Below are 94,373 nucleotides of genomic sequence, written 5' to 3' on the forward strand. Positions count from 1 at the left end.
ATCTGTCGGTCGGCGATCTTCACTTCTCCCAGGGCGACGGTGAGATCACTTTCTGCGGTGCCATCGAGATGGGCGGCTTCATCGATCTTCGTGTGGACATCATCAAGGGCGGAATGGATACCTACGGCGTTTCCGAGAACGCCATCTTCATGCCGGGCAACACGGATCCGCAGTACTCCGAGTGGCTTGCGTTCTCGGGCACTTCCGTCACGTTGGACGGCGAACAGAAGTACCTGGATTCACATCTGTCCTACCAGCGTGCGTGCCTGCATGCGATCGAGTACCTGACCAAGTTCGGGTACGCGCCGGAGCAGGCGTACCTGCTGCTGGGTGCGGCACCGATCGAGGGCCGCCTGTCGGGCGTCGTGGATATCCCCAACTCGTGTTCGACGGTGTATCTCCCGACTGCGATCTTCGACTTCCCCCTCGCACCCTCGTCGAGCGGACCGTTCCAGATCGATCCCGGAATCGGCGCTCCGCGTTCGGAGAACAGGGTCTAGGCCTCCGGCCCCGTGAGTGGTTGAGGAGTGTGAGGACTCCTCAACCACTCACGGGGGGTACCGGTGCGAATTCTGCAAACCCACCTTTGCGAAGCCGGGCTGTCACTCGTATCCTGGGAAAATGTCGAAAACCTTTGTCGGTGTCCGGCTCCGCCAACTGCGGACCGAGCGCGGGTTGAGTCAGGCTTCGCTGGCCAAGACGCTGGAGATCTCGGCAAGCTATCTCAATCAGATCGAGCACGACGTCCGGCCACTCACCGTGCCGGTCCTCCTGCGAATCAGTGAAGTCTTCGGCGTCGACACCACCTTCTTCTCCCCACAGGACGACACGCGCCTGATCGCGGAAATGCGTGAAGTTGCCCTCGATCAGGAGATGGGCATCGACGCCGACGCCCACGAAATCGCGGAGATGGTCTCCACACACCCGGGCCTGGCAAAGGCGATGGTCAACATGCATCGCCGCTTCCGCAACACGACGGCGCAGCTCGCCGCAGCGACGGAAGACCGCTTCTCGGACGGCAGCGGCAGCGGTTCGATCACCATGCCGCACGAGGAAGTGCGCGACTACTTCTATCAGCGGCAGAACTACATTCACGATCTCGACACCGCGGCCGAAGAACTGACTGCCCGGATGCGCTTTCATCGCGGCGACGTCGCCGGCGAGATTGCCAGACGCCTCGAAACCGTCCACGGCGTGCAGATCGTTCGACGAGTCGACCTGGGCGAGAACATACTTCATCGTTACGACCCGGATACCAGGGTCCTGGAAATCTCCGCACGGCTCTCCGGCGGGCAACAGGTCTTCAAGTTCGCGACAGAACTCGCGTACCTCGAGCACGGCGATCTGCTCGACTCGTTGGTGGCCGAAGGCAACTTCACCAGCGAAGCGTCGGTCTCTTTGGCGCGACTTGGATTGGCCAACTACTTCGCGGCGGCCACCGTGCTCCCATACAGCCAGTTCCACGACGTCGCCGAGGACTTCCGGTACGACATCGAGCGCATGTCCGCCTTCTATTCCGCGAGCTACGAGACGATCTGCCACCGCCTCTCGACTCTGCAGCGCCCCAAACTTCGCGGGGTTCCGTTCATGTTCGTCCGTGTCGATCGTGCCGGAAACATGTCGAAGCGTCAGTCCGCCACCGGATTCCACTTCTCCACCAGCGGCGGTACGTGCCCGCTGTGGAACGTCTACGAGACGTTCTCGTATCCGGGCAAGATCATGCCCCAGATCGCACAGATGCCCGACGGCCGCCGATACCTCTGGGTTGCTCGCACGGTCGAACGTCGAGCGGCTCGATACGGACAGCCCGCAAAGATCTTCGCCATCGGATTGGGATGCGAGATTCGACACGCCCACCGACTCGTCTACAGCGACGGTCTGGATCTGGACGAGTCGAATCCGGGAACGCCGATCGGCTCGGGCTGCCGCGTCTGCGAACGCCTCAACTGTCCGCAGCGTGCCTTCCCGCCCTTGGGTAAAGACCTCGACATCAGCGAGCACCGAAGTTCGATTTCGCCTTACGTGATTCGCTGACCGCGCTAACGCACGTAGTTGCGCAGGAACGCGACTGTGCGATCGAATGCGATCATCCCGTCCACGGTATCGAGGTCGAACTGATATTCGTGGTCCAGCGCAGGCTCGTGATCGTCGGGGTAGAACAGTGCGTCTACTTCGACGCCCAGATCGGCGAGCCGTTCTGCCATGGGTTTCGACTGGCTGGCGGTCAGTGGGTCGACATTTCCGCCGGTGATGAACGTCGCTGGAAAGTCCGAGGTCACATGGCCCAGTGTCGACATCTGACCCACTGCAGTCGACCCGTCGAAGTCCCTCGTTCCGAGGTATCCCCACAGCGATTGCTTGTCGACGCCCCAACCTAAGTACTTCCCCTGTGACAGCAGGGGTTTCAGATCGAAGACCCCACAGTCGAGGACAACTCCGCGTATCTGCTCGGGACGTAATGCCGGCTCCACACCCATTTCCGACGCGTAGTCAGGGCTGGTCATGACCGTCGCCAACTGACTGGACAACTGCGCGCCTGCCGAATCTCCCGCAAGAAAGAGATTGTTCGAATCGACATGCAACCTGTCCGCATTGCTCACGATAAATCGATACGCGTCGTTCAGTTGATTCACTGCGGTGGGGTAATACGCATCTGGTCCCAGTGAGTAGTCCACCGAAATCACAGTGAAGCCTTGATTTGCCAACAGTTTGTAGTAACCGTCGGCATCAGTTCTCGATCCTGATATCCAGCCACCGCCGTGCACCCAGACCACCGTGGGTAGCGCCGAAGTGGACTCCGACGGGTAGTAAACGTCCAGTTGTGCATCGTCGTCGCCGTCGCGGTACGACTGATCGAGAATCGAGACGATTCCTGACGGTGCATGCCTGTCGAGTTGTGCGTGAGTCGCTTCGGAGCCACCCGCTGACATCCACCGTACGAGGAGAACTCCTGGCCACGGACTGACGATTGCCGCGGTTACCCCGGACAGCAGAATGACGACGAATACCGCCGCGATTCCGACAATGCGCCTTCGCCGTCTGTCGGGGGAAGACGCGCGCACAACAACTCCTGGGGTCGGATCGGATTCACCCAGGCTAGACCAAAAGGACTAGTCGAGAATTCCCCGGCAACACACCCGCGGCGCTTTGTCTGAAATGACCATTTCTTCAGCGTCTCAGCATCATCCGACAACTAGCGGGTGTGTGCGTCGAGAAACTGAACCGTGCGATCGAGGGCAGTGAGACCGTCGGCATTGTCCAGATCGAACTGATACTCGTGACCGAGCGCCGGAACGTGATCGGCCGGATAGAACAGTGTGTCGACCGCAACTCCCAACCCCGTCAATTTGTCAGCCAACGGTTTCGACTGAGAATCTGTCAAAGGATCCGCGTTGCCGCCGCTGATGTAGGCAGGCGGAAATTGAGCGCTGACGTAGTTCAAGGTCGACATCTGATCCGCTGCATCGGTACTCATGAAGTCACGCACCCCGGTATACGCCCAGAGGGAACGATCAACCCCCCAACCGATGATGCCGGGTCCGCCGACCATGTTCCCGACGTCGTAGACTCCACAGTTCAGGATTACTCCACGTAACTGATCCGGCCGCAGCGACGGGACCACGCCCACACGGTTCGCATACGCGGGATCAGTGACGAGAGTGGCGAGCTGACTCGAGAGTTGCGCTCCCGCAGAATCACCGGCGAGAACGACCGTCGTCGGATCAACATGCAGCCGTTCCGCATTCGCAACGACGTACGCGTGAGCGTCGTTGAGCTGCCGCACCGCTGTCGGATAGTGGTGCTCGGGTCCGAGTGAGTAGTCCAGGGACACAACGGTGTAGCCACGAGAGGCCAGCAACTCGTAGTACGGCGCGTAGTTGGACTTGCTTCCCGAGATCCAGGCACCGCCATGAGTCCAGATCACCGTAGGCAATGCGGTCGTCGTCGCTGCGGGAAAGTAGACATCCAGGTATGCGTCGTCGTCTTCGGCGCGGTACTGCTGGTCCTTGATCGAGTCGACGCCTTCGGGCGCGTGCTTCTCGAGCGCCTCGGTGACTTTCACGGCATCACGATCGAAGACCCATCGCACGGTGAGTGCGCCAGGTCTCGGGCTCAGAACGAAGGCCAGAACCACGGCTCCGACCAGAACGAACACAATTGCCAGAGCCCACAGCAAGCGCCTGCGCCACCGATGCGGTGAAGGGTTCGTCATCGGGTTTCCTTCACTCTCGGCAAAATGTCCGGATCAGCGTAACGCGGCGCCGGTACTGTCAGGCGCGATCAGCCGAGTTCAGCGATCCGCCGCTGCGCGAGTGCCTTGACTTCGCCCTTGGCTACTTTGCCGCCTGCCGCCATCGGCAATTCGGCGACCGTCATCACGTACTCGGGTATGTACTCGCGGGTCACTCCTCGGCTCTGCAGCCAGGCGGTCAGGTCCACCGAACTCAGATCGTCATCGGCGGACACGACGACCGCACAGACCTTCTCACCGAACAGCGGATCGTCGACTCCGACCACGGCGACCAGTTCCACCGAAGGATGCGCGCGCACGTACTCCTCGACCTCGACCGCGGAAATGTTCTTGCCGCCTCGAATGATGATGTCGGCTTTGCGCCCGACCACACGCACCCGCCCGGTCTCGTCGATCTCGACGATGTCGCCGAGAAGCATCCAACCGTCGTCGGTGTACAACTCGTCGTTTGCATCGACGTCGCCCCAATAACCCTGGCACATCAGCGGGCCGTTGACCGCAGGCTGACCGCGACGGACGGAGCCGGTCACTTCCTTTGCCGCATCGTCGAATACACGAACTTGCATGCGATCGATGACGTGGCCGCACGTCTTCAGTCGGGTATCGGAGCCGTCCGAAACCGTCGTCACCGAGACGGCGCCGGTTTCGTTTGATCCGTAGAACTGCAGGACAGCCGCTCCGGTACGTTGTTCGAAGGCCAGTGCCTCCGAATACGGCACGGCTTCACCACCGGTGAACATGAAACGAAGTGACGAGAGATCGGCCGATTCCGCGGCCTCCGAACGCAACAGCATCTTGAATTGTGTACTCACACAATTCAAAGCAGTCACCCGTTCGCGCTCGATCAACTCGATCATCACCGAAACGTCGAAGCGTTCCATGACGACATTGCGAGCACCGAGTAGCGCCGGCAGGAAATGCGAAGTCCAGAGGCCGAATCCGAAAGGTGCCGGAACCGCGCCGAGGAACACCTCATCCGGACCGATCGCCGCCGCCTCGGCGGCAATCTCGGAGAAACCAACCCAACGATCCTCGGTTTGTGTGACCAGTTTGGGTAGGCCCGTTGTGCCGGACGTCGAGTTCAGCATCGAAACGGCTGACGTGACAAAACACGGACTGGTTGCGGGGAACTGCTTTAGCTCGACCGGCAACGAGGTGAGTTCGCCGTTTGCACTCACGCGTTCGAAACTCACGTCGGCGCGTTCGTCGGCGAAGACGACGTCCAGTCCGGGATGCTCTGCCCGCAGACTCGCCACGAGTTCGGCGGTATCGACGCCGCGCAGCGTGCGAGTGGTGACGAGTACGGAGGCTTCCGAGCGGGCGATCAGATGAGAGATCTCGCGAATGCCCGAGCGCGAACCGATTCCGACCGCGACGCGGCCGGTGCGAAATGCTGCGCAGAGAGCCGCATGGAATACAGCGGTGTCGGGGAGCAACACGGCTACATGTCCGTATCCCTTACCAGCTAGATCCAGCGCCGACGCGATCGCATCGGCAGCCGCGTCGTACTGTTTCCACGACACCCTCGATTCCGGAGTGACAAAGGCGGTTTCGTCCGGGATGGTCTCAGACCAATGCCTGACCATTTCGCTGATGCTGACGCCGGCGAACCGGTCCGGATTCGTGGCGAATTCACCGACGGTGAAGTCGAGTGTCTTCGTTTCAAGCATGATCGTCGATCATCTCCCGTCGGCGCTGAGGACGCCCATCGATTGTTTGTACGCGTTGTCCAGTGTCGCTGCGGAATCGCATTCGCGGACGAGTTCGCCGCGCTGCATGACATATCCGCGGTCGACAACCGATTTCAGTGCAGTGAGTGCCGGTTCCGTCACGATGACGGTCACACCCTCGGCGGCCAGACCCCCGACCAGCGCTCGCAGCTCCGCGACGATTTTCGGTGCCAGTCCTGTCATCATCTCGTCGAGGAGCAGCACCTTCGGGGTTTCAAGAAGTGCCCGCCCCAGAACCAACATCTGCTGCTCACCACCGCTGAGGACCCCGGCATAACTCTCGGAGCGTTCACGCAGGATCGGGAACCTCTCGAAAGCTGTTTCCACGGCTTCGGCTTTCAATCCCAGCAAGTCTGCGCCGACGCGTAGGTTCTCGCGAACGGACATTCGCATGAACAGTTGCCTGCCTTGGGGTACGTAGGCAAATCCGCTGCGGACACGATCCAGTGCCGATAATTTCTGGATCTCTCGACCATCGAATTTGATTGTCCCGGTGGCGGGAACCGAGCCGTAGATGGATCCCGCCAAGCTGGTCTTGCCTGCACCGTTCGGCCCGACGATCGCTGTCACTTCACCGGCGGGGGCGACAAGGGAGACTTCCCGGACGGCGACAGCGGATCCGTATCGAACTGTGACTCTGTCGAGTTCGAGCATGTCAGGCGCCTTCCTCGTATTCGGAACCGAAATAGACTTCTCGCATCGCGTCGCTGGCCAAGCACTCCTGCGGTGGTCCGTAGAACGCCACTGATCCGAAATTGAGCAGCACGATCTTGGTGGCGAGCGCCGCAATGAGATCGACGTTGTGATCGACCAGGACTACTCCTTTGCCCTGCGCGGCAATCGATCGCACGGCACCGGAGATGGCAGCGATGCCGTCGTGATCCGCGCCGGCAAACGGTTCGTCCAACAGGAGAACATCGGGTTCGGTCGCCATCGCCCGCGCCACCTCGACCAGACGCTGCGCCCCCAAACTGAGATCCCCGCAAGCACTCTCGACGTCGGCGACCGAGTATCGCGCAGCAATCTCCCGGGCCCGCTGTGCTGTCCGGTCCCAGTTCTCGAAAGGTCCTTTGATCGCCCACCACAGCGAGTGCAGAGGTGAGGTGATCTTGTGCCCGTACAGTCCCGGGATGATGTTGTCGACGGCATCGAGTTCCGCCGCGAGCTGCGGATGTTGAAACGTGCGCGAGAGCCCTTGCCGTGCACGGCGCTCCGACGGCCCGGTCAAGGGAGCACCGGCGAGCGCGACGGTTCCGGAGTCTGCTTGCTGTGTGCCGAAGATGCAGTCCACCAGTGTGGTCTTGCCTGCCCCGTTCGGGCCGACAAGGCCGATCACCTCTCCCTGTCCGACGCTGAACGAGACATCGTCGACAGCGCGGACGCCGCCGTAGGACTTGTGGAGCCCGCTCACTTCGAGTAGCCGAGTCATCGATTGCCACGCTCCTTGTACAGACGGTTCATTCGACCCAGAACGTTCTGACTCCACCCGATCACCCCACCAGGCGCGACGATGAGGATCACCAGGACGGCTCCGGCAAGCAGGAGTTCGCCACTTCCCTGGTACCCGGGCATGTTCAGCGTCACGATCACCACGATCAATGCACCGAGCGGAGCACCCCACGCCGAACCGCGACCGCCGATGATCGGCATGAAGATTGCAAGGAAAACAATACTGAGAGTGAAGGTTTCAGGAGTGACAGCTTGCACCGACACGGTGAAAAGCGATCCGCCGGTCGACGCGATCGCGGCACCGATCGCCAGCGCCACGACGGTCAGGTGCGCAGGATTGACGCCGGAAGACCGTGCGACATTACGATTGTCGCGGGCAGCTTGCAACATCAGCCCCCACACCGATTTCCGGAGTCGATCGACAGCGACCGCGATCAGACACACGAACAAGATCGCGAACACGACCAATGCGTAGCGCGGTGGCTCCCAGCCGAACATCGTCACAGTCTCGACACCCGAGATCCCGGCCGATCCGCCGGTGAAACTCGGTCCGTCGATCAACCAGTGCTCGAAAGCGATACCGAACAACAAGGTCACCGCGGCAAGGTAGAAGCCGGAGAGTTTCTGCGTTGCCAAGCTGAGAAGTACTGCAACCGCTGCAGCGGCGAGGGCGCCGAGAATCCATCCCCACCACATCGACAACCCGGTCCGAACCGAGATCAGCGCAACGGCATACGCGCCGATCGCCGCATATGCGCTGTACGCCATCGACAGTGATCCCGCGAGCACGAATGGCACGTACATGCCGAGTGCGATCAGCGAATACGTCGCAGCGAGGAACACCAGATCCTGCCGGTACAGACTCGGCCCCATCCACAGCAGCACGGCAGCAACCACGACCACGGTGATCAGTGCTTCTCGTGACACGGCGAGCATCCTCGTCCGGGGACCGCCGGATGTAGCGGGCGGATTTGACGTCAGCGGACTGGTAGAAAGCGAGGCCATCAGACGCGAACCTTCCTCGAGAGCAAGCCTTCCGGACGGAAAGCGAAGAACACCAGGGCAATCAACAGAATCGCGGTTTGAGCAGCACTCGCACCGAAGTAGTACGGGGCGAATACCTGGACGACGCCCAACACCATTCCGCCGATCAGCGGAGCCCAACTCCGGCCGGTACCACCGATGACGAGTGCGATGAATGCCGTCAGCGTCCATGACAGACCGCTCGTGAACTGAACACCGGCCTTGGGAGCGAACAGAAGTCCGGCGACGGCGGCAATCACACCCGCGAGGGTGAACACGATGAGGCGTACCCGATCCACCGGCAAGCCCAGGACGCGGGCGGCATCCGGACTGTCGCCGACGGCGCGAAGCAGACGGCCCGAGGTGGACCGGTTCAGCCACAGTCCGATACCGACGAAGATCCCGGCAGTTCCGACGACGAGTACAACGGTCGAACTGTCGACGGTGGCACCGAGCACCGATATCGGATCGAAGTCGAAGATCTTCTGCCCGGGAAGTGGTGTGCGGCCGAAGACAGTGCCGGCGAGCTGCTGGATCCCGAACAGTACTGCGGTCACAGCCACCAACGCCGGTAGTTCCCCACGACCCGATCGCTTCTGAACCTGTTTGACCACAAGCTTTTCCGTCAGGATCGACAGCGCCACCGCTACCGCGATCCCTAGCGGCATGGCAATCCAGAGAGCGAGCCCGTAATTGATCGCGACCCAACTCGACGCCATGGCCGCAGCCATCGCATACGGACCCATCGCAAAATTGAAGAAATCGGCACCGACCACCACGAGATACATTCCGAGGGCTATAAGTGAAAAGAATGCACCGATCTCGATGGCAGCGAGCCACAGTTGTGCGTCTGTCATGTCAAGGCTCCTCGGTTATCCACACGGGGGTTGGTAGGAATCCCACGGATGGGCCGGCTTGTTGTCCTCACCGAATTCGACGAGCACCAGTCCGCAGAGGCTGTCCGGAGCCAGGTGATCCTGCGAGGAGAACGACAGTGTCAATCCGTCCTGGCCGAAGCTGGCGGGAAGTCCCGAAACCTGTTGAAGAGCATCACGAACGGCCGTCCGATCTCGGTGGTCGCCGGCAATTTCGATTGCCTCGGCCAACATCATGACGGCGTCGTACGCCTGTGCGTCGTAGGCAGTCAGTTGATAATCAGGCCCCTTCACCGCCTGCACCTTGCGACGCAGTTCGGCGGTTCTCGGGTTGTTCTCACTGAGCGAGCCCATGTACACCATGCCGCTCAACGCCTTCGGGTCCGCCAAAGCCCAAGATGCGGGCTGGTTCCCGATGGAAGCGAGTGAGAAGCGTTGCGTCTGTGGGGTGATCTTCGACAGGGTGTTGTGCGCGAGGATTTCGAAGTGCCCGCCGATACTGGCGACCAGAATCGCGTCCGGTTCGGTTTCCGCGAGACGTGAGACCTGTGCGGTGATGTCCGCGGCATCGACCGGCGCCTTTTCGACGCCCGTCACTCTCGCGCACTTCTCGAGCGCCGGCCGCAGGGTCTTGATGATTCCGTCGATGGACGCACTCGCGTCACCGAGAATTCCCAGGGACTTGTACCCCATCTTCTCGAAAGCCCCGCAGTACACCTGGGCGTACTGCTTCAACGAGTTCGGAATCATGAACGAGTAGTCGTTGTCGGGCGCCGAGGCAAAGGCGTCGCTGAGAACGACCGGAGCTATCGCGGGAATCTTCGACTGCTGGAGAATCGACTTGGCCTGCAGCACCGACCCGCTGCCGGTGGCGAGGATGACCGCACTTGATCCGTGATCGACCAACTTCCGAATGATCGACGGGGTCTTGGTGGGACTGCTCTCGTCATTCTCGACAACCAATTCGACCTGCTTGCCGTTGATTCCGCCGGCCTGGTTGATCAGGTCGACAGTCATACGCACGGTCTTGCCGGCGATCGTGCTGTACGACGCACCGGGCCCGGTGGAGTCCTCGTCCAAACCGATGACGATGGTGTCTTCGGGAATGACACCGGCAGATGCGCACGCGCTCGCCCCGAGGACCACTGCCGCGCAGACGGCAATCGCCTTTCCGAGTCTCACATCAATCTCCCGTCCAAACTCTGCTTGGTAAATCAAACAAGCGCTTGATTTATGAGTGTGGACAGAAGTATGCACTGGGTCACACCGATAGTCAAAATTCGAACTACACGCGCAGGAACTGCGGTGTTACGGCTTCTGCAGCTGCCGGATCGAGGAGCTGAGTTCGCGAATGACGGACTTCAATTCGTCGACGTCCGAACGGAGTTCGGCCATTTGGGAGTCAGAGCGGAGTTCGGCAAATTCGGAGGCAGGAGATACGGTCTGCGCTTCCTTCTTCGTCGTGCGCTGCGCAATGCGTGCCACCGGCTCGCCGTCGACGGAACGTGCGGCGAAGCCGTCCAGGAATACCGAAATCAGATTGCGCTGCAGATCATCCGCCAACTCGGAAAGCTGCGGGCGATACTGCGCGACGGTGGACCAGACGGATTCACGCAGGAGACGGTGAAACTGTTCGGGATCGATGTCTTCCCGAAACTCCGCGTCGGCAATTCCGCGAGCGATAGCCGATCGCCAGTAGCTGTGTGCCTTCTGAACCAGGATGGTGATGGGCGCGTCCGCCGGTTGCGACGAAAGTATGGCTTCTCCCTGATAGACCTCCGTGGCATACGGGTGATCCACCGCCGAGGCAAAAGACACAGAGACCATCGTTGCCAGGCGATCTCGGGCCGAACCTCCCGGCTCGATCGAGTCTTCGTACCTGACGTTGAGGTCTTCGAGAAACCGGACGACGATCTCGTTGGCTATCGCATCCTTGGAGTCGAAGTAGTGGTAGAGGCTGCCGGAGAGAATCCCGACTTCGTCGGCGATGTCGCGTACCGTCGTCGCGGCGATTCCGCGCTCACTGAACAGCTTGGCCGCATGAGCGAGTATTTCGTCCCGTCGGGTCGAGCGCACGAGAAGATCCTTCCGACGTTCCGATCGTCAAGCGAGTGCTTGATCAATTTCTCGTCGATGCTAACACCGCACCCTCGCTGACCTGCGGTGTGAGGTCCTGGACATCCAATCGAAACACCGGACACACACTTGTCACCGACAGTCATTCCACCGCAACAACTTCCACCTACTCTGTGCACTCGACGAATACAGCGTTGTATACGCACTCCGGATACAGATCTGTCAGAGCCATTGTCTGCCAGAGCCATCGACACGAAAGGCCCGTACATGCGAACCTTCTCGAAGCGCACCCTTGCCGCGCCGGCCGCTCTCGCCGCGCTGGGCTTGGTTCTCACCGGCTGCGGAAGCAAGGCGACAGACACCGCATCGGGAGATTCGACGGCTACGTCGTGCGTCGACACCTCGGGGGACACGATCAAGGTCGGTTCTCTGAATTCACTCTCGGGCACCATGGCCATCAGTGAAGTGACGGTCCGCGACTCCATCTCGTTGGCGGTGCAGGAGATCAACGATTCCGGCGGTGTGCTGGGCAAGAAGATCCAGATCGTGGCAGAGGACGGCGCGTCGGAGCCGACAGTGTTCGCCGAGAAGGCCGAGAAACTGATCAGCAGCGATTGCGTCGCAGCAGTTTTCGGTGGCTGGACTTCCTCGAGCCGCAAGGCCATGCTGCCGGTGTTCGAGGACAACAACTCCCTGCTCTACTACCCGGTCCAGTACGAGGGGCTGGAAGATTCGAAGAACATCTTCTACACGGGTGCAACGACCAACCAGCAGATCATCCCGGCTCTGGATTATCTGAAGGAGAAGGGCGTCAAGTCGCTGTATCTGGTCGGCAGCGACTACGTGTTCCCGCAGACCGCCAACCGCATCATCAAGGCCTACGCGGCAGCGAACGGCATCGAGATCAAGGGCGAGGATTACACGCCATTGGGTTCGACCGACTTCTCCACCATCGTGAACAAGGTCCGCACAGCCGACGCCGACGCCGTGTTCAACACACTCAACGGTGATTCCAACGTCGCGTTCTTCCGTGAATACTCGAATGTCGGCCTGAAGCCCGCCGACATGCCCGTCGTCTCCGTCTCCATTGCGGAGGAAGAGGTCGGCGGTATCGGAGTCCAGAACGTCGAAGGCCAGCTGACGGCGTGGAACTACTACCAGACCATCGAATCCCCCGAGAACAAGAAGTTCGTCGAGGCGTACAAGGCGAAGTTCGGCCAGGACAAGCCCACGTCCGATCCGATGGAAGCGGCATACACCTCCGTCTACCTCTGGAAGAACACCGTCGAGAAGGCCAACTCGTTTGCGGTCAAGGATATTCAGGACAACGCCGACGGTGTGACCTTCCAGGCACCCGAAGGACTCGTCACCATCGACGGCGACAACCATCACATCACCAAGACTGCCCGAATCGGCGAAATCCGTTCCGACGGACTGATCTACACGGTCTGGGATTCGGGACAGCCGATCGAGCCGGATCCGTACCTGAAGAACTACCCCTGGGCCGAGGGACTCGGCAGCTGATCGACGAAAGGCGGAATTGACGGAATCGACGAGTAGAGAGGTGGAGCGTCTGTCATGGATGTTGTGATCGGACAGTTGTTCACGGGTTTGAGTATCGGATCGATTCTCCTGTTGGCAGCGTTGGGATTGTCTCTCACGTTCGGGCAGATGGGTGTCATCAACATGGCACACGGCGAGTTCATCATGGCCGGCTCGTACACCGCATACGTAGTGCAGCAGGTGATCTCGAATGCAACGGGATCTTTGATCATTTCTCTGCTCGTCGGTTTTGTCGTCGGCGGACTGATGGGTGTCGTGCTCGAAGTGGTCCTGGTATCGCGGATGTACCACCGACCCCTCGACACCCTGTTGGTGACATTCGGCGTCGGATTGATCCTTCAGCAGTTGGCGCGCGACATCTTCGGCGCGCCGGCAGTCAATGTTTCGGCGCCGAGCTGGCTTTCGGGCGGGGTCGATATTTTCGGCGCCGTGGTACCGAAAACCCGCATCTTCATTCTGGTGTTGGCGATCGCAGCGGTGATCGCGCTTTCGGTCGCACTGAAGCAGTCGTCGATGGGTCGACGCATCCGGGCCGTCGTCCAAAATCGCGATCTGGCCGAGACGAGCGGAATCTCCTCTCGTCGTACGGACATCACGACCTTCTTCCTCGGTTCCGGGCTCGCCGGCGTCGCGGGTGTCGCGTTGACGCTCATCGGTTCCACCAGCCCGACCATCGGCCAGTCGTATCTGATCGACGCCTTCCTGGTTGTTGTCGTCGGCGGTCTCGGTCAGATGAAGGGAGCCGTGATCGCAGCCTTCGCCCTCGGCATCTTGAATTCGTTCATCGAGTACTCGACGACGGCATCGATCGCGAAGGTGATCGTGTTCGTCATCATCGTCGTCTTCCTTCAAGTTCGGCCGCAGGGCCTGTTCGCAGTCAAGACGAGGAGCCTCGTATGAGCATCCTGAACAATTCCCGAATTCGGGTGTGGGGCGGTTTTGCACTTGCCGCGATCGTGCTGTTCGCCATCGCTCCGGCTGTGCTCTCGGACTTCAGGCTGTCACTGTTGGCCAAATTCCTGTGCTTCGCCATAGTCGCTGTCGGCATCGGCTTGGCTTGGGGCAGAGGCGGAATGCTCACGCTCGGCCAGGGCGTCTTCTTCGGAATCGGCGCATACGTGATGGCGATGCACCTCAAGATCGCCGATGCCGAACTCAAGGGCGACGCGGTCCCGGACTTCATGTCCATCGCCGGCAAAACAGAACTTCCGGGATACTGGCAACCGTTCGCCTCGCCATTCGTGGCGATCTTCGCCATCCTTTTCCTGCCTGGCGCTGTTGCCTTTCTCCTCGGACTCGGTGTGTTCAAGCGGAGAGTCAAGGGCGCGTACTTCGCGATCCTCTCGCAAGCACTCGCCGCGGCTTTCGCGATCCTCTTGATCGGCCAGCAGTCGATCGGTGGCAGCAACGGCCTCAACCGCTTTCGCACGTTCTTCGGTTTCAACCTCAACGATCCGGCGAACAAGCAGATGTTGTTCTTCATCGCCGCCGGAGTTCTTCTCGCATCGGTCGCTCTGATTCGCCAGCTGATGAACTCCCGATACGGCGAACTCCTCGTCGCCGTCCGCGATCAAGAGGAGCGCGTACGTTTCCTCGGATACGATCCGGCGAACATCAAACTGGTCGCCTACGTGACCGCGGCGTTCCTCGCCGGTATCGCCGGTGCGCTGTTCGTTCCGATCGTGGGCATCATCTCCCCCGCCGACGTCGGGATCGTTCCGTCAATCGCCTTCCTCATCGGGGTCGCGATCGGTGGCCGCGCAACGCTTCTGGGTCCGGTACTCGGTGCGATCGGCGTCGCTTGGGCGCAGTCGACATTCTCGGAGAAACTCCCTTCGGGATGGATCTACGCACAAGGGTTGATGTTCATCGTCGTGGTCGGGTTCTTCCCGGCAGGTGTGGCCGGATTGTTCGCCCTGATGCGCCACCGCAAGAAGCGTGAGACCCTGGCCGACCCGCCGGTCAAGGTCTCCCAACCCGAACCAGTGGAGGTGTCGTCATGACCAACACAACCGCCACCAGCGAACCCACACCGGCACTGGGCGGCAACGCCGGAATGTCGTCCGAGTACCTCGAAGTACGGAACCTTTCGGTCAGCTTCGACGGTTTCAAGGCCGTCGACGGCGTCGACTTGACCCTCATGCAGGGCGACCTCAGGTTTCTCATCGGCCCGAACGGGGCTGGAAAGACAACGCTGGTCGACGCCATCACCGGACTCGTTCCCGCGACGGGTTCGATCACGAAGTCCGGCGAGCAACTACTCGGCAAGAAGGTTCACAAGATCGCCCGCCTCGGCGTCGGGCGAACCTTCCAGACGGCAAGCGTCTTCGAAGAACTCTCGGTGCTGCAGAATCTCGACATCGCGGCGGGAGCCGGTCGCTCGGCGTGGAACCTGCTCCGAAGGCGCAAAGGTGTGCTCCCCGAGATCGAGGAGGCTCTGGAGACAACCGGCTTGGAGCACCTCAGAGACACTCCCGCGGGCATTCTGGCGCACGGGCAGAAACAGTGGCTCGAAATCGGAATGTTGTTGGTGCAGAACTGTTCCGTGCTACTACTCGACGAGCCCGTCGCTGGGATGAGCCTGGAGGAGCGCGAGGAGACCGGAAACCTTCTGCGTCGCATCGGCGGTGCACGAACCGTCGTCGTGGTCGAGCACGACATGGACTTCATGCGATCGTTCGCCACGTCCGTCACAGTGCTCGCCGCTGGGAAAGTACTCGCCGAAGGAACTGTGGCGGAGGTTCAAGCCGACCCCAAGGTGCAAGAGGTCTATCTCGGCACAGCCGCTGCCGGAACCGATCTCGGCGCCGACACCGAACCGACCCCGGAGGACTGAATCATGCTCGAGCTCGTCGACATCCGCGCCGGCTACGGACGCACCGAAGTAATCCACGGCGTATCCTTACTGGTTCCCAGTGACGGGGTTGCGGCAGTCATGGGTCACAACGGTGCAGGCAAGACCACCTTGCTGCGCGCCGCCGTCGGTCTGATCAAACCCACACGCGGAAAGGTACTTCTGAACGGAGAGGACATCACCGGACTACGACCGAGCGCCCGCGTCGCTCGCGGACTTGCCTACGTACCGCAGGGTCAGCAGTCGTTCGGACAACTGACAACTGCCGAGAATCTTCGGGTGGTCGCCGACGGGCGCAAACGCGGAAAGGCACTCATCGCAGAGGCATTGGATCTGTTTCCCGCCCTCACCACACTCCTCGACCGTCGCGCAGGACTTCTCTCCGGTGGGCAGCGACAACAACTTGCCATCGCCCGCGCCTTGATCACCGAGCCCAAGATCCTCATCCTCGACGAACCAACCGAGGGCATTCAGCCCAACGTGGTCGCCGAAATCGAAAGAACCGTCATGGAACTCACCGAGCGCGGCGATCTCGGTGTCCTCCTTGTCGAGCAGCACATCGGTTTCGCGCTCCAATCTGCTCAGCATTACAGCATTCTCGCGGCCGGACACGTGACCTCGACCGGTGAGGGCGGCACCACGTCCACCGAGGCGGTTCGTCGAGCGATGGCAATCTGACATGAGTGTGCGGCCGCCGCTGCGCGAACAGGTTTACCGGTCGATCCGAAATGATCTGATGTCCGGTCAGATCGCGCCCTCGGAACGACTGGGCGAGGAACGCCTGGCCCATCTCTACGGTGTCTCGCGAACACCGGTGCGCGAAGCGCTCGCAAAGTTGGAATCCGACGGGCTGGTCGAGCGCGACGAACATGGACTCTTTCCGTACCGACCGCACCTCGACGAGTTGGGTGGACTCTACGAGCTGCGCATACTCCTCGAGGTGCACGGGCTTCGTCGGGTACTCGACGGTGAGGCCCCCGCTCATGATCGAGACGCGCTCGGTTCCGAACTCGACAAGTGGTACGCATTTCTCAAACAGATGCCCGTACCGGACGCCGGTTTCGTGACGCTCGACGAGGAGTTCCACATCGCGCTCCTCGCCTCGTCCGGAAACCACGCGTTGGTCGACGCCTTGCAGGCCGTCAACTCGAAGCTGCGCCCCGTGCGGATGTTCGACTACCTGACTCCCGACCGTATGAAGGCCACCGTGGAGGAACATATCTCCGTCGTCGAACTGGTTCTGGACGGCAAGATTCCGCAAGCCCACGAGGCGCTGGTATCGCACATCGACATCTCTCGTGCGGTTGTCCTCGACCGTGCTCGTCAGGCCCTCTCGTTGGCCGCCATGGCCAATGCCGTGCGTAACTGATCAGCGTCGTGTCGCTGAGTTCAGGGTGACGACTCCGGTGACGTGGTCTCTCGTCAGGGGGATCCTGAGGTACTCCCCCGGTGCGGTTGGCTTCGGGCCGAGTTCAGAACCGGGGACCGTACCCGTTGTGCCGTCCGAGCATTCGACTGCAACTTCGCTCGTGTAGTCCGCATCAGGCGCAACGTCGCAGGTGAGTCCGTCATCCGTGGTGAAGGCGGAGATACTCGAACCGACGGGCCCCTGGATTACTGTCCCGATTGGGTCCGCCGGAGCCGGTGTACTCGTGGTTGGTGTAGCCGTCGTTGTCGGCGTTGCTGTCGATGTCGGCGTTGCTGTCGATGTCGGGATTACTGTCGGTGTCGGCACAGACGCGGTGGTCGTCATCCCTGCAGTGTTCTCAGCTGCCGTGGTCTCAGCTGCTGTGGTCTCAGCTGCTGTGGTCGAAGAAGTCGTCGATGATGGGGGTTCGCTCACCGAAGTAGGCGTCGGGCTGACCGCACGCGCAGCAAATCCGGTTGGGAGGCTCAGCGGCGTGACCGGGTATGTCGCGTTGCCAATTCCGCATTGGGCCGTTACAAGATTGAACGTCACGTTTGTGGTGCCCAGTATCTGCGCCCCCAGAATCGCAAAAGCTGCCATCGAAAGACTTACGCTCAGCGTCGATTGCGCCGTTGTTGCCGTAGACGTTCGCGTGCTCACGAGCTTGATGTTCGTGTATTGAATCGTCGCCAAGCCAGCGGCGTTCACAGTGGCGTCCGCCCCTGTCACCGTCACCGATGCGTTCTCGGCAGGCTGTGGAATCGTGAGGACGCGAGATCCCACCGTCACCTGATTCGTGGGGCTACTCGCCGATACCGATGCCCTGTTCGAGGTATCGCACGCAGCCCCTGCCGTAATCGGCGATGCCACAGTGACTATCGGCGCACTGACCAGATCAATCCCCAGTAGGGACAGCAAGTTCACTGTCACGGTCATCGAGGTGAGTGTCGACGTCGCATCGGTATCCGAAACAATTGCCGACTGGCAGCGGCCGCTCGCAGGCTGCCCGACCGAGTAGGCAGCGCACGACGAGATCGATCCGGTCCGGGACAACGAGTTGACGCCCAGCAGCTTTGCAACCACAAGATTGGTTGTGTCCAGGTCCTTTCCAATCGTGTTCTGTTGTGAGACACCTTCGAACATCGAACTGCCGAAAAGATCTATCACGATTCCGCCACTGGACAACCCGAGCCCGCCGGCGCCTCTGCCGTACCCACTCGTCGTCCATGAACCGGTGGAAATCGGACCGGTCACGTATTCGGAGTCTGTCCACGCCGCTTCGGTCTCTCCGAACAGTGGGTGAGACGAGAAACCGGAGCCCAGAACAACCGCAACTGCCAATACGATGACTGAGAACAGGTGGCGACGCTTCATTGCCTCCCGCCGTCCGGCGGTAGAAGAACCTGAATGGGTTCGGTTTTCGGGTCGGCCAATTCGGCATCATCGTCGTCATCGGTATTGCGCGGCCAGAATACCGCAACCACCAAAGCGGCCATGGTCAGCGTGATCGCCCCCAGAACAAGAGGATTCGAGAAGTAGACGATCACCCGCGCCAATCCCGGAACGTGCCAGAGCACCTTTCGGACCGTGGTGACCTCGTATACCGCGGGATCAGCCGAAGCGTTGGCATCACCCTTGAGATCGAGAATCGTGATGCCGTTGTCCTGGGTACGAGCAGAGACGACCCGGTGGGTCACCGGCAGTTCGGACACTCCCCGATCGACGGTGACGACGTCGCCAACCTCGACGGAATCCGCCGGTACTTCACGCACTACGGCGAGCGAACCCGTCGGAATGGTCGGCGACATCGAACCCGTCTTGAACATGATCAGTGTGATGTCGAAGGCGAAGGCACAGATCACCAAAGCGATACAAACAACCCCACCGGCAGCGAGAACCTGAAGGATGCAGTCCCCGATGATCGTCAGGGCCGAACGCTTCTTCGTCCGGGCATGTGTTGCCCGGGCACGTATTGGCATTGCAGCTCCTTCAGGGTGTTGCACTGAACTGCCAAGTGGGAGTTGCCGTTTTACCGATCAACGCCGAGTTACTCCAATTAGCCGAGGTTCCGGGCAGCGAAATCTCGAAGCACAGCGCCACCGCTCCCCCTGGCGACGCTCCACCGGTGGGTAGCGCGATGGCCCCGACTGCGGAACCAGTTGAGAGCGACGGAAACACCGTCGCACTTCCCACCACGAATTGTGGTGTTCCCGTGGAGAAGGCTGACGCATCACAGGTCGTCGACTTGACCACCCGATACCGAAGCGCCGACGCCAGAGTGGAGTCGCCGGCAACCGTGGCCGCCTGCAGAGTGACGGATGCTGCCGGCGAGACCGGCACTGTTCGAAGAGATATCGGGCCGTACGAGAACGCACCGGGGCGAATCAGGAGCGCCGAGGGTGTGTACGTGAAAATGCCAGGGGCACTGGATGCATGCGACGACCATCCACCGCCGACGTTCGACTCGATTCCGAAGGTTCCGGTGCGAAACGATGCATCGCCCATCGTGCTGTCCACCCAACTGGCAGCCACGGTGGTTGCACCGATACCCAGGACGAGTCCCGAGGCCGCCAGTGCGTACACCTGACGCATTCGCCGTGTGACCACGCAGGCGTCAGGGGGTGGACTGGCCGGTGAACTGCCAGAGCAAGCGCCCGGTGTCCTTGCCCGACACGATCGAGGGGTCGACTCCGGCGGGCAGCGTGACCGCGAAGCACAGTTCGACCGGCACACCCGTGCCTAGCAAGGTGACATCCGAACCCGAACCTGCCGTCAAGGCCACCGGACTAGCTGTCGTGCCCACCCATGCTGTGCCTGCTCCAATTCCCGCCGCCGTGCAGGCCGTGGAGGAGACACCTCGATACACCGAGTACCGCAGGGCGGGTTTGAGATCGGCATCACCGCCCGTCGCACCGAGTAGTTGTACCGTCGCGCCGAAAGTGCTGGCCGTGGGACCGATCCGTAGCGCTACCGGCGCATATACCGTCGTTCCGGGTGCGAGTGTGTTGAATCCCGTGCTGAATTGGAAGTGGCCGGCGGAAGCGTCGACTTGATACTCACCCCAGGTCGTCAGTCCGTCGAAACTGCCCTGGAGATTCCAACTTCCCGTCTTGAACTGCGCGTCGCCGAAAACATTGTCTGTCCACGCTGCCAAGGTGACAGCGGCGCCGATACCGAGGACAAGTCCTCCGGCTAGTAATGCACGTACTTTGCGCTTGTTTACAGCCTTCCGATCAGTGGCCATGCTGGTCTCGATTCACTTGGAATGCGAAAGAACCTCCGATTCGGGAAATCTAGCCCCCACTTTCACCCGAAATATCCGAAATGACCGAAATTGAGACAAAGACTTGACGCCTTCTCCTCCTCGCCGCCATCCGTGGGCGTTGACCAGGGGGAAATAGGAAAGCCGGCCAGATGGTTGCACCTTCCAACGACGCTTGCGTTCTATTCGCTGAGAAAGGCTCCACCTCCATGGCCGTACCACTTTCCATCCTCGACCTCGCCCACATCGGGGACGACGAAACCGCCAAAGACAGCTTCGACGCCAGCGTGACCTTGGCGCAGCGTGCCGAGGAGTGGGGCTACAAGCGAATCTGGTACGCCGAGCACCACAACATGGGTTCCATCGCGTCTTCGGCAACCAGCGTTCTGATCAGCCACGTCGCCGCGAACACCAGCAAAATCCGCCTCGGCGCCGGTGGAATCATGCTGCCCAACCACGCACCGCTGACGATCGCCGAGCAGTTCGGCACCCTCGAGACTTTGCACCCCGGTCGAATCGATCTCGGTCTCGGCCGCGCGCCCGGTAGTGATCAGAAGACGATGCAGGCTTTGCGACGCGACCCGAGTTCTTCGGACAGCTTCCCGCAGGACGTACTCGAGCTTCAGGGCTACCTCGGCGACACTTCGCGCGTCCCCGGAATCAATGCCGTTCCCGGTAAGGGCACTCACGTTCCGCTCTACATTCTCGGATCGTCACTGTTCGGCGCCAAGCTCGCCGCGATGCTCGGCCTGCCGTATGCATTTGCCTCGCACTTCGCCCCCAACGCCCTGCGCGACGCCGTCGCAATCTACCGACGCGAGTTCAAGCCGTCGGAGCAGTTGGCGGAGCCGTACGTCATCGCCGGCGTCAACGTCATCGCCGCCGACACCCATGAGCAGGCTCAGCAGGACTTCCTCGCAGCCAAGCGTTCGCGCGTCAGTCTTCTTCTCGGGCGTGGACGCAAATTCACGGACGACGAAGCGGACATGCTGCTCGACTCCCCCGCCGGTCAGCAGGTTCTGCAAATGACCAAGTACAGCGCCATCGGCACGCCCGCCGAGGTGCGTGCGTACCTCGACGAATTCACCGAGCATGCGCAGGCCGACGAGCTGATCACGGTGTCGACCGGCACCAACCGCGAGGCATGGTTGCGCACGTTCGAACTCCTCGCCGACGTGAGCGATCTGGTGCCCGCCTAAGCTGCCGGTATGGGCGATCCATCCCGTCGCGGGTTCATCTCGGTACTGGCCGTACTACTTTCGACGGGTTGGGCCGCCAACCACTTTGCTTCGCTCATCCCGGTTCTCCGGGTGGACGAGGGCCTTTCGCATATCGTGCTCGACGGTGTTTTCGGTATCTATGCGCTCGGACTCCTACCCGGCCTGTTGACCGGTGGAGCAGTGTCGGACCGCGTCGGCCGAGCTGTAGTCGTCCTTCCCGGAGCACTCATAGCCTCGCTCGGAACCTTGATTCTTCTTCTCTGGCACGACGCGCCCGGGCTCATGGTCGGGCGCCTCGTAGTCGGTATCGGTGCCGGTCTGGCAATCGGCGCGGGTACCGCGTGGGCGGCCGACCTTCGCGGCAAGTCCGGAACCGTGATGGCGGGCGTCGTACTCACCTCGGGTTTTGCACTGGGACCACTGTTTTCGGGTCTGTTGGCACAATTTGCCGCCTTCCCACTCGCTACGCCCTTTGTCGTCTCGGCCGTCTTGTCGGTGGGTTCGGTTGCCGCTGCTGCCTCGTGGAGTCGTACTCCTGCTCCCACCAAGGCTGCGACGTTCACACAGGTTCCCGACCGCGCAGAGCGGTCGGGAACCGGTGTGAAGGTCGCACTGCTCTGGGCACTTCCGTTGGCGCCATGGGTGTTCGCCAGCGCAACAGTGTCTTTCGTGACCATGACGGCCAGGCTCGGCGACCGCTACTCAGGCCCTCTCCTTCCGGGTTTCGCCGCGGCGCTGACTCTGGGTGCTGGAATCCTGGTTCAAACCGCTGCGCGCCATCGCAATTGGGGTCCTCAGGCCGGCACGGTCGGCGCCGCACTGGCGGCACTCGGATACTGCCTGGTCGCAGTCGGCGGCGCGCACCCCGCGCTCGGGTTGTTCATCGTCTGCGCGCTCGTCCTCGGTACGGCCTACGGACTGTGTCTACGTGAGGGACTGCTCGACCTCGAGTCGCTGGCTCCCCCGGCCTCGCGGGGCGCTTTGACCGGGATCTTCTACGTCGGCACCTATCTCGGATTCGGACTGCCGGTGCTACTGGTTGTCATCGAACCCACGATGGGCCCGTCACTGCCGTTGGTGATCCTCGCCGCTGTTGCCGCCGTCGTTGCCGTGGTCCGATTCCGTCGATTGCGGTCGACCCAGGCTTCCACGTCACATCCGCGTCTCGAAGCCGCATCGGTCTGAACACCCGTTCGGACGGAGTTGGCGGTACTTGCAGTCGCAGCTACCCGGCGGTGTTAGCGTCGGAGGACCAGAAGGTAACTGCGTAGGGACACAGCACATGGGCAAGAGCGAGGCGGGCAAGGCCGAATCGGGCAAGAGCAGTGCCGACGATCTGACAGGTCGGCGCATCCTGATCACCGGTGCTGCCCGTAATATCGGTTCTTTGCTGGCCAGACGCCTGTACGACCGTGGTGCGTCCGTGGGACTGCTCGGCCTCGAGCCGGAACTTCTCGAGCAAGTCGCCACTTCCTGCGGCCGCGCGCCGTGGCAGTTGTGCGATGTCGCCGATCTCGAGCAGGTATCTCGCGGCGTCAGCTACATCGCTGAGCAGCTGGGAGGCATCGACGTAGTCGTGGCCAATGCCGGCGTCGAGGCGAATTCGTCGATCCTCGGCGGAGACGTCGAAGACATGCGTCGCGCAGTCGAAGTCAACCTCATGGGCACGTACTACACCCTGCGCGCAGCGGGTCCCCACATCAGTCACGAAGATGGTTACGCCCTGGTGGTCGCCTCGGCCCACGGCGCGGCGAAGCACCCGTTCCGCGGACCGTTCGGTGCTTCGCGCGCCGGCGTCGAAGCGTTGGGCGACGCGTTGCGCCTGGAAATGAAACACCTTGGTACCAAGGTGGGCGTCGCGTATATCGGAGACATCGACACCGATACCACCGCACTCTCTTTCGACGGCGCTCGCGGAACCCTCGCCAGCGCCGGCACCACGACCGTCGCTGACGCCGTCGACGCGTTCGAGCGCGGTATCGTCGGCCGGAAGTCACGCGTACACGCGCCCCGCCGCAGCGCTGCGGTTCGCCACATCGCGCAACGAGCTATCGACCTCCGTCCCTCTCACATCCGTGGAGTCGCATGAACCCCCGCATCCCGCCCGGCCGATTCAAGGACCTCGGTCCGATCAACTGGGGAATCTGGCGTGTCCTGTCGAAGGCTGCCGGAGCACCCGATGCGCATCTGTTCAGCACCTTGGGGCGCACGGGTGGGCTCTTCCGCGGTTGGCTGCACTACTCCGGCTCACTCATGCCCGGCGGCAAGATCTCTCGCCACGACACCGAACTGATCATCCTGCGGGTCGCGCACCTGCGGGACTGCGGTTACGAGATGGATCACCACATCAGGCTCGGCCGCAAAGCCGGAATCGACGCAGAAGAACTGGCCCGAATCATCGAGGGCCCTGGCGCTTCCGAGTTGAGTCCGCGTCACCGTGCGATCTTGACTGCGGTCGACGAGTTGGTCACCACCAAGGACATCACCGACAACACGTGGGGAACGCTCTCGCAGCATCTCGACGATCGTCGGTTGATCGAATTCACCTTGCTGGTCACTCAGTACGACGGCCTGGCCACCACGATCGGAACCTTGCGGGTTCAGCGCGACTTCTCCTGAAGTTCCGCGGCGGCCGTAACTCAGCTCTTACCCGAAGACATCTGGACGAAACACCTGATCAATAGCGTATACAGGTATGTCGACAGGGATGAATACGGCGCCGGAGCCACTGCGTGAGGTGGTCTACCGGGAACTACGCACCGAACTGGTCAACGGGACTATCGGGTTCGATCAGCGCCTGACGGAACCGAAGCTCTCCACGCGTTTCGGCATTTCTCGCACACCAGTACGGGAAGCCTTGACGATGCTGTGCGCCGATGGACTCCTGCGCCGGGAAGAGTACGGGTTCTCCGCCGTGCGCCCGAGCATCCCGCGGATCCGAGATCTGTACGAACTCCGAATCACTCTGGAACTACAAGGAATTACCCGGGCGATCGCAGATCCGACGATCCGGCACGACCGAACAATCCTCGACGACGAGTTGGTGCGGTGGCGTGCCCTAGCTCTCGATCCGCCGGCTCAGGAACCGGGGTTCGTCGAACTGGACGAGGAATTCCACGTCGCCGTACTGAGGGCGTCGGGAAACAATGAACTGGTCGCGTCGCTGCTGTCGGTGAATTCCCGTATCCGGCACGTTCGGATGTACGACTTCATGGTCAACGGCCGCATCGACACCTCGATCGCGGAGCACATTCGAATCCTCGAAGAACTACGTGCCGGCAATCTGCCCGAGGCCCGCACGCTTTTGCACCAGCACATCGGCGAGTCTCTCGACGTCGTCCTCGACCGGGTGACCCGCGCGATCACCGCGCTCTCACTCGCCAACATCACGGACTGATCGGAGCAGTACACACCATGACCATCGCAGCAGAAGTTTTCACCCCGACAGCCCGGGTCGAGCAGGCATTCCAGCGGATCGAGGAAGTAGATCGCCCCGAAATCTGGATCACGTTGCGCCGCAAGGAAGATGTGCTTGCCGATGCCGCCTCGGTGGAGGCCAGAATCGCCGCGGGCGAGCATCTTCCCCTGGCTGGGCGCCTGGTCGCCGTCAAGGACAACGTCGACGTCGCCGGTCTGCCGACCACAGCGGCGTGCCCCGAATTCGCGTATGCGCCGGATGAAACTGCCAGTGCCGTTGCACGGTTGATCGAGCACGGCGCTGTTGTTCTGGGGAAGACCAATCTGGACCAGTTCGCCACCGGGCTGGTCGGAACGCGTAGTCCGTACGGAGCCGTTCGCTGCGCTTGGGACGAGAAGTTGATCTCGGGCGGTAGTAGCTCCGGATCCGCCGTCGCCGTGGCACTGGGGATTGCAGATATCGGAATCGGCACCGACACTGCCGGTTCCGGCCGGGTACCGGCGGCATTTCACGGGATCTACGGACTCAAGCTCTCGCTCGGCGTCATTCCCGTCCACGGAGTAGTGCCCGCCTGCATCGACTACGACGCTCTGACGGTGTTCGCCGGCCACCTCGAATCGGCAACCGCGGCAGCGGCAATCATGGTCGGCCACGAACCTCGAGATCCCCGCAGCCGCGTCTGGCCTTCCGACGTTCGTCTCGCGGCGGCGCCGAATCCCCGCGTCGCGGTGCCCCGAATCGAGGATCTCGCTCAACTTAGCCCGTCGTATCTGGCAGCATTTCAGGACACTGTGACAGCTCTGGTAGCCGGCGGCGCCGAGACCGAGACCGTCGACATTTCCGGGCTGCTCGACGCGGCCCGATTGCTCTACGACGGCGCCGTGGTGGCGCAGCGGTACGCCGCTGCCGGCGAGTTCCTCGAAACTCGTCCTGCCGGAGCAGATCCCGCGGTGTCCGACATCGTGCTCGGCGCGAAGCACCCCACCGGATACCAGCTAGTCGACGATCTCGACGCTCTCACCCACGCCAAGGCTGCCGCCCGGGAACTCCTCGCAGGGTTCGACGCCCTACTGCTTCCCACCACCACCGAACATCCGACCATCGCTGCCGTGACCGAGGATCCATTCGGAATCAACCGCCGGATGGGAACTTTCACCAACTTCTGCAACCTGCTCGACATGGCGGCCGTCGCGGCGCCCGGACACCGCACTGCCGAAGATCACCCGTTCGGCGTCATGTTCGTCGTACCCGCTTTCGACGACCAGATCGCCATCGACCTCGCTGCGCGACTCGGTGGTGTGCCTTCACCCGCCCTCGTCAATACCGGAATCGACCTCGCAGTATTCGGCGCTCACCTGCGCCGGCAACCGCTCAACACACAGTTGGTCGACCTCGGCGCGCGGTACGTCGAAACCGTCACGACCTCGGATGCCTACCGGCTCTTCGCTCTCGACACGACGCCACCGAAGCCCGGCCTGGTCCGCCGTGACCCTGGACTCGGCGCACCGGTCGTCGGCGAGATCTTCCGGATCTCACCGGCTGGCCTGGGAACGTTCCTCGCCGCCTTGCCTGCACCGATGGCACTCACGAGCGTCGAGTTATCCGACGGCAGAACGACAGTCGGTTTCAGCTGCACTCATGACGCCGTAAACGGCGCAGCTGACATCACTGACTACGGCGGTTGGGCCGCGTACCTCTCTCGCTGACAGTCACGGCTTGCAGATTCGAGTGACGGCCTCGCGCACCACTTCACGGCGGCGCGCGATCTCGTCGGCGTCGACGTTCTGGTTGTCGGCCACACCGGGGGCCACTACCCAACCGAACACGAGGCCGAACAGCATCGTGATCAGGTCCTGCGGATCCCAGTGCTTCGAGATGAGGCCGTCTTCTTGAGCCTTGCGGATCGTGGCCATTCGCGGAACCCAGCTGGAATGTTCCTCGGCCAGCTTCTTCATCCGTGGTGCCTCACCCTGCAATTGACCCCAGATCATCATCCGTTGAATCTGTGGTTTGGCGAGCATTGCGTCGAACAGTTCGACGGCATGCGCGGGCATGTCTTCACCGGTGAACTCGACAGACTCCATCGCCTGCTCGAAGTCGACGTCGAGCACCGCGTGGAACAACGCGACCTTGTCACCGAAATAGGCGTAGAGGCGCTCCTTACTGGCGTTTCCGTTCTTCGCAATCCGATCGATGCGCGCACCGGCAAGCCCGTAGGTGCCGAATTCTTCTTGCGCAGCGTCGAGGATTCGCTGTTTCGTCGCGGTCGCGTCAGTGGGAGCCATAGTGATGATGGTAACCGAACGAACTATTTCGTTTGACTCACCTGAGAAGGCTGGAATACCTTTTTCCAATGACCACCACGTCCCACGTCGACGGCGGCACTCTGCCACCGATCCCGGCTGTCTCCGAGAATCCGAATCATCAACGTCGCTGGCTGGTGCTCTGCATCGTCGCGTTCGCTCAACTCATGGTGGTGCTCGACGGCACCATCGTCTCCATCGCCCTACCGGCAGCCCAGGAGGAACTGGGCATCAGCGACCTTGACCGCGCGTGGGTGGTCACGTCGTACGCCTTGGCGTTCGGTGCGCTGCTGCTCCTCGGCGGACGTATCGCCGACTACTGGGGCCGAAAGCGATCCTTCATCGTCGGCATGGCGGGCTTCGCGGTTGCCTCCGGCATCGGCGGCATCGCGCAGAGCGGTATCGAACTGTTCATCGCTCGCGCCGGCCAGGGCGTCTTCGCAGCATTGCTCGCGCCCGCTGCGCTGTCGATGCTCACCACCACCTTCATCGGAGAGAAGGAGCGCGCCAAGGCTTTTGCCGTCTACGGCGCGATCTCCGGCGGTGGCGCTGCCATCGGCCTGCTCCTCGGTGGAGTGCTGACGCAGTACGTCGACTGGCGTTGGTGCCTGCTCGTCAACATCCCGATCGCGCTGATCGCCATCGCTGCAGCCGTCCCGATCGTCAAGGAAACCAAAGCGCACGGCGACACGAGCTACGACCTTCCCGGCGCTGTCCTCATCGCCCTGGGGCTCGGCTCACTGGTCTACGGATTCACACGCGCCGAGCACGGCTGGGGTCAGGCGGACACTTTGCTGTTCATCGCACTGGGTCTGGTCTTCCTCGCGATCTTCGTGGTCGTCGAGAGCCGCAGCAAGAATCCGCTTCTACCGCTGAGCGTTCCGTGGCATCGTGATCGCGGCGCTGCTCTGATCGGCTCCATGCTGGTGGGCGCCGCCCTGCTCGGCGGCACGTTGTACCTGACGTTCTACCTGCAGATCGTGCTCGGATTCAGCCCGGTCATGGCCGGCGTCGGATCGCTGCCGATGGCATTCTTCATCGTCTTGGCGTCGACCATCGCAGCGCAGTTGTCCACCAAGATCGGCCCCAAGCCGCTCATGGTCGCCGGCCCGCTGGTGGCCGCAGTAGGACTGCTCATGCTGACCCAGATCGAGGTACACAGCTCCTACTGGACGCACGTGTTCCCCGGCCTCGCGATCTTCGGCTTCGGACTGGGCCTGCTGATGGTGCCGATGCAGAACCTCGCGCTGATCGGCGTTCCCGACCACGACGCCGGCGCTGCCAGTGCCCTGGTCAACGCCACCCTGCAGATAGGCGGCGCACTCGGAACCGCACTGTTCACCACGATCTACGCTTCGGCCAAGTCGGCCTTCACCGCCGACAACGCGGCGCCGATCCCGCCGGAAGGCATTCCCGTCGACATGTCGAATGCGACCATCCCGACCGGGGACCAATTGGCGCTACTCCCCCAGCCGGTGCAGGACTTCGTCGCCTCGATGACGGACTACTTCTTCGGCGCCGAGGTATCCGGATACTCGGCCGCATTCGGTTGGGCGGCAATCCTGTTGGCGATCATCGCACCGGTAGTGCTGGTTCTGGTCCGCGCCAAGAAGGGTGATCTGCCCGCCGAGGGTGCAGTCCACATGGGATAACCCCCTGTGCGCCTTTAGTAACCGCCCGCGGTTAATAAAGGCGCACAGCAGGTCAGGCCTTCCTCAACACCTCAGCCACCGGAGCGCTGCTGCGGCCGATCAACTTCTGCAGGTCACCAGACTCGGTGTCCAACGCCCCCTTGGCAATTGCAGCATCGGAATCCGCGAGAATCTCTGCGACCGGGGCAGGCAGGCCGACGCTCTCGAGAATCCCCTTGTATGCGTCCTCGCTCACGAACTGGTACGCGACAGGCTTGCCGGCAAACTCGCTGATCTTCTCGGCCAATTCGGCGTAGGTGAGCCTCTCGTCACCGCCCAACTCGTACACTGCGCCTTCGTGACCATCGGTGGTCGCGACTACTGCTGCGGCGTCGGCGTAATCCGCACGCGCCGCAGCCGCGATCTTGCCTTCCGCTCCCGCACCGACCAGTGCGCCGCGTTCGATCACACCGGCCAGGTCGTTGGTGAAGTTCTCCCAGTACCAACCGTTGCGCAACAGCGCGAACGGAATACCGCTCCGAGTGAGCACGTCCTCGGTCGCCTTGTGCTCGGCAGCAAGCTTCATCGGCGTGTCCTGAGCATTCAAGATGCTCGTGTAGGCGATGAATCCGACGCCGGCAGCCTTCGCCGCGTCGATGATGTTGGTGTGTTGCGCGAGCCGTGACCCCACTTCACTTCCCGAGATCAGCACCAGCTTGTCGACGCCCGCCAATGCGGTTTCCAACGCCGAGGCATCGGCATAGTCCGCTTGACGTACAACTACTCCGCGGGCGGCGAGGCTTTCCGCCTTCTGTGGATTGCGGACGACTGCGACGATGTCGGACGCGGCGGTTCCCCGCTCGATCAACGACTCGACTACCAGTTGTCCGAGGTTTCCGGTTGCGCCGGTGACTGCAATGCTCATGCGAACTCCCGATCCAGGTTGAAGCGTAAATGCGTTCTGCAACCATCATGCACTTATTTTTCGTAAGTGCAACACGTCGAGTTAGCGCTATGGGATCGTGCAGTAGTAGCCTGGGTTCATGACCAGCACCGACTCACCTTCACGTGCTGCCCAGACCCCTGATCCGAATGCCGACGTCGTGGACCCAACGCTCGAGGCTGACGTCTTCGCTCGCGGGTGCAACTCTCGGGCGGCATTGCAGAATGCAACCGGACGCTGGGGCGCACTCGCGCTGGCGGCATTGAACGAGGGCCCGTACCGGTTCAGTGCCCTGCGCCGACGCGTCGACGGAGTCAGCGAGCGCATGCTCTCGCAGACCCTGCAAACACTCGAGCGGGATGGCCTCGTGCACCGTGAGGTACTCGAAACCATCCCGCCCAAAGTGGAATACAGCCTGACCGAACTCGGCGCCGACGTCGCCGCAAAGATCACGGCCCTGATCGAACTACTCGAGTCGCAGGTTCCGAAAATCGTTGCGTCACAAGCGTCGTACGACGCTCGGAATCAGCTCAACTTGTCCGAAAGCTGAGCGATGAACTCGTCGAATGCGTAGGGAACGCTCAGCACCGTCGGAGCGGACGTAGCCATCGCGTAGTCCATTCCGACCAGACGAACCAGACGGCCGTTCGACACCGAGGTCATGTTCGCGAACGGACCGAAGGACATCAGCTTGTCCAGGTTGGTGCCGTCGGCGTCGACGAGAATGAAGACGTCGGCGTCGAGTGTGTCGATGGATTCCATGCCCACGGACACCGAACTGTCGCCGGAAGTGCACACTGCGTCGACACCGGGCGAGGTCTTCACCCCGAGCTGGCCGAGAAGACGGATCCGCGGGTCGGTGCCGCAGAAGACGATCAGGCCCTCGTCGGTGCGCATTGCATACGTTGCGGTTTTGCCCTGGAACTGTGGGTGATCAGCGGCCTGCTTCTCGAAGTACGCCCCGGTCTCGTCGATCAGCGTCTGAGCCTGCTCCGGCTGTCCGAGCGCTGCACCGATCATGCTCATCTGCTTGTCCCACGCCGTATCCCACGGCTGGTCGGGGAACGCGACGGTCGGCGCGATGTCACTGAGACGCTTGTACTCGCCCTCGTCGATGCCGGAGTAGACGGCGAGGATCACGTCGGGATCGAGCCCGAGGATCTGCTCGAACGGGATATCGGGATTGGTCGTCATGAGAACGGGCTTGGCACCGTTCAGACGCGAAGCGTCCCAGGGCAGGATGTTGTTCTCGATGCCGTCGCCGGAGAAGCTCTCCATGGCGACCGGAACCTTGTTCAGCGCGATCACCGCATCCTGGCCACTCCATCCGATGGTCACGATGCGCATAGGCTCCGCGTCGATCGTCGTCGAACCGTAGGCGTGGTCGACGGTCACGGGGAACGCCCCCGCCTCGGCGGCACCCGAAGCTTCGGTGTCCGATCCGGAGTCACCTGAGGTTCCACAGGCGGAGAGCGTCAGCGCGACGCAAGCCGCGAGCAGTACGGAACGAGTTTTCATGAGTGGTCCTTCGAAAGCCGGATGGTCGACTCGGGACGCTAATGCGTTGCGCGCCTACACCCCGACTCGAAGGCCTCAGATGGCGGTTTCGCAACACAACTCGACACAAAAGACGAAAAACCCCGTGTGCCTTTCCGGTAGTGCGAACTACCGAAAAGGCGCACGGGGCCGAAGGCCCTGCCGTCAGAAGTTGATCATGTGGCCGGCGAGGCCGTGGATCGCTTCCTGCAGTGCCTCACTGAGTGTGGGGTGGGTGTGGACGTTGCGTGCCAACTCGTTGACCGTGAGGTCCCACTTCTGAGCCAAGGTCAGCTCAGGCAGCAGTTCCGAAACGTCCGGTCCGATGAGGTGCCCGCCGAGCAGTTCGCCGTACTTCTTGTCGGCGATCAGCTTGACGAAACCGGTCGGGTCACCGAGACCGTGTGCCTTGCCGTTGGCAGCGAACGGGAAGTTCGCGACCTTGACGTCGTAGCCCTCGGCCTTGGCCTGCTCCTCGGTCAAACCGAACGAGGCGACCTGCGGCTGGCAGAACGTCGCACGCGGCATCATCCGGTAGTCACCGAGTGTCTGCGTCTCCGCGCCGCCGATGGTCTCGGCAGCGACGACAGCCTGAGCTTCTGCGACGTGCGCGAGCTGCAGCTTGGCGGTGACGTCACCGATGGCGAAGATGTGCGGGACGTTGGTGCGCATGTAGTCGTCGATCGCGATGGCGCCGCGATCGGTCAACGCGACACCGGTGTTCTCGAGACCGAAGCCCTCCACACGCGGTGCGAAGCCGACGGACTGCAGAACCTTGTCGACGACCACGGTCTCGATCTCGCCGGACTTGTTGTCCTTGATCGAGACGGTGACCTTGCTGCCGTCGTCGCTGATGGACTGCACAGCGGCACCGGTCTTGATGGTGACGCCGAGCTTCTTGTACTGCTTGGCGATTTCCTTCGAGACGTCGGCGTCCTCGTTGGGCAGTGCCCGATCGAGGAACTCGACGATCGTGACGTCGACGCCGTAGTTCTTGAGGACGTAACCGAACTCCATGCCGATCGCGCCGGCACCGACGATCAGGATCGAACCCGGAAGGTCACGGGTGAGGATCTGCTCTTCGTAGGTCACGACGTTCTCGCTCAGCGAGGTGCCGGGCAGCAGCTTGGTGTACGAACCGGTCGCGATGATCGCGTTGTCGAACGTGATCGTCTCGGTGCCACCCTTGCTCAGCTCCACGCTGATGGTGTTGGCGTCGACGAACGTGCCCTTGCCGTCGTACTCCGGGATCTTGTTCTTCTTCATCAAGAAGTGAATGCCCTTGACTCGCCCGTCCGCGACCTTGCGGCTGCGATCGAAAGCGGAGCCGAAATCGAAGGACACGTCTCCGGACATGCCGAACGTCTTCGCTTCTTTCGTGAAGATGTGCGCGAGTTCGGCGTTACGGAGAAGCGCCTTGGACGGAATGCAGCCGACATTCAGGCATACACCGCCCCAGTACTTCTGCTCGATGATGGCGGTGCTCAGGCCCAGTTGTGCCGCGCGGATAGCAGCGACGTACCCACCGGGGCCGGCTCCGAGGACAACGACGTCATAGTGTGAGGTCACGATTCACCAGGGTAGTCCTGCATCGTTTCGCTGTCCCCAGATGGTCGCATTACCCGTCGGTAGCCCACACTTCTCGGGCAACTCGGGCGAAATTTCCGCCGTACACGGCCTCGATCGACGGCTCGTCGAAGCCCCGGTCACGCAATACCTGATCAAGTGTCAGCACGTCCTCCGGAGGAGTCCACTGCAGTGGCCCCCACGCGGTGTACGCCTCGGAGAACGACGACGGGTTCTGCTCGATCTCTTCGCGGAATTCGTCGGCGTCGAAGGAGAAGTCGGAGCCGATCCCGACGTGATCGATGCCGACGAGTCCCACAGCCTCTTCGATGTGGTCGGCCATCGCGGACAGCCGAGCCTGGTCGTCATCCGGTCCGTTGACGCCGAGGAATATGCCCACGCCGTTGATCCCGATGACGCCGCCGGTCTCCGCACACGCTCTGGCCTGATCGTCGGTGATGTTGCGCGGATGCTCCCACAACCTTCGGAGGTTCGAGTGGCTGTAGATCATTGCTCGCTGGGTGATAGCTGAGACGTCCAACCCCGTCTGTACCGAACAATGTGAGCCGTCGACCGTCATTCCGACGCGATTCATCTCGGCAACCAGGTCACGGCCGTATCCACTCAACCCCGTGTCCGCCAGGTCCAAGCAGCCGCAGCCGGCAGCGTTCATGTAGTTATACGTCGGCAACATCGAGCGGACTCCGAGGTCGTAGAAGTACGAGACGTTGGCCAGGTCTCCCTCCAGCGGATTCGAGTCCTCCAGGTCGAAGGCCAGGGCGATTCCGCCGGACTCCTGAATCTCGACGACGCCGTCGACGGTGAAGACAGGGGTTATCTCCGGGAACTCGACCCGCGCCTGCCACGCGAAACTCTTGGCGATTGCCGTCGAGTCCGCGCGAGTCTGCGGCGAGTAACCGACGTTCACCGAAACGTAACTCCCCGCTGGCCGCTGATATCGGAGAAGATCTTCGACAGACGCGTTCGACTGCAGAGGTAGGCAACAATGTTGTTCCCATAGTGGATATGTCCGGTTCACTCACTAATCCCGTCGATGATCAGGGAAATTCACCTGAAACTGGTCGTACGTTCAGCAAATCTCTGGTTCACTGGCGGATAACGCACCGATGCGGTAGAACTTACAAGACTCACACGCCCTGTACCTATCGACAGAGCATGTACCCAGCATGAATTCCCGTACGGGAACAGCAACAAAGGACCGTTCACTCCTGGGCGGATTCGAAGGAATTTTAGGTGGAGGTTTCTGAACGTATGCGTGCTCGCACTTTCAAGCGTGGCCGTCTGGTCGCCGCTGTAGCCGCAGTATCCGTGCTGCCGATGCTGATCAGCCCTGCAGTGTCGTCCGCGGGCGGAGATCCGTCGACCACCACGGCAACTGTTGCCAAGGCAAACACAACGGGTTCCAAGCTCTCGAGCCGCACGGACAACGGGCGCATCGCCACCATCAAGGTGTACTCACCTTCCATGGGACGCGACATTCCGCTCGAGGTCATCCTCCCAGCAGACGGCAGCGAACCCCGCCCTACGCTCTACCTGCTCAACGGTGCAGGCGGCGGCGAAGACCGGGCGACGTGGCAGCGTCAGACCGACGTCAACGAGTTCTTCGCTGACAAGAACGTCAACGTCGTCACCCCGCTCGAAGGTGCATTCAGCTACTACACCGACTGGGTGAACGACGACCCGTCCCTCGGCCGTCAGAAGTGGCAGACGTTCCTGACCCAGGAACTCCCGCCCGTCATCGACGCCGAGTTCAACACCAACGGCGTCCAGTCGATCTCCGCGATCTCGATGACCGCGACCTCGGTCCTCAACCTCGCCATCGCAGCTCCGGGCCTCTACAAGGGCGTCGGTGCATACAGCGGATGCGCCGAGACCAGCACACCGGTCGGCCAGTCCTCCATCGAACTGGTTGTGGGCATGCGCGGCGACGCTGACGTGACCAACATGTGGGGCCCCCTCGACGGCCAGGGCTGGATCGACAACGACCCCGTCGTCAACGCCGAGAAGCTCCGCGGCACCGAGCTCTTCATCTCCACCGGCTCCGGACTCCCCGGCCCGCACGACACCCTGAACAACGAGGCGATCAACGGACAGGTCGGCACACTCGCCAACCAGGTGATCGTCGGCGGCGTCATCGAGGCAGCAGTCAACTACTGCACCCACAACCTCGCCTACCGCCTCAACGATCTCAAGATCCCGGCCACCTTCGACTTCAAGCCGACCGGCACCCACTCGTGGGGCTACTGGGAAGACGATCTCCACAACTCCTGGCCGATGCTCGCTCGTTCGATGGGCATCTGACCGAAATCGTTCCGACTCGACCCCGCTCCCTGCACTTCCTGGAGCGGGGTCGAGTGCTTGTCTGGGCCGATTCGGGGGTTAATTCGGGGGTTAATTCCGGGGCCAATTCAATTGTCAGGCAATCGAATCGCGTCACTTTCTGCGCCCGCTCTGCTTTACTGACACATAACAAAAAGTGAACCTGTTCCAGTAAGGGCTCACAGGCACTTCGATCCGTTCCGGATCCGAAGACATTCAGGTGGAGGATCCGAACGTATGCGTGCTCGAATTTTCAAGCGTGGCAGTGTGATCGCAGCTCTCGCAGTGGCCACGGTGCTGCCGATGCTGATCAGTCCGGCGACAGCTTCTGCGGGCGGTGACACGTCCGGATCGCACGTCGTGAGCAACACCAAGACCGGCGACCGCAAGGTCACCATCTCGGTCTTCTCCCCGGCGATGGATCGCAACATCCCGCTCGAGGTCATCCTCCCAGCAGATGGCAGCGAACCCCGCCCGACGCTCTACCTGCTCAACGGTGCAGGCGGCGGCGAAGACTCGGCGACCTGGCAACGCAAGACCGACGTCATGAACTTCTTCCAGGACAAGAACGTCAACGTCGTCACTCCACTCGAAGGCGCATTCAGCTACTACACCGACTGGGTGAACGACGATCCGGTTCTCGGTCGCCAGAAGTGGCAGACGTTCCTGACCCAGGAACTCCCGCCCGTCATCGACGCCGAGTTCAATACCAACAAGGTCCAGTCGATCTCCGCGATCTCCATGACCGCGACCTCGGTCCTCAACCTCGCCATCGCGGCTCCCGGCCTCTACAAGGGCGTCGGCGCGTACAGCGGATGTGCCGAGACCAGCACTCCCGTCGGTCAGAGTGCGATCGAACTTGTCACAGGTACCCGCGGCGGAGCTGACATCACCAACATGTGGGGCCCCCTCGACGGTCAGGGCTGGAAGGACAACGATCCGGTCCTCAACGCCGAGAAGCTCCGCGGCACCGAGCTCTACGTCTCCACCGGCTCCGGACTCCCCGGCCCACACGACACTCTCGCCAATCCCGCGATCAACGGTCAGGTCGGTGCGCTCGCCAACCAGGCGATCGTCGGCGGCATCATCGAGGCAGCGGTCAACTACTGCACCCACAACCTCGCCTACCGCCTGAGCGACCTGAAGATCCCGGCCACCTTCGACTTCAAGCCGACCGGCACCCACTCGTGGGGCTACTGGCAAGACGATCTCCACAACTCCTGGCCGATGCTCGCTCACTCCCTGGGCGTCTGACCCGATTCGTTCTCACTCGACCCCGCTCCAGTGTTTCGGGAGCGGGGTCGAGTGCTGTCGGGAGCGAGCAGTAAGAATGGACGTATGACTTCCGATCAGCAGCCCACCACCGGCGACGACCCCTACCTCTGGCTCGAAGACGTGACCGGTGAGTCTGCACTCGATTGGGTCCGTCAGCACAATGCCGTGACCGAGGAGCAGCTCACCGACAACGAGCGCTTCGATCGACTGCAGAGCGACGTGCGCGAGATTCTCGATACCGACGCGCGAATCCCCTACGTCCGCCGTCGAGGTGAGTTCCTCTACAACTTCTGGCGCGACAGCACCCACGTTCGCGGATTGTGGCGACGCACGACGTTCGATCAGTACGTCACCGACGACCCGGAATGGGACGTCCTGGTCGACCTCGACGCCCTGGCCGAGGCCGAGGGCGAGAACTGGGTCTGGAAGGGCACGCAACTTCTACGGCCACACCGCAACCGTGCATTGATCAGCCTCTCCCGCGGCGGGGCAGACGCGGCGGTCGTTCGCGAGTTCGACATCGACAAGCGCGAGTTCCTCGCTCCCGAGGGCGAGAATCCCGGCTTCTACCTTCCCGAGGCCAAGACCGACATCGACTGGATCGACATCGATACCGTCTACGTCGGAACGGATATCGGACCAGGGTCGCTCACCGATTCCGGATATCCCCGTCTGGCCCAGCGGTGGAAGCGCGGCACTCCCCTCTCCAGCGCCGAGACCGTCTACGAGGGCCAGGCCACGGACGTGGCCATCTCGGCTTCGCACGATCCGACGCCCGGGTTCGAACGAGACTTCGTCACTCGCTCGGTCGATTTCTACAACTCTCAGCATTTCGAAGTTCGCCCCGACGGTGAGCTGGTGCTCGTGGACGTCCCCGAGGACGCCGGGATCTCGATTCACCACGAGTGGTTGTTGATCCGCACCAAGTCCGTGTGGGCCGTCGAGGACACCGAATATCCGACCGGCGCACTGCTTGCCATCCGTTACGACGATTTCCTTGCCGGCTCACGAGCACTGACATCGATCTTCGAACCCGACGCACATTCCTCACTCGAGCACTACACCTGGACACGCGATCATCTGATTCTCGTGGTACTCACCGACGTCCGCACCACGCTGCGCATCCTGACACCGGGCGAAAACGGCTGGGAGGACCGGCCTTTCGAAGGGCTCCCAGAACTGACCAGTATCGAAATTCTCGACACCGACCCCGATGTCAGCAATGAATACTTCGTCAACTCGAGTGGATACACCTCCCCTGCAACTCTTTTGCACGGCGTGATCGGCGAAACCGAACCCACTGCCCTCAAGCAGGCTCCCTCGTTCTTCGATGCCGAGGGCATCACCACAGAGCAGTTCTTCGCCACCTCTGCCGACGGCACCCAAGTTCCGTACTTCGTGGTGCGCAGTCCGCGTAACGAGCCCGGCCCCACCCTGCTCTACGGGTACGGCGGATTCGAGATCTCGCTGACGCCGTCGTACAGCGGTTCTCTGGGCCGTGCCTGGCTGACGCAGGGCGGCACCTACGTGGTTGCGAACATTCGTGGTGGCGGCGAGTACGGACCCGGTTGGCACACACAGGTTCTCAAGGCCGGGCGCCACAAGGTGCACGAAGACTTTGCTGCCGTCGCGAGGGACCTCGTCGATCGCGGAATCACGACCCCGGATCTTCTGGCAGCTCAGGGCGGAAGCAACGGCGGCCTGCTGATGGGCATCATGCTGACCAAGTACCCCGAGCTCTTCGGCGCCATCGTCTGCCAGGTTCCGCTGTTGGACATGCGGCGATTCCATCTCCTGCTGGCCGGCGCTTCGTGGATGGCCGAATACGGTGACCCCGATGTCCCGGAGGAGTGGGCATTCATCTCGGAGTACTCGCCGTATCAGAACATCGACGCCGCCGCGTCGTACCCACCGATCCTGATCGCGACGTCCACCCGCGACGACCGCGTCCACCCCGCGCATGCCCGCAAGATGGCCGCACGGCTGGAAGAGCTGGGCAAGCCGGTGCTGTATTTCGAGAACATCGAGGGTGGCCACGGCGGCGCCGCGGACAATGCTCAGCTGGCCTTCAAGACTGCGCTGACCTACGAGTTCCTCTGGCAGAAACTCGGCTGATCTTTCAGCGGTCGCGCAACCACGCGACGACGCGCTCGCTCACAGCGGTGGGATTGCGTATCCAACCGTTGTGACCGAGTGGTTCGTCGATGTGCGTCATCGTCACTTGGGCCCCGGAGAGCTTGTCCACCAGGTTCTTTGCCGACCGGCGTGGAGCGAGATCGTCCCCTTCGATCGTGATCGACAGAACCGGCAAGGTCAGGCGAGCGATCCGCTCCTCGTAGTCGATATCCGCACCGACGGGTTCCATGCGACCGGTCCTGGCGAACCGGGCCCAATCGGTGATCAGTACTTTCGACTGTCGACCGAAGCCGCCGACGTTGACCCGGTCTCCAGGCCAGAAGCCGGCGATGTTGGCTGTCACCGACATCGCGGACGAACCCAGATAGAGTCCGGGCGCACGGATTCCGGGGAATCCGCGGTGATACGGCGATCCGGAGGCAACCAGGATCAGTCCGCCGAGCCGGCCCCGAATCCTGGACGCGTACATGACCCCGATCTGGCCGCCCATGCTGTGCCCCATCAGAAATGGTGTGCTGGCCGGAAACCGCTCACGCACCACCTCGAACGTCGCCGGACAATCGATCGAGACCAGTTCCTGATATCCGAAAACACTCGACGCGCTCGGGCGCGGTTTGCTGTCACCTTGGCCACGCAGTTCACCGATGGCCGCATTGAAGCCGGCTTCGACCAGGGCCTGCGCCACCGGATCGTAGAACCCGGCGGGAACTCCGAGCCCGGGCAACATCACCACCACGGGTGCGTCGTCGTTCGGTCCGGGAAACAGACGGATCGGGGTCACGGTGCCGTCAGGGAGTTGGATCGGTACGGTCTCCATTCAACTCACACTAACCACCCACGCCGCGGATGGGCAGAGCCCACGCGCCGACTATTCGAGGCTTCCCACGATCAGCGGATCCGGAGTACCCACGATCTCGTAATCCTTGTTGTCGTAATCGAACTGACTGAGCACGTGACGCATCGCGTTTATCCGCGCGCGTTTCTTGTCATTGCTCTTGATGACGGTCCACGGAGCGGTGTCGGTATCGGTGAACCGAATCATCTCTTCCTTCGCCGCCGTGTACGCATCCCACTTGTCCAGAGAAGCGATGTCCATCGGCGAAAGCTTCCACTGCCGAACGGGATCGACCTGTCTGATCGCGAACCGCGTGCGCTGCTCCAGCGGTGAAACCGAGAACCAGAACTTGATCAAGCTGATGCCGTCGTCGACGAGCATCTGCTCGAACAACGGCACCTGGCGCAGAAAACGCTCGTGCTCCTCGTCGGTGCAGAAGCCCATGACCCGCTCGACCCCGGCCCGGTTGTACCAAGACCGATCGAACATCACCAGTTCCCCGGCTGCGGGAAGGTGCTGCACATAGCGCTGGAAGTACCACTGCGTCGACTCGCGAGCCGACGGCTTCTCCAATGCGACGACCCGTGCGCCGCGAGGATTGAGGTGCTCCATGAATCGTTTGATCGTTCCGCCCTTGCCGGCGGCGTCGCGTCCTTCGAACACTATGGCGTGCCGTGCGCCGGTTTCTTTCGACCAGTTCTGCAGCTTGAGGAGTTCGATCTGCAGCAGACGCTTGGACATTTCGTACTCGTCCCGAGGCATCCGTGCCTCGTACGGGTAGCCCTCCCGCCAAGTGTCGACCTCGAAACCGTCCGGCGACGTCAGCAGCACCGGATCGTCGTCGTCATTGTCGTCGACGGTGAAGGCGGCGGTGTCGGCCAGATCGACGGCGGTCGAGAGATCCGCGAAGGCGCTGAGGAACGGTCGGCGTTCTGCTAAATCGGTCACCGCCGACAAGTTAGTCTCCCGCAGCAACTGTTCGGTGAAGCTGGGATGAACTACCGGGGTATGACACGGCGGCCTCAAAAGATCAGGGTGCAGATGGGGGTCGTCCCCGATGGTGCGCGGCGCAATCTCGCTTCAGAATTGAAGCATGACATTCGAAAGCAACACACCTCGCCCCTTCACCCGTTCCAACGACAAGAAAATGTTCGCCGGAGTGTGCGGCGGAATTGCAGATTACTTCGGCGCCGACGTAAATCTTGTCCGTCTACTCGCGGTTATCGCCGCTATTTGCACGGGTGGAACCGCGGCTTTGGTATATCTCGCCGCCTGGATGCTCATGCCGTTAGGTTGAGAATTCCGGCAATTGACATGGCGAGAATTACGCGCCGACAAAAAGGTATTTCGGGGCCTACGCGCCAACACGAGCAGGCCCCGAAATCGACAATCTACTTGGCGGCCTTCAACTCTCCACCGCTGAGCGCAGCGAGGGCCTCGAGACCCTTGACGGCCAGGCCACTGACGCTGCCCAACCCCTGACCGATGATCGCACCGACTGAGCCGGCAGCGTCCATGACAGATCCTTCAAGCATGACGTTCTCCTTTAGATGTTCAGTGGTTCACTTGGGACGAGCAAAAGACGCCGATCAGAAAACTCAGGGAACGACGGGCGGTGTAAAGCTGAGAGTGTCGAGAGATCCGAAGATTCCACCGGCGGTGTCAGCCAGTGAACCGAAGAGGTTTGCACCGACATTGTCCAATCCCAGCAGCATTGTCAGCAAAGCCTGCATCGGTGCACCGTCCCCATTCGGACCACCGAGAATATCCATCAACGAACCCATGTTCAGCTCCTCGCGTAGGTGATTCTTTTTACCGTCGGTGACGATTATCGAACCAGTCCGGCGGTAGACACTCGACGTGTCGACAGTCACATTAATCCGCGAGATAACGACTCGACACCACTACGGACAATTACCTTAATTAGGATGAATTCGACAGAAATTTCCCGAACACAAATCGTCGATTCACCACAAGTTCCGACGCAAGTTGCTCTTTATCGTTCGCCTACCTCACGATTTTGGTCAGAAACTGCCTGCAAAAGCGTCGTGAACCCCACCCGCAACAATTCGACGTAGTGCTCGATATCCGGCATCGTCTCTTGCGAGACGATGACATTGAGCGTCAGAGAACCTCCACGCGCGGCAATGAGGAAGTGGCGCAGAATGTCTCCGTCGACCGGCGCCTGCCCACCGAGAACTGCCACCGCCGGCGCACCTTCGAAAACGTTGCCGTCAACTGATACCGGGACATTGCTGATCGTCGTGTTCTGAATGACCTTGTGCGAAGGGTCCAGCTTGTTGAGCCGACGCGAGAGACCGGTGAGTCTGAGCAGAGCCGCAGGCGAAGTTTCGATGCGCGTGCCGTAACGACGGACGGCTGGGTGTGAACTCCGCCCTTTGGCCCTCAGCGCCGAATCTCTGATTCGTGTCAGCCGCTCGACCGGATCTTCGACGTCTGTGTGCAGATCGACCGTCAACAGCGCCAGTTGGTTGGCCGACTCCCATTCGGCTATCTTCCGCATCGATCGGGGAACCATCGCCGCCAACCCACTGGCCGATTTCTCGCCCTTCTCCGACAGGTATGCGTCGAGAGCACCGGCGACGACGGTCAGGAAGATGTCGTTGACCGTCACGCCCGGAACGGCCGCTCGGATCGCCTTGATGTCTGGGCCGTCCAGCGTCAGGAAATCGATCGTGATGTCTCCGCCCAGCACGCCGTTGAATCGGGTCGGTAGGCGGTCGGCCGAGTACGTAGGCAGCTCTCCGGCCTCTTCCGCCTCCCGAACCGTCTCGGCCGCAACCTTTGTCACGGACAGACCCCGGCCGAAACGGATCGCCTGGCCGGGCAGACCCACGACCGTGCGCCCGATCAAATCCAGCGACGAAAGCCCCGAACCGGCACGCTTCGTCTCCGGTTTCGGCGGACCGGAGAACAGAAGGTTGGTCAGATCGCGGATCGCCAGACCGTCACCGGCCCCGTGGTGGGTCTTGAGCATGATCAGCGTCAGATTGCCCGGTAGCTCGTCGATCCCGTGCACGCCGGTCATGACGTGCAACTCCCAAGGCGGCCGGGACAGGTCCATCGGCTCCCCGAGCGAGCGCCCGAGCAATTCACGAACCGGCGCCCACCCGGCAACAGGGGCACGATGGACGTGCACGTGATCATCGACGTCGAAATCGGCCGGGACCCAATAGGGATAGTCCAGATCCAGCGGAACTCGCTGGAGCCGACTCGTGAACAGTGGCCAGTACCCGAATCTTTCGGTGATCCACCGAACCGCGTCGTCGTGCGTCATCTCTGCGAGCGGATGGCCCGTCGTGTCGAAGAAGTAGGCGCAGACCATGTGGCTCAGATGTCCGCCGGACTCGTTGTAGACGAACTCCGCGTCTCGCGGTCCCATCTGAGATACCGCGGCTGGCAACGAGTTCCGAAAGATCATGCATGCCCCTCAATTCCGACGCTGAACGAATGTCCGAATTGTAGCGAGCTGACATGCAGATCCTCGGGGTTCTGCCCGGAATCGTTGGGTATCACCGGATCCAGCAATCGGAAAAGGTGCCTGCGATTCCGATCGATCAGGAGGCAACCTCTTGGTCAGGTGAATCCGCAGTCTGCATCGCGGCTGCCGCCGCCAAATCATCGAAACTTGCTCGCAGCAGTTCGATGTAATGATGGAGATCGGGCATGGTCGCGGTATCCGCGATGACGTTGAGGGTCAGTCCCCCACCTGCTGCGGCGACCATGAAATGCCGTAGCCCGTCGCCGTCAACCGGGGGCTGGGTTGCCAGCACGGCTGCACCCGGTGCACCGTTCAACGTCAGCCCTTCAACAGAGAGCGGAATATTGCTCACCATTGTGTGCTGGTAGCGGGGACGAGTGACATCGTGGGAATTCCTACTTCGCGCAAAAGCAATGAATCTCAGCAGAAATGCCGGCGCCGTTTCGATCGCGGCGTCCACACGGCGCGTGGCAGGGTGGGAAGTGCGTACCTTCTCCGAACGCGAGGATTCCGCGATGAGTGCCAATCGTTCCAGCGGCGCCGCAACGGACGTGTGCATATCGACTGACAAGGTCACCAGTTGATTGGCAGACTGCCACTCCTCGACCTTGCGCATCGAGCGAGGCACCATTGCCACCAAGGATCCCCCTGGCGGCTCACCATTTTCTGTCAGATACCGCGACAGCGCACCACCGACGATCGCCAGGAGAACATCGTTGACAGTGGCGCCTGGAACCGCGTGTTTGACCCGACCGATTACGGCACCGGGAAGGGTCAATTGCTGCAGCGTTCCCGATCCGCTGACTTTGCCGTTGAACCTGGTAGCCGGACGTTCGTTGAGGCTCTCGACCCATTCACCGGCCGATTGGGCCGCGTTCGCAGCGCGTTGAGCAGCGCGATTCCCAGGAACGCTCCGGGCGAATCTGAACATCTGGCTGGGAATGCTCGCCAACGATTCGAGGAGTACACGCACCTTCAATAGTCGAGGTACTGGAACGTGTCGGGCGGCTCGCTCTTCGCCTGAGAAGATGGATTCCCCCAACATCCGGATTGCTATCCCATCCGCTGCGCTGTGGTGGGACTTGAGCACTACGGCGGTCAGCCTCCCGTCCAGATCGTCGAGACCTTCGATTCCGTTGAAGAAGTGCAACTCCCATGGCGGACGGGTCAAGTCCATCCGTGAAGTCATCAAAGCACTCAAAGGCTTCTCTAGTGACGCCCAACCAGGCTCCGTGAGGTCTGTGACGTGTACGTGGTCACGGATGTCGAAGTCATTGACTGGCATCCAGTACGGATGATCGAGTCCGAGCGGGATACGACCTACCTTGTGGGTGAACATGCGATGGTGGCCGAGCCGTGCGGTCACCCATTCGACTGCTTGCTCGCGCGAGAACTCCGACTCAGGGCGCTGAGAAGTATCGAAGAAATACACCCCTATCAAATGCCCCAGATGGCCGTCCGCCTCGTTGTAGATGAAATCGGCATCACGCGGGCTCAACCGCGCCAACTGCACCGCAAATTTGCTGGGCAATCGCATCGACACTACCTCGTCTCACTGCATCGGTAATCGTGACCGGAACTCGAAACCGAATGATCCCCGAGGCGTACGTCAGCCTCGGGGATCATTCGGACTCGGTGGCGTATTCCAATTCAGACTCCACCAAGAATTTCCTACTTCGGATTCTGAAGCATCTTGCTTCCGGCGGAGGTGAGGCCCGCTGTGTCGATAACCCATTGCACGATCGAAGTCAGGTATCTTTCAAGCATTGTGCATCTCCTTTCATCACACTGGGAAGGACGAAAGCGCGTTCAGGTATTTCCCGATCGTGCCCACGAGATCAACCGACCCGAAACTGACGAGATCGGACAGGTACGTCAATGATCCGTTCAACATTTCTTTCTCCTCTTCGGATTAGGTGCCGGCTATGGAGCCGAGGCCGGATTGGATCGATCCGGCTGACGCAGCGGATCCTGTGACACCCAGTTCAATGAAAGAAGAGATAGCTGCGAAAACTCCCTCGATGATTCCCTTGAGAGCCGCCAAAGGCAACTGGACCGAGTTCGCGTCGATGCTGCCGACCGCGTCGATCAAACTTGCTGTATCCACTGTACTTCCACACTCCTTGGAATTCGTTCGTTCGGGTTCTGAAAAGAAAACAGCGGAGTCCATCAGATCTGCGTGGCCGTTATCCAAACACGCGGGTCTTGACGATTCCGAATTACGGCAGAGGGGGAACCTGCCATCCCAGGTCGATCGACGACATTATCGGCGCGAAAATGATGCCCGCAATGACCGACTTGATCAACCCTCCCATTTCGCCTTCGAGCACATCAGCGACCGATCCCAAACTACCCATCATTCACTCCCACTGTCAGAAAGATCCTCGGAAATTGAAACTATCGATCAGCTGAGTTCGATAGCGGATACCAACGAGCCTGTGCCGGCCTCTACGCCCGGCAGCATCGACCCGCTCCATGTGTTGGCCAGCAGATCGGTGAACAATTGCGCAGTCGCTTGGAGGAACATGACGATCATACTGATTCCCACCCTTTCGTAGGTCTTGGATTACTCATAGGACGTTTACATCGGACCGCTTGCAGTAGCCCACAAAGAACTGGTCCGAGCAGCAGAGAGAAAGATTTTGCAAACCAGGTAACCGATATTCTTCGGGGCGTACGCACCCTTTCGCGGCTGTGGGGTGACATCAAGGTAGTGCAGAAGAGCCCGATTTGGGGAACTTTCGGCTAAACATTTTGAAGCTTTCTGAAACCTGTTCCATTTTTGCAGGTCGCGGGCCCGAGCCGGCCACAATTTCTACTGAAATCCATCAACACACCGCACTCAATAGCTTCGGCAACGCGGCACTACACACTGCAACGTATCTGCCGACGAGTGCAATCGATCTGTCTACCAATACCGTTCGACTACGCAATCCGAAGGTGAAAACGTCCCGCGAAAGTACTAGTACTAGAGGACGTTTCAACTCCGACGCACCGACAAAAGTGCTAGCTCTCAACCATCCGAGTCCGAACGGCTATGACTGCCAATAAGATTGAATCCACGTTGCTGGATCACCAAATGATCTGAGCACAGGAATGTCTGTGGAGGAAACCAAGTCCACAGCCGCGCACCACAGCTGACCGAGAGACGTGACCGCCTGTGCCAATTTGCACGGACGGCCACGTTCTCGCCGCATATCACCGCCGCGACCAATTAGACTAATTCACGACGGAGACAGAGCATCCAATGTTAGTGAAGCGTGCCGGCGCCCGCATTGAGTGCCGGGTAACTTCCAACCGCCCCCGTGATGTCGTCAGACGGAACGCAAGAGGTAGATGCACTGACTGGAATCACAACGGCTACTCCGTTCGCCTTGAAGCTGAAGTAGTTATTCGCAAAGTTACCGAACTCGGCCGCGGTTCCCGAAGTAGAGAGTTTTACATCGAACACCGGAGACGTCGTCACAACGGTGATCTGAGGTGCCTTGAATGTCGTGCTCGGGCCGACTCCAAACTTCCCAAGAGTAATAATTCCGCCTGAAGCCGAAACAGTAGGACTACCCGAACTGATATTCGTACCCGAACTCGTCTTGGTCGCACTTGTCAACGTCGCGGTATTGTACGAGAGCTTGTACTGAATATCACTCAATCCCTTGAAAGTATAACCCGGGAACGAGCTCGGCGTAGTCTGGTCCCCGAATTGGATTGTGTAGGTATTCGGCTGACCGGCCGGCGCAACGACCGTATGGTCAACGGTGACAGAAAGGTTTTCCAACTGCGCAACATTTCCAGGTGAACCGGCCCAACACGCGTTCTTAAAGCTTGTTGTCGTGGGCCCCGCTGTTGCCGACGCCGGAGCAACGGCCGCGAACACCAAACCTGCTGATGCAGCTACCGCTGCGAGACCAATCGTAGTACGTCGCGCCAGTGATACAGTCATGTTCTTCACTCCTATTTCCTCGTAAGGCGGTTTGATCGAACTGCCTGTCCGACGCGGTTACGCTCGCAGCGTTCCGTGTCGTCAGTTCCCCCTACCCGCGGATATCCCGGGTGGAAGTCATCGACTCATAGCCGAGTCGGATATGGCAACAGATGCAGTCACCCACTCCGAGCCTTTAATCAACACGCAGTGGATCCATTCATTAAACTCACCTGTATCGTGAAGAATTTAACAACAATATTAGATAAGCTTCACCATCCGGCCGAAGACGCCAGAGATAAATATTCCATTATATGCGCTGAGCAACGAATCGTTCCCGCAAATATTTCAATCACGATTTCGGGAAATTGAAATTTGCAACCCGTAGCGAATAGTACTTGTATACACCAAAAGGCGTAGACATGAAGCCATCTGCTTCGATACATTTCAATTGCTTCAGACCGGAACTTTCCTCCTCGATGCGCAATACTGTAACCCAGATCACTGCAACATGTATCAGTTTTGTGAAGATTGTCGGAAATATTCTATTTTAGTTGCATTTTTCCACCAAAAGAACTAGTTAATTTCACACTAAAGCCTTACTTAATTCAATCATTTGTTGGATATGTTGGCACTAAAGTTTTAGCACTAAAGAACTTGTCCAACGGTCGTGAACCGATGCGATTGACCGCCGTTAGGATGCCGTCTCCAGACAAGCAAAAGCCCGGCCCACCGAATGGTGGGCCGGGCTCTAGGAGCTAGGTGGAGATGGACTCAGAAGTCCATGCCGCCCATGCCGCCGGTCGGATCGCCTGCAGGCGCTCCGGCCTTCTCGGGCTTGTCAGCGACAACGGCTTCGGTCGTCAGGAACAGAGCCGCGATGGACGCTGCGTTCTGCAGTGCCGAGCGGGTGACCTTGACCGGGTCGTTGATGCCTGCAGCGAGCAGGTCGCCGTACTCGTTGGTCGCAGCGTTGAGGCCGTGACCTGCGGGCAGGTTGGAGACCTTGTCCGCAACAACGCCGGGCTCGAGGCCTGCGTTGAATGCGATCTGCTTGAGCGGAGCGGACAGTGCAACGCGAACGATGTTCGCGCCGGTTGCCTCGTCACCTTCGAGCTTGAGGTCGTCCAGTGCGGGAGCTGCCTGGAGAAGTGCAACGCCACCACCGGCGACGATGCCCTCTTCGACGGCTGCCTTTGCGTTACGCACTGCATCTTCGATGCGGTGCTTGCGCTCCTTGAGCTCGACCTCGGTAGCAGCGCCGGCCTTGATGACTGCAACGCCGCCGGCCAGCTTGGCCAGACGTTCCTGCAGCTTCTCACGGTCGTAATCCGAGTCGCTGTTCTCGATCTCGGCGCGGATCTGGCTGACACGACCGGCGATTGCGTCGGCGTCGCCGGCACCCTCGACGATGGTGGTCTCGTCCTTGGTGATGACGACCTTGCGTGCCTGGCCGAGGAGCTCGAGGCCTGCGGTCTCCAAGGAGAGTCCGACCTCTTCGCTGATGACCTCGCCACCGGTGAGGATGGCGATGTCGGCGAGCTGAGCCTTACGACGGTCACCGAAGCCGGGAGCCTTGACGGCAACAGACTTGAAGGTGCCACGGATCTTGTTGACCACGAGGGTGGAGAGAGCTTCGCCCTCGACGTCCTCGGCGATGATCAGGAGCGGCTTGCCGGACTGGATGACCTTCTCCAGCAGGGGCAGCAGGTCCTTGACCGTGGAGATCTTGGAGCTGACGAGCAGGATGTACGCGTCTTCGAGGACGGCTTCCTGACGCTCTGCATCGGTGGCGAAGTACGCCGAGATGTAGCCCTTGTCGAAGCGCATGCCCTCGGTGAGCTCGAGCTGCAGGCCGAAGGTGTTGGACTCCTCGACCGTGATGACGCCTTCCTTGCCGACCTTGTCCATAGCCTCGGCGATGAGCTCACCGATGGACGGGTCGCCGGCGGAAATACCGGCGGTAGCAGCGATCTGCTCCTTGGTGTCGATCTCCTTGGCGGTCTCGAGCAGGCGAGCTGTGACAGCCTCGACAGCCTTCTCGATGCCGCGCTTGAGGCCGAGCGGGTTCGCGCCGGCTGCGACGTTGCGCAGGCCTTCACGGACCAGAGCCTGTGCGAGAACGGTAGCGGTGGTGGTGCCGTCGCCAGCGACGTCGTCAGTCTTCTTGGCGACCTCCTTGACGAGCTCGGCGCCGATCTTCTCGTACGGGTCGTCGAGTTCGATCTCCTTGGCGATGGAAACACCATCGTTGGTGATCGTGGGGGCGCCCCACTTCTTTTCGAGAACGACGTTGCGACCCTTGGGGCCCAACGTCACCTTGACAGCGTCGGCGAGGGCGTTGAGGCCTCGCTCGAGGCCACGACGTGCCTCTTCGTCGAACGCGATGATCTTTGCCATTGCGAAGTGATCCTCCGGATAGGGGGTGACACACAAGGTGACCGCTCGTCGGGTCACCTCATCGGCACAAGGCGACCGTTTGACCAGTCACCTCATTACACGGGCGACCGATTTGCCTGGTCACCCATCTACGCCTGTGGTCTAGTCAGTGCCCGCGACGGACGACCGGGGGTGTCTATGGTTCCCGGTCTCACTGCCTCGACCTGGCACTCACGGTTCGCGAGTGCCAACTGCATTTTTAGCACTCGAGCGTGCCGAGTGCAAGGTTGAGCCTCAGCCCGCGATGCAGAACTGTCCGTTACTCAAATTGACCGCAAACGAGAGCACTCCGACGCAGTCGACGCCGTTGGCATCGGCCGTAGCGCCCGCTCCGTAACCAGCGATGGCGAAGGTGACGTTGCCGTCAGCCGCCCCGGCCCGCGCGATACCGCCGCCGAGCGCAAATGCCTGCGCCTGACCGTTACCGCGAGAAGCCCCCAGCGCGGTTCCGAAGCCGTTTGCATATGAATTGGAGTAGCCGTTGTCGGCGGCGACGCTCACAGCGGTACCGCTCTCGGCAGCACCGGCCTGCGAACGGCCGGCTCCGACGGACTGCGCGCCGCAGCTCGCGGTCTCGGAGACCTGGATGTCATTGGCCGACGGCGGCGAGACACACGTGACGGGGGCTGCCGAAGCAGCTCCCGCACCGGTCAGCGCCAGCCCGGCGGCGAGCCCCATACCTACAGTCATCACAGCCCCTGTTCTCGCCAGGCGGCCCCCCAACCGACTACTGGAAATTCCGCTGACTCGAGAGGATGAGCGACGGAACCAGACTGACGAGATCAAGGGCATAGAAAACTCCTTCGTGGAACAAGTTCATTGGATTCGGGCGCGAGAGTACCCGCTCGAGTGAAGTCCGTCACCCCCGCCTGGTCAAGCCTCGAGGACGACCCCGAGAAGGGCCGGAAGATCCGCGACCGAATCGATGACATGATCAGGCTTCTGAACCGACAGATCGAGCACTGTTTGCCGAAACTTGCCTGTGCGCACCAGAACTCCGGTCAAGCCGACTCGTTGTGAGGAGAGGACGTCCCCGATCAGGTCGTCGCCGACCATCACCGTCGCCTCAGGTTCGACATGCATCAGCTCCGTGGCTGTCAGGAACCCCGTGAGAGACGGTTTACCCACTGCGGCGATATTTACACCTGCCACTTCCTCGAAGCCCGGCAAGTACGTTCCGGTGTCGATCCGAAGGCCGTCTACGGTCTCCCACATCATCCCGCGGTGCATCGCGACGACGGGCACACCGGCGAGCAGAAGTTCGAGCACTCGGCTCAGCGCCTCGTGAGTGAACTCCGGGCCGGCACCGCCGAGAATCACGACCTCAGGATCGGCGTCGTCGAATTCGATTCCCTCGAGATCGGCAGACACGTCACCGTGATTGAGGACCCACGCCCGCGCGTCCGGATACGTCGCCCGCACGTACTCCCCTGTGAGCCTGGCGGCAGTAACTATCTGGCTCGCCTCGACCTCGATACCGGCGTCGCACAACCCCTGCGCGATGAGCGACGAACTGCGCGAAGTGGTGTTGGTCAGAAACCCACAGGCCAATCCCCGCCGCCGAACTTCGCGTACGGCTTCCCCTGCTCCCTCGATCGGCTGCCAGGACGTGAGCAGGACTCCGTCGATATCGAACAGAACACCTTCGATGTCGGCCATTGCACCAGCCTATATTCGCCATCGAGGTCCTGCCGAGGCGTCGGAACCCGAAATCCGTCGATCGCTCAGTAGGCTCCCACCCATGGACCTGCGCGACGACGACCTATTCTCCGTTGCCGGTTCTCTGGCCGAATTGCTCGGCGCTCCCGTCACGATCGAGGACGAGAACTCGACTGTCCTCGCGTACTCCGGCGGCGAGCAGGCCGTGGACGAAGCCCGCATCGGCACGATCCTCGGCCGGCAGGTACCCAGCCGATTCCGCCAATTACTCTCCGATGCAGGAGTATTCGATCGTCTCCACCGAGAGAGCGACCCAATCTACGTTGATCTCGAAGACCCTGCGATCACGCCGCGCCTGGTCATCGCAGTTCGCGAGAACGATCACCCCGTCGGCTCGATCTGGGTCGCACTCGCCGGAACACCGACGCCCACACAGGAATCGATACTTCGATCCGCGGTATCTGTCGTGGCCGAGAGAATCGCCTCGGAGCGTGACCGGGTCGACAGCACACGCCGTCGCCAATCCCAGCGCGTCCAAGCTCTGATCGGCGGTGGCGAACCCGCATTCCGCGCCGCAGACGACTTGCGGTTGGCAGGCCCGCTCACCGTCGTCGCCGTCGGAACCGTTGCGGGACCACTGCCGGCGGGGTTGGTCGCGTCCTTGAGCTTGTACCTCGACACTCTGGCCGTCGACGCCGTTGCCGCTCAACTGTCCGAGACCATCTACCTTGTCATCGCGACCGACGAGACCAACGCTCGCCGATTGTCCGCCGACTTCCTCACCCGCGCCCGTGGCCGCGAATTCCTGGCAGTGGCCGTCGGTCGGACAGTGAAGTCTGCAAGCGAATCACATCTTTCGCGCTCGGACACCGACCATGTTCTCGGAGCGCTTCGTCATGGCCGGTCCGGCGGAACCGTCGCGGGAATGAGGGACACGTTGGCCTCCGTTCTCGCCCTGCACGTCGCCGACATCATCGACGGACTCGGCGACTCCACACCACTCGGAAGCCTCGAACGTCACGACTCTCAGCACGGCAGCGATCTGGTCGCGACGGCAAAGGCCTTTCTCGAGCACGGCGGTGACGTGGCGAATTCTTCTGCCGCACTGCATGTTCACCCCAACACGCTCCGCAACCGCCTGCGTCGAGGCAAGGAGATGTGCGGCGTCGACCTGACCGACGCCGACACCCGCTTGATTCTGATGCTGCAGTTCAAACTCGCTCGCTGAGCAGGCGCGGCGGTGCGTTGTGCGAATCCACAACGAGGTAGCTCCGACGATGGCCGAACGGCCAGTCCTTTTGCCGCCCCCGCGATTCATGCTTGAGAGAAGAGCCGGATGTGACCGGCGTCTCGGTTCGAGCAGAGTCTGTAGAAGGAGTGCGTCATGGGAACTCGTCAGAGCCCCGATCGTGTGGTCGTGGTCGGTGCGGGCGTTGTCGGATTGTCGACGGCCTGGTTCTTGCAGGAACGTGGAGTCGAGGTCACCGTCGTCGATCGCGACGGCGTCGCAGCCGACGCGAGCTGGGGCAACGCCGGTTGGCTTGCCCCCGCATTGACGCTTCCGCTGCCCGAACCCGCAGTGCTCCAATACGGCTTGCGCGCGATGCTCAGCCCGTCGTCCCCGGTGTACGTGCCACTGACCACCGATCTGAAGCTGATTCGGTTCCTGGTCGGGTTCGCGCGCCACTGCACGCCGTCGAAGTGGCAGGAAGCGATGTCGGTCTACACCGAGGTCAACCGAACAGCCTTGGGCGCGTACGACGAACTCGCCGACGGTGGCGTCAAAGAGCTGACCCGCCTGGCCGATCCTTTCCTCGCCGCGTTTGCGTCCGAGAAGGACCGACAGACTTTGGTGGACGAGTTCCATCACGTCGAGGCCGCGGGCGGCGAGGTCGACTTCGACCTCCTCGACTACGACGCGATTCATTCGCTCGAGCCTTCACTCGGCCAGGGTGTGAAAGCCGGTTTGCGCCTGCGCAATCAGCGTTTCATCGATCCCCCGTTGTTCGTGAACTCGTTGGCGGACGCGGTTCGTGAACGCGGTGGAGAAATCGTCAGCGGTTTCGACGTCACGCAGATCGACGATCGGGTCGGCGGAGTCACTGTTCGCAGTGCACACGGTGATTCACGCGACGGTGACTCCGTAGTCATCTCGAGCGGTGCCCGCTTGAACAAGCTCGCAGCACCGTTCGGTGTGCGCAAACTGGTGCAGGCCGGACGCGGATACAGCTTCAGTGTCAAGCCCGAGCACCTCCCCAAGAACCCTGTGTATTTCCCCACCCAGCGCGTCGCATGCACTCCGTTGCACGATCGCTTCCGAGTGGCCGGAATGATGGAATTCCGCAGCCCTGACGCGCCGCTGGATCCGCGCCGCGTGCAGGCGATCATCGATGCAGCCAAGCCGATGCTCAGCGGCATCGACTGGACTGCGCGGGAAGAGGAGTGGGTGGGATCACGACCGTGCACTACCGACGGCTTGCCGTTGATCGGAGCCACGAAGTCGCCGCGGGTGCACGTCGCCGGTGGTCACGGGATGTGGGGAATCGCCCTGGGTCCGTTGACCGGAAAGATGGTGGCCGACTCGATGACCGGCGCTCAGACGCCGACCGTCATGCGCCACTTCGATCCGCTGCGCTGACAGCCGGTTTCACCCACTTGTAGTACGCGCCCGTCAGCAGAACCAGCCATCCGGCACCGACGAGCAGCGCAACTCGGGTATCGGCGATGACGCCGAGCAACACGATGACAAAAGCCAGGAACACGATCGCGAAGATTTGACCGTACGGCCACAGCGGCACTGGAAACTTCAGTGCCGCTGTTTCGTCTGCACTCATCTGAGCGCGGGAACGGAACTGCGAGAGCAGGATCATGATCCAGACGAAAATGGTGGCGAAGGTCGCCAGCGAGGCGATGACGAGGAACACCTGGTCCGGGATCAGGTAGTTGAGCAGTACTCCCACCAACAGGGCACCGGTCATGATGACAACGGTCATCCACGGAACACCGTTGGCGGAGACTCTCTTCATCACCTGCGGGGCCTGACCGGCATGCGACATTCCGAACATCATGCGACCCGCACCGAAAACGTCGCTGTTGATGGCGGACAGGGCCGCGGTGATGACGACGATGTTGAGGATCGATGCGGCCGTTCCCAATCCGAGGTTCTCGAAGATCTGGACGAACGGGCTGTTGTCGGAGTTGATGGTCTGCCACGGAATGATCGCCATGATGACGGCGAGGGTGCAGATGTAGAAGAGAATGATGCGCACCGGGACCGTGTTGACGGCTTTCCTGATGGTCTGCGCCGGATCCTCGGCTTCGCCCGCGGTGATACCGATGATCTCGGTGCCACCGAACGCGAACATGACGATCGCGAAACACGCGACGAATCCGCCGAAGCCCGTCGCGAAGAACCCGCCGTCCGACCAGAGGTGGCTGATTCCGGCATCGGTGTCGTGAACGCCGAATCCGAACACGATGATCGCGATGCCGCCGGCGATCATCGCGATGATGGCGGTGATCTTCACGAGCGTGAACCAGAATTCCAGTTCGCCGAACACCTTGACGCTCAACAGGTTTATCGCGCCGATGAAGAAGACGACAGCCAGAACCCAGATCCATCTCGGTACGTCCGGGAACCAGAACTGCATGTACAGCCCGAAGGCGGTGACGTCGGCGAGGCACACGATCACCATCTCGAACGTGTACGTCCACCCGGTCATGAAACCGGCGAGTGGTCCGAGGTGCTTGTTCGCGTACTCGCTGAACGAACCGGAAACCGGGTTACGGACCGCCATCTCGCCGAGCGCTCGCAACACCAGGTAGACCGCGATACCGCCGATCAGGTAGGCCAGGAGCACCGACGGGCCGGCTCGTTTGATGGCCTCGGCGCTGCCGTAGAACAGTCCGGTTCCGATGGCTGATCCGAGGGCGATGAAGCGGATATGGCGCGCTGTCAGCCCTCGCTTGAGGCCATCCTGCGTCGCGGCGTCGCTGTTCACTTCTCGGTACTCCAGTCGGATGGATCGTCATACGTGCGCGAACCATTGTCCGCTACCACCGCGCGTGTTCCCGCACGACCCTGTTGGACGGCCGTACAGTGACCTGACACACATGGTCCATTGACGGATCGCTTACGATCGACAAAAGTGTTTGTAACTTTACGTAGCATCAACTCGACTGGAGAGACTGTGTCCAACACCCTCGAAGCAAGCATCGACATCGACGCATCACCGCAGGACGTGTGGGCAATCGTCGCCGACCTGCAGCGCATGGGCGAATGGAGCCCCCAGTGCAAGGTGATGAAGGTAATCGGCGGGACCGTGCGTGAGGGCGCCAAGACGATCAACGTCAACCGCAAGGGCCTGCTGGTCTGGCCGACGTCGTCGAAGGTCGTTCGCTTCGAGCCCAACAAGTCGGTGGCGTTCCGCATCGCGGAGAACCGCACGATCTGGTCCTACGAACTCGAGCCGACCGCTACCGGCACCAAAGTGACCGAGCGTCGCGAGGCTCCCACCGGAACGTCGAAGGTCTCGCAGTTCCTCGTCAAGACCGTCCTGGGCGGAAACGCCGACTTCGAGGTCGAGCTCGTCGAAGGCATGAATGCCACATTGAAGCGTGTGAAGAGCGAGGCCGAGGCGGCTGCACGCACCTCTGCTTGACCCTCGACCTGGTCGAGGCATCAGGATCCGTTCCATGGATCCCGTGATGACACAGATAGCGCAGGCACAAGAATTGGCGAGCTCCGGCGATCGAGCCGGGGCTCGCTCTGCGTTCGAGAAGATGTGGGAAGAGATCAGCGCCGCCCCCGATGCGCTCCACATCGTCTCCCTCGCGCACTACATGGCCGACGTTCAAGACGATCCGGCTCAGGAGCTCTGCTGGGACCTGCGCGCCCTCGACGCTGCCGATTCGTTGACCGACGCGCGAGCCCAGGAACACCACGCATCGCTGCAGGTCGCCGGTTTCTATCCATCGCTGCACCTCAACCTGGCTGCCGACTACCGCAAACTCGGACGCGACACCGAGGCCGTCGAGCATCTGACGAAGGCCGAGGCGTCGGTCGGCACACTCGCCGACGACGGTTACGGCCGGATGATCAGGGGCGCTATCGAGCGACTGCGGGCAGAATTGATCCGTGACCACTAGTTCCGCCCTCTTGACGATCGGCGAGATGTCCCGGGCGTCGGCGCTCCCGATCAGCGCGCTGCGGTTCTACGACAAGGAAGGCGTGCTCGTCCCGCATTCCGTCGATCCGCACACCGGTTACCGCTGGTACACCGACGACCAACTCCGCGACGCACGCGTGATCGCCGGTATGCGGCGCGTCGGTGTTCCGATCCGCGACATGATGGCCGTCCTGACCGGACCGGAACCCCATTCGTGCCTCGACGCCCATCTGCGCAACCTCGAGGACGGTCTCGCCGACGCCCGGGCCGAACTGGGACGAATCCACCGCCTGATCGACGCGCTACCTATCTCCGGCGGCGTGGACATCGACTCGTGGGATCTACGACGCGCACTCGACGCCGTGCTGTTCGCCGTGAACGAGGAATCGGAGTTCCCGATACTTCGCGGCGTCCACCTCGACATTCACGACGGCGTCGCTGCGTTTGTCACCACTGATCAGTTCCGGCTCGCGGTCGCCGAGGTGACAGTTCACTCCGCTCTGACGGTGTGCGCTGTCGTTCCCGTGGCCTTCGCGCGATTGTTACGCGATATCGCCGGCGTCGTGACGCTGACTTTCTCCGCGCGCACGGTGACTGCGTCGTATCCGGGAGGTGAGGTGTCCAGCCCACTCATCGAGGACGGCGAGTTCCCCGATCACCGAATCCTGCGCGAGCACCACAACGCCGTCGAACTGAGCGGCGACCAACTTGCCTCCCTGCTCAACGGCACCGGACACGGAGCCGTCGTCAGCATCGGCGAAGACGGTGGTGCCCGGGTGGATCCGGGTGGAATGGATCCCCGTGAACAGTTCCGAGTACTGGTCGACCGACAGCGACTGCGCGACGCCGCCGCAGCCCAACCGGGGCGGCAATTGGTCATCCGAGTAAGCGGTGCGGCGCTGCCGCTGGCGATACGCACCGGCGACTGTGTCGGGTACTACTCGTACTTGATGCCACTACAGCCTGTAGGAGAGAAGGCGTTCACGTAATCTATGGATGCTCTACCACCCCGTACTGTCAGTGCGACCAGCAGAAGACCTACCGAGTAGTTAGAGGAGCCTGTGGCACGCCGACCCACACCCCCCGGAACCCCGCAACCCACCGGGATCGGACATATCGTCGATCTGGTTCGCCATGCGATTCCGCCACTTCATCCCGCCGGCCTGCCGTTCGTGCTGGCCCCGCTGGGAGTTGCAGCTCTGGGCCGCAACCGTAAGTGGGTGCGCCGAGCCGGTCTGACCACCGCCGCCGCATGCGCCACGTTCTTCCGTCACCCGCACCGGGTGCCGCCCAACCGCATTGGCGTCGTCGTCGCACCCGCCGACGGCGAGGTGGCGCTGGTCGACAACGCCGTTCCGCCCGCCGAGCTCAATCTCGGAAGCGAGCCGCGCCCGCGCGTCAGCATCTTCCTCTCGGTTCTCGACGTGCATGTCCAGCGCAGCCCTGTCGGTGGAACGGTCAAAGAGGTCGTTCACCAGGCAGGCAAGTTCCTCTCCGCAGATCTCGCCGACGCCAGCGAGGTCAACGAGCGCAACAGCATGCTGATCGAAACCGCCGATGGTCACGACGTTGCGGTTGTCCAGATCGCGGGACTGCTTGCACGCCGCATCGTCTGCTACGCCGGTGTCGGTGACGTCCTGCCGATCGGCGACACGTACGGACTGATCCGTTTCGGCTCACGCGTCGACACCTATTTCCCCGCCGGAACCACACTCCTGGTCGAGCCGGGACAACGCACGATCGGTGCTGAAACAGTTATCGCGCAACTGCCGTGAAGACGCCGAAGATGAAGTCAGCCGTGAAGAAGCCGGGAGCAGCCCAACCCGGCGCGAAGATGCCCAAACGCACCCAGGCGGTGCGGTTGCTGCCGTCCGTCATCACCATCCTGGCGCTGTGCGCCGGGCTGTCCGCCGTCAAATTCGCTCTCGACGGACAACCCGGTACCTCGCTCGCGATGATCGGCGCCGCTGCCGTCCTCGATTCACTCGACGGCCGCATCGCGCGACTGCTCGACGCCACCAGCAAGATCGGCGCCGAACTCGACTCACTGGCCGACTCCATCTCCTTCGGCGTCGCCCCGGCCCTGGTCCTGTACGTGACCTTGCTGGACGGCACCAGCATCGGCTGGATCATCGCGTTGATCTACGCGGTCAGCATCGTGTTGCGACTCGCACGTTTCAACACCCTGCTCGACGACGACGACGTCCCCGCGTACGCACGTGAGTACTTCGTCGGCGTTCCGGCTCCGGCCGGCGCACTCATCGCCCTCACTCCCCTGGCCGCGACGGCTCAGTGGGGTGACGGCTGGTGGTCTTCGCACTTCGTCGTCATCGTGTGGACGCTCTTCTCGGCTGCACTGATCGTCAGCCGCATCCCGACGCTGGCGATGAAGTCGGTATCCGTGCCGCCGCACATGGCGGCCGGCCTGCTCGTCCTGGTGACGTTGGCTGCAGCCGCACTCATCACCTACCCGTACATCCTGCTGATCGTTCTCATCGCGATCTACCTGGTGCACATCCCGTTTGCCGTGCACTCGAAGCGGTGGGTGGCAGCACGTCCCGAAACCTGGGACATCAAGCCTTCCGAACGCCGCGCGATCCGACGCCAACCCAACGTCGGTGGCCGCCGCTCGGCCGCTCGTCTCGGATTGCGGCGACCCCGCTAGTCCACGACGTACTCTCGAGAGGTGACTTCGCCGGAACTCGCCCTCACCGTTCGACTCAACACCTCTGCCGCCGACCTACGCCGCGGGGTCGTGCGCTTGCACCCCGAAGCGTTGGCGGCGTTGGGCATCCGCGAATGGGATGCCATCGCACTCATGGGAGCCCGCGGCACCGCGACCGTCGCGGGCCGTGCACCCACCGGAACCCCGGCAGGCACGATCCTTCTCGACGACGTCACCATGTCGAACGTCGGCCTGACCGAGAACTCTTCCGTCGTGGTCGGTCCGGTGACGGTGTACGGAGCGCGATCCGTCTCCGTCACCGGCTCGTCCATGGCGACAAATTCGATCAGCTCGACGGTTCTGCGACAAGCTCTTCTGGGCAAGGTCGTCAGCGTCGGCGACACGGTCTCGCTCCTCCCCCGCGATCTCGGTCCGGGTACGAGCACTTCCGAAGCCACCCAAGCGCTTTCCCGTACCTTCGGCGTCGCGTGGACATCCGAACTGCTCACCGTCACGGCCGTCGAACCTGCCGGTGGTCCGGTCAGCGTCCAGCCGAATTCGGCAGTCAACTGGGGTTCCGGCTCGGCGGGCACACTGACACCGAGTGCGCTTGTTTCCAGTCCGGCCGCCGTCGCGATCGAGCCTGCACCGTCGGTTCCGCTGGATCACCTCGTCGGCGCGCAAGCGCAGGCAGCCAAGCTGACCGAGTGGCTCGGCCTGGCACTCGACGAACCAGAACTGCTCCGTACGCTCGGCGCCTCACCGCACCTCGGCGTCCTCATCACGGGCCCCGCCGGCGTAGGCAAAGCCACGTTGGCCCGCTCGGTCCTGTCCTCGCGCAAACTTGTCGAACTCGACGGCCCGGGAGTCGGTGCCACCGAGGCGAATACCCGCCTGCAGCGAATCGTCGACGCCGTTGCTGCCGTGCGCGGCGGTGGTGTACTGCTGATCAGTGACATCGACGCTCTGCTTCCGGCCACCGCGGAACCGGTATCCGCACTGATCCTCGAACAATTGCGCAGCGCCGTCGCAACCCCGGGCGTGGCATTCGTCGCGACCTCCGCCCATCCGGAAACCGTCGACGCGCGCCTTCGCGGACAGGATCTCTGCGATCGAGAACTCGCACTTACCCTGCCGGACGGCGCAACTCGCAAGGCGTTGCTCGAACTCCTGCTCCGCCGAGTGCCCACCGGAACCCTCGAACTCGACGCCATCGCCTCGCGCGCACCCGGATTCGTGGTCGCCGACCTCGCGGCGCTCTGCCGTGAAGCTGCTTTGCGAGCGGCGACGCGGGCGTCCAAATCCGGTGATTCTCCGGAGATCACGCAGGAAGATCTTGTCGGTGCCCTCGAAGTGATTCGGCCACTGTCTCGTTCGAGTACCGAAGAACTGTCGATCGGCAGCGTCACCCTCGACGACGTCGGCGATATGGTCGAAACCAAACAGGCGCTCACCGAGGCGGTGTTGTGGCCGCTGCAGCACCCCGACTCCTTCGCGCGCCTCGGTGTCGACCCGCCCCGCGGCGTGCTCCTCTACGGCCCTCCTGGCTGCGGCAAGACGTATCTCGTTCGCGCCCTTGCCAGCTCGGGGCACCTCAGCGTTCATGCCGTGAAAGGCGCAGAGCTGATGGACAAGTGGGTCGGCGCCTCCGAAAAGGCCGTAAGAGAGTTGTTCCAGCGCGCACGCGATTCGGCGCCCTCGTTGATCTTCCTCGACGAAATCGACGCCCTTGCCCCGCGTCGTGGTCAAAGTTCCGACTCCGGGGTGTCAGATCGCGTCGTAGCCGCGTTGTTGACCGAACTCGACGGCGTCGAACCGCTACGCGACGTCGTGGTGTTGGGCGCCACCAATCGACCGGATCTGATCGACCCGGCTCTCCTGCGCCCCGGCAGACTCGAACGTCTCGTATTCGTACCGCCGCCGGATGCGGAGGCTCGCAAAGCGATTCTGCGTGCTTCCGGCAAGTCGGTACCGCTCGCCGAAGATGTCGATTTGGACATTCTGGCCGTCGATCTCGAGGGATACTCGGCAGCAGACTGCTCGGCTCTCCTGCGTGAGGCTGCACTCGCCGCCATGCGTCGGAGCATGGACGCGGCCGACGTGACGGCCGCGGACGTGGCAACCGCCCGTGAGAAGGTACGTCCCTCCCTCGATCCCGAGCAGGTGGCACACCTACAGGCGTACGCGGACAACCGATAAGGACTGACCATGGCTGCTGATCTGGTTCTGTACGGCGACATCGTGACCATGCACGAGGAATCACCACGCGCCCAGGCGCTCGCCGTGACGGGCGGCCGGATCACAGCCGTCGGCGCGCGCACGGACGTCGAGGAACTGGTGGGGCCGGATACCCGCGTCGTCGACGTCGGAGGTGCCGCTGTTCTGCCGGGGTTCATCGAGCCGCACGGTCACCCCCTCGAAGAAGCGATCGTGCTCGGACGTGACGTCGTCGACATTCGGCCTGTCACGATCGCCGAGGCGGATGCCGTAGTTGCTGCCGTCGTCGACACTGTTCGTTTGCGAGGTGCTGCCGGCGCTTCTTTGAACGGTTGGGACCCGTTGCTGCAGAAGGGCCTACCCGACCCGACCATCGGCTGGTTGGACTCCGTGGCGCCGGAGTACCCGCTCGTGATCATGCACAACTCGGGTCACGTCGCGTATTTCAACACGGCGGCAGCGGTACAGGCCGGCATCACCCGCGATACCCCCGATCCGATCGGCGGATCGTACGGCCACGACGCGACGGGCGCACTCGACGGAGCCGCGTACGAAATGCCTGCGGTGTTCGCAGTCGCGGGCCACGCAGTCACCATCGGTGACGACTTCCCCGCACTGGTGGCGGCCGAATGCGCCCGGCTGAACGCCGCGGGAATCACCACCATCGCCGAATTGTCGTTCGACCCCAAGATGCGGCCCGCCCTGGCAGCGATAGCCGACGCCGGACTGCTCACCACCCGCCTGCGGCTCTACGAGATGTCCAACGACGCGCGCACTACCGAGGCGTCACCGGGCGACGGAAACGACCTGGTGCGCCAGATCGGCATCAAGGTCTGGTCCGACGGTTCACCGTGGGTCGGTAACATCGCCACCAGCTTCCCGTATCTCGATACTGAAGCCACCCGCGCGCTCGGGATCGCCTGCACACACGGGCATGCCAACTACACCGGCGAACAGATCCACGACATCAGTTCCGCCTACTTCGCCAAAGGGTGGCAGATGGCGTGCCACGCCCACGGTGACGACGCGATCACCATGGTTCTCGACGCGTGGGAACGACTTCTGAAGGAGCACCCCCGGCCCGATCACCGGTTGCGTCTCGAACACGTCGGCGCGATGCGTCCGGATCAGTTCGCCCGCGCAGCGGAACTGGGCGTCACGGTCAGCATCTTCATCGACCACTTGCACTACTGGGGTGACGTTCTGGTGGATGACCTGTTCGGCCCCGAATACGGATCCGTCTGGGCCGCAGCAGGATCTGCACTCGCGGCTGGGCAACGGTTCACCTTCCACAACGACGGTCCCGTCACCCCCGCCAATCCGCTACGGAATATGCAGGACGCCGTCACCAGGCTTTCGCCCAGCGGCCGCGTCGTGGCACCCCAGGAACGGATCCCCGTGGACGCCGCTGTTCGCGCCCATACGGTCAACGCCGCGTGGCAGCTGTTCAGCGAAGATCACATCGGGTCCATCTTCCCCGGCGCCTACGCGGATCTTGTTGTGCTGTCGGCGAATCCCCTCGACGTCGAGCCGACCAGGCTGACCGACATCACGGTGCTCGCCACCATCCTGGAGGGTAGGCCGGTCTACGGAGACCTGAGCGCGATCGGCTGATCGGTCGCCGAACGCCGTGGACAAAGGCCGTAAACCTTCTCTGCTCGAGTTCCAAGGATCGTTGCGAGAACGGAGACGGCGCAAGTGGTCTCAGGGTTCAGTGCGGATGTCGTCAATGACCTGGGCAATCGCATGTTTCGCCCAGTCCGCGATCTGCTCGTTCGTGTCGCGGTAGTACGGCAAGGCAACCAATGCAATCGACAGAGCCCATGCGCGGCCACGCGTCCAAGTTCCCTCGTCCACGTCAACACGAAGCCGGAATGTACGCCGAGTGCTCGGCGTCAGCAGAGTCCATGCAATGAGGCAGTCGATTGCCGGGTCTCCGAGAGCGAGTCCACCCCAATCGATCACGGCCGAAAGGCTGCGGTCGCTCACCAGGATGTTTCCCGGGTGCAGATCCGAGTGCATCCACACCGCTGGGCCTGCGTGGTCGATGACGTGGCGCGCCTTTTCCCACGCCGCCTCCGTCAGCGCTACGTTCAGCAGGTCGCCACACGCTGCAATACTCGCTCGAGTCGCTGAATCTCGTCGCTCAATCGGATCGGCCCGGTAGGAATGCAGCGATCCCTGTGGGCGCAATCCGAGTGTGTCGATGCGACGTAGACTGTTCACGAAGTCTGCGAGTTGGATGGCCAGGTGGTCATCGACCATGCCGGGCACAGGGTTTCGCCCTGGCACCCACGGGTGCACCGACCATTGCCACGGGTATCCGAAGGCCGCCTCACCCACACCTACCGGAACGGGCACGGGGACCGGTAGGTGTGGAGCCAGATGCGGCACCAACTGTTGCTCCTTTGTGATTCCCTCTGCCGCGCCTGGGGTGCGGGGCATACGGATTACGAGTGAATCGCCTACTCGGATCATGACGTTGTCGGTGCCGATCGACTCGACCAAGCGCAACGGCAGATTGGCCCACTGCGGCATCTGACTCGCGAGCAATCGCCGCACCAACGCAACATCGATGTCTGGTTCCTCCATGTGCAACTTCCGAATCTGCATGACATGAGCAAACCACTCCCGCACATTCCGGCGATCAAGAAGTCATGAAGAAGACAGCAGCCGCACAGTGCCGACAATGTCCGTCCGCATGACCGACCGCGACACATCCAGACCTCCTTCGCCGTGACTGCCGCAGATCGAATGAAGATTCGAAAAGTCCCAAAAATCGGAATTGTCGAAAATTATTGCATAGGAACAGTTTTCGAGATACAAGTCTTGTGTTCGAAACTTTGTTCGATTAGACTTTCGGCATGAACAGTCGGGAAGCATGGCAGCTGGATGGTGAGGACCTCAAGAGTGAGGTTCTGGATCTGGTGCGTGTCCGGCACGAGTTGCAGTCGCGGATGGTGTTGTTGATCGTGGAGATGTTTTCCCGTGAGGTTCTCGGGGGGAAGGGTTTTCGGGCGATCGCGCAGTGGTTGCATGGTTCGACGAATTTGGAGATCGGTGAGTGCAGTCTGCTGGTCGGGTTGGCGCGGTTGTTGATGCTCGAACCTGTTGTGGGCGATGCGTTTCATCGCGGTGACGTGGATGCGTTGAAGGCGCGTCAGGTGGCGTCGTTTTGTCAGCATCCGCCGAAGAACATGACCCTGGCGGATGTGGACAAGGCCCGCGGGATTCTGCTCGGGTTGGCGTCGAAGAACATCGCGGATTGTGATGCGGTGCGGGCAGCGATTCGGCGGATCGAGAAGCAGTACGGAAAACGCGAGGACGGTGTTCCGGTCGGGGAAGACTCGGAGCGGAACGAGTTCTACGCCTCGAAAGGCTTGTACGGGCGGGTGTCGGTGAAGGGTGATCTGGATGCGGTGAACGGGGCGCGGTTGATCACGTTGTTGTCTAGCCTGTCGGCTCCGACACCGGAGAAGGACGGCGTGAAGGACACCCGCACGCCTGCATTACGGCGTGCGGACGGGTTTTGCGAACTGTTGCGCCGGTACGAGCGGGCGGGGTTGGGTCCGATCGAAGGCGGAGTGAAACCACACATCACGGTGACCGCGTCGGCCAAGGACATGACGGACCTTAAAGTTCTGAAAGACCTCCTGCCGTCGACCGATGAACTGGGGTTCGCGTGGACGGATTGGGTGGGCCCGATCAGTATCGACACTGCCCGGATGTTGGCCTGCGACTGCACTGTCACCCGAATCTGGTTGGATGAGAATGGTGTTCCGCTCGACTGCGGTAAGGAAGTGCGAACAGCGACCGTTCCGCAGCGACGGGCGTTGGCGGTTCGTGATGGTGGGTGTGCATTTCCGGGGTGTGGGACTCCGTCGGGGTGGTGCGATGCTCATCATATTGTTCACTGGAACGATGGTGGCCCAACGGATCTCGACAACCTGGTTCTGTTGTGCGGTCATCATCATCGGACGATGCATCACACGGAGTGGCGGGTGGAGATCGGCCCGGATCGAAAGACGGTGTTCTATCCGCCGATGTCGGTTGATCCGTATCAGCAGCCGATCGGCGGGAACAGCCCACCAACAGCAGCCTGAAGTGAAATAACTCGAGACGCGAGCACCGGGGCACGATCATGCCCCGGTGCCCATGCTGCGTTCCGTCATCTTCGCGGAGATGTACGGCCTACCAGCGGTTCCGAACCTCCTCGGCAAATCCGAGGAGATCTCGAACGACCACGGAGGTACCGTCGTCGAGGATCACTGTGCCGGAGAACTTTCCGAACACCTGATGCTGAATCGAACGCAGTACCCCGACGTCGAAAGTCGCGGCACGGTCGATGATCGGCTCGAAAGTCATCTCGAAGCGACCATCGTTGCTCGAGAAGTTCCACGGAACGCCGTCGTACGTTCCCTGCGGGATGCCGAAGTCGATCCTGTCCAGTTTGTGTGCCCGACCGCCGACAAACACGATGTTCTCGCTGGCCGCCGTCGTGTCGCCGAAGCCGTAACCGATGTTGAATCCGAACCGCTCGCCGTTCACCAGTCCGGATGCAGAACCCCAGTACCAGGTGTTGTCGTAAGTCCAGACTCCCCTGCCCCAATCGAGAACGCCGAACGAGTCTTCCGAGCGAAATGTGAAGTCGTCACTCCCGATTCGCACGGTCCCGGCAGCGGGCAGGCAGTTGATCTTCTGGTTGTAGTAAAACGAACGGGACGCCTTCGGAAACGGTGTAGCGATCACCATCCGGTCATCGACAGGACTCGCCAGGAACAAATCGGCATGAAGGCCTCGCCCACCGTCGAAAGCCGGGTAGTCGACAATCAGGTGGCGCCCACCGTCCACATGGCGAAACTCGAAGCGAGCTTTACCTTTCGACACCACCACATCACCGTCGTCCGCGCTTTCGGGCAGACCGAGCCTTCCCATCGGGAACGGCAGCATCACGTTTTCGGTGATCTCGTGTGGTGTTCGGAAATCGAGCCAGGAGACTCCGAGCAAGCCCATGTACCCGTTGTCGGCGACGGTCAACGCGATGCCGTAATCCGCAGTGAGAACGCAGTAGTAGTCCCACTCCTTGATCCGGAACTTCGGAACGGTGATCGCAGAGCGTCGATACTTGCGAATCTCCGATGGGGCCCAACCCGTCTCGACCAAATGTCCGCCATCGTCGAGAAGCGGGCCGGGCGACATCAGTGTCTGCATTCTTACTTCCAGCGTCCCAAGATCTCGTTCGCACGGTTGGCCAATGCCATCTGGAAGAACGGACCGAAGCTCACACGTGCCACTCCGAGCGGACCGAAACTTGCCGGATCGTCCTGGTCCGGGATTCCGATCGCATTGATCGGAAGTGGAAGTTCGGACGTCAGGCGGCGCTGGGTCGCGTCGTCATGCCGCCCGACGGGGTAAAGAACGTCGGCGCCGGCGTCGGCCGCCAGCTTGAGGCGTGCGATGGCGCGATCGACACGATCGGACTCGTCACCGACCTGCTTCACGAACAGGTCGGTGCGCGCGTTGACGACAACGTGAACTCCGGCTGCGTCGGCGGCCTGACGAAGCCCACCCACAAAGTCGGCGTGCTCCTGCGCCTCACGCAAGCGTCCGCCTTCACTGTGGACGGTGTCCTCGATGTTGAGTCCGACAGCGCCGGCATCGATCAACCCGTCGATGAGAACTGCCGGCTCGAGCCCGTAACCACCCTCGATGTCCACCGAGATCGGGGCGTCGACCGCACCGGTGATCTGCTTGATCCGGTGCAGAAGTTCGTCGAAGGTGATGCCCTCGTTGTCCGGCTTGCCGATGGAATCGGAAACCGGGTGGCTGCCCACCGTCAGGGCTGCAAAACCGGCAGCCACCGCAAGATTCGCCGACCACGCGTCCCAGACCGTCGGTAGAATGACCGGGTTACCTGGCTGGTGCAACGCCAATAGAGCAGTTGCCTTGTCGTTGATCGAAGTCATGCGGTGGCTCCTCGAGATCGTGGGGTGTACCTCTCACCTACCGACTCTAGTGAGCGACCGGGCAGCCTGTGCTCTTGTAATCGACCTGGAACTCCTTGATGCCGTTGATCCAACCCGAGCGCAGACGGCGCGGATCACCGATCTTGGTGATGTCCGGGACGTTGTCGGCAATCGCATTGAACATCAAGTCGATCTCCATGCGAGCGAGGTTTGCACCGATGCAGAAGTGCGCGCCCGTTCCGCCGAAGCCCAAGTGCGGATTGGGGTTACGAGTGATGTCGAACGTCATCGGGTTATCGAACACGTCCTCGTCGAAGTTCGCGGAGCTGTACAGCATCACCACGCGCTGCCCCTTCTTGATCGACACTCCTGCCAGCTCGGTGTCCTCGAGCGCGGTGCGCTGGAAGGCGGTGACGGGTGTCGCCCACCGGACGATCTCGTCGGCCGTCGTCTTGGGACGTTCCTTCTTGTACAGCTCCCACTGCTCGGGGTTGTCCAGGAACGCGATCATTCCGTGCGTGATGGCGTTGCGGGTGGTCTCGTTCCCTGCGACCGCCAGGATGAGCACGAAGAACCCGAACTCCTCCGGGCTCAAAGCGTCGCCGTCGATGTCGGCCTGGACCAGTGTGGTGACGATGTCATCTGCCGGACAGGTACGACGCGCGTCTGCCATTTGGTACGCGTATCCGAGGACCTCGGTGGACGCGACTGCCGGATCACCCTGGTATTCCGGGTCGTCGTAGCCCATCATCTCGTTGGACCACTTGAACAGCTTGTCCCGATCGTCCTGCGGTACACCGATCAGATCCGCGATCGCCTGGAGCGGCAGCTCGCTGGCAACCTGCTTCACGAAGTCGCCCGGGCCTTCGCTCACAGCCGTGTCGACGATGCTGCGCGCACGACGATCCAATTCGTCGCGCATGCCGTTGATCGCGCGCGGCGTGAACAGCTTCGAAATCAGCTTGCGGAGCTTGGTGTGCTCCGGCGCATCCTTGTTGAGCAGAAGATGCCGGAGCATCTCGACGGCCTCACGTGGCATGTCGTCGGCGAAACGCGCGATCGCGGTGTTCTCCCAGCTCGAGAACACATCGCTGCGCTGGCTGACCTCTTTGACGTCAGCGTGACGCGAGACCACCCAGTAGCCCTCGTCCTGGAATCCACCAACGGTCGGCGGCTGCTCACACCACCACACGGGCGCGCTTCGACGCAGTTCGGCGAATTCCTCGAAAGGGATCCGCTCCCCGAGGACAGCAGGATCGGTGACGTCGAATCCGGCCGGTAGGTCAGGCGTGCGAGTTGTGTCCGAGATGGTCATGGCGTCCTCTGATCGGTCGATTGTGCGCTACACCACAGAGTAGCTTTCACTAACGGGCTGTCAAGTGAAAGACGGAGAGTCTCGTGCAACTGACCCGTGAGAGCCCCCGCGGCACTAGGATCCCGGTAATGACAGATACCTCCGGCAGACTGACGCTGCGAGAGAAGCAGAAGCAGCGAACCCGCGCAGACCTCGTGGATGCCGCCGGCGCGCTCTTCACCGAACGCGGATACGCGGCTGTCACCGTCGAGGACATCGCCGGCCGGGTCGGTTGCAGCCGCGCCACCTTCTACCTGCACTTCCCCGGCAAGATCGACATACTCAAGGCCCTCGGCTCGAACACGGTCGTATCCAGCACGCTCGCGATATTCCAGGATCTCGACCACGTACTCGATTCCGGTTCGCGCGAAGAATTCGCCGGCTGGATCAACCGCGCTCTCGACTGGTGCCGCGATCACCACCACATGATGCGGGCATGGGACGAGGCCATGGTCCTCGAACCCGAATTCCGGACACTGGCCCGCGAAGGCATCTCTGCACTGCCCAACGCGATGCCGTCGTACCTGGCCCGCTGGCCGCAGAGCCGACACGACGAGGCAAAACTCCGGGTCGAACTCCTGCTGACACAGATCGAGCGCTTCTTCATTCGCTGGGCGGAACAGGGCGCAATCACCGCGGGTGCGGACGTCGCAGCAGACGTTCTCACCGACATCTGGTTTCCGGCACTCACGCCGCCCACGACCGATGTTGCGGCGCCGCGATAGGTTGGCCCGATGCCACTCGACCTTCGAGCGATCCTCACCACCGTCGCTGCACTCCTGTCCGGGATACTCGCGGCGCTGGCCCTGACCAATCCCGTTCTTCGCGACTGGGCCATCGTGGCCTCCCCGTCGGAAGTAGATCGCTGGATCAGCAGCGGACCGACTGCTGTCGGACTCGGCGCCGTGATCGCCGTGCTTGCCTGCGCCCTCTCACAACGTCGCGGGTCCCGTCGGGCGGCGTGGATCGCGATCGCCGCCGGCGTCGCCGTCATCGCGATCGTTCGGGCAGTCGTACCCGAAGTTGCGTCACTGGACCTGCTGATCGCCTTGATCATCGTCAAAAGTGTTGCAGCCGGCACCATTCTGGGCTGCGTGGTTGCCGTCAGTTGGGACCGCACTGCCACGAAGAACGCGACACTCCTCGGTATGCTCGCCACCTTCCTCGCGATCCGCACGTTCGCCGGTGGGACAGCCAGGATGACGACGTCTTCGGTGGGTGAGCCGTCGTGGTGGCTGATCGGCGCCACGGCCGCAGCAGCAATCGCCTGTGCAGTGACCGCGCAAGCCGGCTTCCGGATTCGCAAGCCGGACTCGGGTGAAATCCGCATCGCTCTCGTGGTGATCACCGCGCTGGCGATCGGGCATCGAGTGCTCGGCGCCGTGATCGACCGCCAGCAATACGCGTCCGAGGCGACCGCCTGGATCGTCATGGTTTTGGCGGCAGGCGCTGCGCTCGCCTTGACGTGGATCGCCGCTTACCGCCTCGGCGACGCCTCCGGTGCTGGTGGCAAGTTCCTCTGGGCGGCAACCGCACTGGCCGCTGCGTCGGCCCCGCTCTTCGTCGACATCGCGAAGGGTTCCGGCCACTGGGGAGACCTGAAGTCCCCTTGGGTACTGGTGCTTTTCGCGGCCCTTCCGGTCGCCGTCGGATTGAGGCTGCACAAGCAGGTGCCACACTTCGTGCCCATCGCCGTTCTCGTTGCGGTTCCACTGTCAGAACTACTGCCCTTCGACTCCGCGCACGGCGTCTGGTCAATCGCGCTGAAGATCGCCGCGCTGGGCCTCGCCGCCGGTTTGCTGTTCGGTTCCCTTGCTCCCGGCAGCCTCGTCGACGCCACACTCGGACTCGCCATTCCCTTTGCCGCGATGACCTTCTCGTCGATCGCCATTCTCACCGATCAGCTCACCGCGCCGCCAGAGTTGACAGCGGCAGACATTCAGCGATTGATGGAACTTCCCATCCCGGCGCACGTCAGCGCCAACGGAGGACTATTCGGACGCGGAATAGGCATCACCATCGACTACGTCACCCCTCAGACCGTCGGCGCTGCAATCCTCTTCGCCCTGATCATCGGCTTCTGTGGTGCGGCGATCCTTCGACGATCCCACCCACCCGTCGAGGTATCGGAACCCACCGAGACCGCCTGATCGGGACAGACCGATGACCATCGACCTCCGGTCATGGACCGGCGCCCTCGCGGCCTTTCTCTCGGGAATCCTTGCCGCCCTGGCGCTGACGAACCCAGCGCGAATGAGATGGCCTGTTACCGAACCGCAGTCGAAGATCGACCAATGGATCAGCAGCCAATCCACCAGCGTCGTGGTGGGTGCCATCGTCGCCGTAGGGGCCTGCGCGTATCTCCAGCACCGCGGTTCTCGCAGGCGTGCGTGGGCGTTTGTGTACTCGGGCGTCGTCGTGTTGATTCTGATCAGATTCCTCGTCGCCGAAGAAGTCGGTCTTGATCTGCTGAGCGTTCTGGGTTTCGCCAAAACCATTGCAGCCGGACTCATCCTGGGCGGCGCTGTCGCCGCATCGTGGGACAGCCGCCTCGGACGCAACCTGCTGATCATTGGCGTGGTGTCGACGTGGTTGGCCGCGCAATCGTCCACCGGCGATTTGATACCCGTCAGCACGTCGTCCATCGGCGAACCTGCCTGGGCACTTCTGTTGCTGACCCTGATCTGCGCAGTGGCGTGCGCAGTGACAGACGACTCCGAATTGCGGATCAGCGAAAGCGAACCGGGCGTCGCCGCAGCCGCTCTGGCAGTTGTCACCGGCCTCGCCATCACCCAACGGATTCTGAGTTCGGTCGTCGACCGGCAAGAGAACCCACCGACGTTTTCGGGTTGGCTGGTCATGGTCGCGTCCACCGTCGCCGTCCTCACCCTGACCTGGTTCTGTGTGAGGAGACTGGACACAACTTCAGGAAGTGGCGGATTCCTTTGGGCTGCAACCGCTGTTGGAGCCGCCGCCACGACGGTGTTCGCGGATCTGACCGACCGCTTCTTTCTCGACGGTGACCGAACCTCGCCGTTGGTGATCGCTGCCCTCGCGATCATCGCGGTCGTCTTCGGGTTGTCGCGTTCTCGACACCGGGATCGCACGATCGCAGGTCTGGCTCTACTGGCTGCGATCCCGTTGTCGGAGTGGATCTTCGACGGCGAACACGAACTGGCTCTGCTGCTCCGCATCGTCGCGCTGGGCGTCGGGTCGGGATTGCTGCTCGGATCCGTTCTGCCGTCGAATCCCGTCATCGGGGCGCTGGGGTTGACGGTTCCTTTCACTGCCCTGGTCTTCATGTCGATCGGGCAGCACGAGATCGAAACAGTGTCGTCAACGTACGTCAAGCACGATCCGTCATCGACGTACTTGCAGGACGAGTCCGGACTGCGAGCCTACGTCGACGCAACCGAGCCCGACGCAGCCTTCCGAGCCGACGCCGCGTTCGTTATCGTCGATGCAACTGAAGATCCGCCACGCTCCGACGGCGCGGCACTCCTGATGTGTGTAGTCGTCGTCGCCACCGGGATCGCGCTCCGCCGCCGCAGCCCCGTTGACACACCGTCACCGGACTGAGACCTCCTATTGCGGTGCAACTGGTACCGGATTGACTATTTTGGAGCAGTGCCCATCGCCCGCAGGACGCTGCTCGTCGCACTGAGTGGTGTGACGGCATTCGTCGTCACCGTCGTCGCTTTGGCACCGTTCGTGAACAGCCAGTCGACGTCGATTTCGACGGGCGACCGATTCTGGTCCATCTCGACCATCGGCGCCGGCGTCTTGGCTGTGGTCGCGGTCGGGACAGCCGCGATGATGGCCCGTTGCCGATTGCGGACCGCGGCCATGACGGTCTTCGGCGGCCTCCTACTCGAACTGCCCGGGCTCTACGATCACAACTTCGAGGCACTCTCGCCCGTCGGTGCGGGAGTCGCTGTCGGCGCGGTGACGGTTGCTGCCGCTCCCCGGGTTCGAGCTGCCTCGGTCGCGGGAACGATTGTGGCTGTGCATGTCTCGGATTCACTCCTGGACGAAGACGCAATTCCTCGGCGGTACGCGGACTACATCGCCGACAACACCAACCAGTTTCAACCACCAGTGTTGGGGGCAACACTTCTCGCGCTCGCTTTGGCCGCCGCCTGCGTCGCCGCGTTCTGGTTCCACGATTTCGACAAGGACCACCCCAAGGAACGGATGGCCGTTCGGCCGGTGACTATCGCGGCGGTGCTCACTCTCTTCGGGGTCGCGGCAAATTGGTGGTTCGAGATCACCACCGTCACGGCGGCCGTACCCCTTCTACTCGTCGCGCTCGTAATCACGGTGATCTGCGCGCGGGTGCTGGGCGACGGCGGTCGAATCCTGCTGATGTGTACCGCCGCCGTCGCAACTCTGGCGGCGGTTTCGGCGAACCGTCCCGCAACCGAGGCCATGGAGTGGTCGAAGACCCCCGCCTCCACCGCCGTCGTGATCGGAGTCGTCATCGTCGCCGCGGCAGCAATCGGCGCGATCGCTCCCTCGCGGGTCGTCGGCTACGGATTGCTCCTGACGGTGACGGTCGCCGGGATCGTCAGCTACGCCACGTCGCCGTCGCCGAAGATCGGTGACGTTCTCACGATCAGCGATCTTCTTGTCGCCTTCACCTCTGCGGTCGTCACGTACGCGATCGCCAGCGCGATGTACCGAGAGCCACCGCGGACCGGAGCGTCACGAGCCCTCGTCGGACTCGGTGTCATCTTCGGCCCGACGGCGCTGGCCCTGCTCGTCTATCCGCAGTTCGACTACGGATGGACCGCGTACACGCCGCTCGACGAGAACAAGCCCTTCAACGGCATCACGACGGTCGGCCCGTTCGAAATCTCGACCGACATCCTGATACTCGACGCCTTGGCACTGATCATCGTGGCCGTCTGCGCCTATGCAAGTCTGCGCTTGGGGCGAGTCAATCGATCCGTACCTCCGCCGATCAGTCGATCAGATCCATCGACGCCAGGCGATGGAACACTTTGAGTGATCCCGGCGCCACCTCGTCCATCGCTGCGTACTCGGCGAGCGTGAAATAGCTGAACTCGGCGATCTCGCTGGTCGGGCGCGGGTCTCCGGCCATCTCCGCCAGATAACAACTCATGTGCAGGCCCGTGTCCGCGGAATGTCCGAAAGCGTGAGCCTCGAAGACGTCGAGGAACGTGACCGTCCCGTCGACCAGATCGACGTCGAGTTCCTCCCGAATTTCGCGGTGCAGTGCCTGCTCGGGCGTCTCACCCGGGTCGATCTTTCCGCCGGCCATGTAGAACGCGGTCTTGCCCACGGACCGGGTCTGGATCAGCTTGCGGTCACGAATGTGCGCAAGGGCGGCGGTACGGATGATCGTGGTGGGAGTCGACGAATTCACGTCGTCCAACCTACGTGTATCAGCGAGTGCCGATGATGTCCGAATCGACTCGCTGCACATCGAAACTGCCACGCCCGGTAATATGTACGCAAAGACAACCTCTCCGACTAGGTGAATTGTCTCGTTAATCCGATAGGTTCGATTTTGTTCGGACACCCCGCCGCCCGCTGACAACACGACGGAGTGCCTTTTGCTCGCTATCTTGCTTGCCCATGCCGTTGCCGCCCTCTTGGCTCCGCTTGTGGTGCGCAGGTTAGGGCGAAACGGCTTCTTCCCCCTCGCGATAGTCCCCTTCGCCAGCCTCGGCTGGGTCATCGACAAATGGGGCACCGTCGAGACGCTGCACATCACCTGGGTTCCCGGCCTGTCGATGGACATCGACTTCAGATTCGACGCGCTTTCCGCCATCATGGCCGTGCTCGTCCTGGGCGTCGGCACGCTGATCCTGATCTACTGCGCCCGCTACTTCAACGACGACGAACCTCGACTCGGCATCTTCGCCGCCGAGATGGTCGCCTTCGCGGGTGCCATGTTCGGACTCGTGACCAGCGACAACATGCTGCTTCTCTACGTGTTCTGGGAACTGACGACCGTCTTGTCGTTCCTGCTCGTGGGTCACTACGCCGAACGCGCCACCAGTCGCCGCGCCGCGACCCAGGCACTGCTGGTCACCACCGCCGGTGGTCTGGCGATGTTGGTCGGCATGATCATCCTCGGCCAGGTCGGCGGCAGCTACAACCTGTCCGAACTGGTCGCGAACCCGCCGACGGGGTGGCTCCCGTCCGTCGCGATCGTCTTGATCCTGATCGGTGCGCTCTCCAAATCGGCAATCGTGCCCCTGCACTTCTGGCTGCCAGGTGCGATGGCCGCACCCACCCCTGTCAGCGGTTATCTTCACGCGGCAGCAATGGTCAAGGCCGGTATCTACCTCGTCGCGCGTCTGGCTCCCGGGTACGCCGATTCGCCGCCGTGGCGCATCACCATCATCAGTTTGGGTCTGCTGTCGATGATCCTCGCCGGTTGGCGAGCCATGCGCGCGTACGACCTCAAACTCGTCCTCGCCTTCGGAACCGTCAGCCAACTCGGCTTCATGATGGTCCTGGTCGGCATCGGCACGCGTGACGCCGCCCTGGCCGGCATGACGATGGTCGTGGCGCACGCGATGTTCAAGGCCGCACTCTTCATGGTCGTTGGCATCATCGATCACACCACCGGCACCCGTGACCTGCGCAAACTTGCTCACCTGGGTAAAGCGGCACCCGCTCTCGCGATCATCGCGAGCCTCGCTGCCGCCAGCATGGCCGGTCTACCACCGCTACTCGGATTCGTCGGCAAGGAAGCCGCACTCGAATCAGTTCTCGAAACGAACGCGCTCGGCCACTGGTCGTCGATCGCCGTCGTCACGGTGATCGTGTTGGGCTCGATCCTGACCGTCGGCTACAGCGTCCGGTTCATCTGGGGAGCCTTCGGACGCAAGACCTTGAGCAAGCCGAGTCCGGCCGTGAGCAAGATGCACAAGCCGGGTTGGCTGTTCCTGTTCGCGCCCGGCCTACTCGCGGTTCTCGGTCTGGCCGCCGGCATTCTCTCGCCCCAACTCGAGAAGTTGCTGACGCCGTACTCGACCACACTGGCCCCCGGACCTCACGCCGACTACCACCTCGCGCTGTGGCACGGATTCAACACTCCACTGCTGCTCACCTGCATCGTCATCGCCGGCGGCATCGCGCTCTACATCGCGCAGCGTCAGATCAGCCGCCTGCACTTCGAGCACCCGCCGCTCGGCAACGCCGACCGCATCTACGACGCGACCCTGCGCGGCATGGACACCATCTCGATGCGCCTGACCGGTGCCACTCAGCGTGGTTCGCTCCCCCGCACGCAGTCGACGATTCTCGCGACGCTGGTCGTGGTGCCACTGTTCCTGCTGATCATCGACACCGATGGCGGCGGAGTCGACCTTCGGATGTGGGATTCACCCATCCAGTTCACTATCGCGCTGATGATGATTTCGGCCGCCATCGCCGCGACGCTGATGCGCAACCGACTCGCCAGCGTCATCCTCGTCGGACTCACCGGCTACGGCTGCGGCGTGTTGTTCGCGCTGCACGGCGCACCCGACCTCGCGCTGACCCAGTTCCTCGTCGAAACCTTGACCCTCGTGATCTTCGTGCTGGTACTGCGGAAGTTCCCCGCAGAGGTCGACGAGAGCAAGGCAATCGGCTTCAAGTGGCCGCGTGCGGCACTCGCCGTCGCCGTCGGTATCACCGTCACCACCATCGCGGCCTTCGCGACCAATGCCCGAAACACTCGTCCGATCTACGAACTGCTTCCCGACGCGGCCTACGACCTGGGCAACGGCAAGAACGTCGTCAACGTCCTACTCGTCGACATCCGCGCATGGGACACGCTCGGTGAGATCTCGGTCCTGCTGGTCGCGGCAACCGGCGTCGCCAGCCTCGTGTTCCGCAACCGCCGCTTCGGCATCGCGCCGCGAGTCGCGGACGCCCCCTCCGTCATCGTCGACAAGGCAGCGGCCAACTCGGACACGACGTGGTTGCGCGGCGGAGACCTCATCGATCCTCGACACCGTTCGCTGGTTCTCGAGGTCACCACGAGGTTGATCTTCCCGACCATCATGGTGTTGTCGATCTACTTCTTCTTCTCCGGTCACAATGCCCCCGGCGGCGGTTTCGCCGGAGGCCTGACGGCCGGCCTCGCCCTCGTGCTGCGTTACCTCGCCGGTGGCCGCTACGAACTCGGTGAAGCCGTACCCATCGACGCGGGCAAGATTCTCGGCCTCGGTTTGGCACTGGCCGCGGGCACCGCCCTGGTGTCGCTGTTCCTCGGCGCTCCGGCACTCTCGTCGGCTGTCTTCGAGTTCACGCTCCCGCTCATCGGCCACGTCAAACTGGTCACCGCACTGTTCTTCGACCTGGGCGTCTACCTCATCGTGGTCGGCCTGGTCCTGGACGTACTCCGAAGTCTCGGCGCCCGCCTCGACGCAGAAATCGAGGTGAAAGCACCATGAGCGCAAATATCGGAATGCTGATCCTGATCGGCGTCCTCACGTCGGCCGGTGTCTACCTGCTGATCGAACGAAGCATCACCCGGATGCTCCTCGGTCTACTTCTATTCGGTAACGCCATCAACCTCTTGATCCTGACCGTAGGTGGATCGGACGGGAATCCGCCCATCGTCGGCCGAGATTCGGTCCACGAGGAGATAGCGGATCCGCTCGCCCAGGGCATGATCCTGACGGCCATCGTGATCACGATGGGTATCGCCGGCTTCGTTCTGGCACTGGCGTACCGGTCTTACAAGATCAACACCGCCGACGCCGTCGAGGACGATCCCGAGGACACCAAGATCCTCAAGCGGCGCCTGCCTGCCGACGCTCCCGACCACGACCGCTCCGACGACCCGGTCACCGGTGCCCCGAGCATCGGCGGCGACGCATTCGACAAGGACGGCAACCCTATTCCCCTCGAACAACTGGTCAACCTCGAGGACATCGAATGCTACGACGACCTCCACGACGGCGACTTCGAGGACGAACCGGTACCCGACTGGGCCACCGACCTTGCTCGTAAGAAGGAATCCGAGAAGCGGCGCAAAGACGCTCGCCAGACCAAGATCGAGGGAGGTGGCGGCGCATGACCATCTCGGACAACCTGATGGGAGCCCTTGCGCCCCTGCCCGTCCTGATCCCGATGCTGGCCGCAGCTGCGACGCTGGTTGTCGGCCGACGTCCGCGTTTCCAGCGTGTCATCACACTGATCGCGCTCATCGGCGTCGTCGCGGTGTCTGGCTTGCTGCTCTACCTCGCCGACCGCGACGGTACGACGGCCGTTCAGGTCGGCGGCTGGGACTCCCCCATCGGCATCACACTCGTCGTCGACCGTCTCTCGGCGATGATGCTCGTGGTCTCGTCGGTGGTGTTGCTCGCCGTCATGATCTACGCGATCGGTCAGGGTATTCGCGACGGTAGCGAGGCCCAGCCGGTCTCGATCTTCCTGCCGACCTATCTCGCATTGACCGCCGGTATCTCGAACGCGTTCCTCGCCGGTGACCTCTTCAACCTGTACGTCGGATTCGAGGTCCTGCTCGCCGCGAGTTTCGTGCTCCTGACGCTCGGTGCCAGCGCCGACCGCGTTCGGGCCGGTGTCTCGTACGTGATGGTCTCGATGGTGTCCTCGCTGATCTTCCTGGCGGGCATCGCCTTCGCCTATGCGGCGACCGGCACCCTCAACATGGCCGACATGGCCCTGCGCTTCGACAACATTCCGCCGGGCACACGAACCGCCATCTTCGCTGTCCTGCTCGTGGCGTTCGGCATCAAGGCTGCGGTCTTCCCGCTGTCGGCGTGGCTACCGGACTCGTATCCGACCGCGCCCGCACCGATCACTGCCGTCTTCGCCGGGTTGCTCACCAAGGTCGGTGTGTACGCGATCATCCGCGCGCACTCGTTGCTGTTCCCGCAAGGAGAACTCGACAACGTACTGATGGTGTGCGGTCTGCTCACGATGGTGGTCGGCATCATGGGTGCCATCGCGCAGAGCGACATCAAACGTCTGCTCTCGTTCACACTGGTCAGCCATATCGGTTACATGATCTTCGGTATCGCACTGTCCACGACGTCCGGGCTGTCCGGCGCGATCTACTACGTCGCCCATCACATCATCGTGCAGACGACGCTCTTCCTCGTCGTGGGTCTGATCGAACGACAAGCCGGGTCGTCGTCGCTGCGCCGTCTCGGCGGTCTGGCTGCGGCCAGCCCGATCCTCGCGATCGTCTTCCTGATCCCGGCACTGAATCTCGGTGGTATCCCGCCGTTCTCGGGCTTCATCGGCAAGGTCGCGCTCCTGCAGGCCGGTGCGGCCGACGCCAGCGCGCTGGCCTGGATCCTCGTCGCCGGCGGCACGATCACCAGCTTGCTGACGCTCTACGCCGTCGCCCGCGTGTGGACCAAGGCCTTCTGGCGAGCCCGCGCCGACGCGCCCGAAGGTGACCTCGCCGACGTCAGCCCGTCAGCACTGATCGACGAGTCCGAAGAGGACATCGCGTTCGTCGACCGCGAGGACGTCGGCAAGATTCCGGTCTTCATGCTGATTCCGACGGTCGGACTCGTCATCGTCGGCCTGGCACTGACGGTGTTCGCAGGCCGGATCATCGACATCAGCGACAGAGCGGCGAAGGATCTGCAAGACCGGTCCATCTACATCGACGCGGTTCTCGGCAACCACCGATCCGTGCCGGTCGACGAAGCTCCCGTCGCTGCAGACGACCCTGCTGTAGCTCCCAGTACCGATGCCCCGAACAGCGATGTCCCGAACACCGAGGAGGCTCCGCGATGAAACGCGAACAGGTACTCCGCGTCGGGATCCTGCTGTGGCTGATGGTCGTATGGATCCTGTTGTGGGGCAACATCAGTTTCGGCAACATCTTCGGCGGACTCGCCGTCGGCCTGATCATCATGGTCCTGCTTCCCCTCCCTCGCGTACCGGTCGAGGGTCGGGTACATCTGTTGTCGATTCTGCGCCTGCTGTGGATGATCGTGTACTACGCGATCCAGTCGAGTATCCAGGTCGCGTGGCTGGCGATCCGTCCGTCGCCGCCGCCGGTCACCGGAGTTCTGCGTTACCAACTCGGGATCAAGTCCGACCTGGTTCTCACGCTGTGCATCGACGTACTGAACCTGATCCCGGGCACCATGGTTCTCGAGATCGACCAGAACCGGCGCATCGTCTACGTCCACGTGCTCGACGTCGGATCGCAGAAAGCCGTCAGCGCGTTCTACCGCTCGGTGGAGGATCTCGAGCGGTTGTTCATCGCGTCGTTCGAACGTGATTCGGACTGGCAACCCAGCCCGTGGCACCAGCGCGACTACGAATTCGATGCACCCCGGCAGGAGGACCAACCATGAACGGGTTCATCACCACGATCTTGATCATTTCCGGAGTGATTCTGCTGATCGCCGCCGTACTGACCACGTTCCGATTGCTCGACGGTCCGAGCTCACTCGACCGCCTCGTCGCTCTGGACACGATCATCGCGGTCTCGATGTGTGGACTCGCCGTCTGGGCCGCGTACAGCAAAGACACCACGATCGTTCCCGCGATCGTGGCGCTGGCACTGGTCGGCTTCATCGGTTCCGTGTCCGTCGCGCGCTTCCGGGTGAGTGACCAGTGATCGGCAACATCCTCGACACGATCGGGGCCATCTCCATCTTCCTCGGCGCGCTGCTCGCGCTGACCGCCGCGGTGGGAATCGTTCGCTTCCCCGACACCCTGCGTCGTATGCACGCGGCCACGAAACCTCAGGTGGTCGGACTTATCCTGGTTCTGATGGGTGCCGTGTTTCTGCTTCGTGGGAGCGTCGACATCTGGATGTTGGTCCTGGTGGGCATCTTCACGCTGCTGACCGCGCCCGTGATCGCGCACAGCGTCGGCCGAGTCGCCTACCGCGAACAGCGCGAAGAGGACGACCTCATGAAGATCAACGAGCTGGAAGACCCGGACTCTCTCCTGTAGCGGCATCCCACTCGCCGTCGCGCTCGCCCCACACCGCAAGTGCAGTGCCGGGGCGGGCGAAGAAGGTGGCGAAGTACGCGACCGACATGAGAACCAGGACAGCCATCAGCAGCGGCCCGAAGATCGCCGGGTACTCGGCCATCTGCACCGCAGCGAACCGGTACGAGAGCAACAACCCCGCGAGTAGTGCCGAGCCACCGATCAACAGACGCACTCGGAACCACCCCCAGCCTCGCTCAGGATCCCGTAGCGCCGCATCGAGGGTCAAGCACAGGACGGCACCGGCAATGAGGTCGACGCCGTAGTGGAATCCGAAACCGAGCGTCGCGGTCAGGGTCGCAACGAGCCAGAACGATCCCAGGCTGCGAATCCACCACGGCCCGCTGCGCGAGTGGATGAACAATGCGACCGCCCACGCGGTGTGCAGGCTCGGCATGCAGTTTCGCGGTGCGGCGTCGTCGAACGGCAGCGACGACGGTGATGCGAAGTCGAAGTTGGGCACGATGTTCGGCCAGTAGTCACCGATCTGGAATCCGAACCCACGCGGACCGAAGGCGAACACCGGGCCGACCACCGGGAACAGGACGTAGAAGATCGGGCCGATCAGCCCGATGAGCAGGAACGTGCGCAGCAGGTGATGCGACGGCCATCCCTTACGTACTTGATAGAGAGCAACCACGATCACCGCGACCGGCAGTTCGACGTAGATCCAGTCGAGGGCTGCTGCACCGACGGGGCCCATGGCGTCGACGATCTGGCCCATCACCCACGACGGATTTCCGAGAGCCTGGTCGGCGAGGAACACGTACTCGTCCCACACGTCGGTACCGACGAGAATGGTGATCTCCAGCCACGTCTCGGCAACCTTGGCGGCGATGATGAGCAACGCGCCGAGAGCGACGCCGTGCAGAACGCTGAGTCGACGCTCGCCGGACAACTTCCACACCGCGTACACCGCGATGGCCGTCAGTACCCAGGTGCCGCCGGTGCCCATAGTCAGCGGTCCACCCGAGAACCAGCGGATCGCGCCGACGACCACGTCGATGACAACGGCCGCGGATACCGCGTAGATGCGTTCTTTGTTGTTCAGTCCAACCAGCGCGAGAGCGAGACCCACCCAGGGCATGGTCGCCGAGCGAGGAACGAGGAAGTAGTCGCCGAACAGGCTTTCCACCGGACCGAGATAGCCCTTGTACGACGCGAACGCCTGCACACCCAGGACCAGCACGGTCAATGCTGCTGTGCCGATCAGAAGGAGTCGATGAGAACTCGACCACGAACGATCCGACTGTCCGGGTACGCCCCCTCGTTGGGACCAACTGTCTATCAACACCGGACAATAGTAAACGCCGTGTGAACCGAATATGGACGCAGACTGGACAATCGGTCTGTATGCCCGTATTTCGACCCTACGAAACCATCGGCAACACGGAGTGCTCTAAGTACCCAACTCCGCGACCAATGCGTCGACTACCGCAACCAGATCGCCGCCCGTCGCTTCCGCGACACGGCGTTGACGCTGGTAGGAGGCACCGCGACGGGGAATGTCCGCCACCGACGCCAACTCGTCCGCGCAGCCGAGTGAGACCGCTATCGGCGCCAAGTCGTCGAGCAGGCGATCCAGATCGTCAGTGACGAGGCACTCGTTTGCGTCGGAGTCGAGGATGATCTCGGCGTCCAGTCCGTATCTCGCTGCGCGCCACTTGTTTTCCTTGACGTGCCACGGCTGCATGTTCGGCAGAGTCTCACCGGCACTCAGTCTGCGGTCCAGATCGACGATGAGGCAGTGGACCAGAGCAACGAGAGCACCCAGTTCAGCGCGTGTCGAGACGCCGTCGAACACCCGGACCTCGATGGTTCCCCACTTCGGCGCGGGACGGATGTCCCAGTGCATGCCGCCGATCTTGGTGATCACACCGGTCTTCATCTGGTCGTCGATGAACGACTCGTATTCGGCCCAGTTCTCGAACTGGTACGGAAGGCCGGCGGTGGGCAGCTGCTGGAACATCAACGCGCGATTGGATGCATAGCCGGTGTCCACACCGGCCCACATCGGCGAGGACGCCGACAGCGCCAACAGGTGCGGATAGCGCTGCAGCAGTGCGTTGATGATCGGGAAAACGCGATCCGCGGACGAGACACCCACGTGAACGTGCACGCCCCAGATCAGCATCTGCCGACCCCACCACTGCGTGCGTTCGATGAGTTCGTCGTAGTCGGGTGTCCGGGTGACCAGCTGCGTCGACCATTGCGCGAACGGGTGCGTGCCCGCGCTGATGAGGTCGACGCCGAGCGGATTCGCAGCGCGGCGAAGCAGATCCAGTGACCTGTCGAGATCACTCATCGCCTCGCCGACCGTCGAGTGAATACCCGTGACGAGTTCGACGGTATTTCGCAGTAGTTCCTTGGTGATGTGCGGGGTTTCCGAGCCGGCAAGCTCTTCGACCGCCGAAAACACCTCGGCTGCTGTGTTGGAGAGATCTCTGGTCTTGCGATCGACCAGCGCGATCTCCCACTCCACGCCCAGCGTCGGGCGCGGCGAACCTGGAAATGGAACTACCACGCAGAGAATCCAATCACAGTGTCGGTAAAAACACCGTGCTGGCTACTGCGTGGTAGTCGCCGGAAGTGATGCAAAACTCAGGTGAGTTTGTCAGCTCTTGGTGATGACACCGCAAGCGACGCGTCCGCCGGCGTCGCCGGTGTCGAGCGTCTGCTGATCCGGTGCCGGCGCGTAACGCGTCGGGATGTTGCCGAAGTTGTCCGCACCGGCATGGATCATGACGGATGTTCCACCGTTTGCGACCAGTTCGTCGACGGTGAACGCGTCGGTCGTGGTGACCAGCGTGGCGGTGCCGTCTTCGAGGACCTGAACCGAAGTGAGGTCACCGCTGGCCGGGTGGCCCGAGTGCCCCTCGGCCTGGAAGTGTCCGCCTGCCGAGAGGAAGTTACCCGGCTCTCCGCCGCTGGGAGCTACGGAATTGGTCTCGCACTTGGCGACCTGGTGAACGTGGAATCCGTGGAAGCCGGGGGTCAGGCCCTTGGCGTCGAGGGTGACCTTGACGTCGCTACCTTCCTGCGCGAACGTGACCGTTCCGACCTTGGCGCCGTCGGTGCCGTTCAGCGTTGCGGTGACAGTCTCGGCAGAAGCGCCGGCGTGAGCCGTCTCGGAACCGTGGCCGCCCGCGCTTTCGTGCGCGCTGGGATCGGCTGCACCGGTCCACACCGGAGGAGTCGTGCCGGGGACGCTGCTGGGCTCTTCGCTGTTACTGCAAGCGGTCAAGCCGAAAGCGGCAATCGCGACTACAGGGGCAACGACGCGCCAGGACATACGCCGGGTGCTGCTGGGGGCCATCGAACCGCTCCTTTGAGGTGGCGAGAAAGTGCTTCTGATCATAACGGCGCGTGTAGTAGCTGGAACCGACGGGTCAGTTCCACCTTCACGACCGGTCAGTTGGAGGTCACGATCACGATCACGCCAGGTGACGCGTTCGCGATGCCGGCGAATCGAGGTTCTGCGGTGACTCCGAGTTCAGCTGCGATCTTCTGCGCCGCTGCCTTCTCCGCCGCGGACGATCCGTAGTACACCGTCGTCGTACTGACGGTGCCCTCGCTGTAGTTACCCGTCTCCTCGACGTTCCAACCTGCAGCCGTCAATTCCTCGGCAGTGCCTGCTGCCAGACCGGAGACGGTGCTGTTGTTGAGAACTCGAACGCTGATATTCGACGTGTCGACGCCGCTCGCGGAGCTGGAAGTCGTGGTCGTCGCAGTTCCCGAGGGACGCGACGTAGTGGTGGTATCGCCCGAAGCGGGTTGCGTCGTCGCTGCCGGCTTGGAAGTGGCAGATGCCGGTGCGGTGGCGCTCGTCGTGGCAGACGCCGAGGATTCGGTCTGCTCTGCTGCGGTGTTCTCGTCGCCCGATCCACCGTCGCTCGATCCACCCAGTGAGGCTGCTCCGAGACCGATGAACACGATCGCCAACGCGATCAACACCATGGCGATTGCGCGAAGCGGAGGTCCGGACGGCTGCTCTTTCGGGGTACTCACGATGTCGACCTTATCGCCAGTGTGTGGACAGCCCGATCATATGTACGCGTGATTCAGGTGACCTCGAAGCCGAGGCGACGGGCGGCCCTGGCCTTCTGACGGCTGGCACGCAGACGACGCAGGCGCTTGACCAGCATGGGATCAGCCGCCAAGGATTCGGGGCGATCGACCAAGGCATTGAGAACCTGGTAGTAGCGGGTTGCCGACATGTCGAACAACTCCTTGATGGCTTCTTCCTTCGCACCGGCGTACTTCCACCACTGGCGCTCGAAGGAGAGGATGTCGTGCTCCCGGCGGGTGAGGCCGTCTTCGCCCACCTCGTGCATGCCTGCTGTATCTACTACCGAATCGTCGGCGCCAGTGCCTTCGGACTGGTTCCGACTACGCGCGGTTGCGCCGTCCATGTCACTCCTCGACTGCTGTGCTCGGCGTCAGCGAGACTCGTATGCTCGGTGTTCTTTTCCGACCGATATTCTCGCGGCCGTGAGTTTCCCGGTCCCCTGGCCCGAAGGTAACTCACAATTTCCCCCGCGGCCCACGTTCCGACCGAGCAACGAATTACATCGCTGTTCTTCAGCAACCATTGAACCATGATCGAGTGTGCGGGCCGTGATAACTACGCGGGCGCGCCGCACTATCCTTGTCCGCATGGCTATCCTCCCCATCCGAATCGTCGGCGACCCGGTACTGCACAAGGCGACAGAGCCGGTCACTCAGTCCCCGGCCGAGATCGCCGAACTGATCGCAGACATGTACGAGACGATGGACGCCGCCAACGGCGTCGGTCTGGCGGCCAATCAGGTCGGCGTTTCACTCCGAGTCTTCGTCTACGACTGCCCCGGTGACGACCGCAGCAGCGAGCGTCGTCGCGGCGTCGTCGTGAACCCGGTACTCGAGACGTCCGAAATCCCCCAGACGATGCCCGACCCGGAAGAAGACTTCGAGGGTTGCCTTTCCGTTCCCGGCGAGCAGTTCCCGACGGGCCGCGCCGATTGGGCGAAGGTCACCGGCACCGACGCCGACGGCAACCCGATCGAGGTCGAGGGCACCGGATTCTTCGCACGGATGCTCCAGCACGAGACCGGGCATCTCGACGGTTTCCTCTACACGGACGTGCTGATCGGCCGCAACGCGCGCGCCGCCAAGAAGATCATCAAGCGTTCCGGTTGGGGCAAGCCCGGTCTGACCTGGACGCCGGGCACCGTCGACGATCCGTTCGGTCACGACGACGACGATTACGAAGACTGAGAATTCCGCTCTGAACGGCAACATTTCGATCGGTAGCCGGGTGGTTTTGCGATACAAGCTCCCACCCGGCTATTCGCATCCCATGACCGACGTCATCGGCATCCTCGAGGGCGCCGATCCCATCGCCGTCCGCAGCGGCGACGGTCGGCTGGTCCAGGTCTCCGCCGATCAGGTGATCGCACTCAAGACTCTCTCGGCCCGCCCGATTCGCATCGGCGAGATTCGAAACCTCGAAACGGCTGCTGCTGCGGCGTGGCCGGGGGTCGAGCAGGCGTGGATCGACGGTTGGTTGCTGCGCGCCGGTCACGGTTTCACCGGCCGCGCCAATTCGGCTTTGCCGCTCGGTGGTGCGGGGACGGTTGCCGGCTTCGACGCGAGCACTCTCGAACGGATACGCCAGTGGTTCGGTGACCGCGGCCTGCCGACCCTGCTGCTCCTCCCCGATCGACTCGGCACCGCTCCGGACGGGTGGACCAGCGAGAAGGAAACCATCGTGATGGCCGCCGATCTGGGCAATGTCACGCTGCCGCTCGGTCCTCCGGTCACCTCGTTCGCCGACCGCCCCGACCACAACTGGCTGTCGACGTACGACGCCCACGGAGATCCGGCGTACGTCGAGGCGGTCCTCACGGCTGTCGTGGGCAGTGCAACTTTCGGCGCGATCGGAAACACCGACACGACGCTTGCCATCGGGCGCGCTGCGCTCACCGAGGCGCCCGATGGCAAGCGCTGGGTAGGACTGACCGGCATTCACGTCGCCCCTGAACACCGTCGTCACGGAATCGGGTCGCTGATCTGCGGAGATCTACTCTCCTGGGGTCGTCAGAACGGTGCGACGCACGCGTACCTCCAGGTTTCGGCGGAGAACTCCGCGGCGATCGCGCTCTACGAGCGGCTCGGATTCGTCGAACACCACCGCTACCGATACGCCACCGATCCTGTCGGCGGCTGACGCTAGGCTTGCCCTCGTGCGCATCGCTACTTGGAACGTCAACTCCGTCCGTGCCCGTACCGACAGGATCATCGACTGGCTCGGTCGATCCGACGTCGACGTCCTGGCAATGCAGGAAACCAAGTGCAAGGACGAGCAGTTTCCGTACGAACGCTTCAAGGAAATCGGCTACGAGGTCGCCCACGTCGGGTTGAGCCAGTGGAACGGTGTCGCCATCGCTTCCCGCGTCGGCTTGGACGACGTGCAGATCGGATTCGAGGATCAGCCCGGGTTCGACAAGGATCCCGAGGCAGACCCGGTCCGTGAGGCCCGTGCGATCGGTGCCACCTGTGGTGGTGTGCGGGTGTGGAGCCTGTACGTCCCCAACGGCCGTGAGCTGGAAGACCCGCATTACGCCTACAAGCTGGATTGGCTGGCCAAACTGCGCGACGACGCGGAGGGCTGGCTCAAGCAGGATCCCGACGCGCAGATCGCACTGGTCGGTGACTGGAACGTCGCTCCCACGGACGACGACGTGTGGGATCCCGCTTTCTTCGAGGGCAAGACCCACACGTCGGAGCCGGAACGAGCTGCGTTCACTGCCTTCACCGAGTCCGGGTTCGCGGACGTCGTTCGCCCGTACACCCCCGGCCCCGGTGTGTACACGTACTGGGACTACACGCAGCTTCGCTTCCCGAAGAAGCAGGGCATGCGAATCGACTTCATCCTCGGCTCTCCGGCATTCGCAGCGCGCGTCGAGGCGGCCGAGATCGATCGAAACGAGCGAAAAGGCAAGGGCGCCAGCGATCACGCTCCTGTGATCGTGAATCTCGGGTAGTTGTAAAGCTCGGAGCCTGATCGTCTGTTTGCAACCTCCGGCGGCTAGTCCTCGACGAGCAGTTCCAGATACTCGGGATGCTCGCCGAGGTACCGCTGAACGTAGGTGCACACAGGCCGCACCGACCATTCACGTTCACGGGCGCAGTCCATCGCGAACTGCACGAGTACGGCTGCCAGTCCCTGCCCGCCGTACTCCTCCTTGACGACGGTATGCATGTACGCAACCACGTCGCCCGCTTCGGCTCCGCTCCCCGAAATCTCGTCCTCGTCGCGGTATCCGAGGATGCCGACCAACTCGTCGTCGGAGAGCAGTTCGAATCGTTCGTGCGACGGATTGTCCACGAGCGTGACTTCCGGTGAGGTTCCGGTTCTCGAGTTTTCGATGTCGTTCATTGCGGCGACCTCCACGGCACGATCTGCAACTGCGCGATCTGCGACTGCTGCGTTCGCACGCTCTCCATAACTGTGATCCATGCCACTCATAGAATCAGCTACCGACGACGCTGTCCCGGGTTCGACCAATTTTTGCACCGCGAACGACTCCACCGCAATCGCAGTGAAACGCTTTTTCGGGGTTGAGATAGAGTCGCCCGGTGCCGCTGTGACAGCGGGCACAAATTTCATACAACCACCACGGGGGCTCGCACCAGCGGGCTGAGAGGACGGCTAGGGCCGTCGACCGGATGAACCTGACCGGATAATGCCGGCGTAGGGAGCGCACCATGCAGGAGAAGTCTGTCCGTACGGCTGTTCACGCGACTGTCCACACCGCTGTGACAACCGGCCCGATCGAGGGCAGTAGCAAGCACTACGTCGAATCGGATTCTCTCCGGATCCCACTTCGACGCGTCACTCTCACCAATGGTGAGCATCTGGACCTGTACGACACGTCAGGTCCTTACACCGACACGGACGCCGACATCGACCTCGATGCAGGGCTCCCGACGACCAGGGACACCTGGGAACGCCCGGAAAGCAATCGGACGCAATTGGAATGCGCCCGAGACGGTGTGATCACCCCGGAGATGCGCTATTGCGCTGCACGCGAGGGCGTTTCAGCCGAACTGGTGCGTTCCGAGGTGGCTCGCGGGCGGGCGGTAATTCCCGCGAACCATCGCCACGGCGAGCTGGAGCCGATGATCATCGGCAAGAAGTTCGCCGTCAAGATCAATGCGAATATCGGGAACTCGGCCGTAACCTCCTCTGTTGCAGAGGAAGTCGAAAAGATGGTGTGGGCGATCCGCTGGGGCGCCGACACCATCATGGACCTGTCCACCGGCAAGGACATCCACCTGACCCGTGAATGGATTCTGCGCAACTCACCCGTACCGGTCGGCACGGTACCGATCTACCAGGCACTCGAGAAAGTCAACGGAGATCCCACCGCTCTGACATGGAAAATCTACCGCGACACGGTAATCGAGCAGTGCGAGCAGGGCGTCGACTACATGACCGTGCATGCCGGTGTACGAATCGGTTACATCGCTCTGACTGCTGGTCGCGTCACGGGAATCGTCTCGCGCGGCGGCGCGATCATGGCCGCGTGGTGCATGCACCACAGGCAGGAATCGTTCCTCTACACCCACTTCGACGAACTGTGCGAGATCTTGCGCCGATACGACGTCACGTTCTCCCTCGGTGACGGGCTTCGACCGGGATCGATCGCCGACGCCAACGACGCCGCCCAATTCGCGGAGCTTCGCACTCTGGGAGAACTCACGCAGATTGCGAAATCCGCAGGAGTCCAGGTCATGATCGAGGGCCCCGGACACGTTCCCATGGACAAGATCGAGGAAAACGTCCGTCTGGAAGAAGAGCTCTGCGACGAGGCACCGTTCTACACCCTCGGACCGCTCGCTACCGATATCGCGCCGGCGTACGACCACATCACCTCCGCCATCGGTGCGGCGATGATCGCACGGGCGGGAACGGCGATGCTCTGTTACGTCACACCCAAGGAACACCTCGGCCTGCCCAACCGAGACGACGTGAAAACCGGTGTGATCACCTACAAGATCGCTGCCCATGCAGCAGACCTGGCAAAAGGGCACCCGAATGCACAGGCCCGCGACGACGCACTGTCCAAGGCGCGCTTCGAATTTCGCTGGTTGGACCAGTTCGCTTTGTCACTCGACCCGGACACCGCCAGGGAGTTCCACGACGAGACACTACCGGCCGAGCCCGCCAAGACCGCACATTTCTGCTCGATGTGCGGGCCGAGGTTCTGCTCGATGCGGATCTCGGCGGACGTACGTCAGTACGCGGAAATCCTGGAAGCGGAAATCCCGGAAACCGAGTCCATCCGGACCGAGCTGCCGTTTCCCCAGGTCCGGTCGGTAGGCTCGTCGTCGTGAAGCTGCTGCCCCTGACCCCCGCCGGACAGACCCCGATTCGGGCATTGACCATCGCCGGAACCGACTCCGGCGGCGGAGCCGGCATTCAAGCCGATTCCCGCACGATGGCGATGTGCGGAGTACACGCCTGTGTGGCCGTCGCCGCTGTGACGGTCCAGAATTCGGTGGGCGTCAGCGGATTCCACGAGATCCCGCCGGAGATCGTCGCCGACCAGGTGCGCGTCGTGGTCTCGGACATCGGCGTCGGCGCAGCGAAGACGGGAATGCTGGCCTCGACGACGATCATAGAAGCGGTAGCCGCAGTTGCCGCCGAGGTGGGGATCGGCCGCGACCGACCGATTCCGCTGGTGGTCGACCCCGTGTGCGCGTCGATGCACGGCGATCCACTGTTGCACGAAGAAGCTCTCGACGCGGTCCGCAACACCTTGATTCCGGCTGCCACGGTGGTCACTCCGAACCTCGACGAGGTTCGGTTGATCACCGGCATCGAGGTCGTCGACGACAAGAGCGCCCGCCAAGCGGCAGAAGCGTTGCATGCGCTCGGCGCTCAATGGTCCATCGTCAAGGGCGGCCACCTTCGTACTTCGGAGTTGTCCACCGATCTGTTGTTCGACGGCGACCGTTTCCTCGAATTCAGCAGTGCCCGGATCGACACCGGCAACGATCACGGCGGCGGAGACACGCTGGCCGCTGCGATCACTTGCGCTCTCGCACATGGCTATTCCGTTCCGGACGCGGTGGCGTTCGGCAAAGAGTGGGTGACCAAGTGTCTCGAGGCGTCGTACGACCTCGGCGCGGGACATGGTCCGGTGTCCCCGCTCTGGCGGCTCCAGGTTTAGTGCGCTAGTTCCGGCGCACGCGCCAGATTCCCAGGTCGACGGGAACTCCGTTTGGCGTGGTCGCGAAAAACCCTCGCCGCCATGGCCGGATCGTGAGATCGAGATCCTCCAGGGTGCCGGCTTCGAGTTCCTCGAGAGTTGTCGCCGACATCATGACGTTGCCGTCGCCGCCCAAGCCCATCATCCGGGCGGCGATGGTCACGTCGACGCCGAGCCAGTCGTCGCCGATCTGGCGCGGAGTACCCGTGTGGAGGCCGACGCGCATTCGTGGGGTGTATCCGTCGAGGTCGACTTCCGCGAGTGCGTCCTGCGCGGTGAACACCGCCTTCAAAGCCGCATCCGGGCGAATGAACACGGCCATCAGACCGTCGCCCATCCGTTTGACGACGTGTCCGCCGTTGTCGGTGATCGGGGTTTCCACGGCCTGCGCCACGGCACGCAGGAGCGTCAGCGTGGCGCCGTCACCGGCTTCGAGCGACCAGGTGGAGAAGCCAACCAGATCGGTGAAGACGATGGTCAGTTCTTGATCACCGCGGCCGCGGCCCATCTTTTCCAGCGCCGCCTGCCACACCTGCAGTGCTCCGAGGCTCACTTCGCGAGTGGCTGCCGGCTTCTGATCGAGCAATCTGTCAGCGACGCGAGCCACGGCACGAGCACCGCCAGGACCTGCCAGCGAGAGCGGGTCTCCGAATCCGGGATCACCGGGTAGTGCCCGCCTCAGCCGTCGTAGCGCGTCGATGAGCTGCTGCCGACGGTTCAGTTCTGCCGCAGAGTTCAAGACGACGTCGACGACGCCTCGAACCGAGGAGGAAGGAGCACCTGTCGTGTCGGTGCCCTCCGGGGACAGATCAGCCATAACTCAAGCGTAACTCAGAGTTACAGACAGTGTGCTGCCGCCGTTCTCGCACAGTGGCCTCCTGGTCGCTCGCACAGTCGATCATTCGGTCAGTCGATCATTCGGTCAGTCGATCATTCGGTTCTGGCCTGTGTCCGGGCATCGCCGACGGGAACGCCGTTCGGCCCGCTCAAATCCTGGGCATACGTCGCAACTCCGAAGGCTACTGCAGAAGCGTTGGCAGCGAGCGCTTCGCGATCGATGTTCGCGAGGTTGTCCTGGGCACTGTGGTAGTTCGGGTCGAAGGTCTCGTCCGCTTCGCCGCCCCACTTCTCGGCCTGAGCCGGCGTCTTGCGTTCGTCCGCGCCGCTGAACACTCCGCCCGCCGGGATTCCGATCTCGATGAACGGGCCGTAGTCGGAACGCCCGTCGAAGTCCGTTCCGTCCGCCGCAATCCCCCGATCGGCGAGAAAATCGACGAAGGTGCGCTCGATGCCTGCCGAACCCTCGGGCCCTGGCCCCTCCCCGACCGCATCCGAGTTGTCACCGTCGTAAGCCAGGTATCCGGCATTGGGCGAACCGAGCATGTCGAAATTCAGATACAGGGCGATGTCGGCCCGTTCCTGATCGCTCAGACCTTCCACGTAACGGGTGGAGCCGACCAATCCCACTTCTTCCGCTCCCCAGAAAGCGAAACGCACGGCATTCTCGATGCTCGGTGAGCTTCCCATCTGCAGCGCGGTTTCCAGCACGGCTGCGGTGCCGCTTCCGTTGTCGTTGATTCCGGGACCTTCCGGCACACTGTCCAGGTGGGCGCCCACGACAACCACGTTGTCGGTTGCGCCGGTCTTGGTCTGTGCAATCACGTTGCGCGACTTCGTCGTTTCCGTCGACGTGTCGAGAATCAGCGTGAGGTCTCCGGGCGCTACGGCAAGAGCCTCGCCCGACGCCTTGCTCACCCCGCCGGTCGGGATGCGGGCGTCTTCGGGTTCACCCAAGGTTGCCCCGCCCAGCATCGCGTCCTCGTTGTTGGCAACCAACAACGCTGCCGCGCCGCGGTCAGCGGCGATTTTCTGCTTGTCGCCGAACGGGCACACTCCGCGGGTGACCAGCACGATTGCACCGTTCACGTCGCGGCCGTCGTAGTCGGTGGCCTCGCAACCTGGTGTCTCGTCGGCGGGAATCACCACCAGGCGTGCCGTGATTCCGGTCGGTCCTGTGGAGGGGGAATATGTCAACGCCCGCACCGGAACATCGGAGCCGTCAGTAGCTTTCAGGGATTCGGTGCCGGGATCGAAGGAGCTGAAGTCGAATTCCGGGGTACTGACGTCGAAGCCCTTGTCTTCGAGCAGGTTTGCCACGTAGTCGACACTGGCGTCGTAGCCGGGGGTTCCGGCCGATCGATTGCCGTCGTTGTTACCGGCGATCTTCTCGAGTTGCTCCAGATGCCCGGTCACTGCGTCGACCGTGACGGTCTCGGAGAATGCCACCGGGTCTGCCGGGACGGCTGCTTCACTTCCCGACGACGAGCATCCACTCACCACGAGTGCTCCAGCCATTCCGACCACAACCACACCGAAGAGTCTCATCTTCGGAGGATATCGGCCGAAGCACAGGAAAGGGACCCAGTACGAATGGTTTTTCGTACTGGGTCCCTACTCTGCTGTCACTCCGCGTTCTCGGTAGGTCTCCCGACAACACCTACCGAGGGAGCGACAAGATCAGGCGTCGCGACGATTCACGATGACAATACTTGCTCCGAAAATCACCAGAACGAAGGCCGCGAAGTAGATCAGGCTGCCCCAGGGTCCCCAGTGGAAATCAAGGCTTCCGCCGCCAGGGCTGAGGAAGTGGTTTGCATTCGCGAACGGCAGGAACGGGGTGATCTTCTCGCCGACACTGCCGAACAGTCCGAACAGGCTCTCGATGAGCAGCGGCCAGAGCAGGAGCAACGCAATAGCGCCCGCAGACTGGCGGATGATCGATCCGACGCCGACAGCAAGAATCACGCAGAGGAAGGCGTAAACCGGGATGCCGTAAATCGCACGCCAGTCATCGCCGGTCGACAGGGTCAGGCCCGTGCTGGCCTCGGTACCGGCCATGGCTTTGGCCACCGCATAGGACCCGAAAGCGAGGACAAACGTCAGCACCGCGCCGAAGGCACCGATGAGGCCGGCTTTGGCGATGAGAACCGAGGCACGGTTCGGAACTGCCTGGAACGTGGTGCGGATGGTCCCGAAGCGGTACTCACTGGTGACCGCGAGGGCCGCCATGATCATGAGAACCATGATTCCGAAACCCGAGATGCCGGCCGTGGCAACGGCGGTGTCGAGGTCCGGCGCTCCCTGGACATCGGAGGACGTCAAAGCCGACTTGGCAACCGCGCCCATGATGGCCGCGAAGCCGAGTGCGAGCACGACGATGATGACCGAGCACCAGAGCGGCGACTTGGTCGTGGTGATCTTGATACGTTCAGCACTGAGAACAGCCATTACAGTGCACCTCCCATAGCCTGCTGTGTGTTTGCCTGCTGCGTATTTGCATGGTGTGCACCAGCACCCGGATCGATACCGGATGCGTGGTACTGGACATCGTCTCCGGTCAACTTCATGAACGCATCCTCGAGCGATCCCTGCACAGACGCCAACTCGTGCAACACGATTCCCTGCGAACCAGCCAAACCACCGATCACATCAGTCGTCGAATCCACGACCACCAACGCCGGCGCAACACCGGAACCGTCCTCACGCACCGTCAACCCCTGCGAGAGCAACAC

91 protein-coding genes and 1 pseudogene (1 of these 92 running past the window's edge) are annotated in these 94,373 nt (G+C 62.2%); 47 read left to right on the forward strand and 45 right to left on the reverse strand.

What is annotated here, in order from left to right:
• Nucleotides 1-500, forward strand: partial view of a formamidase gene (gene fmdA, locus B0E55_RS15650; RefSeq protein WP_019744435.1) — the 3' portion only. It extends 760 nt beyond the left edge of the window; the window shows 500 of its 1,260 coding nt (coding positions 761-1,260); its start codon lies beyond the left edge, outside the window; the stop codon is at nucleotides 498-500.
• A gap of 121 nt (nucleotides 501-621) precedes the next feature.
• Complete coding sequence (gene ramB / locus B0E55_RS15655; protein ID WP_019744436.1) at nucleotides 622-2,034, forward strand: acetate metabolism transcriptional regulator RamB; 1,413 nt, start codon at nucleotides 622-624, stop codon at nucleotides 2,032-2,034.
• Between the two features lie 5 nt (nucleotides 2,035-2,039).
• Here the strand turns inward: ramB and B0E55_RS15660 are convergent, their stop codons facing one another.
• The 9 genes from B0E55_RS15660 to B0E55_RS15700 all read right to left on the reverse strand — a co-directional run bounded on the left by B0E55_RS15660 (nucleotide 2,040) and on the right by B0E55_RS15700 (nucleotide 11,405).
• Complete coding sequence (locus B0E55_RS15660; RefSeq protein ID WP_020968897.1) at nucleotides 2,040-3,062, reverse strand: alpha/beta hydrolase; 1,023 nt, start codon at nucleotides 3,060-3,062, stop codon at nucleotides 2,040-2,042.
• Nucleotides 3,063-3,193: 131 nt separating this feature from the next.
• Nucleotides 3,194-4,213 carry an alpha/beta hydrolase gene (locus B0E55_RS15665; protein WP_080909999.1) on the reverse strand — a complete coding sequence of 340 codons (1,020 nt, stop codon included), beginning with the start codon at nucleotides 4,211-4,213 and terminating at the stop codon, nucleotides 3,194-3,196.
• A gap of 68 nt (nucleotides 4,214-4,281) precedes the next feature.
• Nucleotides 4,282-5,922, reverse strand: a complete 1,641-nt coding sequence (locus B0E55_RS15670; RefSeq protein ID WP_080910000.1) for a class I adenylate-forming enzyme family protein — start codon at nucleotides 5,920-5,922, stop codon at nucleotides 4,282-4,284.
• 9 nt (nucleotides 5,923-5,931) lie between these two features.
• Nucleotides 5,932-6,636, reverse strand: a complete 705-nt coding sequence (locus B0E55_RS15675; RefSeq protein WP_020906733.1) for an ABC transporter ATP-binding protein — start codon at nucleotides 6,634-6,636, stop codon at nucleotides 5,932-5,934.
• Between the two features lies 1 nt (nucleotide 6,637).
• On the reverse strand, nucleotides 6,638-7,411 hold the full coding sequence (locus B0E55_RS15680) for an ABC transporter ATP-binding protein (RefSeq protein WP_020968895.1): 774 nt from the start codon (nucleotides 7,409-7,411) through the stop codon (nucleotides 6,638-6,640).
• The gene (locus B0E55_RS15685) at nucleotides 7,408-8,367 is read right to left on the reverse strand and encodes a branched-chain amino acid ABC transporter permease (protein ID WP_223257992.1); all 960 of its coding nucleotides are present in this window, start codon (nucleotides 8,365-8,367) and stop codon (nucleotides 7,408-7,410) included. The genes B0E55_RS15680 and B0E55_RS15685 overlap by 4 nt, the downstream gene beginning before the upstream one ends.
• A gap of 68 nt (nucleotides 8,368-8,435) precedes the next feature.
• On the reverse strand, nucleotides 8,436-9,311 hold the full coding sequence (locus B0E55_RS15690; RefSeq protein WP_030535528.1) for a branched-chain amino acid ABC transporter permease: 876 nt from the start codon (nucleotides 9,309-9,311) through the stop codon (nucleotides 8,436-8,438).
• A gap of 15 nt (nucleotides 9,312-9,326) precedes the next feature.
• Nucleotides 9,327-10,511 (reverse strand): ABC transporter substrate-binding protein, encoded by a 1,185-nt coding sequence (locus B0E55_RS15695; RefSeq protein ID WP_080910001.1) that lies wholly within the window; start codon nucleotides 10,509-10,511, stop codon nucleotides 9,327-9,329.
• Nucleotides 10,512-10,637: 126 nt separating this feature from the next.
• Entirely contained in the window at nucleotides 10,638-11,405 is a 768-nt protein-coding gene (locus B0E55_RS15700) for a TetR/AcrR family transcriptional regulator (RefSeq protein ID WP_021343386.1), read from the reverse strand.
• Between the two features lie 267 nt (nucleotides 11,406-11,672).
• Between B0E55_RS15700 and urtA the strand changes: the two genes are divergently transcribed.
• The 8 genes from urtA to B0E55_RS31535 all read left to right on the forward strand — a co-directional run bounded on the left by urtA (nucleotide 11,673) and on the right by B0E55_RS31535 (nucleotide 18,248).
• Nucleotides 11,673-12,929 (forward strand): urea ABC transporter substrate-binding protein, encoded by a 1,257-nt coding sequence (urtA, locus tag B0E55_RS15705; protein WP_021343385.1) that lies wholly within the window; start codon nucleotides 11,673-11,675, stop codon nucleotides 12,927-12,929.
• Between the two features lie 54 nt (nucleotides 12,930-12,983).
• The gene (urtB, locus tag B0E55_RS15710; RefSeq protein ID WP_003941514.1) at nucleotides 12,984-13,868 is read left to right on the forward strand and encodes an urea ABC transporter permease subunit UrtB; all 885 of its coding nucleotides are present in this window, start codon (nucleotides 12,984-12,986) and stop codon (nucleotides 13,866-13,868) included.
• A complete protein-coding gene (gene urtC, locus B0E55_RS15715) occupies nucleotides 13,865-14,971 on the forward strand; it encodes an urea ABC transporter permease subunit UrtC (protein ID WP_080910002.1) in 1,107 nt (368 codons plus the stop codon). Before urtB ends, urtC begins: the two co-directional genes overlap by 4 nt.
• A complete protein-coding gene (gene urtD, locus B0E55_RS15720) occupies nucleotides 14,968-15,804 on the forward strand; it encodes an urea ABC transporter ATP-binding protein UrtD (protein WP_019744448.1) in 837 nt (278 codons plus the stop codon). Before urtC ends, urtD begins: the two co-directional genes overlap by 4 nt.
• Before the next feature lie 3 nt (nucleotides 15,805-15,807).
• Complete coding sequence (gene urtE / locus B0E55_RS15725; protein ID WP_003941544.1) at nucleotides 15,808-16,500, forward strand: urea ABC transporter ATP-binding subunit UrtE; 693 nt, start codon at nucleotides 15,808-15,810, stop codon at nucleotides 16,498-16,500.
• Nucleotide 16,501: 1 nt separating this feature from the next.
• Nucleotides 16,502-17,191 carry a GntR family transcriptional regulator gene (locus tag B0E55_RS15730; protein WP_020906727.1) on the forward strand — a complete coding sequence of 230 codons (690 nt, stop codon included), beginning with the start codon at nucleotides 16,502-16,504 and terminating at the stop codon, nucleotides 17,189-17,191.
• Between the two features lie 190 nt (nucleotides 17,192-17,381).
• Nucleotides 17,382-17,912, forward strand: coding sequence for a hypothetical protein (locus B0E55_RS31530; protein WP_198538422.1), 531 nt, complete (start codon nucleotides 17,382-17,384; stop codon nucleotides 17,910-17,912).
• A 114-nt stretch (nucleotides 17,913-18,026) separates the two neighbouring features.
• The gene (locus B0E55_RS31535) at nucleotides 18,027-18,248 is read left to right on the forward strand and encodes a hypothetical protein (protein ID WP_125461331.1); all 222 of its coding nucleotides are present in this window, start codon (nucleotides 18,027-18,029) and stop codon (nucleotides 18,246-18,248) included.
• A 352-nt stretch (nucleotides 18,249-18,600) separates the two neighbouring features.
• Here the strand turns inward: B0E55_RS31535 and B0E55_RS15740 are convergent, their stop codons facing one another.
• The 3 genes from B0E55_RS15740 to B0E55_RS15750 are packed head-to-tail and all read right to left on the reverse strand — an operon-like array spanning nucleotide 18,601 to nucleotide 20,474.
• Nucleotides 18,601-19,209, reverse strand: a complete 609-nt coding sequence (locus tag B0E55_RS15740; protein ID WP_080910004.1) for a signal peptidase I — start codon at nucleotides 19,207-19,209, stop codon at nucleotides 18,601-18,603.
• Nucleotides 19,210-19,219: 10 nt separating this feature from the next.
• Nucleotides 19,220-19,837, reverse strand: a complete 618-nt coding sequence (locus B0E55_RS15745) for a hypothetical protein (RefSeq protein ID WP_241896075.1) — start codon at nucleotides 19,835-19,837, stop codon at nucleotides 19,220-19,222.
• A 7-nt stretch (nucleotides 19,838-19,844) separates the two neighbouring features.
• Nucleotides 19,845-20,474, reverse strand: coding sequence for a SipW-dependent-type signal peptide-containing protein (locus tag B0E55_RS15750; RefSeq protein ID WP_021343380.1), 630 nt, complete (start codon nucleotides 20,472-20,474; stop codon nucleotides 19,845-19,847).
• 227 nt (nucleotides 20,475-20,701) lie between these two features.
• On the opposite strand from B0E55_RS15750, the gene B0E55_RS15755 reads away from it, so the two are divergent.
• From B0E55_RS15755 to atzF, 6 genes are all read left to right on the forward strand, one after another.
• Nucleotides 20,702-21,691: an LLM class flavin-dependent oxidoreductase gene (locus B0E55_RS15755; RefSeq protein ID WP_020906723.1), complete on the forward strand. Its 990-nt coding sequence runs from the start codon at nucleotides 20,702-20,704 to the stop codon at nucleotides 21,689-21,691.
• Nucleotides 21,692-21,700: 9 nt separating this feature from the next.
• Nucleotides 21,701-22,897 (forward strand): MFS transporter, encoded by a 1,197-nt coding sequence (locus B0E55_RS15760; protein WP_021343377.1) that lies wholly within the window; start codon nucleotides 21,701-21,703, stop codon nucleotides 22,895-22,897.
• 97 nt (nucleotides 22,898-22,994) lie between these two features.
• Nucleotides 22,995-23,801: an SDR family NAD(P)-dependent oxidoreductase gene (locus B0E55_RS15765; RefSeq protein WP_080910006.1), complete on the forward strand. Its 807-nt coding sequence runs from the start codon at nucleotides 22,995-22,997 to the stop codon at nucleotides 23,799-23,801.
• Complete coding sequence (locus B0E55_RS15770; protein ID WP_019744457.1) at nucleotides 23,798-24,331, forward strand: carboxymuconolactone decarboxylase family protein; 534 nt, start codon at nucleotides 23,798-23,800, stop codon at nucleotides 24,329-24,331. The genes B0E55_RS15765 and B0E55_RS15770 overlap by 4 nt, the downstream gene beginning before the upstream one ends.
• Before the next feature lie 76 nt (nucleotides 24,332-24,407).
• Nucleotides 24,408-25,109 (forward strand): GntR family transcriptional regulator, encoded by a 702-nt coding sequence (locus B0E55_RS15775; RefSeq protein WP_019744458.1) that lies wholly within the window; start codon nucleotides 24,408-24,410, stop codon nucleotides 25,107-25,109.
• Between the two features lie 17 nt (nucleotides 25,110-25,126).
• The gene (gene atzF, locus B0E55_RS15780) at nucleotides 25,127-26,836 is read left to right on the forward strand and encodes an allophanate hydrolase (RefSeq protein WP_080910007.1); all 1,710 of its coding nucleotides are present in this window, start codon (nucleotides 25,127-25,129) and stop codon (nucleotides 26,834-26,836) included.
• A 3-nt stretch (nucleotides 26,837-26,839) separates the two neighbouring features.
• Here the strand turns inward: atzF and B0E55_RS15785 are convergent, their stop codons facing one another.
• Complete coding sequence (locus B0E55_RS15785) at nucleotides 26,840-27,415, reverse strand: TetR family transcriptional regulator (protein WP_080910008.1); 576 nt, start codon at nucleotides 27,413-27,415, stop codon at nucleotides 26,840-26,842.
• Nucleotides 27,416-27,483: 68 nt separating this feature from the next.
• Here B0E55_RS15785 and B0E55_RS15790 point away from each other — a divergent pair, with 68 nt between their 5' ends.
• Entirely contained in the window at nucleotides 27,484-29,085 is a 1,602-nt protein-coding gene (locus B0E55_RS15790) for an MFS transporter (RefSeq protein WP_003941517.1), read from the forward strand.
• Between the two features lie 52 nt (nucleotides 29,086-29,137).
• On the opposite strand, the gene B0E55_RS15795 is transcribed toward B0E55_RS15790, so the two are convergent.
• Entirely contained in the window at nucleotides 29,138-29,989 is an 852-nt protein-coding gene (locus B0E55_RS15795) for an SDR family oxidoreductase (RefSeq protein WP_021343373.1), read from the reverse strand.
• 118 nt (nucleotides 29,990-30,107) lie between these two features.
• On the opposite strand from B0E55_RS15795, the gene B0E55_RS15800 reads away from it, so the two are divergent.
• A complete protein-coding gene (locus B0E55_RS15800; protein ID WP_007735410.1) occupies nucleotides 30,108-30,557 on the forward strand; it encodes a winged helix-turn-helix transcriptional regulator in 450 nt (149 codons plus the stop codon).
• On the opposite strand, the gene B0E55_RS15805 is transcribed toward B0E55_RS15800, so the two are convergent.
• The 3 genes from B0E55_RS15805 to B0E55_RS15815 all read right to left on the reverse strand — a co-directional run bounded on the left by B0E55_RS15805 (nucleotide 30,533) and on the right by B0E55_RS15815 (nucleotide 34,148).
• A complete protein-coding gene (locus tag B0E55_RS15805) occupies nucleotides 30,533-31,525 on the reverse strand; it encodes an iron-siderophore ABC transporter substrate-binding protein (protein WP_019744462.1) in 993 nt (330 codons plus the stop codon). The genes B0E55_RS15800 and B0E55_RS15805 overlap by 25 nt on opposite strands.
• 183 nt (nucleotides 31,526-31,708) lie before the next feature.
• Nucleotides 31,709-33,112 (reverse strand): dihydrolipoyl dehydrogenase, encoded by a 1,404-nt coding sequence (gene lpdA / locus B0E55_RS15810; RefSeq protein ID WP_003941477.1) that lies wholly within the window; start codon nucleotides 33,110-33,112, stop codon nucleotides 31,709-31,711.
• A gap of 49 nt (nucleotides 33,113-33,161) precedes the next feature.
• On the reverse strand, nucleotides 33,162-34,148 hold the full coding sequence (locus B0E55_RS15815) for a dipeptidase (RefSeq protein ID WP_080910009.1): 987 nt from the start codon (nucleotides 34,146-34,148) through the stop codon (nucleotides 33,162-33,164).
• Between the two features lie 233 nt (nucleotides 34,149-34,381).
• Between B0E55_RS15815 and B0E55_RS15820 the strand changes: the two genes are divergently transcribed.
• The 3 genes from B0E55_RS15820 (at nucleotide 34,382) to B0E55_RS15830 (ending at nucleotide 38,839) form a co-directional block, all read left to right on the forward strand.
• Nucleotides 34,382-35,431: an alpha/beta hydrolase gene (locus B0E55_RS15820; protein ID WP_021343370.1), complete on the forward strand. Its 1,050-nt coding sequence runs from the start codon at nucleotides 34,382-34,384 to the stop codon at nucleotides 35,429-35,431.
• Nucleotides 35,432-35,686: 255 nt separating this feature from the next.
• Nucleotides 35,687-36,703: an alpha/beta hydrolase gene (locus B0E55_RS15825; protein ID WP_060939303.1), complete on the forward strand. Its 1,017-nt coding sequence runs from the start codon at nucleotides 35,687-35,689 to the stop codon at nucleotides 36,701-36,703.
• Nucleotides 36,704-36,787: 84 nt separating this feature from the next.
• The gene (locus B0E55_RS15830) at nucleotides 36,788-38,839 is read left to right on the forward strand and encodes a prolyl oligopeptidase family serine peptidase (RefSeq protein ID WP_029254801.1); all 2,052 of its coding nucleotides are present in this window, start codon (nucleotides 36,788-36,790) and stop codon (nucleotides 38,837-38,839) included.
• 4 nt (nucleotides 38,840-38,843) lie between these two features.
• On the opposite strand, the gene B0E55_RS15835 is transcribed toward B0E55_RS15830, so the two are convergent.
• Complete coding sequence (locus B0E55_RS15835) at nucleotides 38,844-39,677, reverse strand: alpha/beta hydrolase family protein (RefSeq protein WP_020906717.1); 834 nt, start codon at nucleotides 39,675-39,677, stop codon at nucleotides 38,844-38,846.
• Between the two features lie 51 nt (nucleotides 39,678-39,728).
• Entirely contained in the window at nucleotides 39,729-40,643 is a 915-nt protein-coding gene (gene ppk2 / locus B0E55_RS15840) for a polyphosphate kinase 2 (protein WP_037129644.1), read from the reverse strand.
• Between the two features lie 145 nt (nucleotides 40,644-40,788).
• Between ppk2 and B0E55_RS15845 the strand changes: the two genes are divergently transcribed.
• The gene (locus B0E55_RS15845; protein WP_003941534.1) at nucleotides 40,789-40,992 is read left to right on the forward strand and encodes a PspC domain-containing protein; all 204 of its coding nucleotides are present in this window, start codon (nucleotides 40,789-40,791) and stop codon (nucleotides 40,990-40,992) included.
• Between the two features lie 94 nt (nucleotides 40,993-41,086).
• Here B0E55_RS15845 and B0E55_RS31910 read toward each other — a convergent pair whose 3' ends face one another.
• The 10 genes from B0E55_RS31910 to B0E55_RS15880 form a co-directional block, all read right to left on the reverse strand.
• A complete protein-coding gene (locus B0E55_RS31910) occupies nucleotides 41,087-41,230 on the reverse strand; it encodes a hypothetical protein (RefSeq protein ID WP_003941503.1) in 144 nt (47 codons plus the stop codon).
• Nucleotides 41,231-41,293: 63 nt separating this feature from the next.
• Nucleotides 41,294-41,569 carry a hypothetical protein gene (locus B0E55_RS15850; RefSeq protein ID WP_003941513.1) on the reverse strand — a complete coding sequence of 92 codons (276 nt, stop codon included), beginning with the start codon at nucleotides 41,567-41,569 and terminating at the stop codon, nucleotides 41,294-41,296.
• 122 nt (nucleotides 41,570-41,691) lie between these two features.
• Nucleotides 41,692-43,137, reverse strand: a complete 1,446-nt coding sequence (locus B0E55_RS15855; protein WP_080910010.1) for a wax ester/triacylglycerol synthase domain-containing protein — start codon at nucleotides 43,135-43,137, stop codon at nucleotides 41,692-41,694.
• A gap of 136 nt (nucleotides 43,138-43,273) precedes the next feature.
• Nucleotides 43,274-44,734 (reverse strand): wax ester/triacylglycerol synthase domain-containing protein, encoded by a 1,461-nt coding sequence (locus B0E55_RS15860; protein WP_080910030.1) that lies wholly within the window; start codon nucleotides 44,732-44,734, stop codon nucleotides 43,274-43,276.
• A gap of 375 nt (nucleotides 44,735-45,109) precedes the next feature.
• Nucleotides 45,110-45,304 carry a hypothetical protein gene (locus tag B0E55_RS15865; RefSeq protein ID WP_020723597.1) on the reverse strand — a complete coding sequence of 65 codons (195 nt, stop codon included), beginning with the start codon at nucleotides 45,302-45,304 and terminating at the stop codon, nucleotides 45,110-45,112.
• Nucleotides 45,305-45,601: 297 nt separating this feature from the next.
• Nucleotides 45,602-45,733: a hypothetical protein gene (locus tag B0E55_RS32460; RefSeq protein ID WP_255246887.1), complete on the reverse strand. Its 132-nt coding sequence runs from the start codon at nucleotides 45,731-45,733 to the stop codon at nucleotides 45,602-45,604.
• 714 nt (nucleotides 45,734-46,447) lie between these two features.
• On the reverse strand, nucleotides 46,448-47,146 hold the full coding sequence (locus B0E55_RS31540) for a hypothetical protein (RefSeq protein ID WP_042951134.1): 699 nt from the start codon (nucleotides 47,144-47,146) through the stop codon (nucleotides 46,448-46,450).
• A 744-nt stretch (nucleotides 47,147-47,890) separates the two neighbouring features.
• Complete coding sequence (groL, locus tag B0E55_RS15870) at nucleotides 47,891-49,516, reverse strand: chaperonin GroEL (RefSeq protein ID WP_003941476.1); 1,626 nt, start codon at nucleotides 49,514-49,516, stop codon at nucleotides 47,891-47,893.
• Between the two features lie 273 nt (nucleotides 49,517-49,789).
• The gene (locus B0E55_RS15875; protein WP_019744475.1) at nucleotides 49,790-50,347 is read right to left on the reverse strand and encodes a DUF6764 family protein; all 558 of its coding nucleotides are present in this window, start codon (nucleotides 50,345-50,347) and stop codon (nucleotides 49,790-49,792) included.
• A gap of 81 nt (nucleotides 50,348-50,428) precedes the next feature.
• On the reverse strand, nucleotides 50,429-51,214 hold the full coding sequence (locus tag B0E55_RS15880) for an HAD-IIA family hydrolase (protein ID WP_020906711.1): 786 nt from the start codon (nucleotides 51,212-51,214) through the stop codon (nucleotides 50,429-50,431).
• Nucleotides 51,215-51,296: 82 nt separating this feature from the next.
• Between B0E55_RS15880 and B0E55_RS15885 the strand changes: the two genes are divergently transcribed.
• Together B0E55_RS15885 and B0E55_RS15890 are read left to right on the forward strand one after the other, a co-directional pair.
• Nucleotides 51,297-52,442: a PucR family transcriptional regulator gene (locus B0E55_RS15885; protein WP_003941492.1), complete on the forward strand. Its 1,146-nt coding sequence runs from the start codon at nucleotides 51,297-51,299 to the stop codon at nucleotides 52,440-52,442.
• A 156-nt stretch (nucleotides 52,443-52,598) separates the two neighbouring features.
• The gene (locus B0E55_RS15890; RefSeq protein WP_003941496.1) at nucleotides 52,599-53,852 is read left to right on the forward strand and encodes an NAD(P)/FAD-dependent oxidoreductase; all 1,254 of its coding nucleotides are present in this window, start codon (nucleotides 52,599-52,601) and stop codon (nucleotides 53,850-53,852) included.
• Here the strand turns inward: B0E55_RS15890 and B0E55_RS15895 are convergent.
• Nucleotides 53,824-55,215, reverse strand: a complete 1,392-nt coding sequence (locus B0E55_RS15895) for an amino acid permease (protein ID WP_019744479.1) — start codon at nucleotides 55,213-55,215, stop codon at nucleotides 53,824-53,826. The genes B0E55_RS15890 and B0E55_RS15895 overlap by 29 nt on opposite strands.
• A gap of 189 nt (nucleotides 55,216-55,404) precedes the next feature.
• Here B0E55_RS15895 and B0E55_RS15900 point away from each other — a divergent pair, with 189 nt between their 5' ends.
• The 7 genes from B0E55_RS15900 to B0E55_RS15930 all read left to right on the forward strand — a co-directional run bounded on the left by B0E55_RS15900 (nucleotide 55,405) and on the right by B0E55_RS15930 (nucleotide 62,878).
• Nucleotides 55,405-55,875, forward strand: a complete 471-nt coding sequence (locus tag B0E55_RS15900) for an SRPBCC family protein (RefSeq protein ID WP_003941500.1) — start codon at nucleotides 55,405-55,407, stop codon at nucleotides 55,873-55,875.
• 34 nt (nucleotides 55,876-55,909) lie between these two features.
• Nucleotides 55,910-56,362: a hypothetical protein gene (locus tag B0E55_RS15905; RefSeq protein WP_019744481.1), complete on the forward strand. Its 453-nt coding sequence runs from the start codon at nucleotides 55,910-55,912 to the stop codon at nucleotides 56,360-56,362.
• Nucleotides 56,352-57,371, forward strand: a complete 1,020-nt coding sequence (locus B0E55_RS15910; RefSeq protein WP_080910011.1) for a DNA polymerase III subunit beta family protein — start codon at nucleotides 56,352-56,354, stop codon at nucleotides 57,369-57,371. Before B0E55_RS15905 ends, B0E55_RS15910 begins: the two co-directional genes overlap by 11 nt.
• A gap of 72 nt (nucleotides 57,372-57,443) precedes the next feature.
• Nucleotides 57,444-58,157, forward strand: coding sequence for a phosphatidylserine decarboxylase (locus B0E55_RS15915; protein ID WP_003941540.1), 714 nt, complete (start codon nucleotides 57,444-57,446; stop codon nucleotides 58,155-58,157).
• Between the two features lie 59 nt (nucleotides 58,158-58,216).
• Nucleotides 58,217-59,047 carry a CDP-alcohol phosphatidyltransferase family protein gene (locus B0E55_RS15920; RefSeq protein WP_029254795.1) on the forward strand — a complete coding sequence of 277 codons (831 nt, stop codon included), beginning with the start codon at nucleotides 58,217-58,219 and terminating at the stop codon, nucleotides 59,045-59,047.
• 21 nt (nucleotides 59,048-59,068) lie between these two features.
• Nucleotides 59,069-61,246, forward strand: a complete 2,178-nt coding sequence (locus tag B0E55_RS15925) for an AAA family ATPase (protein ID WP_003941536.1) — start codon at nucleotides 59,069-59,071, stop codon at nucleotides 61,244-61,246.
• A gap of 9 nt (nucleotides 61,247-61,255) precedes the next feature.
• On the forward strand, nucleotides 61,256-62,878 hold the full coding sequence (locus tag B0E55_RS15930) for an amidohydrolase (RefSeq protein WP_080910012.1): 1,623 nt from the start codon (nucleotides 61,256-61,258) through the stop codon (nucleotides 62,876-62,878).
• A 90-nt stretch (nucleotides 62,879-62,968) separates the two neighbouring features.
• Here B0E55_RS15930 and B0E55_RS15935 read toward each other — a convergent pair whose 3' ends face one another.
• Complete coding sequence (locus B0E55_RS15935) at nucleotides 62,969-63,856, reverse strand: aminoglycoside phosphotransferase family protein (RefSeq protein ID WP_198538423.1); 888 nt, start codon at nucleotides 63,854-63,856, stop codon at nucleotides 62,969-62,971.
• Nucleotides 63,857-64,128: 272 nt separating this feature from the next.
• On the opposite strand from B0E55_RS15935, the gene B0E55_RS15940 reads away from it, so the two are divergent.
• Nucleotides 64,129-65,367 carry an HNH endonuclease signature motif containing protein gene (locus B0E55_RS15940; RefSeq protein ID WP_080910014.1) on the forward strand — a complete coding sequence of 413 codons (1,239 nt, stop codon included), beginning with the start codon at nucleotides 64,129-64,131 and terminating at the stop codon, nucleotides 65,365-65,367.
• Between the two features lie 88 nt (nucleotides 65,368-65,455).
• Here B0E55_RS15940 and B0E55_RS15945 read toward each other — a convergent pair whose 3' ends face one another.
• From B0E55_RS15945 to B0E55_RS15955, 3 genes are read right to left on the reverse strand one after another with little or no spacing between them, the layout of a single operon-like run.
• Nucleotides 65,456-66,475, reverse strand: coding sequence for a DUF2804 domain-containing protein (locus B0E55_RS15945; protein ID WP_080910015.1), 1,020 nt, complete (start codon nucleotides 66,473-66,475; stop codon nucleotides 65,456-65,458).
• A gap of 2 nt (nucleotides 66,476-66,477) precedes the next feature.
• Nucleotides 66,478-67,230 (reverse strand): isocitrate lyase/PEP mutase family protein, encoded by a 753-nt coding sequence (locus tag B0E55_RS15950; protein WP_007730096.1) that lies wholly within the window; start codon nucleotides 67,228-67,230, stop codon nucleotides 66,478-66,480.
• A gap of 46 nt (nucleotides 67,231-67,276) precedes the next feature.
• Entirely contained in the window at nucleotides 67,277-68,545 is a 1,269-nt protein-coding gene (locus B0E55_RS15955; RefSeq protein ID WP_020968863.1) for a cytochrome P450, read from the reverse strand.
• Between the two features lie 128 nt (nucleotides 68,546-68,673).
• Here B0E55_RS15955 and B0E55_RS15960 point away from each other — a divergent pair, with 128 nt between their 5' ends.
• From B0E55_RS15960 to B0E55_RS15980, 4 genes are read left to right on the forward strand one after another with little or no spacing between them, the layout of a single operon-like run.
• The gene (locus B0E55_RS15960; protein WP_020968862.1) at nucleotides 68,674-69,309 is read left to right on the forward strand and encodes a TetR/AcrR family transcriptional regulator; all 636 of its coding nucleotides are present in this window, start codon (nucleotides 68,674-68,676) and stop codon (nucleotides 69,307-69,309) included.
• 9 nt (nucleotides 69,310-69,318) lie between these two features.
• Complete coding sequence (locus B0E55_RS15965; protein WP_080910016.1) at nucleotides 69,319-70,734, forward strand: hypothetical protein; 1,416 nt, start codon at nucleotides 69,319-69,321, stop codon at nucleotides 70,732-70,734.
• A gap of 13 nt (nucleotides 70,735-70,747) precedes the next feature.
• The gene (locus B0E55_RS15970; protein WP_080910017.1) at nucleotides 70,748-72,163 is read left to right on the forward strand and encodes a hypothetical protein; all 1,416 of its coding nucleotides are present in this window, start codon (nucleotides 70,748-70,750) and stop codon (nucleotides 72,161-72,163) included.
• A 48-nt stretch (nucleotides 72,164-72,211) separates the two neighbouring features.
• The gene (locus B0E55_RS15980; RefSeq protein ID WP_241896076.1) at nucleotides 72,212-73,591 is read left to right on the forward strand and encodes a hypothetical protein; all 1,380 of its coding nucleotides are present in this window, start codon (nucleotides 72,212-72,214) and stop codon (nucleotides 73,589-73,591) included.
• On the opposite strand, the gene B0E55_RS15985 is transcribed toward B0E55_RS15980, so the two are convergent.
• Nucleotides 73,548-73,973 (reverse strand): NUDIX hydrolase, encoded by a 426-nt coding sequence (locus B0E55_RS15985; RefSeq protein ID WP_080910031.1) that lies wholly within the window; start codon nucleotides 73,971-73,973, stop codon nucleotides 73,548-73,550. The genes B0E55_RS15980 and B0E55_RS15985 overlap by 44 nt on opposite strands.
• A gap of 190 nt (nucleotides 73,974-74,163) precedes the next feature.
• On the opposite strand from B0E55_RS15985, the gene B0E55_RS15990 reads away from it, so the two are divergent.
• The 6 genes from B0E55_RS15990 to mnhG are packed head-to-tail and all read left to right on the forward strand — an operon-like array spanning nucleotide 74,164 to nucleotide 80,503.
• Nucleotides 74,164-77,001 carry a Na+/H+ antiporter subunit A gene (locus B0E55_RS15990; RefSeq protein ID WP_080910019.1) on the forward strand — a complete coding sequence of 946 codons (2,838 nt, stop codon included), beginning with the start codon at nucleotides 74,164-74,166 and terminating at the stop codon, nucleotides 76,999-77,001.
• The gene (locus B0E55_RS15995) at nucleotides 76,998-77,630 is read left to right on the forward strand and encodes a Na(+)/H(+) antiporter subunit C (RefSeq protein WP_019744495.1); all 633 of its coding nucleotides are present in this window, start codon (nucleotides 76,998-77,000) and stop codon (nucleotides 77,628-77,630) included. The genes B0E55_RS15990 and B0E55_RS15995 overlap by 4 nt, the downstream gene beginning before the upstream one ends.
• Nucleotides 77,627-79,327, forward strand: coding sequence for a Na+/H+ antiporter subunit D (locus B0E55_RS16000; protein ID WP_080910020.1), 1,701 nt, complete (start codon nucleotides 77,627-77,629; stop codon nucleotides 79,325-79,327). Before B0E55_RS15995 ends, B0E55_RS16000 begins: the two co-directional genes overlap by 4 nt.
• Nucleotides 79,324-79,896 (forward strand): Na+/H+ antiporter subunit E, encoded by a 573-nt coding sequence (locus tag B0E55_RS16005; protein WP_003945063.1) that lies wholly within the window; start codon nucleotides 79,324-79,326, stop codon nucleotides 79,894-79,896. The genes B0E55_RS16000 and B0E55_RS16005 overlap by 4 nt, the downstream gene beginning before the upstream one ends.
• Nucleotides 79,893-80,162, forward strand: coding sequence for a monovalent cation/H+ antiporter complex subunit F (locus tag B0E55_RS16010; RefSeq protein WP_003945061.1), 270 nt, complete (start codon nucleotides 79,893-79,895; stop codon nucleotides 80,160-80,162). Before B0E55_RS16005 ends, B0E55_RS16010 begins: the two co-directional genes overlap by 4 nt.
• A complete protein-coding gene (mnhG, locus tag B0E55_RS16015) occupies nucleotides 80,159-80,503 on the forward strand; it encodes a monovalent cation/H(+) antiporter subunit G (protein ID WP_003945045.1) in 345 nt (114 codons plus the stop codon). Before B0E55_RS16010 ends, mnhG begins: the two co-directional genes overlap by 4 nt.
• Here the strand turns inward: mnhG and B0E55_RS16020 are convergent.
• From B0E55_RS16020 to B0E55_RS16040, 5 genes are all read right to left on the reverse strand, one after another.
• Nucleotides 80,469-81,836, reverse strand: coding sequence for a phosphatase PAP2 family protein (locus B0E55_RS16020; protein WP_021333973.1), 1,368 nt, complete (start codon nucleotides 81,834-81,836; stop codon nucleotides 80,469-80,471). The two genes, mnhG and B0E55_RS16020, sit on opposite strands and share 35 nt — an antisense overlap.
• Nucleotides 81,837-81,941: 105 nt before the next feature.
• The gene (locus B0E55_RS16025) at nucleotides 81,942-83,066 is read right to left on the reverse strand and encodes a glutamate--cysteine ligase (protein ID WP_003945034.1); all 1,125 of its coding nucleotides are present in this window, start codon (nucleotides 83,064-83,066) and stop codon (nucleotides 81,942-81,944) included.
• Nucleotides 83,067-83,156: 90 nt separating this feature from the next.
• A complete protein-coding gene (sodC, locus tag B0E55_RS16030; RefSeq protein ID WP_020906693.1) occupies nucleotides 83,157-83,858 on the reverse strand; it encodes a superoxide dismutase[Cu-Zn] in 702 nt (233 codons plus the stop codon).
• Nucleotides 83,859-83,953: 95 nt separating this feature from the next.
• Complete coding sequence (locus B0E55_RS16035) at nucleotides 83,954-84,550, reverse strand: LytR C-terminal domain-containing protein (RefSeq protein WP_021333972.1); 597 nt, start codon at nucleotides 84,548-84,550, stop codon at nucleotides 83,954-83,956.
• Between the two features lie 53 nt (nucleotides 84,551-84,603).
• Nucleotides 84,604-84,954 carry a DUF3263 domain-containing protein gene (locus tag B0E55_RS16040; RefSeq protein ID WP_007730120.1) on the reverse strand — a complete coding sequence of 117 codons (351 nt, stop codon included), beginning with the start codon at nucleotides 84,952-84,954 and terminating at the stop codon, nucleotides 84,604-84,606.
• Between the two features lie 244 nt (nucleotides 84,955-85,198).
• Here B0E55_RS16040 and B0E55_RS16045 point away from each other — a divergent pair, with 244 nt between their 5' ends.
• Genes B0E55_RS16045 through B0E55_RS16055 form a run of 3 tightly spaced genes read left to right on the forward strand, consistent with a single transcriptional unit; the run spans nucleotide 85,199 to nucleotide 87,567 of the window.
• On the forward strand, nucleotides 85,199-85,798 hold the full coding sequence (locus tag B0E55_RS16045; RefSeq protein ID WP_019744501.1) for a peptide deformylase: 600 nt from the start codon (nucleotides 85,199-85,201) through the stop codon (nucleotides 85,796-85,798).
• Nucleotides 85,799-85,808: 10 nt separating this feature from the next.
• Nucleotides 85,809-86,750, forward strand: a complete 942-nt coding sequence (locus B0E55_RS16050) for an N-acetylglutamate synthase, CG3035 family (RefSeq protein WP_420848357.1) — start codon at nucleotides 85,809-85,811, stop codon at nucleotides 86,748-86,750.
• 16 nt (nucleotides 86,751-86,766) lie between these two features.
• Nucleotides 86,767-87,567 carry an exodeoxyribonuclease III gene (locus B0E55_RS16055; protein ID WP_003945060.1) on the forward strand — a complete coding sequence of 267 codons (801 nt, stop codon included), beginning with the start codon at nucleotides 86,767-86,769 and terminating at the stop codon, nucleotides 87,565-87,567.
• Nucleotides 87,568-87,611: 44 nt separating this feature from the next.
• Here the strand turns inward: B0E55_RS16055 and B0E55_RS16060 are convergent, their stop codons facing one another.
• Nucleotides 87,612-88,043 carry a GNAT family N-acetyltransferase gene (locus B0E55_RS16060; protein WP_223257849.1) on the reverse strand — a complete coding sequence of 144 codons (432 nt, stop codon included), beginning with the start codon at nucleotides 88,041-88,043 and terminating at the stop codon, nucleotides 87,612-87,614.
• 248 nt (nucleotides 88,044-88,291) lie between these two features.
• Here B0E55_RS16060 and thiC point away from each other — a divergent pair, with 248 nt between their 5' ends.
• The gene (gene thiC / locus B0E55_RS16065) at nucleotides 88,292-89,923 is read left to right on the forward strand and encodes a phosphomethylpyrimidine synthase ThiC (protein WP_080910032.1); all 1,632 of its coding nucleotides are present in this window, start codon (nucleotides 88,292-88,294) and stop codon (nucleotides 89,921-89,923) included.
• Nucleotides 89,920-90,762, forward strand: coding sequence for a bifunctional hydroxymethylpyrimidine kinase/phosphomethylpyrimidine kinase (thiD, locus tag B0E55_RS16070; protein ID WP_003945044.1), 843 nt, complete (start codon nucleotides 89,920-89,922; stop codon nucleotides 90,760-90,762). The genes thiC and thiD overlap by 4 nt, the downstream gene beginning before the upstream one ends.
• A 4-nt stretch (nucleotides 90,763-90,766) precedes the next feature.
• On the opposite strand, the gene B0E55_RS16075 is transcribed toward thiD, so the two are convergent.
• The 4 genes and pseudogenes from B0E55_RS16075 to B0E55_RS16090 form a co-directional block, all read right to left on the reverse strand.
• Nucleotides 90,767-91,618: an adenylate/guanylate cyclase domain-containing protein gene (locus tag B0E55_RS16075; RefSeq protein WP_019744506.1), complete on the reverse strand. Its 852-nt coding sequence runs from the start codon at nucleotides 91,616-91,618 to the stop codon at nucleotides 90,767-90,769.
• A gap of 113 nt (nucleotides 91,619-91,731) precedes the next feature.
• Nucleotides 91,732-93,186: a M20/M25/M40 family metallo-hydrolase gene (locus B0E55_RS16080; protein ID WP_195849572.1), complete on the reverse strand. Its 1,455-nt coding sequence runs from the start codon at nucleotides 93,184-93,186 to the stop codon at nucleotides 91,732-91,734.
• 132 nt (nucleotides 93,187-93,318) lie between these two features.
• On the reverse strand, nucleotides 93,319-94,089 hold the full coding sequence (locus tag B0E55_RS16085; RefSeq protein WP_019744508.1) for an ABC transporter permease: 771 nt from the start codon (nucleotides 94,087-94,089) through the stop codon (nucleotides 93,319-93,321).
• Nucleotides 94,089-94,373: pseudogene (locus tag B0E55_RS16090) on the reverse strand (ABC transporter ATP-binding protein); the annotation flags it as partial. The gene B0E55_RS16085 and the pseudogene B0E55_RS16090, both read right to left, overlap by 1 nt.

This window comes from Rhodococcus sp. 66b (genome assembly GCF_002076325.1).
Taxonomy (GTDB): Bacteria; Actinomycetota; Actinomycetes; order Mycobacteriales; family Mycobacteriaceae; genus Rhodococcus_F; species Rhodococcus_F erythropolis.

Bases quoted from the DNA above. Each gene is read 5' to 3' on its own strand.
- ramB (WP_019744436.1), top strand. From the start codon at position 622: ATGTCGAAAACCTTTGTCGGTGTCCGGCTCCGCCAACTGCGGACCGAG.
- B0E55_RS15665 (WP_080909999.1), bottom strand. From the start codon at position 4,213: ATGACGAACCCTTCACCGCATCGGTGGCGCAGGCGCTTGCTGTGGGCT.
- B0E55_RS15670 (WP_080910000.1), bottom strand. From the start codon at position 5,922: ATGCTTGAAACGAAGACACTCGACTTCACCGTCGGTGAATTCGCCACG.
- B0E55_RS15675 (WP_020906733.1), bottom strand. From the start codon at position 6,636: ATGCTCGAACTCGACAGAGTCACAGTTCGATACGGATCCGCTGTCGCC.
- B0E55_RS15680 (WP_020968895.1), bottom strand. From the start codon at position 7,411: ATGACTCGGCTACTCGAAGTGAGCGGGCTCCACAAGTCCTACGGCGGC.
- B0E55_RS15685 (WP_223257992.1), bottom strand. From the start codon at position 8,367: ATGCTCGCCGTGTCACGAGAAGCACTGATCACCGTGGTCGTGGTTGCT.
- B0E55_RS15690 (WP_030535528.1), bottom strand. From the start codon at position 9,311: ATGACAGACGCACAACTGTGGCTCGCTGCCATCGAGATCGGTGCATTC.
- urtA (WP_021343385.1), top strand. From the start codon at position 11,673: ATGCGAACCTTCTCGAAGCGCACCCTTGCCGCGCCGGCCGCTCTCGCC.
- urtB (WP_003941514.1), top strand. From the start codon at position 12,984: ATGGATGTTGTGATCGGACAGTTGTTCACGGGTTTGAGTATCGGATCG.
- urtC (WP_080910002.1), top strand. From the start codon at position 13,865: ATGAGCATCCTGAACAATTCCCGAATTCGGGTGTGGGGCGGTTTTGCA.
- urtD (WP_019744448.1), top strand. From the start codon at position 14,968: ATGACCAACACAACCGCCACCAGCGAACCCACACCGGCACTGGGCGGC.
- urtE (WP_003941544.1), top strand. From the start codon at position 15,808: ATGCTCGAGCTCGTCGACATCCGCGCCGGCTACGGACGCACCGAAGTA.
- B0E55_RS15730 (WP_020906727.1), top strand. From the start codon at position 16,502: ATGAGTGTGCGGCCGCCGCTGCGCGAACAGGTTTACCGGTCGATCCGA.
- B0E55_RS15740 (WP_080910004.1), bottom strand. From the start codon at position 19,209: ATGCCAATACGTGCCCGGGCAACACATGCCCGGACGAAGAAGCGTTCG.
- B0E55_RS15750 (WP_021343380.1), bottom strand. From the start codon at position 20,474: ATGGCCACTGATCGGAAGGCTGTAAACAAGCGCAAAGTACGTGCATTA.
- B0E55_RS15755 (WP_020906723.1), top strand. From the start codon at position 20,702: ATGGCCGTACCACTTTCCATCCTCGACCTCGCCCACATCGGGGACGAC.
- B0E55_RS15760 (WP_021343377.1), top strand. From the start codon at position 21,701: ATGGGCGATCCATCCCGTCGCGGGTTCATCTCGGTACTGGCCGTACTA.
- B0E55_RS15765 (WP_080910006.1), top strand. From the start codon at position 22,995: ATGGGCAAGAGCGAGGCGGGCAAGGCCGAATCGGGCAAGAGCAGTGCC.
- B0E55_RS15770 (WP_019744457.1), top strand. From the start codon at position 23,798: ATGAACCCCCGCATCCCGCCCGGCCGATTCAAGGACCTCGGTCCGATC.
- B0E55_RS15775 (WP_019744458.1), top strand. From the start codon at position 24,408: ATGTCGACAGGGATGAATACGGCGCCGGAGCCACTGCGTGAGGTGGTC.
- atzF (WP_080910007.1), top strand. From the start codon at position 25,127: ATGACCATCGCAGCAGAAGTTTTCACCCCGACAGCCCGGGTCGAGCAG.
- B0E55_RS15785 (WP_080910008.1), bottom strand. From the start codon at position 27,415: ATGGCTCCCACTGACGCGACCGCGACGAAACAGCGAATCCTCGACGCT.
- B0E55_RS15790 (WP_003941517.1), top strand. From the start codon at position 27,484: ATGACCACCACGTCCCACGTCGACGGCGGCACTCTGCCACCGATCCCG.
- B0E55_RS15795 (WP_021343373.1), bottom strand. From the start codon at position 29,989: ATGAGCATTGCAGTCACCGGCGCAACCGGAAACCTCGGACAACTGGTA.
- B0E55_RS15800 (WP_007735410.1), top strand. From the start codon at position 30,108: ATGACCAGCACCGACTCACCTTCACGTGCTGCCCAGACCCCTGATCCG.
- B0E55_RS15805 (WP_019744462.1), bottom strand. From the start codon at position 31,525: ATGAAAACTCGTTCCGTACTGCTCGCGGCTTGCGTCGCGCTGACGCTC.
- B0E55_RS15820 (WP_021343370.1), top strand. From the start codon at position 34,382: ATGCGTGCTCGCACTTTCAAGCGTGGCCGTCTGGTCGCCGCTGTAGCC.
- B0E55_RS15825 (WP_060939303.1), top strand. From the start codon at position 35,687: ATGCGTGCTCGAATTTTCAAGCGTGGCAGTGTGATCGCAGCTCTCGCA.
- B0E55_RS15830 (WP_029254801.1), top strand. From the start codon at position 36,788: ATGACTTCCGATCAGCAGCCCACCACCGGCGACGACCCCTACCTCTGG.
- B0E55_RS15835 (WP_020906717.1), bottom strand. From the start codon at position 39,677: ATGGAGACCGTACCGATCCAACTCCCTGACGGCACCGTGACCCCGATC.
- B0E55_RS15845 (WP_003941534.1), top strand. From the start codon at position 40,789: ATGACATTCGAAAGCAACACACCTCGCCCCTTCACCCGTTCCAACGAC.
- B0E55_RS31910 (WP_003941503.1), bottom strand. From the start codon at position 41,230: ATGCTTGAAGGATCTGTCATGGACGCTGCCGGCTCAGTCGGTGCGATC.
- B0E55_RS15855 (WP_080910010.1), bottom strand. From the start codon at position 43,137: ATGATCTTTCGGAACTCGTTGCCAGCCGCGGTATCTCAGATGGGACCG.
- B0E55_RS15860 (WP_080910030.1), bottom strand. From the start codon at position 44,734: ATGCGATTGCCCAGCAAATTTGCGGTGCAGTTGGCGCGGTTGAGCCCG.
- B0E55_RS32460 (WP_255246887.1), bottom strand. From the start codon at position 45,733: ATGATCGTCATGTTCCTCCAAGCGACTGCGCAATTGTTCACCGATCTG.
- groL (WP_003941476.1), bottom strand. From the start codon at position 49,516: ATGGCAAAGATCATCGCGTTCGACGAAGAGGCACGTCGTGGCCTCGAG.
- B0E55_RS15875 (WP_019744475.1), bottom strand. From the start codon at position 50,347: ATGCCCTTGATCTCGTCAGTCTGGTTCCGTCGCTCATCCTCTCGAGTC.
- B0E55_RS15880 (WP_020906711.1), bottom strand. From the start codon at position 51,214: ATGGCCGACATCGAAGGTGTTCTGTTCGATATCGACGGAGTCCTGCTC.
- B0E55_RS15885 (WP_003941492.1), top strand. From the start codon at position 51,297: ATGGACCTGCGCGACGACGACCTATTCTCCGTTGCCGGTTCTCTGGCC.
- B0E55_RS15890 (WP_003941496.1), top strand. From the start codon at position 52,599: ATGGGAACTCGTCAGAGCCCCGATCGTGTGGTCGTGGTCGGTGCGGGC.
- B0E55_RS15905 (WP_019744481.1), top strand. From the start codon at position 55,910: ATGGATCCCGTGATGACACAGATAGCGCAGGCACAAGAATTGGCGAGC.
- B0E55_RS15920 (WP_029254795.1), top strand. From the start codon at position 58,217: ATGCCCAAACGCACCCAGGCGGTGCGGTTGCTGCCGTCCGTCATCACC.
- B0E55_RS15930 (WP_080910012.1), top strand. From the start codon at position 61,256: ATGGCTGCTGATCTGGTTCTGTACGGCGACATCGTGACCATGCACGAG.
- B0E55_RS15935 (WP_198538423.1), bottom strand. From the start codon at position 63,856: ATGGAGGAACCAGACATCGATGTTGCGTTGGTGCGGCGATTGCTCGCG.
- B0E55_RS15940 (WP_080910014.1), top strand. From the start codon at position 64,129: ATGAACAGTCGGGAAGCATGGCAGCTGGATGGTGAGGACCTCAAGAGT.
- B0E55_RS15945 (WP_080910015.1), bottom strand. From the start codon at position 66,475: ATGCAGACACTGATGTCGCCCGGCCCGCTTCTCGACGATGGCGGACAT.
- B0E55_RS15950 (WP_007730096.1), bottom strand. From the start codon at position 67,230: ATGACTTCGATCAACGACAAGGCAACTGCTCTATTGGCGTTGCACCAG.
- B0E55_RS15955 (WP_020968863.1), bottom strand. From the start codon at position 68,545: ATGACCATCTCGGACACAACTCGCACGCCTGACCTACCGGCCGGATTC.
- B0E55_RS15960 (WP_020968862.1), top strand. From the start codon at position 68,674: ATGACAGATACCTCCGGCAGACTGACGCTGCGAGAGAAGCAGAAGCAG.
- B0E55_RS15965 (WP_080910016.1), top strand. From the start codon at position 69,319: ATGCCACTCGACCTTCGAGCGATCCTCACCACCGTCGCTGCACTCCTG.
- B0E55_RS15970 (WP_080910017.1), top strand. From the start codon at position 70,748: ATGACCATCGACCTCCGGTCATGGACCGGCGCCCTCGCGGCCTTTCTC.
- B0E55_RS15995 (WP_019744495.1), top strand. From the start codon at position 76,998: ATGAGCGCAAATATCGGAATGCTGATCCTGATCGGCGTCCTCACGTCG.
- B0E55_RS16000 (WP_080910020.1), top strand. From the start codon at position 77,627: ATGACCATCTCGGACAACCTGATGGGAGCCCTTGCGCCCCTGCCCGTC.
- B0E55_RS16005 (WP_003945063.1), top strand. From the start codon at position 79,324: ATGAAACGCGAACAGGTACTCCGCGTCGGGATCCTGCTGTGGCTGATG.
- B0E55_RS16010 (WP_003945061.1), top strand. From the start codon at position 79,893: ATGAACGGGTTCATCACCACGATCTTGATCATTTCCGGAGTGATTCTG.
- sodC (WP_020906693.1), bottom strand. From the start codon at position 83,858: ATGGCCCCCAGCAGCACCCGGCGTATGTCCTGGCGCGTCGTTGCCCCT.
- B0E55_RS16040 (WP_007730120.1), bottom strand. From the start codon at position 84,954: ATGGACGGCGCAACCGCGCGTAGTCGGAACCAGTCCGAAGGCACTGGC.
- B0E55_RS16045 (WP_019744501.1), top strand. From the start codon at position 85,199: ATGGCTATCCTCCCCATCCGAATCGTCGGCGACCCGGTACTGCACAAG.
- B0E55_RS16060 (WP_223257849.1), bottom strand. From the start codon at position 88,043: ATGGATCACAGTTATGGAGAGCGTGCGAACGCAGCAGTCGCAGATCGC.
- thiC (WP_080910032.1), top strand. From the start codon at position 88,292: ATGCAGGAGAAGTCTGTCCGTACGGCTGTTCACGCGACTGTCCACACC.
- B0E55_RS16075 (WP_019744506.1), bottom strand. From the start codon at position 91,618: ATGGCTGATCTGTCCCCGGAGGGCACCGACACGACAGGTGCTCCTTCC.
- B0E55_RS16080 (WP_195849572.1), bottom strand. From the start codon at position 93,186: ATGAGACTCTTCGGTGTGGTTGTGGTCGGAATGGCTGGAGCACTCGTG.
- B0E55_RS16085 (WP_019744508.1), bottom strand. From the start codon at position 94,089: ATGGCTGTTCTCAGTGCTGAACGTATCAAGATCACCACGACCAAGTCG.